Source organism: Rhodopseudomonas palustris (assembly GCF_003591005.1).
Taxonomy (GTDB): Bacteria; Pseudomonadota; Alphaproteobacteria; order Rhizobiales; family Xanthobacteraceae; genus Rhodopseudomonas; species Rhodopseudomonas palustris_K.
The window spans coordinates 1-87,056 of record NZ_QYYD01000023.1 but is presented as its reverse complement, the minus strand read 5'-3'; the positions used below and the strand labels follow the sequence as shown (position 1 = coordinate 87,056).

Below are 87,056 nucleotides of genomic sequence, written 5' to 3'. Positions count from 1 at the left end.
CCGCCCCCCCCCCCACAAAAAATACCCCGGGGGGGGGGGGGGCCCCCCCCGCGCCCCCCGGCGGGCCCCCTGGGGGGGCGGGTGTTCTTTTTTTCGGGGGGCCCCCCTGCTCCCCCCCCCGACCCGGAATGACGGGGTGAGGCTGTGCTCCGCGCAGAGCGGCGGGAGTGGTCGTTCCTCGCTGCCGTCAGCTGGCCGATGCCTTCGGCAGATCGGCATTGAGCAACCTAAACGTCAGCACCAGGATCTGCTGCAGCGTCTCGTCGATCGTGCGCCGGCCGTCGGGCTTGAACCAATAGGCGGCGCGGTCCCACTGGTTCATGATCGCCACGGTGACGAACATCGGATCGACCGGATCGTCCACCCCGACGAAATCGGTGACGAGATCGTGGATCCTGTAGCGATAGGCGTCGAGCCGGCGCCGGAAATGCTCGCGGTCGGTTTCGGCAAAGAACAGCTTGCCGAACTGCGGATCGATCAGCCGGTCGTTGGCGCGCGAGATGACCTGGTGACGCAGCTTGTAGCCGGCGTGGCGGCGGGCAATCTCGAGCAGGCGCTCGCTGCGGTCGGTCTGGTCGATGTCCTTCAGCACGTAGGAAAAGAAATTGTCCATGCCGAAATCGACTGCCGCGACCAGCAGCGCTTCCTTCGACGGGTAGTAGTTGTACAGCGTCGGCGCGCGCAGCCCGACGGCGCTGGCGATGGTGCGCATGCTGCAGGTCTCGTAGCCGCGTTCGGCGAACAGCGCGATCGCGGTCAGCAGGATCTTGATCCGCATCCGGCCGGCGGGCGAGTCCGGCTGGCCGATGATGGCGCTCTCGTCGACCAGATCGCCCTGATAGCTGAGAGCCGGACCGTCGGCCGGCACCCGTGCGCCCGTCCGCGTGCGCTTCATCTCGGTCGGACTCATTCCGGCATGCTCCAAAGGCCGCTGCGGCCTGGAGCCAGAGCTAACCGAGCCGCCGGGGGCTGGCAACCGCGCCGCTGCTGCGGCGCACGAGGGGACGGCGGCGCCCGGCGCGGCGCCTTAGCGTATCGCCGCCTCCGCGTCCTGCAGGGCGCGCCACATCACCTTGCCGGAGGCGCTCTTCGGCAGCGCCTCCTTGAACTCGACGATGCGCGGCACCTTGTAGGCGCTCACCTGGGTCCGGCACCAGGCGATGATGTCCTGCTCGGTCAGATCGGCATGCGACGGCCGGCGCACCACCACGGCCTTGACGGTCTCGCCCCGATAGGCGTCGGTCGAACTGATGATGCAGACCTCCTGAATGCCGGGATGCCGGAACATCAGCGCCTCCAGCTCGGCCGGCCACACCTTGTAGCCGGCGGCGTTGATCATGCGCTTGAGCCGATCGGTGATGAAGAAGTAACCGTCCGCATCGCGATAGCCGAGATCGCCGGTGCGCAGAAAGCGCTTGCCGTCGATCTCGATGAACGCCTGCTCGGTCGCGTCGGGGCGCTGCCAATAGCCCTGAAACACCTGCGGCCCATGCACGGCGATCTCGCCCTGCTCACCGTCGGCGATCTCCTGCCCGGTCTCGATGTCGATGATCCGCGCATCGACGCTGATGAACGGAATGCCGAGGCATTGCAGCTTGGGCGCGTCGCAGGGATTCATCAGCGTGACGGCGGAGGTCTCGGTGAGGCCGTAGCCTTCAACGAATTCGAGACCGAACCGCTCGCGCAGGCGCTCGGCGACGGCCTGCGGCATCGCCGCGCCGCCGCCGCCGATCTGCACCAGGCTCGACAGATCGTACTGATCGAGATTGGGGCTCGCGAGCAGATCGATGATCATGGTCGGGATCGACAGCCAATGGCTGACGCGGTGCTGCGAGATCAGCCGGCCGGCGACGTCGCGATCCCAGCGCGGCATGATGATGAGCGTCGCGCCGGCATAGATCGCGCCGTGCATCACGCACACGAGGCCAGTGATATGAAACATCGGCAGCACGCCGAGGCTGACGGTTTCGGGCGTGCCGTCGATCCAGAACATCGTGGTCATCGCATTGTGGGTGACGCTGCCGTGGGTCAGCATGCAGCCCTTCGGCAGCCCGGTGGTGCCGCTGGTGTAGGGCAGCAGCGCCAGATCATCGCGGCCGACCCGCAGTTCCGGCAGCGGATCGTCGGCCGCGACGGCGTCACGCCAGGCGTGCACGGCGGCGCCGCGGAGGTTCGGCAGAGCATGCTGCGTCGTCAGCCAGTCGCGCCATGGCGGCGGGATCGACGCATCGTCACCAAGGACATCGGTGAACTGGCTGACGATGAGATGCTGCAGCCGGTCGCCGCCATCGATGCCGTTGCTGGCGGCAGCCAGGCCTTCGGCGAGGTCGCCGGTGGTCAGCGCCACTTTGGCTTGCGCGTCGGTGATGTAGTGGCGCAGCTCTTCGGCGCGGTTCATCGGGTTGACCGGCACGGTCACCGCGTTGGCGCGCGCGATCGCTAGATGCGCGATCACCAGCTGCGGGCAGTTTTGCATCACCACCAGCACGCGGTCGCCGGCCCCGACGCCCAACGCGTTGAGACGCGCCGCCAACCGCTCGGCGCTGTGCTTGAGCTGCTGATAGGTCAGGCTGCTGCCGAGGAAGCCGAGCGCGGTCCGGTGCGGATAGCGCGCGGCGCTGACGGCGAGATTGTCCCACAGCGAGGTGGCCGGCGGCTCGACAGCCGTCGGCAGGCGAGGCGGCCAGGTTTTCAGCAGTCGCTTGTTGTGGGGCATCACTTCCGTCCCGTTTTTCTCGTGCCTCAGATCATCGGCCCGCGACTGGAGCCAGCCGCGGGCCGTGTGGTCCTGTTGTACATCAGCGCCCGATCGCGTGGATCACTTCACCAGCGGGCATTTCGACTCCGACAGCGGCGGATAGGCGCTGCTGCCCGGGATGGTTTCGCGGATGTCGACATAATCCCAGGCGATGCGAGAGTCAGCCGGCTTCTTCACCGCCAGCACATACATGTCGTGGATCATGCGGCCGTCCGCGCGGATCCGCCCGCCCTTGGCGAAGACGTCGTTGATCTCGGTGGTTTTGAGATGATCGAGCACGGTCTTCGGATCGTCGGTGCCGGTCTGCTTGACCGCCTTCAGATAGCTGGTGATCGCCGAATACAGGCCGGCCTGCAGCATGATCGGCATGCGGTTGCGCTGCTTGAAGAAGCGTTGGCTCCAGGCGCGCGATTCATCGTCGCGGTTCCAGTAGAAGCCCTCGACCAGGATCATGCCCTGCGCGGCGTCGAGGCCGATGGCGTGCACGTCGGTCAGCGACGCGGCGAGTGGCGCCAGCGTCTGGGTGATGCCGAAGTCGCGCGCCGCCTTGACCGAATTGATCAGATCGCCGCCGGCATTGGCGAGCCCGATCACGTCCGGCCCGGCGCTTTGCGCGCTGAGCACGAAGGACGAGAAGTCCGCCGTGCCGGTCGGATGCTTGCGCGATCCGATCACCTTGCCGCCTGCCGCGACGATCGCCTGGGTCGCGTCCTTCTCGATCGCCTGGCCGAGCGCGTAGTCCACCGTCAGGAAGTACCAGTTCTTCTTCCCCGACCGCGTGATCGACCCGGCGAGCGCGTTGGAAATGCCGTGCGTATCCCAGGCATACAGCACGGTGTTGGGCGAGCACTGCTCGTTGACCAGCGTGGTGGTGCCGGCACCGGTGACCATGAGCACGCGGTTCTTGTCACGCGTGACGCCCGACACCGCCAGCGCCACCGCCGAATTGATCGCGTCGGTGACCATGTCGACGCCGTCGACATCGTACCACTCACGCACCCGGCTGACCGCGATATCCGGCTTGTTCTGATGATCGGAGACGACCAGTTCGACCTTGAACGGCGGCTTCTCGTTGTTGACGAAATCCTCGATCGCCATGCGGGCGGCGGTTTCGGAATTCGCGCCGCTCAGATCCTGGAACACGCCGGACATGTCGGCGAGCACGCCGATCTTGACGACATTGTTGGAGATGCCCGGCGTTTGCGCGGCGACTTGTCCGGCCAGAACGCACGACAGCGCGCACGCGACCATAGACCCTGCGAAGGTTCTCATCGTTTCTCACCCTGTGTTTTGTTTCTAGTTGACGGCGGCGCTGCTGATCAGCGCCGTAATTGTTGCGCCCATGTCCCGATGTCCTGCATCGTCGCTTTGGTCTCGGGCAGGAACGGGAACAGCGTGTAGACGTGGACCGAGTCGTCCACGATCCGCGACGTCACATCGATGCCGGCCCGCTTGGCGCGCTCGATCAGCCGGGTGGTGTCGCTGAGCAGCACCTCGCCCTCGCTCGCCGTCAGATAGATCGGCGGCAGGCCGGAGAGATCGCCGTACAGTGGCGACACCAGCGGATCGGTCGGCTCGTGGCCCTGGAAGTAGGACGCGCCGAGATAGGTCAGCATGTCGCGATTGGCGGCGGGATCGTCGCCGTGGAATTTCGACACGCTGTCGCCGCGCAAGGTGAGATCGGCGAACGGACAGACGCCGATGATGCCTGCGGGCTGCGGATCGTCCGTGGTCTTGAGCGCGATCGCCAGCGCCAGCGCCAGGCCGCCGCCGGACGACTCGCCGCTCAGGATGATGGACGAGGCCGGAATGCCGTCGTCGAGCAGCGCCCGATAGGCGTCGAGCGCGTCGTCGATCGCGGCCGGGTAGGGATGATCCGGCGCCAGCCGATAGTCGACGGTGACGCAGCTGCCGCCCACCGTTTCGGCGAGCCGCTGCGCGTATTCCAGCGAGCCGCGCGCCGAGCCGAGCACATAGCCGCCGCCGTGGAAATGCAGCACGGTCGGCGCGCCGGCCGACTTGTTAGCGGCGTGCACCCGGAACGCCGGGACGCCGCGGAGTTCGAGCTGCTCGACCGCGACATCCTTGGGAAGCGGGAAGTTGGCGGCGAGAAACTCCTCGTAGCCTTCGCGCAGGCCGTCATGGCCGCGCGCGACCTGCTCGGGCGAGAACGCGTTCTTCCACAGCGCGAAGGCGCGCTGGCTCTCGGGCCGCTTCAGGGTCTTGCCCTCGCGCGTCGCCGACAGGCCGAGCACTTCGCCGGCCGGGCGCTTGACCGCCTCGACCACGTTGTAACCCCAGACGAAGCCCCAGGTCGTCTCGGTCATCGGATCGACGTGCTGGACGCCCTTCCAGCGGCCGTCGCGGGCGCGGATGCGCGCGGGATCGGATTCGTGGGTGAGCTTGACCATGGCGCGGGCGCCGGACTGCACGCGGGTGGTGCGCGGCCGGCGGCGTTGCTCATATTCCTGCAGCGCCTCGCCTGCGTCGCTGTGCGACGACAGCATGGTTGCCAGCGTCCAGGCATCCTCGATGCCCTGCGCGGCGCCTTGCGCCAGGAACGGCACCATCGGATGCGCGGCGTCGCCCATCAGGGTGACCCGGCCATAGGTCCAGCGGTCGATCGGATCGCGATAATACATGCCGGTGATGAAGCCGGTTTCGATCTGCTCCATCATCTTGCGCGCGCGCGGCTCGATGTCGGCGAACGAGCGATGCAGGTCGTCGATGTCGCCGCTCTCGGTCCAGGATTCGCGCTGCACTTCGGCGGCCGGCACGGACGCCAGGATGCTGTAGAGATTGTTCGGCCGCACCCAATAGGTGATCAGCGTGCGACCGGGGCCGAACCAGTAATTGCCCTTCTCCTCGAGATTGACGTGGCGCAGCTTGTCGGCCGGGATCAGCGCGCGCCACATCAGGATGTTGGAGAAATGCGTCGGCTCCTCGCCGCGCAGCTGCTTACGGATCACCGAGTGGATGCCGTCGGCGCCGATTAGCACGTCGCCACGGATCTGTTCGCCCGACGCTAGCCGCACGGTGACGCCGGCCGCGTCCTGATCGAACGAAGCGACCGGCGCACCGAGGCGCAGCGATTCGGCCGGCATCGCTCGCGCCAACAGATCGATCAGGTCGGCGCGGTGGATGTTGTAGAGCGGGGCGCCCCAGTGTTTGGCGCCGATATCGCCGAGCGGTGACAGGCTGAGCAGCTTGCCTTTGGCGATGTCGCGCAGCTCGTAGGACTGCGGAATGACGCCCGCGTCGGCGACGGCCTGTTCCAGTCCAAGCTCGCGCAACACCCAGACCCCATTGGCGGCCAGCTGAATGCCGGCCCCAATCTCTTTCAGCTCCGGCGCCTGCTCGAGCACGACGGCCTCGTGGCCCTTCTTGTGCAGGGCGATCGCAGCCGTCATGCCGGCGATTCCTGCCCCAACGATAATCACGCGCATTCCGCCGCTCTCCCCTATTGTGACCCATCTCTGTGGGTCTACGAACGAACGTTCGTACGTAGTCATATCCAACCGTGGGGAGGGGCGTCAAGCTTTTGGCAGAACGGGCTACCGCGAGCCGGGGCGGCCGCTGCTGCGACGCGTGCCGCACCACCCCAAGTGCCGCCCGACCCCGATTCGGAACCGATGTCGCCACCTTCCGTTATCGGCCCATCTGTCCGCCGCCCGCGGCGCATCGCCGTCGGCGGGTGCGGCGTGGCTCAACACGCCGAGCGAGGGGAATGGCTTATTCGACCAGCGCCGCAAGCACGAAGCCGCCCCATGCGCCGGCTGCGGATAGCCGTGTGGTCGAGACCGATATCCCGGCGCGGCTGGACGGACTGCTGTGGAGCCGGATCCATACCCGGGTGGTGCTGGCGCTCGGCGTCACATGGATATTGGATGGGCTCGAGGTTACGCTGGCGGGGTCGCTGGCAGGCGCCCTGAAGGCCAGTCCGCAGTTGCAATTCTCCAATCTCGACGTCGGGATCGCCAACAGCGCTTACCTCGCCGGCGCGGTGATCGGCGCTATCGGGTTCGGCTGGCTGACCGACCGGATCGGCCGCAAGAAGCTGTTCTTCATCACGCTGGCTCTGTATCTCGCGGCGACGGCGGCGACGGCGTTCTCCTGGAATCTGTGGAGCTACGCGCTGTTCCGCTTACTCACCGGCGCGGGCATCGGCGGCGAATACACGGCGATCAATTCGACCATCCAGGAGCTGATGCCGGCGCGCTATCGCGGCTGGACCGATCTCGTCATCAACGGCAGCTTCTGGCTCGGCGCGGCGCTCGGCGCCGTCGCCGCCATCGTGCTGCTCGATCCCGCGGTGATCGATCCCGAGCATGGCTGGCGGCTCGCTTACTTCACCGGCGCCGTGCTCGGCTTGGTGGTATTCGCGATGCGGTTCTGGATTCCGGAAAGTCCGCGCTGGCTGATGACGCATGGCCGTCCGGAGGAAGCCGAAGCGATCGTCACCGAGCTCGAACGCACCGCGCGGATCGATCCGCGCGCGCAGCGTCCGCATCCGAAGATCAGGTTGCGGATGCGCACTCATACGCCGCTGGGCGAGGTGGCGCGCACGCTGTTTCACACCTATCGGCAGCGCTCGCTGGTCGGGCTGACTCTGATGGCCGCGCAGGCGTTCTTCTTCAACGCCATCTTCTTCACCTACGCGCTGGTGCTGACCGATTTCTTCGACATTCCGTCCAGCCACGTCGGCTGGTACATCCTGCCGTTCGCGGCCGGCAATTTTCTCGGGCCGCTGCTGCTCGGGCGGCTGTTCGACACGCTCGGCCGCCGCACCATGATCGCATTCACCTATGGCGTGTCCGGTGTCCTGCTGGCGATCTCGGGCTATCTGTTCTCGATCGGCGCGCTCAGCGCGCAGAGCCAGACGATCGCCTGGATGATCATCTTCTTCTTCGCCTCGCCGGCGGCGAGCGCCGCCTATCTCACCGTGAGCGAGACCTTTCCGCTGGAGGTGCGGGCGCTGGCGATCGCGCTGTTCTATGCGTTCGGCACCGGCGTCGGCGGCGTCGCCGGGCCGGCGCTGTTCGGTGCGCTGATCGACACAGGATCGCGCGGCAGCCTGTTCGCCGGCTATCTGCTCGGCGCCGTGCTGATGGTGGTCGCCGCCTTCGTCGGGTGGCGCTATGGTATCGCGGCCGAACGTCGGTCGCTCGAACACGTCGCGCGGCCGCTGGCCGCCGTAGAGGAAGGCAAATGACTGCGAAACTCGCCGAAACGGCAACACGGTTGAATTCGAACTCGGTGCCTGCATCGGCCGTGGCGATGCCTGCTCTCGACCACTGCGCGCTGCTGCTCGACATCGACGGCACGTTGCTCGACTTCGCGCCGACGCCGCGCGAAGTCTGGGTGCCGCCGGAGCTGGAGCAGACGCTGCGGCAGTTGCACGAACGCACCTCGGGCGCGATGGCGCTGGTCAGCGGCCGCTCGATCAACGACATCGACCTGATCTTCGCGCCGATGAAGCTGCCCGCGGTCGGAGGGCACGGCGCCGAGATGCGGCTGTTGTCGGGCGGCGAAACCGCCGCCGTGCATGCGCCGCCGCTCGATCCGGAACTGAAGAGCCGGCTCGCCGCGATTGCGCGGATCAGTCCCGGCATTCTGCTCGAGGACAAGGGTTATTCGCTGGCGCTGCATTATCGCCTCGCGCCGCATACCGAGAAGGCGATCTACGAATCCGTCGCGGCGATCCGCGCCGAGAATCCGCACGCGCCGCTGGAAGTGCTGCCCGGCAAGTCGGTGTGCGAGATCAAGCATTCAGGTTTCACCAAGGCAACCGGCGTCATCGAATTGATGAAGCATCAGCCGTTCACCGGCCGGCGCCCGGTGTTCATCGGCGACGACGTCACCGACGAAACCGTGTTCGCCATCATGCCCGAACTACGCGGCCTCGCCTTTGCGGTCGGACGCCACAGCGACATCGTCAACGGCCATTTCGAAGAGCCGCGCGATGTCCGCGCCTGGCTGACACGCCTGCTTGATCCACCGGCGCCGTAGCTAACGGTACTCTGGCGACCTGCTGCACCACCCACCGCGGAAGTCTGTGCGGTGCATGACCATCGGACGGCCTTAAAGTTGTTCGAATTGCGTCATGGAACGAACTTGATGAACGGCTGTTAATTCGCCGAACATCAGTAGGGGCGCCGGAGGGACAAGTGAACCTAGTCGTCGTTTCCAACCGGGTGGCAAGAGCTTCGGCGAACGAGCCGATGACGGGTGGTCTGGCCGCCGCGCTGTTACCCGTTGTTGAAAAATCTGGCGCCATCTGGGTGGGCTCCAGTGGTCGCGTGCGCGATGGCGCACAGAGGGAACCCTTCGCCGAAATTGAAGAACTCGGCGCCGGTGCGTTGGCGATGCTGGATCTGCCGGCGGCGCATTACGGTGGCTACTACGAAGGATTCGCAAATTCGGCGCTGTGGCCGGCGCTGCACTCCCGTGCCGATCTGATCCGTGTGTCCCAGGACGACTACCATTCCTATCGCGAAGTGAATGGGTTCATGGCGCGGGCACTGATGCGGTTCCGCAAACCCGATACTGCCTTCTGGATTCAGGACTACCATTTCCTTGCGCTGGGGGCCGAGCTGCGCGACCTCGGCGTTACCCAGCCGATCGGCTTCTTCCTGCACACGCCCTGGGCCTCGCCCGCCACGATGGGCTGCGTGCCGCACAATCGCGAACTGATCGAGGCAATGCTGGCTTATGATCTGATCGGTTTTCAAACCGAGGAGGATCGCGACAACTTCCTGGCCTACGTCAAAGCCGAGCTCGGCCTGCCGATCACCGACGGTGTCGTGACCAGCTCGCGCGGCGCCTCGCGTTGTCAGGTGTTTCCGATCGGCATCGATGCTGATCTGTTCGCCCAGCAGGCGCAGAAGGCGGTGGCGCACCCCGACGTGTCGCGGCTGCGCAAGAGCCTGAACGGCGAGAAGCTGGTGATCGGTGTCGACCGGCTCGATTACTCGAAGGGTCTGATCAACCGCGTCAACGCGTTCGAGCGGATGCTGACGAGCCGGCCGTCGCTGCAGCGAACCGTGTCTCTGCTGCAGATCGCGACGCCGTCGCGCGGCACGATCGAAGCCTATGGCAATCTGCAGGGCGACCTCGCCCGGCTGGTCAGCGACGTCAACGGCCGGCTCGGCGAGGCCGACTGGACGCCGATCCGCTACCTCAACAAGGGCTTCCGCCAGGCCGTGCTGGCTGGGCTGTACCGCACCGCACAGGTCGGCCTGGTGACGCCGCTACAGGACGGCATGAACCTGGTGGCGAAGGAATATGTCGCCGCGCAGAACCCGATCGACCCCGGCGTGCTGGTGCTGTCGAAATTCGCCGGCGCCGCCAACGAGCTCGACACCGCGCTGTTGGTCAACCCGCACGACATCGAGAGCATGGCCCGCGCCATCGCCACCGCCCTTGCCATGCCCCTCACCGAGCGCCGTATGCGCTGGGAAGTCATGATGGGCAAGCTGCGTCGCGGCAGCGTGCAGTCCTGGTTCTCGGATTTCGTCGATGCCCTCGGCGCGGCCCATGCGGCTAAGGGCGAGGCCGGCAATGCCGCTGCGGCCGGAGAAGCCCCCGCCCTCAAGCTGGCCGGCGGCTGGTCGCGCCGCCCACCGATGGCCTATGGCGGAGCGATCTTGCAGTAGGAGCCTGCACGCCTGGGCGACTGGCGTAAACGCGTTGGATGCCTCGCGAATTTGCTCGCCATCTTGAACGGCTTGGCGTGCCCTCGCATTCCGTCATGGCCGGGCTTGTCCCGGCCATCCATGCCTTTGCGGCATTTCCACCAGTAATTCCCGAACGGCGAAGGCTAAGACCCAGCTCGGCCGCCCGACCGTCAGCGTCCCGTCGCGGGTGGCGGCCTTGCCGGTGACCAGAGCCTCGCCAAATCAATAATTTAGCTGGAAATCGCCCGCATCCCGCGCCGATCCCTTGCAAAATCCGCACGGCGCGGTCATGAGAGGGCGCCCGGAGAGATGGCCGAGTGGCTTAAGGCGCACGCTTGGAAAGCGTGTGTGCGGGAAACCGTACCGTGGGTTCGAATCCCACTCTCTCCGCCATCGGCGATCCGTCGACGCCTCCGTGCCGTCGCCCTGACGAGCAGGCCCCGGTGCCCTTCAAGATGATGGCACGATAGCTGCCCCGGCGGACAGGGCTTCGTCGGGGTGCCGCGAAGTAATAGCATGGTTGCCGCGAGGGCAGGCGATCAGCAGCATGCCGCTCCAACATCACCTTCCGGTCGCCGACCGATGATACTGCCCGCAGCCAACGGAGATCCGCCGGCTCGCTGACTCTGCAGCGATCGCTGCCCATCCAGGCGCTGGCAACTTGAAAGATGCTGGCCGTCGAGCAGCCGATGAAATTCGAGGACCACTCGCAGGGCCGCGCCTGCTATATCCGCACCGCGCGCTCCGTATTGCTGCCCGTTTCATTGCCCCGTCGGGCCGGCGGCGGACATCATGTCCGGCACAAGCGGGCCTTCGCAAATTTCAAATTCTCGTTTAAAAGGCCGGCGCCATGACGCCGAAGCGAACCATACGGGCACGGACGGCAAGTCCTCAGCGTGACCAGGAAATCAAGAGCCGGATCATTTCCGCGGCCGAGCACGTCTTTGCCGAAATGGGGGTGGAGAAGGCAACGTTGCGCGACATCACCCAGCGGGCAGAAGTCAATGTCGCGGCGGTGAGTTATTACTTCGGTTCGAAGTCGGATCTCGTCCACTCGGTGTTCGATCGCCTGTCGACGCGGTTGAACGAGCGACGAACGGACGAACTCGATCGATGCCTGGCCGAAGCGAAACGGGCGAAACGGCCGCCCGATCTTCGGGCGATTCTCGAGATTTTTATCCAGCCGTATCTCGACGGCAAGAGCGGCCGGCTGTTCGCACGCATGATCCTGCAACATCGTCTGGCTCCCTCGGAGGTTACCGCGGCGATCATCTCCGGCCATTTTGATCCGATGGCCAGGCGCTTCATCCAGGCGATCCACGATGCTTGTCCGGATGTGGATCCGGATGTCTTTTATTGGCGCTACGTGTTCATGATCGGTTCGGTCGTCTATTCCGTGGCCGATCATGGCGTGCTCGATCGCGCTGAACAACTATCCGGCGGCAGGGTCAAGGCGCGCGGATTGGCCGATGTTCACGAGGCGCTGCTCGATTTTCTGGTTGCAGGCGTTCGCCAGCCGTCCCCCCAAGCCCCACGCCGCAAGCGCTGAGTAGCGGGCCGCGGCGCGCGAAGCCGGACGCTTGACGAAATCTAAATTTATGTTTTAAATTCGTGTTTAACAATAACCGCCTCTCAGGGAAGGACGTCGGCGTGGTCGACCGCGCGAGTGCCGAATTCGTCGGCCAGCAATCTGCCGTCACGGCCGCATCGCCACCGCAGACGACCCGGTGGGTCGGGGCCAGTGTTCCGCGCAAACAGGCCGGCCGATTCGTCACCGGCGCCAGCGAATATGCGGCCGACCTGATACGGCCGGAGACGCTGCGCGTCGCACTGCTGCGCAGCCCTCATGCCCACGCCGCGATACGCAGCCTCGACGTCAGCGCGGCCCGGCGCGCTCCAGGTGTCGTTGCAGTCCTGACCGGCAATGACGTCACCGAGTTGTCGAAGCCGATGCCAACACGCGTGCCGCGGGAGCGCTTTCCGGGCCCGATCGATGTGTGGTGTCTCGCGGTGGATGAAGTGCTTTATGTCGGCCAGCCGGTCGCTGCGATCGTCGCGGAACGGCTGGCGGACGCCGAAGCCGCGGCGCGTCTGATCGAGGTCGACTACCAGCCGCTCGATGCCGTGCTCGATGCGGCGTCGGGCGCGGCGGCCTCCTCGCCGCCGGCCCGCCGGGCATGGGCGACCAATATCGTGTTCCGCGACAGCATCGAGCAGGGTGACGTGGCAGCCGCAGTGGCGGCGGCCGATCACGTGGTGCGCGGCACGATGAGCTTCGGCGCCGCGACGACCGCGCCGATCGAAACCCGATGCTACATCGCCGATTGGGACGCCAAAGCGGAGAAGCTGGCGTTTCACGGCACGGTGCAGCAGCCGCATCCGACGCGCTGGCTGCTGGCGCAGGCACTCGATCTGCCGGAAACCAGCATACGCGTCGTCGCGCCGCAGATGGGGGGTACCTTCGGCCTGAAGATGGTCGGGCATCCGGAGGAAGTCATCGTCGCGCTGCTCAGCCGCCGGCTGCAACGGCCGGTCGCCTTCGTCGAGAGCCGCGAAGAGTGCTTCCTCGCCAATGCGCGCGAGCAGACCCACGAGTTCGAGATCGCGGCGCGCGCCGACGGCACCATCACGGCTTTTCGCAATCTGGTGCGGGCAGATGTCGGTGCGATCGGCGCAGGCGGCGGCTGGCTGATGGCGTTCGTCACGCCGACCGTGTTTCCGACCGTCTATGCGATTGCGAACTGCGCGATCGACTCGGTGGTCGTCACCACCAACAAGCCGCCGTGGCAGGGCGTGCGCGGCTACGGCAAGGAGACCGCCAATGTGGTGATGGAGCGCGCCATCGAGCTGATCTCGGCCGAGCTCGGCCTCGATCCGGTCGAGGTGCGCCGGCGCAATCTGCTGAACAAGGACGGTTTCCCGCATCGTCTGCCGTCCGGCCTGATGCTCGACAGTGGCGACTATGAAGGCGCGCTCGATCAGCTCGGCGAATTGTTCGACCGGCCGCACTGGTCGGCCGCCAAGGCGGAGGCGCAAAACACCGGCCGCCATATCGGCATCGGCTTCGCATTCGAGCTCACGCCCGAAGGCGCTTCGTTTCCCGGTTCGATGCCGTCAGGCTTCGAGACTTCGATGGTCACTGTCGATCCGACCGGATCGATCCGCGTCGCCACCAGCGTGACCTCGCCCGGCAGTGGCAATGAGACCGGCATCGCTCAGCTCGTCGCCGACGTGTTCGGCGTTCATCCCGATCGCATCAGTGTCACCCAGGGCGACACCGACATCACGCCGTTCGGCGGCGGCAACACCAGCAGCCGAAGCCTGATGTTCGGCGGAGCGGCGGCCGTGCTGGCGGCGCGCGATCTGCGCGATCGTATTGCAACCTGCGCGGTGACCCTGCTGCAGGCACAGCGCGATGAACTCGACTTCGAGGGCGGTCAGATCGTCGTGCGTGGCCATGCCGATCGCGCGCTGCCGTTCGAGAAGGCGGTGTCGACCATCTACACCTTCGCTTATTCGACCGCGCTCGATGTCGAACTGCCGCTGCAGGTGACGCGGACCTACCGATCGGGCAACGTCCGCCACACGCCGGATGCCTGGGGCCGGATCAGCTCCTACCCGTCGTTCCCTTACGCGGTTCACGCCGCTGCCGTGGAGGTCGATGGCGCCACCGGCTGCGTCAGCGTGCTCGACTACGCGGCGATCCATGATTGCGGCGTCGTCGTCAATCCGCAGCTGGTGGAAGGACAGTTCCGCGGCGCTGTGGCGATGGGAATCGGCGCGGCGCTGTGGGAGGAACTGCTGCACGATGAGGGCGGCGCGACGACGACGCGGCGCTTCAAGTCCTACGTACTGCCGCGCGCGCCCGATCTTCCGAATGTCCGCATCGGGCATCGTTGCACACCGAGCCCGCTGCATCCGCTCGGGGTCAAGGGCGCCGGCGAATCCGGCTTTGGCGGCGCCATGGCGGTGATCGCCAATGCGGTCGCGGACGCGCTCGGCGAGACCGGCCGCAGGCTGTCGCGGCTGCCGTGCAAACCCGAGACGTTGTTGGACCTGCTGCCGGGGGATCGCACGTGATCCAGCAGCGTTTCGATTACCACGCGCCGCGCTCGATCGACGAGGCGCTCGGACTGCTCGCGGCGGCCGGCGAGGATTGCGCTGTGCTCGGCGGGGGCACCTGGCTGATCCCCAGCATGACCTATGCGATCACCCGGCCGACGCGGGTGCTGGATCCGCGGCATCTCAATCTCGAGACGATCGCGGAAGATGGCGACGCGCTGTGGCTCGGTGCGCGCGTCACCTACGCAGCCGCAATGGCAGCGCCAGTCGTCGCCACGCAAGCGCCATTGCTCGCCAGCATGGCCCGGCAGATCACCGGCGGCGTCTCGATCGTCGGGCAGGGCACGATCGGCGGCTCGGCCTGCTACGCCAATCCGTCCTCCGATGTGCCGGCCTGCCTGCTCGCCCTCGGCGCGCGCCTTCGATTGGCTTCGACGCGCGGCAGCCGGGACCTCGAGGCCGCGGAGTTTTTCCGCGGCGCCTTCACGACGGCGCGGCGGCCAGACGAAATGCTGCTCGGCATCGTCATTCCCAAAGCCTCGCCGACGCGACGGCACGGCTACGCGAAGCTGAAATTCAGCACCGGCTCGTGGCCGATCGTGACCGCGGCCGTGACGATCGATCGCGACGCCGACGGCGATCGGGTGCGTGCGGCGCTCGGCGCCGCGACCGGAGCGCCGCTGCTGTCCGAAGCGCTGCTGCCCGTTGGAGCCGGGCTCGACGTCATCGAGAACTTCGCTGCCGGCTTCGCTGCACGCGTGGCGGCCGACGAGTGGGCCGACGAACTGGCAGGGCCCGGTTATCGACGGCGTGTCGCGGCGTCGATCGTCCTGCGCGCCCTGCAGCAATGCGCGGAGACGGCATGACGACCTCACCGACGGAAGCGGTTCGCCTGCAGTTGAATGGACAGGTTGTCGAGGCCGCGATCGATCCACGAGCCCTGCTGATCGAAGTAATTCGAGATCTCGGCGCCACCGGCGCGCGCGCCGGCTGCCTCACCGGCGATTGCGGCGCTTGCAGCGTCGAGATCGACGGCCGGCTGGCGAAGTCCTGCCTGGTCCTGGCCGTGTCGGCCGGTGGCAGCGCCATCGTCACGATCGAAGGCCGCGACGATGCGATGGCGCGCGCCGTTCAGGATGCATTCGTCCGCTGCGGCGGCTTTCAGTGCGGCTTCTGCACCTCCGGCATGATCATGGTGGCGCTCGAACTGCTGGGTCGCAATCCCGATCCGACCGAAGCGCAAATTCGCGCCGCCATCAGCGGCAATCTCTGCCGCTGCACCGGCTACGAGGACATCGTCCGTTCGATCGCGTCGGCGGCCGAAGCGTATCGCGCCAACATCACCAATAACAAACAACGGGAGTAAACGAATGGAAACGGTCAAAGCCGAACGAACGCCGGTCACGGCGGCGTTCTCCAGCCTGCTGGGCAGCTGCATCGAGTGGTACGATTTCTACATCTACGGCACCGCCACGGCGTTGGTGTTCAACGCCATCTTCTTCCCGAGCTTCGATCCATTGGTCGGCACGCTGCTGGCGTTCGGCACCTTCAGCGCCGGCGCCGTCATGCGGCCGCTCGGCGGCATCATCTGCGGTCACTTCGGCGACAAGATTGGTCGTAAGTCGATGCTGATCTGGACGCTGATCCTGATGGGCGGCGCCACCGTGCTGATCGGCCTGGTCCCGAGCTACGCGCAGATCGGCATCGCGGCGCCGATCCTGCTGATCCTGCTGCGCTGCGTTCAGGGCATCGCGTTCGGCGGTGAGTGGGCCGGCGCTGCGCTGATCGCCGTCGAGCATGCCCCGGAGAAGCGACAGGGCTTCTTCGGCTGCTTCCCGCAGATGGGGTCGCCGATCGCGCTGTTTCTGTCGACCGGCACCTTCGCTCTGCTGGCGATGATGCCGAAAGACGATTTCATGTCGTGGGGCTGGCGGATTCCGTTCGTCGCCAGCGCGATCCTGATCGTCATCGGCCTGATGTTCCGCGTCAAGCTGCTGGAGAGCCCGGCCTTCGTCGAAGCGCAGGCGCGGGGCGAGACCGTGCAGGCGCCGATCAAGACGGTGCTGCAGACCAACCTGAAGAACGTGCTGATCGGCTTCGGCGTCGTGCTGTGCACCACGGTGGCGTTCTACGTCCAGGCGATCTTCGTGGTGTCCTACGCGACGCAAACCGTCGGGGCCGATCGCCAGACCGTGCTCAACGCGGTGCTGGTGGGATCGTTCTTCGAGCTGCTGATGATCCCGGCCTTCGCGCTGCTGGCGGACCGTGTCGGGCTCAAGCCCGTGGCGTTCTTCGGCGCGCTGTGGACGACCGCGTTCAGCTTCCCGTTCTTCAAGTTCATCGATGCCGGCACGCCGCTGTCGATCGGCCTCGGCATCACGCTGGCGATGGTCGGGATCAGTGCGCTGTTCGCCGTGCTGCCGGCCTATGTGTCGAAGCTGTTCGATACGCGGGTTCGCTTCACCGGCATCTCGCTGTCCTACGGCATCGCCGCCGGATTGATCGGTGGCCTGACTCCGCTGTTGTCGAGCAGCCTGTTCCTGTGGGCCAAGTCGGCGTGGCCGATCGCCTTGTACCTGGTGGGGATCGGCACGATCAGCATGATCGCCGTGCTCGCCAGCCCGTCGTTCGACCGGCAGCCGTCCCGCAAGACCGTGATGGGCGACGGTTTGCCGCGATCAGCGTCGTGACAGCGTGAGCCGAACGATGATCAACGAACTCGACTTCACGCACGACCCGGCTCGCAAGAGCTGGGTCGTCAGCGCCAACGAAGCAACGACGGATTTCCCGATCCAGAATTTGCCATTCTGCATGTTCAGCCGTGCCGGCGATGCGCCGCGTCCGGGAGTCGCAATCGGCGCCGAGATCCTGGATCTCGGCGCTGCCGCCAGGCTCGGCCTGTTCGACGCGGAGGCCGCCGCCGCGATCGATTGCTGCAACGAGGGCCTCAATCCGATCCTGGCGCTGGCGGGTCCGTCGGCGACTTCGCTGCGGCATCGCTTGTCGGAGCTACTTGGTGCGGATCGCGCCCCGGGCGGGACGGAACGGCTGCTCATCGCGCAGCACGACGTCCGCTTCCATCTGCCGGCGCAGATCGGCGGCTTCACCGATTTTTTCACCTCGCTGTATCACACCGAACGCGGCGGCCGGGTGACTCGGCCCGACAATCCGGTGCCGGCGAATTTCCGCAGCATGCCGATCGCCTATAACAGCCGCGCCAGCTCGGTCCGGATCAGCGGCGAGGACATCCGTCGCCCGCTCGGTCAGCGCCGCCGGCCCGATGGCGAGGTGCATTTCGGCCCGTGCGAAAGTCTCGATTTCGAACTCGAACTCGGGGCCCTGATCGGCAAGGGCAACGATCTCGGCGAGCCGGTGCGCATCGCTGAAGCCGGCGAGCGCCTGTTCGGCTATTGCCTGGTCAACGACTGGTCGGCGCGCGACATCCAGCGCTGGGAGAGCTTCCCGCTCGGTCCGTTTCTGGCGAAGACGCTGTCGACATCCGTGTCGCCGTTTGTGGTGACAGCCGATGCGCTGAAACCGTTCCGCGTCGCCGCCGCCGAGCGGCCTCCGGGCGATCCGAAGCTTCTGCCTTATCTGCATGACGAAGCGGATCAGCAGTCCGGCGGAATCAGCCTGATGATGGAGGCCTATCTGCTGACCGACAGCATGCGGGCGGATGGGGCGGCACCGTATCGCATCACGCGCGCAAACTTCCGGGATATGTATTGGACCTTCGCCCAGATGGTCGCGCATCACACCAGCAACGGCTGCAATCTGCGCGTCGGCGATCTCATTGGCAGCGGAACGGTCTCGGGTCCGACCGACGACAGCCGGGCGTGCCTCGCCGAGATCGTCGGCAGCGGTGACAGCATCTCGCTGCCCAATGGCGAGCGGAGAACCTGGCTCCAAGACGGCGACACGGTCGTATTTCGCGCCCGCGCCGAGCGCTACGGCTACGTGCCGATCGGCTTCGGCGAATGCAGCGGCCGGATCATTCCGGCGATATCTTACTAACCAAAGGCACCCTATGCCCCGCAAACTGATCGATATCTCCGTTCCGCTGCAAGCCGGCATCGCCAGCGATCCGCCGCGGGCTTTGCCGAAAATCACCTATATGGATCATCACGAGACCGCGCCCGGGATTGCCGAGTATTTCGGCATCAGCGTCGACGAACTGCCGGCCGGCGAATACGCCGCGGTCGAGCGTTGCGAGATCAGCACTCACAACGGCACGCATCTCGACGCGCCGTATCATTATTTCTCGTCGATGAACCACGCCCTCAAGGAAGGCGGCGAGCCCAGCATGCGGATCGACGAAGTGCCGCTGGAGTGGTGCTTCCAGCCAGCGGTGAAACTGGATTTCCGGCATTTCGACGACGGCTACATCGTGACGCCTGCGGACGTCGAGGCCGAGCTCAAGCGCATCGGCCATCGGCTGCGCCCGCTGGAGATCGTGGTGATCAACACGCGTGCCGGCACGCGCTATGGCGAAGACGACTATGTCGACGCCGGCTGCGGCATGGGCAAAGCCGCGACGCTGTGGCTGCTGCAGCAGGGCATCCGGCTGGTCGGGACCGATGGCTGGAGTTGGGACGCACCGTTCTCGCACACCAAGCGCAAACTCGACCAGGGCGGTCATCCGGACTTGATCTGGGAAGGACACCGCGCCGGGCGTGAGATCGGCTATTCTCATCTCGAGAAGCTGCACAATCTCGAAGGGCTGCCAGCAGACGGCTTTCAGATCGTCTGTTTCCCTGTCAAGGTGCATCGCGCGTCTGCGGGCTGGACCCGCGCGGTCGCTATCATCGACGAATAATCTGCGTCGACGCGTCGTTGAAGCGCGCTCGGCGAGCTGTCAGCCGGCCGCGCCGATCGTCGCCCGGGCGAGCTCGGGAAGATTGCGTGCGAAGCGGCCGGTGGGGCTGCGCTCGGCGAGTTCACGCGGACAGACCGCGCCCCGGCAGAGCCTCGAACAGCCGGCGCGAGTAAGCGTGCTGAGGATTGCGGAAGATCTCCAGCGCCGGGCCGATTTCGACGACCTGGCCCTGATGCATCACCGCGATCCGATCGCTGATCTGGACCGCAACCCGCAAATCGTGGGTGACGAAGATCATGCTGAGCTGCAGCTCCTTCTGCAGCGTGGCCAGCAGCTTCAGGATCTGCGCCTGCACCGAGACGTCGAGCGCCGACACGGCTTCGTCCGCGATCAGCAGCCGCGGCTCCATCGAGATCGCTCGGGCGATACACAGCCGCTGGCGCTGGCCGCCTGAGAACTCGTGCGGGTAGCGATCGACCGCCGCGGCTCCGAGGCCGACCTTCGCCATCAGTTCGCTCGCGCGATCCAGGGCTTGCTTGCGCGGCACACCGAGGTTGCGCAGGCCCTCGCTGAGCGACTTGCCGACGGTCCAGCGCGGATCGAGCGAGCGGTTCGGATCCTGAAACACGAACTGCAGCAGCCGCGCTCGCTCGCCCGCGCCGATCGCGTCGATCGGCCTGCCGTCGATCTCGATCGAGCCGGCGGTTGCCGGAATCAGCCCGCTGACACAGCGCGCCATGGTGGATTTGCCGGATCCCGACTCGCCGACCACCGCCAGCGTCTCGCCGCGCCGGACCACGAGGTTGACGTTGTCGAGCGCGCGGTGGGCGGTCTGGCGAAATGCGAACCCCGACGGCGGGTAGGTCTTGGACAATCCGTCAAGTTGCAGGATCACTGGCGCCTGCTCCGGCGCTGCGCGCTCGGTCCGATTGTGGACGCCGGGGATCGCGGCCATCAGCGACCTTGTGTAGTCGTGCGTCGGCGCCGTCAGCACGGCGGCGACGGGGCCCTGCTCGACGATGCGGCCCTTCTGCATCACCACGACGCGGTCGGCGATGTCGGCGACGACGCCGAAATCATGGGTGACGAACAGCACCGCAGTGTTGGTGCGTCGCTGGATCTGTTTGATCTCGGCGAGGATCTGGGCCTGCGTGGTGACGTCGAGCGCGGTGGTCGGCTCGTCGGCGATCAGCAGCGCCGGCTCCAGCGCCAGCGCCATCGCGATCATCACCCGCTGGCGTTGGCCGCCCGAGAGCTGGTGCGGATAGCGCCGAGCCAGTTTGTCCGGCTCGGGCAGATTGACCAGCCTGAGGAGTTCGCGCATCCGCGCGCGGCGTTGCGCGGCGGTCATACGCAGGTGAATCCGCAGCGGTTCCTCGATCTGGCGGCCGACCGTCATGGTCGGGCTGAGCGCCGTCTTCGGCTCCTGAAAGATCATCGACATCGCGAGGCCGCGTAGTGCGCGCAGCTCCTTATCCGGCAGCCGCAGCAGGTCGCGGTCTCCGAACCGGATCTCGCCATGGCTTGGCCGCAGCGCGGGGTCCAGCAGGCCCATGATGCTGAACGACGACACCGACTTGCCCGAGCCGGATTCGCCGACCACGCAGACGATCTCTCCCGGGAGGATCTCGAAGCTGACATCCTCGACGGCGAACGGCCGGTCCGCGCCCGGCGGCAGCGGCACGGTCAATCCTTTGACCGCAAGCACCGGGCGATGCGCAGGGGCGGATCCGCTCATCGCATCGCTCCATCCGTGGTCGGGTCGAAGGCATCGCGCAGCCCGTCTCCCAGCAGGTTGATCGCCAGCACGGCGATCGCCAGCACCACGCCGGGCCACAGGATGATCCACGGCGCGATGCGGAACAGGCTGCGGCCGTCGGCCATGATGTTGCCCCAGGTCGGCACGTCCGGCGGCAGGCCGCAGCCGAGGAAACTCAGCGTCGCTTCCAGCAGCATGGCGTTGGCGGCGATATAGGTGCCGACCACTGCCAGCGGCGCCAGGATGCCGGGCAGCATGTGGCGAAACACGATCGACCAGGGCGGCGAGCCGAGCAGCGCCGCGGCCTCGACATAGGCTTCCTCGCGCAGCGACAGCATCGCGCCGCGCACCAGCCGCACCACGCGCGGCACGTCGTGGATCGCGATCGCCAGCACCACCGTGGTGATGGATGCGCCGACCACCGAGATCATCGCGATCGCGATCATGATGCCGGGCACCGCCATGATGCCGTCCATCACCCGCATGATCAGGCCGTCGGTCCAGCGGAAGTAACCGGCGACGAGGCCGAGCAGCGTGCCGACGCTGCAGGCGAGCAGGGCGACGATGACGCCGACCGCGAGCGAGTCGGCCGTCGAAAACGCGACCCGGATCGCGACGTCGCGGCCGAGCCGGTCGGTGCCGAACCAGTGATCCCAGGACGGCGGCTTCAGCCGCTGGCTGGTCAGCATCGCCTGCGGGTCGGCGGAGCTCAGCAGCGGCATCGCGATCGCGATCAGCACGAAGCCGGCAAGCAGCCCGAGCCCCAGCATCAGGTTGGCATTGCGCTTGCCCCGGCGCTTTGGCGAGCCGGTCGGCACCGCGGTTGCGGTCTCCTGCTCAATCACGCTCAATAGCGGATCCTCGGGTCGAGCAGCGCGTACACGATGTCGACCATCAGATTGATGAACACGTAGGTGAAGGAGAACAGCACGATCACGCACTGGATCACCGGGAAGTCGCGGGCCAGCACCGCCTCGATGGTCAGCCGTCCGAGCCCGGGGAGGTTGAACACGGTCTCGGTGACCACGACGCCGGTCAGCACCACGCCGATGCCGACGCCGATGATGGTGACGATCGGCGTCGCGGCGTTGCGCAGCACGAACAGCGCGGAGACACGCAGTTCGCCGGCGCCGAGTGCGCGCGCGGTGCGGATGAAATCCTGCCGCAGCGTTTCGATGGCGCTGGCGCGCGTGATCCGCGCGATCAGCACGATGAACACGCTGCTCATCGCCACCGTCGGCCCGATCAGATGCAACAGCCAGCGGCCGATGCCGTCGCCGAGCCGCGCATAGCCCTGCGCCGGCAGCCAGCCCAGCTTCACCGAGAACAGCCACACGAACAGATAGCCGACCACGAAAGTCGGCACCGAAAAGCCGACGGTGCAGAGCAGAGTGATGCCGCGGTCGATCCACCCGCCGCGATAGCGTGCGGCCAGCAGCCCGAGCGGCACGGCGATCACCACCGAGGCGACGATCGTTGTCAGCGCCAGCGACAGCGTGGTCTCGAGCCTGTCGTGGACCATGGTCCACACCGACTCGCGCGTCACCAGCGACACGCCGAAGTCGCCGCGCAGCAGATGCCCGAGCCAGGCGACAAACTGGACCAGGATCGGCCGGTCCAGTCCCATCGCGTGCCGTATCTCCGCCACCTGCTCTGCCGTCGCGTTCTCTCCCAGCATGGCGGCGACCGGATCCCCGGACAGCCTGAGGAAGAGGAACACCGCAACCGACACCAGGGCGACGACCGGCACGGCTCCGAGCAGGCGATAGGCGATGAACTTCAGCATGGCGCCTTCGTGGCTAGTTCTTCGAGATACCCCACAGCATCAGCGCCGGCGCCGGCTCGATGCCTTTGACGTTGTCGGCGTAGGCCGCCAGCGCCTTGAAGGTGCCGGTGGGGATGTAGATCGCCTGCTCGTAGTTCAGCTTCTGGATCTCGGCGGCGATTGTCTTGCGCTCAGCCGGGTCCGCGGTCGAGGCGAAGCGGTCGCGCAGCGCGTCGATCTCCGGCAGGCTCGGCCAGCCCCATTGCGCCTTCAGACCGGCGCCGCCGAGCGAGACGTTGACGACCGGATCGACGACGTCCGGCCCGGTCCAGGTCGACAGCGCGATATTCCAGCCGCCGTCGGCCGGCGGCGATTGCGACAGCCGCTTGCGCGTGAAGGTCTGGAAGTCCATCGCCTCGACCTTGACGTTGAAGCCCACGTCTTTGAGCACGCGCGTCAGTACTTCGCTGAGCGGCCCGATGGTGGCGCTGTTGGTCGCGGCGAACTGCACGATCGGGGAGCCGTCATAGGACGACGCCTTCAGCGCCTGCTTGGCCTTGGCGAGGTCGACTGCCGGAACGCCGGCGTCGGTTTCGTAAGGCGAGCCGCAGGAATAGATCGAGCGACAGACGCTGTAATACTTCTCGTTACCGACCAGGCCCTGCAGGAAGTCCTTCTGGTTCACCGCCAGCAGCACCGCGCGGCGGGCGTTGACGTCGTTGAACGGCGGAAACAGGCTGTTGAAGCGGATGAAGCCGAGCTGGCCGAGCTCGTTGTAGACCATTACCTTGACCTTGCGGTCGCTCTCCAGCAGTGGCGCCAGATCGTGCGGCAGCTCGTGGATGAAGTCGATTTCGCGGTTGGTGAGGGCGTTGACGGCGGTCATCGGATCGCGGAATTCGATCCACTCGACCTTGTCGACCTTCGCCACTTTGCCGCCGGTCGCCCAATCGGCCGGCTCGCTGCGCGGCACGTATTTGTCGAAGCGCCTAAACACCAGCTTGACGCCGGAGGTGCCGGCGGACTGATCGAACACGAACGGGCCGGAGCCGGTGTAGTCCTTGATGGTTTCGGTGATCGGCGTCTTTGCCACGCTCTCCGGCATGATGAACGGCACCGATGCGCCGACCTTGCCGAGCGTCTCGAGCACAAACCCGTATGGCCGGCTCAGGGTGAGCTTGAAGGTGCGGTCGTCGACCGCGGTCCATTCCTTGGTGAGGCCGGCGAGCTTCTGCCCCATGCCATCGCGCTGTGCCCAGCGCTGGATCGAGGCGATACAATCGGCCGAGCGCACGGGCGCGCCGTTGTGAAACGTCAGGCCGTCGCGCAGCTTGAAGGTGTAGCTGAGGCGGTCGTCGCTGACGGTCCAGCTCTCGACCATCTGCGGCTTGACGGTGAAGGTGTGATCGACCGCGAACAGCGTGTCGTAAATCAGATAGCCGAAGTCACGCTCGGTGAAACTGGTGGTGAAATGCGGGTCGAGAATGCGCGGGATCGAGGTCTTGGCCATCCGCAGCACGGTCTCGGCCTGTGCCGCCGTCGAAGCGGCGCCGAACGCCGCCGTTGCTGCGACCGCCATGATTCCGGCGATCCGTCGCCAGTTCAGTGCCGATTGTCTGAAGTTCACGATAGACTCCCCCTGCTTGAAATGACGCCACGGCGGCGGCCGGCGATCGCGCGATGCGTTGATCACCAGCGCGGATATGAAGTCGGAAACACCTCGTCGATCGACTGGCCGGACCAGTGCCGCTGTGGGAATTGATCGACGACCTGCGCGAATGAGCGCTTGCCACCCGCGACGACGGCGCGTTCGTCGTAGTTGGTCAGAACGCCCTCCTGCATCAGCGTTCGCCCGTTGCAGATCACCGTTTCGATCAGGTCCGGCGAGGCGAGATGCACCAGGCTGCGGATCGGGTCGTAGACCGGGCCGATCTGCATGTTGTCGAAGTCGAGCACGACGATGTCGGCCTTGGCGCCGACCGCCAGCCGGCCGATGTCGTCACGACCGAACGCGGTGGCGCCGCCAAGCGTCGCTGCGTCGAAGAACGATGCGGCGGTGCCGACCTCGTGGTTCTTGCCGAACCACTTCGCGGCCAGCGCGCCGGCGCGCATTTCGCCCAGCATGTCGTGCGGCATCACATCGGTGCCCATCGACATCGTGACGCCGTGGGCGAGGTAGCGCTCGAAGCCTTCGAGATTGTAGCCGCGGCGCAGATAGGCGACCGGCGCATGCGAGACGACGGACTTGCTGCGGCCGAGCTTCTCGAGGTCGCTGCTGTATTCCCAGGTTGTCGATGAGTGTCCGGCGATGTACACGCAATGCGCCAGGATCACGTTGGGGCCGAGCAGCCCCTCGGCGTCCATCAGGTCGACCGGCGTGATCCCGTAATTGCGGACGGTCTCGTGGAATTCGAACAGCTGCTCGCAGAAATGCGTGGTGAACTGCACCCCGAGGTCGTCGGCGAGTTGTTTGGCCCGGCGCATCAGCGGCACCGTGGCCAGAACGTAGTTGCGGACGTTGATCAGGCCGCGCAGGCGGTCGTCGAACTTGCCGTGATGGTCCTGGACATAGCGCGCGGCGCGCTCGAGTTGCGCAAAGCCGGTGGCTTCATCCCAAGAGGGCCGCAGCCGGCCGTCGGCGTCGAAGAAATTCTCAGCAGCGGTGCATTGGGGTGCGTAGTACACGCGCAGGCCGCTTTCTTCAGCCAGATCGGTCATCAGTTTCGGATCGTCGCGGCTGCCGGCGCCGAACGACAGCACGGTGGTGACGCCGTTGCGGATCATCTGGGCGAAGCCGAACCGGATCGAATGCTCGGGAGAGGCTGCTGCCACGATCGGGCGGCCCTCGGGGCCGCCGTTCGGCGTGTAGTTGAGAAAGCCGGATCGCATCACGTCGCGGCGGCCGAGGTCGGTGATCAGCCGCGAGCCTTCGTGGGCGTTGACGTGGGCATGGGTCGAGACGAAGCCGGGGATCACCAGCTTGCCGGCAGCGTTGACGGTCTTGTCGGCAGGTCCGTCATAGCTGGGGCCGACGCTGACGATACGGTCATCGTCGAACACCACGACGCCCGGGTCGAGCACGCGGTGGCCGCCATCTTTGTGGGCGATCACCGTACCGCCCGAGATCTTCGTTCGCATGCTCAGCCTCCTGCCCTAGGTGGGTTGAGCAAGTCGCGTGCCGGTTTGTAGTCACTTGATATCATTGACGTTTCGGCCTCAGCTCGGCGGGGAGGGCTCGAAAATGCCCATTGTGTATGCAGAAATGCAAAATTTGCACTCAGAATTTTGACAGTGATTTTGGGTATTCGTTCTCAACCGAGCGCTTTGACCAGTGTCGCTGCGGAAATTCGTCGAGCACTCGCTGGAACGACCGCTTGCCGCCTGCGACGACCGCGGCTTCGTCGTAGCCTTGCAGGACCCGATCGCGCATCAGGAAACGTCCGTCACAGATCACATGGTCGATCAGATCCGGCGAGGCGAGATGCACCAGGCTGCGGATCGGGTCGTAGACCGGTCCGATCTGAAGATTGTCGAAGTCCATCACCACGATATCGGCTTTGGCGCCGACCGCGATCCGGCCAATGTCGTCGCGGCCGAACGCCTTGGCGCCGCCGAGCGTCGCGGCGTTGAAGAAATCGAGTGAGGTGCCAACCTCATGATTGCGGGCGATCAGCTTGCAGGCCAGCGCCCCGACCCGCATTTCGGAAATGATGTCGTGCGGCATGACGTCGGTGCCGATCGACATCGTGACGCCGTGCTGCAGATAGCGGTCGAAGCCTTCGAGCGCATGGCCTCGGCGCAGCATCACCAGCGGGGCGTGCGACACAGCGGTGCGGGTTCGACCGAGGATCTCGAGGTCGTTGGAATACTCCCAGGTCGTGTAGGAGTGGCCTGCCAGATAGATCGCATGAGCGAGGAGCACGTTCTCGCCGAGCAGGCCTTCGCGCTCCATCAGATCGACCGGGGTGATGCCGTAATCCCGAACGATGCGATGAAATTCGAACAGCTGTTCGCAAAAATGCGTTGTCATGCGCAGGTTTCTGCGATCGGCGATCTCCTTGCCGCGCTGCATCAACTCGATCGTCGCCAGGATGAAGTTGCGAATGACGACGATGCCCTTGAAGCGCCCGTCGAACGTATCGTGATGGGCGTCGATGAACGCTTCCTGGCGATCAAGCTCGGCATGACCGTTGGCCTCGTCCCACTTTTCAACCATGCGTCCTTCGTCGGTGAAATAGTTCACCGCCGAGCTGGCCTGCGGAGCGTAGTAAGTCCGGATGCCGCTTTCGCCGGCGAGAGCTGCGAAAGTGTCGGCAGCGGCAGGGGTGCCGCCGCCGAAGGCCATGGCCGTGGTGATGCCGTTGCGGATCAGCTGGGCGAAGCCGAATCGGATCGAATCCTCCGCGATCGCCGCCGCCACATAGGGGGGACCGTCGGGGCCGTTGTTCGGCGTGTAGTTGAGAAAGCCGGAGCGCATCACGTCGCGTCGGCCGACGTCGGTGATCAGCCTCGTGCCTTCGTGAACGTTGACGTGGGCGTGGGTCGAAACGAAACCCGGAAAGATCAGCTTCCCGGCGGCGTTGACCACCTGGTTGGCGGGGCCGTCATAGCTGGGACCGACGTGGACGATCGTGTCGCCCTCGAAAACCACGACGCCATCCTCGAGCAAGTGGTGTGCTCCGTCCCGGAAGGCGATGACCATCCCGCCGACGATCTTGGTGCGGCCGTGTGTGGTTTCCATAGCATCGTTGCTCCTTGCCCACGTCGCCACGAGAGTATGCAAGAATAGCCTTTTTGTATACTCGAATTATGCGCTCTTTCGCGTCATTTCCGGCGGCAAGGAGGCGATGAAGTCCGCGAGGTTATCTCCGAGGAGGTTGACGTGATCGCGCGCCGCCCGCTGGGCGGCCTCGCCGTCGGCGCTCATGATGGCGTCGAGGATGCGTTGGTGCTCGGTGATCGTGGCCGCCATCCGGCCCGGCTGGTAAGTCACGTAGCGGCGATAGGGAGCGACGCGGCGCCGCAGTGCGCGAGTCTGGTCGGCCAGGAATTCCGACTGCGAGGCCTCGTAAATGGCTTCGTGAAATTCGCGGTTGACGTCGTAGAACAGCTGCGGATCACCGCGTTCCAGCGTCTTCTTCAGCTGCTCATGCGCGGCGATCATGCGTTCTCGCTGCGGCAACGAGGCCCGTCGCGCCGCCAGCTTGGCGTGAAGCCCCTCGAGCTCGGCCATCAGCTGAAACATCTCCAGCAGCGTCCCGATCGAGATCGCCGCCACGGTCAATCCTTGCCGCCCCGACATCTCCACCAGCCCAGTCGCCAGAAGTGATTTCAGAGCCTCGCGGACAGGCGTGCGCGAGACTTCGAAGCGTGTCGCCAGCTCGGTTTCGTCCAATCGATCGCCCGGCTTGAGCGCGCCGCTCATGATCATTTCCTCGAGCGACCGGCGTAGGGTTTCGGCGCGCGTGGTGCTGCGGGCTGGCGCCGGCGTCTCCGGCTCGACTTTGGTCATCGTCAAAACTTCCGATTCAGGGGTAATTATACCTGCATACAAAATATCGTTGTCTGCATGCAGAAATCTTGTTATCGGCTAATTATTCGATCGGATCGGTCGATCCGCAAGCCCTAGAGACTGCCCAGGAGCACAAAATGCGTGCGTTCGAGATGCGAAATGCTCATTTCGACCGTCTGACCAACACCCGGGAATTGAAGTGGCTTGGGCAGAATACCAATCACGCGACCCCGCATCCTGCAGTGATCGAGGCGATGCAGCGCTGTATTCGTGACGAGGAGTTTCACGTCTACGCGCCGCCGGTCGGCTTTGAAGCGCTGCGTCACGGCATTGCGGCCGACCTCGATCTGCTGGACCAGGCGGTGCTGGTCAGCGACGGCGCCGTCGCCGGGCTGTCGCATGCCTGCAGAACCCTGCTCGGCCCCGGCGATGAGCTGATCACCACCGATCCGACCTGGAATTGGCCGATGGTGTTTGCCAGGTCGGTCGGTGCTGACGTCAAGCAGATCCCGATCTACGGCGAGGAGCACAATTATCGTCTCGCGCCGGAGCGGCTCGCGGCGGCGATCACGCCGCGCACCAAGGTCGTGTATCTGGTCGATCCGAACAATCCGCTCGGCACCGCCTGTACGCCGCAGGAGATCGAGGCGATCTGCGCGATCGTGCGGCAGAGCGGGGCGACGCTGATCCACGACTGCACCTATCGTGATTTCGCCTATTCGCACACGCTCGCCGCCAAGCTGATGCCTGATCGGACCATCACGATCTACAGCTGCTCGAAATGGCTCGGCATGGCCGGACTCCGCGTCGGCGCGTTGGTGACGTCGCCGGACATCGCCGAGCGGCTCGCCGCCGCGCCGTCGAACATTCTCGGCTCCAACGTGCTCGGCCAGCGCGCCGCGATCGCCGGCCTCGGCACCAAGGCCGAATGGTTTCCCGCCGTGCTGCAGAACCAGCGCGACAATCAGGCGCGTATCAAAAGGGCGGTCGACGGCCTGCCGGGCCTGCTCATGCCTGTGTTTCCTTCGAACGGCAATTTCATCGTGCTCGAGTGCGCCGGTGCCGGCGTGCGGCCCGAAGCGCTGGTCGCCTGCTATCAGGAGCGCGGCATCATGATCAGGCAGGGCTCGTATCACACTCCGAATTTCGGCGACCGCTTCGTCAAGGTCAGCACGACCGTGCCTGCAGAGTGGGTCGAGGAATTCGCCGCGACGCTTCCCGAGATGCTGGACCGTGCGCGCGGCATGAACGAGGCAGTCAAGCTGTTCTAAGCGGGCGCTCTGCCGTCCGGCCGGCAATGATCAACCCATGGAGACGTGAGAAATGGATCTCAACCTGAATGGAAAGAAGGTGCTCATCACCGGCGCTTCGCAGGGTATCGGCGAAGGGCTGGCGAAGGCCTTCGCGGAAGAAGGTTGCGATCTGCATCTGACCGCCCGCTCGGCCGACGTGCTCGAGCAATTGCGGTCGGAGTTGTCCGCCAAGCATCCCGTGCAGGTCACGGTGCAGCCGATCGACCTGACCGCGGACGGCGCGGCCGACGCGGTTGCCGACGCCGCCGGCGACGTCGATGTCCTGATCAACAACGCGGGCACCGTGCCGAGCGGCTATCTGTGGCAGGTCGACAGTGACGCCTGGAAGACGGGCTGGGCTCTCAAGGGCTTCGGCTACGTCGATCTCACCCGCGCGATCTATCCCAAGATGAAGGCGCGTGGCGGCGGCGTGATCCTCAACAATATCGGCAATGGCGGCGAAGTCTGCGATCCCGCCTACATCGCCGGCGCCACCGCCAACGCCAGTCTGATGGCCTTCACCCGCGCGCTCGGCGGTACCAGCCTCGACGACAACATCCGCGTGGTCGGCGTCAATCCGGGGCCGGTCGATACGTCGCGGATCTACAACATGCTGCGCAAGCGCGCGGCGTCGGACCTTGGCGATGCCGATCGCTATCAGGAACTGGTCGAGCGCTACCCGCTGAAGCGGGCGGCGTCGGTCCGCGAGATCACCGATCTGTTCCTGTTTCTCGCCTCCGAGCGTTCCGGCTACACGTCGGGCACGATCATCACGGTCGACGGCGGCATCGCCTCACGCCGCTCGATCGTCTGAGGTCCATCATGGCCTTCGCGACGACCGATGATGGAGTGAAGCTGTTCTACGAAACCGCGGGGACCGGCTCCGCTATCGTGTTTGTGCACGAGTTCGGCGGCAACCATTGGAGCTGGGAGCCGCAGATGAACTTCTTTGCGCGGCGGCATCGCTGCGTCACCTTCGCGGCGCGCGGCTTTCCGCCGTCGGATATCCCGGAGGACGACGCGGCGTATTCGCAGGCGCACGCCGCCGACGATGTCATTGCGGTGATGGACGCCGCCGGCATCGACAAGGCGCACGTGGTCGGGCTGTCGATGGGTGGCTTCGCGGCGCTTCACGTCGGTCTGCGTCACCCGGGCCGGGTGCTGTCGATCGTTGCGGCCGGTGCCGGATATGGCGCCGAGAAGGAGCACGAGGACTACTTCCGCGGCATCTCCGAGCAGGTCGCCAGGAACTTTCGCGAACTCGGCGCCAAGTCGTTCGCGCCGACCTATGCCGAGGGCGCCTCGCGCGTCCAGTTTCAGGCCAAAGATCCGCGCGGCTGGCAGCTGTTCGCCGATCGGCTCGCGCAGCATTCCTCGATCGGGGCGGCCAACACCATGATCGGCGTGCAGATGCGCCGGCCGTCGCTGTACGATCTTGCGGACGAGTTTCGGCGCATGCAATTGCCGGTGCTGGTGATGGTCGGCGATGAGGACGACCACTGCCTGCGCCCCGGCATGTTCCTGAAGCTGACGATCCCGCGCTGTGGCTTCGCGGTGTTTCCGAAATCCGGCCACACTCTCAATCTCGAAGAGCCGGAGCTGTTCAACCGTCTGCTCGCGGAGTTCGTCGCTCAGGTCGAGGCCGGGCAGTGGGGGCCGCGCGATCCACGCGCCAATCCTGCCCAGATCATGCGGACCGATTGATCCATATGCGGCAGCGCCTTTCGCATCACGTCAACGGACAGCGGCTGTGGGATCGCCTGATGCTGCTGGCGAACTATGGCGCGCGGGCGGATGGCGGCGTCGATCGCCCGGCATTGTCCGACGTGGAAGCCGAGGCGCGCGCGCAACTGATCGGCTGGGGACGTGAGCTTGGTCTGCAGCCGTTCACCGATCCGATCGCCAACCTGTTCCTGCGGCTGGAGGGCAGCCGCCCCGATCTGTCGCCGGTGCTGATCGGCTCGCATATCGACTCGCAGCCGACAGGCGGCAAGTTCGATGGCGCGTTCGGGGTGCTGGCCGCTCTCGAAGTGATCGAGGCGATCCGCGCCAGCGGCGAGCAGCCGTTGCGCTCGATCGAAGTGGTGGCGTGGACCAACGAAGAGGGCTCGCGCTTTGCGCCCGGCATGTCCGGCTCTGAAGCGTTCGCCGGCGTCAAGCCGCTGGAGACGCTGCTGGCCGTCACGGACGCAGCGGGATGCACCGTGCGCGAAGCGGCGGAACGTGTCCTGGCGCGCGATGTCGACGTGCCGCAGCGGCCGTTCGGCTGGCGGCCGGCGGCCTTCGTCGAGGCGCATATCGAGCAGGCGCCGCTGCTCGAGCGTGCCGGCGTTCCGATCGGTGTGGTCACCGGCATTCAGGGCACGCGCCGCTACCGGGTCCGCGTGCGCGGCGAGGCGGCGCATGCCGGCACGACGCTGCGGGCCGAGCGCAAGGATGCGCTGATGGCTGCGGTACGGATGATCCGCGCGATCGACGCCGTCGCGAGCGATCCGGCGGACGTGATGCTGACGGTCGGCATGATGCGGCTGACACCGAACGCGCCGTCGGTCGTGCCGGAGGAAGCGTATTTCTCGATCGATCTGCGTCACGTCGACGACGCCGTGGTGGATCGCATCGATGCCGAAATCCGCCGCATCGTCGCGGACGAGTGCGGTCCGTGCAGCGCCACGCTCGATCAGATCGCGCACGCGCCATCACTGGATTTTGCGCCACAGATCCGCGCCGCGATTACCACGGCCGCCGAGGCGGCCGAACTTCCGGCGATGCCGATCTACTCGGCGGCGGGGCACGATGCGCGGCAGCTGCACTACATCTGCCCGACCGGGATGATCTTCATCCCGTGCCGCGGCGGCATCAGTCATAACCCGGCGGAGTGGGCCGAGCCGGATCACGTCACGGCCGGCGCGCGCGTCCTCGCGGACGTCACCATGGCGCTCGCCAGCCAAGGCGACGAAGGCGCGGGCCGCGCATGAACCAGCCAAGAGGCGAGCAGGAGCAGGATCCTTCACGAACCACCGAGCTGATCGGACAAAGCGTTCGGCGCCTCGAGGACGACCGGTTTCTGCGCGGCCATGGCCGCTTTCTCGATGATCTCGATCTGCCAGACGTGCTGCATGGCGTCGTTTTGCGCTCGCCGCACGGCCACGCGCGGCTGACCGGCCTCGATCTCGAAGTTGTCCGGGCGATGCCGGGTGTCCGGCTCGTTCTGAGCTACTCGGATCTGCGGGAAGCCGGCCTGTCGAAGGTGCCGCTCGATATCCCGCCGCCGGGCGAGCCGGTGCCGCATGCACATTGCGCCGAGCAGCCGATCCTTGCTGACGGCTTCGTCCGTTTTGTCGGCGACACGGTCGCATTCGTGGTCGCAGAAACGCTGGTGCAGGCGCGCGATGCCGCGGAGGCGATCGTCGCCGATTACGACATCCTGCCGGCGATCGTCGATCCCACGGAGGCGCTGTCGGATCAGGTGCTGGCCTGGAGCGGCAGCGCCACGAACGTCGTGTTTGATCACCACGAGGGCGATGCCGACGCCGTCGATGCGGCGTTTGCGACCGCGGATCGGGTCATCGAGCTCGACGTCGTCTCCAACCGCATCGATGCTTTGCCATTGGAAACGCGTGCCTGTGTCGGCGCTTTCGCCGGCGGCGACTTTACGCTGTATGTCAGCACGCAGCGCGTTCACATCCTGCAGCGGGCGCTGGCCGATCGTGTCTTCAAGGTCGGCCGAGAGCGGATGCGCGTCGTTGCGCCCGACACCGGCGGCGGGTTCGGCCAGAAGAATGGTCTGTATCCCGAATACGTGCTGTGCCTGGAGGCGGCGCGCCGGCTCGGCCGTGCGGTGAAGTGGGTCGCCGAGCGCTCCGAGGCGTTGCAGAGCGACTGCCATGGCCGCGACAACGTCTTCACGATCGCGGCCGCCGTCGATGCCGGGGCGCGCATCCGCGCCATCCGCGCGACGCGGCTGATGAATATCGGCGCGTACACCGCGCCGCGCGCGATCGTGCCGGTGCTCAACGGTCTGACGCACCTCACGGGGGTGTACGCGATCCCGGCCGCGCATGCCCGGGTGCAGGGCGTACTGACCAACACCGCCTGCACCAGCCCGTTTCGCGGCGCCGGCCGGCCGGAAAACGTGCAGTGCTGCGAGCGCCTGATCGACGTGATCGCGCGCGACTACAATCTCGATCCGATCGACGTGCGCCGGCGCAACCTGATCGCGCTCGCCGCACAGCCTTGCGTCTCGCCGCTCGGGACGACGTTCGAGCGGGCCGACTTCGCCGCCAAGCTCGACGATGCGCTGGCGTGTATCGATCACGCCGGCTTCGCCGCTCGGCGCAAGCAGGCGCGCAAGCGTGGCCGTCTGCGCGGTCTCGGCGTCGCGCTCTATGCCGAAGATCTGCACGGCTCGCACGAGCCGATCCCGGTGCACCTGCGGCATCGCGGCGGCAAGCTCGCCGTGATGGTCGGGTCGGGCTCCGCCGGCCATGGCCATGAGACCAGCTTTCTGCAGATCGCGTCGCAATGCCTCGGGCTGCCGCTGGCACGGCTCGCTTTCGTTCAATCCGACACCGCGCAGATCCCCGACGGCGTCGGGACGGCAGCTTCGTGGTCCCTGACGCTGGGCGGCTCGTCGGTGCATGTGGCGTCAGCGCGAGCGGTCGAAGCTGCGAAGAGCATCGCGGCGCGGCTGCTGGATTGTGGTAGCAGCGACGTTGCATTTTCGGATGGCCTGTTCCGCGCCTCGGTGACAAACCGCGTCGTCGGGTGGAGCGAGATCTTCGAGGCCGAGCCGGAGTTCGCGGTGTCGGCGAGCTTCGACGGCAGCGGGCAGGGCCTGCCGATCGGCTGTCATGCTTGCGAGGTCGAAGTCGATCCGGATACGGGAGACGTCACGATCGTCGCCTTCGGCGTCGCGCAGGACGCCGGCCGCATCATCAACCCGATGCTGGTGACCGGACAGCTGCACGGCGGCGTGGCTCAAGGCATTGGGCAAGCGTGGAGCGAGCGCATTGCCTACGCATCCGACGGGCAGCTGATGAGCGGCAGCCTGATGGACTATGGCGTCGCCCGCGCAGCGGACCTGCCGACCATCGGCACCCGATTGTCGCAGCAATGGGACGATAGCAACCCGCTGGGGGTGAAGGGGATTGGCGAGTCGGCCGCAACCGGCAGCAGCCCGGCCTTCGTCAATGCGGCGCTGGACGCGCTTGCGCCCCTTGGTGTTCGCCATCTCGATATGCCGCTCACGCCGGAAAAAGTCTTCGCCGCCATCAGGACGGCAGAAATTTGTATGCAAAAATGATGAAATAGCATGCAGTTGCTGCCTGATCGATCGGGGCGCACTGGCGAGATTTCCGTGTCGATCAAAATTAAGCAGCAATTTCAATGATTAAGCTGGTGGTACGGTTGTTGCTACGATCCGAGCGATGATCTGGTGACTGACAGGAGTCCAAACGAATGCTTCGCTTGAAACGCTCTCTCCCGCTGATCGCAGCTGCGTTGGCGTTACTTCCCCTGCCGGCGGCCGCGCAGTCGCCGGGCGTGACGGCGACCGAGGTGACGGTCGGCGCGGTGGGGCCGCTGACGGGCGCTACGTCGTTCATGGGCGTGCCCGGCCGTGATGGCATGCAACTCGCCATCGAACAGATCAATCAGGCCGGCGGCATCAATGGGCGCAAGCTGAAGCTGAATTTCGAGCACGCCTTCACGCCGGCCGAGAGCGTCGCGGCGGCCAAGAAGCTGGTCGAAAGCGACGGTGTGTTCCTGCTGGTTCTGGCGTCCGGCAGCACCGGCGCCGCCGCGGCGGCCGACTACGTCCGCGAGAAGGGGATTCCGACCTACAATCTGTTCGGCGCGACCCCGATCATCCGGACGCCATTCGCCGCCAATGTGTTCCACAGCGCGATGCCGTCCTCGGCGGATTCCGCTCAGGCGCTGGTCGATCGCGTATTCCAGGCCAATCCGAAAGCCAAGAAGATCGGCCTGCTGATCGGCACCTACGCGTTTCCGCAGGCCAACAAGGCGGCGGTGATGCCGATCCTGGGCAAGCTGCCGGTGGAGACGGTGGTCGAGGAATTCGACCAGGGCGCGCGCGACTTCACCTCGCAGCTGATCAAGTTCGCCCGCGACCGGGTCGATGCGGTGATCGTGCTCGGCAGCTTCGCCGAAGCCGGCTTCGCGATGAAGCAGGCGCCCGAGAAGGGGCTGTCGGACGTCGTCTGGGTGCTCGACGGCTCTGCCGTCAACGACGCCATCGTGCCGATTCTCGGCGAGAAGAACCCGCCCAACGTCTGGGGCTATTCGAACACGCCGTTCTTCCCCGCGCAGGCGGTGCCGGCGATGAAGCAATTTCGCGACGCCTGGATTCAGCGCTTCGGCCAGCCGCCGCAGGGCCGCCCGAACATCTACGACCTCGTCGCCTATGGCGGCACCTACGTGCTGGCCCAGGCGATCAAGAATGCCGGCCAGGACCTGACCTGGAAGAGCCTGATCGCCTCGTGGAGCAATCTCAAGGATGCCAAGCCGTCCAAGCTCGGCGGCGCCGACGTCATCTATCCGGAGTCGTTCTCCGAGACCGATCATCAGGGCAACCGGGTGATGGGCCGGGCCAAGATCAAGGACGGCATCTGGCAGGTCGTCGACTGACCGGCGCGCAGCTCGAGGAACGCTCATGGCCGAACTGCTGATGACACTGCTGGGCGGCGCCAAGATCGGCGCCGTCTATGCACTCGCAGCGATCGGACTGGTGGTCATTCACAAGGCCACCAGAACGGTCAACTTCGCGCATGGCGGCCTGGTCATGCTCGGCGCGTTTGCCACTTACCAGATCGTCGTCGTCTATGAATGGCCGTACTGGACCGCCTATGTGCTGGTGCCGATCCTCATCGGCGCGCTCGGTGCGTTCCTCGAGATCTCGGTGCTCCGGCCGCTGCGCAAGGCCGATTTATTCATCGTCATCGTCGGCACGATCTTCCTCGGCACGCTGCTGTCCGAGGCGTTTCGGCTTGCCGAGAATTCCGAACTGCTCGCCGTGCCCGCGGTGTTCAAGGGCCGCCCGTTCCTGATCGAGTTCGGCGGCTCGGTGGTGATCGTCACACGCGAGCAGCTCTGGGTCACGCTCGGCGCGCTCGCGACCGGCCTCGCCGCGCTGGTGACGTTCCGCTACCTGCCGCTCGGCCGCAGCATGCGGGCGATGGCGTCGAACAGCCGCGGTGCGCAGCTGTGCGGCTACTCGGTCGAAGGAGTCTACGTCACCACCTGGTTTCTCGGCTCGGCGCTCGCCGGGCTCGCCGGCGCGTTTGCGGCCCCGAGCAAGGGCGTCTCGCCGGATCTTGCGGTGTTCATCATCTCGTCGGCCTTCATCGCCGCGGTGATCGGCGGCTTCGATTCGCTCGGCGGTGCGCTGATCGGCGGCATCCTGCTCGGAATCATCGAGACGCTGGCGGCGGCCTATGTCTCCAGCACGTTGGGTACGGCGATCAGCTTCTTCATTCTGTTCTGCGTCCTGCTGGTGCGACCGGAGGGACTATTCCCGGAAGCGAAACGACGACATGTCTGACCGCCGTCTGATCAACATCTTCGTCGTTCCGGCGGCAGTGCTCGCGGCGTTCCTGGTCGTCGGCGCGCTGGCCAATGACTATTGGCGCTACGTGCTGTCGCTCGCGGCCACCGCGATCATCATCGGCATGGGGCTGACGGTGCTGATCAGCTTCGCGCGCTGCATTTCGCTGGCGACCGGTGCGTTTCAGGCGCTGGGGGCCTACACCGCAGCGCTGCTGATGATCCATCTGGTCTGCCCTTTTCCGATCGCGGTGCTGGTTGCCGGCATCGTCGGCGCAGTTGCGGGAATTGTGCTTGCGGTGCCGGCGGTGCGGTTTCGCGGCCACAATCTCGCGCTGGTGACACTGGTTTTTCAGTCGATCGTCATCATCGCGATCCGCGAGAGCAAGGGGCTGAGCGGCGGCGCCGAAGGCCTCAACGTGCCGGTACCGACGATCTTCGGCCATGCCATCACGTCCGACATGGCCAACCTCGTCGTCGCCGCGGTGTTCTGCGCGCTGGCGATGATGCCGCTGCTGATCCTGCTTTATGGCCCGTTCGGCAAGAACCTGCGCGCGCTGGCGATCAACGAGGTCGGCGCCCGCGCGTTCGGAATCCGGCCCGAGCACTATCTGATCGCCGCCTTTGCAGTGAGTTCGGCCGCCGTGGCGATGGCGGCTGCGGTGAGCGCGCCGCGGTTTCGCATCATCGATCCGGAAAGCTTCGGCCTGCACACGTCGATCCTCAACCTGGCCTATCCGATCGTCGGCGGCCTCGGATCGGTGTGGGGTGGGGCGCTCGGCGGCAGCCTGCTGCGGATTTTGCCGGAAGTGCTGCGACCGATCGCCGGCTTTATCGAGCTGATCCTGTCGGCAATCGTGCTGGTGATCATCGTGTACTTTCGCGGCGGCCTGACCGATCTGTTCGCGCGGTTCAGCCGGCGGCAGGCAAGCGGTGTGCGGGTCATTGGCCCGGAGCCCGCCGTGGGTAGGGCGGCAACGATTGCTGCGCCGGCCCGAACTTCGTCGTGGACAGCGACCACCGACCGCGCGCTGATCACCACCGGCGTGGTCAAGCGCTATGACGCGCTGACGGCGGTCGATCATGTCGACCTCGATGTCGCCGTCGGCAGCCTGCACGGCGTGATGGGGCCGAATGGCGCAGGCAAGACCACGCTATTCAACATGGTCTCCGGTTTCGTTCGTCCCGACGAAGGCGCGGTGCATCTGTTCGGCGAGGACGTCACCCGCGGACGCGTCGAGGACCGCGCCAGCCTCGGCGTGACGCGGACGTTCCAAAACGTCGCGATCTTCCCGACGCTGACCTGCCGCGAGAACGTCATCGTCGGCCTCGGGCGCAATCAGGTCGGGGCTTCGCTGCGCCGCAGCTTCGACTGGGCGCTGGCCGGCGCCGCCAGCCGCCGCGAAGACGAGCAGGCGAGGTGGGCACTGGGCGCCGTCGGGCTTGGCGGACTGATCGACGCGCCAGCCGGCAAGCTGTCGCTCGGCGATCAGCGCCGGCTCGAGATCGCCCGCGCGATCGTGTCGCGACCGCGGCTGATCCTGCTCGACGAACCGGTGTCCGGCGTTAGCCATCACGAGGTCGAGCAGATCGTGCAGTTACTTAAGTCGCTGAACGCCGAGCTCGGCGCCACCATGCTGGTGGTCGAGCACAACATCGGCTTTCTTGCGTCGCTGTGCGACCGCCTGTCGGTGATGGCCAACGGCCGATTGATCGCGGAAGGCGATCCCGCGGACGTGATCGCCCGCAAGGATGTCCGCCGGATCTATTTCGGCGAAGTCGAAGAGGCCGCGTGATGCTGCGCGTCGAAAATTTGAAGGTCGCGTACGGCTCGGTCGAAGTGGTGCACGCGCTCGATCTGGAGATCGAGAGCGGCCGATGCCTGGCGCTGCTCGGAGCTAACGGTGCAGGCAAGACCTCGAGCGTCGAAGCGATCGCCGGGCTGCTGCCGGCGTCGGGTGGCCGCGTGACCTTCGATGGCCGCGACATCACCCGCAAGCCCGCGAGTACCATCGTGCGCGGCGGACTCGCGCTGGTGCCGCAATGGCGCGAGCTGTTCCCGAACTTCAGCGTCGACGAAACTCTGCGCGCCGGGATGTCGGCGCCGCGCGGCCGGCCGCCGCTGCCGCTCGACACCATTTACGAAATGTTTCCGGCGCTGGCATCGCGCAAGTCGCAGCTCGCCGGCTCGTTGTCCGGCGGTGAGCAACAGATGCTGGCGATCGGCCGCGCGCTGATCACCAATCCGAAAGTGATGCTGCTGGACGAGCCGTCTGCCGGCCTCGCGGTCGGCATCACACGGTCGATGATCGGCATCGTGCAGCAGATTCGCGAGCGCGGCATCGGCATTCTGCTGGTCGAGCAGAATCTCGAGATCGCCCGCGCGCTCGCCGACGACTGCATCGTGCTGGCGACCGGCCGCGTCGCCTGGCGCGGCGCGATGAGCGATGCGCTGGCGAGCGACGCGATCGCCGACGCGTATTTCTCTTAACAGCCTGACCGAAAATGTGCCCTCTGAAATCAGGACATCCCTCTCCGCGCGTCATGCCCGTCCTTGTACCGGGCCTCCACGCCTTGCTGAGGGCAATGCAGACAAGGTGTGGATGGCCGGGACAAGCCCGACCCTGACGGAATTTTTGAGCAAACTAACGACTGCAAGAGGCGGCCGAGTGTTCGGCCTTAGTTTTGAGTCAGGCTCTAAGCCCAAGGAGTGATGATGAACGCTGCAGCCGGATTGAACGTCGAGTATCTGGCCATGGCTCCCGGCCGAGGCGAGATGCGCCGCGACGCATCCGTCACATTCGCGGACGATCGGATCGGATCGGTCGGCGCCGCGGAGGGGCAGGGCAAGGGGCTGCTGGCGATGCCGGCGTTGGTCGATGCGCACGACCACGTCCGCGGCCTGCATCACATCGCGTTCGGCGCCCGCGACCAGACCTTCGAGATCTGGCGCGCCGCGCTGTACGCGCAGCCGCCGATTGACCTCTACCTCAATTCGGCGCTGGCGTTCGGGCGGCTGGCACGGGCCGGCGTCGGTTCGGTGATGCACGTCTATTCGTCGATCAAGGTCGACCGGCTCGCCGAGGATGCCGAGATCATCGCGCGCGCGGCGCGGGACGTGGGCGTCCGGCTGGCGCTGGTGGTGCCGCTGCGCGACCAGCAGACGCTAGGCTACGGCAACGATGCCGAACTGCTGCGGCTGCATCCGGCGCAGGACCGCGACTTCATCGAGAAGACCTGGCTGTATCCGTTCCCGAGCCCGGCGACCTACATGGACCTCGTCGCCGACATCGGCCGGCGCATCGACGGGCCGACGGTGTCGGTGCAGTACGGTCCGAACAGTCCGCAGGCGTGCTCGGATGCGTTGCTGGCGGCGGTGGCGGAGGCGTCGGCTCGCGACGGGCGGCGCGTCACGACGCATCTGCTCGAAACCTCGATTCAGCGCCGCTGGGCCGACGAGACCTATCCGGACGGCTTCATCCCGCATCTGGCGAATCTCGGCGTCATCAGCCCACGCTTCACCGGAGCACATGGCGTCTGGCTGCGGCCCGACGACATCCGCATCATGGCGGAGCAGGACGCGCAGATCGCCATCAACATGAGCTCGAACCTGCGGCTGCGCTCGGGCATCGCGCCCGTCGGCGACTACATCAAGGCCGGGATGAAGTTCTCGTTCGGCATCGACTCGTTCTCGATCGACGATGACGAGGACGCATTTCGCGAGCTACGCGTCGGCCACTGGCTGTTCTCGCTCGATGCCAGCCCGGCGCCGCTGACGCAGCAGCTGCTGTTCGACGGCTGGCACCGCAACGGCTTCAAGGCGGTCAACAATCGGGACGGTTATGGGGAAGTCACCGCCGGTGCGCCGGGCGATCTCGTCGTGCTCGACTACGACGCGCTCGCCTACGATTTGATCGACGGCATGATCGATCCGATGGAGGTGGCGCTGACCCGCGCCACCACCGCGCACGTCAAGGACGTCTATGTCGCCGGCCGCCGCATCGTCGGCGACGGCCGCGTGCTCGGCGTCGACCTCGACGCGATCGAACGCGAAGTCGCCAAAGCAGCCCGCGCCCAGGGCGAGCGGATGCGTGCTCTCAAGCCGATGCTGGAACGCTCGCAGCACACGCTGGGCGATTTTCACGCGCGGTGGCGAGGACGTTAATCGAGAGCGCGTGACGCAGGGGTGGCCCTGTCAGCCGGACCTGTCTTCCAGGAACCAAGCGCGGTGTCAGCGGCTTATCGCGGGCAATGGAAGGACCCGTGATGGCCGCGCCACTCAAGCCCGAAGCTCACCGCAACGATACGCCGGCGATCACCGGCAATGGTCACATGGGCTTGCCGGATATACCGACGATCATTGAGCCGCGGTTGCGCTGAGTTGGCCGATATGCGCCAACCGGACGGCGACGCGACGGCCCCGCCATCCGAACGTCCGACGCGGAGCATTGCCAAAGCGCCGGCGAAGACGCGGAGCCGGGCGAAGGCTGGATCAGCTTCCAAACAAGCGAAGCAGCAGATCTCCTCGGCCGCTCCGCTAGGTCTGTTGGCCATCGGCCTGTTGCAGCGGCGGCGCAAATCCGGATCCAAAGGTCTCGTCTTCATCGCGCGCGACGAGGCCCGCGCCGAGCGGCTCGGAGCTATTCTCCACGCGTTCGACCCGCAGTGCGGCGTGGTGGTGCTGCCGCGGTTCGACACTCTGCCGTTCGAACAGCTCGAACCATCGCGCGAGATCGCGGGCCGGCGCAGTCACGTGCTCCGGCGTCTGGCCGAAAGCGCAGATCCTCCGCTGCTGATCACGACTGTCGAGGCGATGCTGCCGTATGTGCCGCCGCCGACGGAGTGGGGCGGTGCAAGTCTCCGGTTGGAAGTCGGCCAACCGTTCGAGATCGATGCGCTGGCCGAACGTCTGCAAAGCTGTGGCTACGATCTCGACGAGCCGGCCGACTACCCGGGCGGCGCGCTGGTGCACGGCCAGTCGATCGAGGCCTATCCGGCGGGCGCGCTGTCGCCGCTGCGGATCGAACTTGGTGACGGCGTCATCAGCGGCATTCGCAGCTTCACGCCCGGCGTCTCGACCGGCGGCGAGGCGCTGGATGCGGTGGTGATCGATCCGATGTCGGAGCGGGAGGTGAGCGCGGCAGCGACGGGCGCGGCCAAAGCGGTCGGCATCTTTACTTACTTGCGCGAGGCCAGTCTGATCGCCGATGCCGACGTGCCCGGCCGTGTCGACGCGCGGCTGAGCGCGATCGAGCGCAGCGATGCCGATGCGGACAGCAAGGCGAGTTTCACCGGCCGCCGCGAATGGCAGGCGGCTCGCGCCGCGATGACAGTGCTGCCCGCGACGGCGGCGCGCGAGCCGGTGCCGGAATTCTCCCAGGCGCGGGCGCCCCGAGCGGCGCTGCGCCGCTTCATCGCGGACAGCCGCGAGCAGGGCGCGCGCATCATCTTCACGGCGGCGACGCCGCAGGATCTGGCGCGCATGCAGCGGCTCGCCGGCGAGAACGCACCGCGGCTCGCCTGGCAGAAGGCGCTGCGCGCGCCGGACGGCGGCATCGCCTCCGTGCTGGTCGATCTCGAAGCCGGCTTTCGGATGACGACCAAGCCGCCGCGCATCGTGATCAGCGCCGCCGAGGTGCTGGGCAGCCGCGCCCATCACCTGCAGCCGATGGCGCGGCGCGCGGAGCCGGCGGACCTCACCGCTCGTCCGGTGTTGGGCGGGGCGGTGGTGCATCTGCAGCGCGGCCTCGCGGTGCTCGAAGGCTTGGAGCAGGTGGCGTCGCCCGGCCTGCCGACCGCCGAGATGATCCGGCTGCGTTTCGCCGGCGACGAGACGGCGCTGTGTCCGGTCAGCGATCTCGCTCTGGTCTGGCCGTATTCGAGCGATCCCGGCGGGCTCAAGCTCGACGACGCCGACGGCTCGACCTGGCAGGCGCGCAAAAGTGAGGTCGAGCGCGAGCTCGGGCAGGTCGCGCGGACGATGGCGGAGGCGGTCGCGACGCGGCGCGCCACGCCCGCTGCGAAGATCAGCCCGCCGGGTGCGGAGTACGAACGCTTCGTCGCGCAGTTTCCTTACTTTCCGACGCCCGATCAGATCAGCGCGGTCGAGGACGTGCTGCGCGATCTCGCATCCGGCCATCCGATGGACCGCATCGTCTGCGGTGATGTCGGCTTCGGCAAGACCGAGGTGGCGCTGCGCGCCGCGGCTGCGACGGTGCTATCCGGCAAGCAGGTCGCGCTCGTGGTGCCGACGACGGTGCTGGCCCGGCAGCATGCGGCGAATTTCGCAAAGCGTTTCGCCGCACTCGGCGTCGAAGTCGGGCATCTGTCGCGGATGACATCGGCCGCGGAAGCGCGGCGGATCAAGCAGCGCCTCGGCGACGGCTCGCTCGCGGTCGTGGTCGGCACCCAGGCGCTGACCGCGAAGGATGTCGGCTTCGCCGATCTCGGGTTGGTGATCATCGACGAGGAGCAGCATTTCGGCGCCGCCGAGAAGGCCAAGCTCGCGGCGCTGCGCTGCGGCGTACATACGCTGACGATGAGCGCGACGCCGATCCCGCGCACGCTGGCGGGTGCGCTGTCCGGGCTGCGCGACATCAGCGTGATCGCGACGCCGCCGGTGCAGCGTGTGCCGGTGGTGACGACCACCGGGCCGCTGGCCGATTCATCGCTGGCGATCGCGCTGCGGCGCGAGCATCGCCGGCGCGGCCAGAGCTTCGTCATCTGCCCACGGATCAAGGATCTGGCGCCGATGGCGGAGCGGCTGCAACAGCATGTGCCGGAGCTCCGCGTGCTGACGCTGCATGGGCGGATGCCGGTCGCCGAGATCGAAGACTGCATGATGCAGTTCGTGGCTGGGCGGGCCGATATCCTGCTCGCCACCAATATCATCGAGAACGGTCTCGACATTCCGCGCGCCAACACCATCGTGATCTGCGAGCCGGAGCGGTTCGGGCTGGCGCAGTTGCATCAGCTGCGCGGCCGGGTCGGGCGCGGCGGCATCCGCGCGTATGCGTACTTGCTGAGCGACGACCCCGGCGCTGCCGCACAAACGCGGATCGATGCGCTCGAGGAGCTGAGCAGGCCGGGCGCCGGATTTGCGATCAGCGCCCGCGATCTCGATCTGCGCGGCGCCGGCGATCTGCTGTCGGAACAACAGGCCGGCCACGTCCAGATGTTCGGCGCAGCGCTCACTCATCATCTGCTGGCGCAGGCGACCGGGGGAAAGCCGCGGCGTCTCGATGATTTCTGGACGCCGGACCTGCATCTCGACGTCGAATCGCTGCTGCCGTCCAGCTACGTGCCCGACGAGGCGACCCGGCTCGATCTGTACGTGCGGCTCGCCCGCGCCGGAACCGAAACGGAGATCGAAGAACTCGGCGACGAGATCGCCGTGCGGTTTGGCGCGGCGCCGCAGGAGGTCGATCATCTGTTGGCGCTGGCGACGCTGAGCTTGCAATGCCGCGAACTCGGCATCGCGCGGATCGATGCCGGCCCGAACGGGATTGCGCTGACGTTGCGCGATCAGCCCGGGCCGGCCGAGCTTCCGCAGGGCGTGGTGCGGCACGACGGGCGATTGCTGCTGAAGCGGAGCATCGACCCCGCGGACAGGCTGGAGGCGGTCGGCCAACTCATCGACGCGCTGAAAGCCGGCGCCGATTGAGCGCAGAAGTCGGTCGGTCCGCCGAGCGTCGTCCGATGGCCTGCATGCAAGCGTCCAATCGGCCGCACAAGGCTGCAATCCGGCGCAGCCCGGCCTGACTATCCTCAGCCTAGGACGCGACGCTCCACAGCGCTCGCTGCTGTCGAGCCCGATGCCTGAGGAGCCTGCCGATGTCCGAACCGCGCCACGCCACGATCCGCGCCAATGGCATCCGGCAGTTTTATCGCGAGGCCGGGTCTGGGCCGCCGGTGGTCCTGCTGCACGGCTTTCCGGAGACGAGCTATGCGTGGCGGTTTCAGCTTCCCGTGCTGGCGAAGCAGTATCGGGTGATCGCGCCGGATCTGCGCGGCTATGGCGACACCGACAAGCCGACCGGCGGCTACGACAAGCGCACCATGGCGAGCGACATCGTGGCGCTGGCGCAGGCGCTCGGCATCGGCAAGTTCGCGCTGATCGGCCACGATCGCGGCGCGCGGGTGGCGACGCGGCTGACCAAGGATCATCCCGATCTGGTCGATCGGCTGGTGGTGATGGACAACGTGCCGACCCGCATCGTGGCGCGCGACATGAACGCCAGGATCGCCCGGCAATATTGGTTCTTCCTGTTTCACCAGGTCGCCGACCTGCCGGAGGCGCTGATCGCCGGCCGCGAAGAAATCTGGCTGCGCCATTTCTTCACCGACTGGTGCCATGACCCCAAGAGTATCACCGAGGATGCGATCGCCGCTTACGTGAAGGCGTTCGCGGCCGAGGGCGGCGTGCGTGGCGCGCTGTCGGACTATGGCGCCGGCGCCGACGATATCGCCCAGGACCTCGCCGACGCCGGCATCAAGATCGCCTGCCCGACGCTGTCGCTGTGGGGCGCGGATTTCGGGGCGGTCGGCAAGCTGTTCGATATGGAGGCGGTGTGGCGCGAGATGGCGAGTGACCTGCGCGCCGCCGCGATCCCGCAATGCGGACACCTGCCGCACGAGGAACAGCCCGAGATCGTTACCAATCTGCTGATCGAGTTCCTGCAGGGCTGGAAGGGATGATGCGTATCCGGTGATCGACTCGTCCAACCCGCGACGCAAATCGACAAGAGGCCGCCGCGGCACCGGCTGATACTCACGCTGTGAGCTGGACGGGAACACGATGCTGGCACTCAAAGTCAACGGCCGCGACTATGCGGTGGATGCGCCGGACGACATGCCGCTATTGTGGGTGCTGCGCGATCGGATCAAGCTGCGCGGCACCAAGTTCGGCTGCGGCATCGCGCAATGCGGCGCCTGCACGGTGCATCTCGATCAGCAGCCGGTGCGGTCCTGCGTACTGCCGGTCGGCAGCGTCGGCGGCCGCGCCATCACCACGATCGAAGGCGTCGGCGACACCGAGGCCGGCCGCAAGGTGCGGCAGGCCTGGCTCGATCTCGAAGTCGTGCAATGCGGCTACTGCCAATCCGGCCAGATCATGAGCGCGGTGGCGCTGCTCGGCCGTGAAGCCAAACCGGACGACGCCACGATCGATGCGGCGATGGCCGGTAACATCTGCCGCTGCGCCACCTATGTGCGGATCCGCGCCGCCATCAAGGCGGCGGCGACATGAACGCGTCTCAGAACAATCCCCGTGGGCCGTCGCGCCGCGCGTTTCTCGCCGGCGCGCTGGTGATTGCCTTCGTGCGGCCCGACAAGGCGCACGCCGTGCCGCTCGAGCCGGCCGCTGTGCCATCGCCGGCGCAGCTCGGCGGCTTCGTCCGCATCGCGCCGGGCGGCGAGATCTCGCTGGTGATGCCGAGCGTCGAGATGGGGCAGGGCATCTACACCGCCGAGGCGGCGCTGCTCGCCGAAGAGCTCGACGTCCGGCTCGACCAGATCACCGCGGTGGCGGCGCCGCCGGATGTCGCGCTGTACGCGCAGCCGCTGTTCAAGGCGCAGCTCACCGGCGGCTCGACCTCAATCCGCGGCTTCTGGGCGCCGCTGCGCGAGGCTGGCGCTGCGGCGCGCCAGATGCTGGTCACCGCGGCCGCGCAGCGCTGGCGGGTCGATGCGACTGATTGCGTCACCCGCGACGGCACCATCACGCACACGCCGAGTGGCCGGTCGCTGCCCTATGCGGAGGTCGCGGCGGAAGCCGCGGCACTGCCGATCCCGACGCAGCCGCGGCTGAAAGCGCCGGCCGACTACAAACTGATCGGCAAGAGCCTGAAGCGGATCGATACGCCCAGCAAGGTCGACGGCAGCGCGGTCTACGGCATCGACATCGACGTGCCCGGCATGAAGACGGCGGTGCTGGCGATCTGCCCGGTCGCCGGCGGCACGCTGCGCGCAGTGGACGATACCAAGGCGCGGCAATTGCCGGGTGTGATCGAGGTGCTACGCGTCGACGACGCAGTCGCGGTGGTCGGCGAGCATTACTGGGCCGCCAAGACTGGCTGCGATGCGCTGGATCTCGATTGGGACTTTGGCGCCAATGCCAGCCTGTCGTCGGACAGCATGCGGCAGGACGCCAAGGCGGCGTCAGCGAGCGTCGCGCCGATCGAGGCGCTGAAGCATGGCGATGTCGATGCGGCGTTCGCGCGAGCCAGGCGCCGCGTCGATGCCGACTACGAGATGCCGTTTCTCGCCCATGCTACGATGGAGCCGATCAACACCACGGTGCATGTGCGGCCGGACGGTTGCGACATCTGGGTCGGCACGCAGACACCGGCGGTGGCGCAGCGCCATGCGGCGCAGATCACCGGCCTGCCGGTCGAGAAGGTCGCGGTCCACAATCAGCTGATCGGCGGCGGCTTCGGACGACGGCTGCAGGCCGACACCATTGAGCAGGCAGTACGCTTCGCCAAGCAGGTACCCTATCCGCTCAAAGTGATCTGGACGCGCGAGCAGGACATCCAGCACGACCGCTTCCGGCCGTCTTACTACGACCGCTTCAGCGCCGGTCTCGATGAGAACGGCCTGCCGATCGCCTGGACGCATCGGACCACCTCCGGCACCGTGCGCAAGGATTTCGACGACAACGGCTGGCCGCAGGGCAAGCTCGACAAGGACGCCGTCGACGGCTCCTGGGACAGCCCCTACGCGTTCCCGAACATACGGGTCGACTGGGTCCGGCACGATCCGCCGATCCGGCTGAACTGGTGGCGCGGCGTCGGGCCGACCCACAATGTGTTCGTGCTCGAGAGTTTCGTCGATGAGCTGGCGCATAGCGCCGGCCGCGATCCGGTCGATTATCGCCGCGCGCTGCTGCCGGCCGACAACGTTCGCGCCCGGCATGTGCTCGATGTCGCAATCGAGAAAGCGAAGTGGGGCGCGCCGCTGGGCGGCCGGATCGGCCGCGGCGTGTCGCTGCATCAGAACTTCGGGAGCTTCGCAGCGCTGGTGATCGAAGTCGCGGTGGCGGCCTCGGGCGAAGTAACGCTGCGCAAGGCCGTCGCTGCGGTCGATTGCGGCGTCCTGATCAATCCGGACATCGTCCGCGCCCAGATCGAGGGCGGCGTGTTGTTCGGGCTGTCGGCGGCGCTGTTCAACGGCATCACCTTCGCCAACGGCCGCGTGCAGGAGAGCAATTTCAACGACTATCGTCAGCTCCGCATCAACGAGACGCCCTCGGTCGAAGTGCATCTGGTTGATAGCCGCGAGCCGCCCGGCGGGCTTGGCGAGGTCGGCACCGTGTCAGCCGCGCCGGCGCTCGCCAACGCGATTTTCGCCGCCACCGGCGTGCGGCTGCGGCGGCTGCCGATCGACACGACGGCGCTTATGGCCCGGAACGCATCGTGACGCGCATCCTCACCATCACTACTGGTCTCATCGTTGTGGCGGCCGTGCTGGCTGGCTGGTTCTTCTTCTGGCCGGCGAAGCTGACGCAGGTTCAAGCCTCGCCCAATCAGCCCGCCGGTGCGGCGCTGATTGCGCGCGGCGCGTATCTCACGACGGCGGCAGATTGTGAAAGCTGCCACACCGCGCCCGGCGGCAAGCCGTTCGCCGGCGGCCGTGCCTTCAAGCTGCCGTTCGGCACGATCTACTCGACCAACATCACGCCCGACGCCACCACCGGCATCGGCCAATGGTCAGACGCCGAATTCGTCCGCGCGCTGCATCAGGGCATCGGCCGCGGAGGCGAGGATCTGTATCCGGCGCTGCCCTATACGTCCTACGCGCTGCTTTCCACCGACGACGTGTTGGCGATCCGCGCTCACCTCGCGACGCTGCGGCCGGTCGCGACGCAGCAGCCGGTCAACACGCTGAGCTTCCCGTTCAATCAGCGCTTCGTGCTGCGCGCCTGGAAGCTGCTGTTCATGCCGGCGCAGCCGTGGCGGCCGTCACCGCAGCGCGATGCGCAATGGAACAAGGGCGCTTACCTCGTCGAAGCGCTGGCGCATTGCGGCGAGTGCCATACGCCGCGCAACGTCATGTTCGCGATGAAGCGCAGCGAGAAGTTCGCCGGCGCGGTGGTCGACGGCTACAAGGCCTACAACATCACGCCCGACCCCGAGACCGGGATCGGCCGCTGGTCCGACGCCGAGATCAGCGCGTATCTCGCGACCGGCCACGCACCGGGCCATGGCGGCGCTTCCGGCGGCATGGCGGAGGCGATCAAGTTCAGCCTCGGCCGGCTGCCGCGCGACGACATCGCGGCGATCACCGCGTATCTGAAGACCGTGCCGCCACAGCGCTCGGCACTGTCGCCGCCGATCAATCCCAACCCGACGACGCTGGCGAGCGCGGCGCCGTGGCTGCCCGCTGCTGAGAGCGGCGCCAATCCGACCGGCCGGCGCATCTTTGCCTCGGCCTGCGCCAGCTGTCACGGCTGGGACGGCTCGGGCCGCCAGACCGGCAACGCCTCGCTGCGCGGCGCTCGCAGCGTCAACGACGTCGAGGGCGCCAACGTCATCCGCACGGTGCTGCAAGGCGTCGCCGTCAGCTCGCCGACCGGCGCGATGCCGGCCTTCGCGGCGGCTTACTCCGACGACGAGATCGCCGCGGTCGCCAACTACGTGATCGGCCATTTCGGCGGAAAACCGGGCCGCGTGAAGCCGCAGGATGTCAAGGCGGCGCGAAACTAACTGCGTGGCGCAGGGAGATACTCGATGAAAGCGATCAGAACGATCTTGGTGGCGCTGTTATTGTCGATACTTGGCGTCGGCATAGCCGCGGCCGCCGCGCCGCAGGTCCGCACCCAGGCGCCCGGTTACTATCGGATGATGCTCGGGCAGTTCGAGATCACCGCGCTGCTCGACGGCACCCACACGTTTCCGGTCGGCAAGGTGATGCTGCGCAACGAAACGGAGGCCGACGGCAAGCGGCGCGCGGTGCAACTGTCCGAGGCGCATCCCGGCGAGGCCGAGGCGCTGCTCGCCGCCGAACGGCTGTCGATCCCGCTCGAAGGCGCCATCAACGCGTTTCTAATCAACACCGGCGACAGGCTGGTGCTGATCGACAGTGGCGCCGGCAGTCTCTACGGCGATTGCTGCGGCCATCTGATCGCCAATCTGCGCGCGGCCGGCTATCAGCCCGAGCAGGTCGACGAGATCTATCTGACGCATCTGCATGCCGACCACGTCGGCGGCATCGCGCCGAACGGCAAGGCGGCGTTCGCCAACGCAATCGTCCGTGTCAATCAGAAGGACGTCGATTACTGGCTCGATCCGGCCAGCGAAGGCAAGGCGCCGGCATTCCTGAAATCGATGTTCGAAGGCGACCGCGCCTCGCTGAAGCCGTATCAGGAGTCGGGGCGGCTGAAGCCGTTCAAGGACGGCGAGCAACTCTCGCCGGGCATCCGCGCGATCCCGACGAGCGGTCACACGCCGGGCCACACCTCTTACGAAGTCAGCAGCAACGGCCAACGCCTGTTGGTATGGGGCGATCTCGTTCACGTCGCGCCGATCCAGTTTCGCAATCCGGCGATCACGCTGACTTACGACAGCGACCCGTTCGCCGCCGAAGCCCAGCGCACCGCGATGTTCGCCGATGCCGCCACCAGCGGCACGTGGATTGCCGCGGCCCACATCGCGTTCCCCGGCATCGGCCACATCGTGCCCTCCGGCGAGCGCTTTGCCTGGATCCCGGCGAGCTACACGACGCTGTTGGGAACGAAGTAGTAAGGCGCCGTTCAGTGGTCTCGTCATTGCGAGGAGCGCAGCGACGAGGCAATCCAGCCCAGTGCACGGGGGTGCTGGATTGCTTCGCTGCGCTCGCAATGACGGGGAGAGGTCTTGCTTTGAGGCCTGCGGCTTTCGCGACGGCTTGATCACCTTACGGAACTGCGGTCGGTGTCGTCGAGGGGCGGGCCGTCTTCAAGCGCGGCTGGATGTGGTGGCCGTCCTGCTTGCGTTGGATTAGCTCGCGTTTCGCGCGATGTCGGTATTATTCTGCTTAGTTTCAATCGTCGTCGGCGGCGCGCCAGCGCGGCAGCACTTTGTAATCGACATGATTTTCGAGTCGCAGCGTCTGAAGATTCGTCGAGCTTCGTCACGAGTGCCGTCGCAGCGCAGATAATCCATGCGCAATTGACCGTGCTCGTGCAGCATTCATTCTCGGCAGATGGCTATCTCCCGATTCGGAATTCTTATTTCCTCTAGCCGGATAGACTCATCGCAGGACGCCTGTCATCAATCTGTCATAAATCAATTTGGGCGCTGTTATGAGTGCAATCGGTATTATCGCTACTATCGGGCCGGTTTCGGCTCAGGCTGGAATTCTTGTCGCTTTGCGTGCAGCGGGCATGACCGTCGCGCGGCTCAACGGCTCGCATAACAATATGGAGTGGCACCGACAGACGATCGAGCTTCTTCGAACGGCTGTCCCCGACGTGCCGATCCTGCTGGACATTCCAGGGCGCAAGATCCGAACTATTCAGCTCGCCCACGAGCCGAATTTCAAGGCGGGCGAAACCATCATCTTGACGACCGACACGAGCCATGACGGCTCGCTGAAAGTGCCGGTGAATTTCGATGGTCTGCACGAACAGCTTCGATCGGGCGTCAGACTCTATGCGGATGACGGCACGCTGTCGTTTATTGTGACTCACATCGAAGGGCGCGACATCCATGTGCGTGCGACGGGCGACGGAACGCTGCGAAGCCGGAAAGGCATCAATGTTCCGGAGGTCGTGTTGGGCCGCGAACTGGTAACAGACCATGATCGCAACATGGTTCGGTTTGCGAAGGATAACGGCGTCGACTATGTCGGCATCAGCTTCGTTGAGAGCGCCTTGCACGTCGAGGCGATCCGCGACCTGATCGGTGGCATCACGCCTCGAATTGTCGCGAAGGTCGAGAACCAGGGCGGGCTGGATCACTTGGACGATGTTATCGGCGCAGCCGATGTGATCATGATCGATAGGGGCGATCTTTCGGTGGAAACCGATGTCGATCAGGTCTCTCTACTTCAGAAGCTGATCATCGGCGTGGGCAGGACGTACGGCAAGCCGGTCATCGTCGCCACCGAGCTTCTGCATACCATGATCGACAATCCCTATCCAACCAAGGCAGAAATCGGCGACATCACCAATGCAGTGATCGATGGTGCCAGCCTGCTGATGCTGTCTGGAGAAACCGCGATCGGTCGTTATCCGATCGAGGCCGTGGCGCGGCTGAAAAGTATCTCGCTTGTCGCTCAAGGGCATATCACCGGCAACGGCCTCAAAGACCAACCTTCGAACGAGATTGCGCGTGCGATCCGTTCTCTCGCGACGACGCTCCCTGTCAACAAGATCGTTGTGCTGTCCCGTAGCGGTTATGCAGCCGGCCTCGTCGCTGCGGCGCTTGTGGAACAGCCGATCATCGCGGCACATTCCGATCAACTCGTTGCCCGCAGCCTGAATTTGGTGCCGGGCGTTCAGGGTGTCCACGTCCCTCGGCTCGGTTGGCAAGATAGTTCATCCATCGAGACGCTGAATGAGTTGCGGCAACGCGCAATCCTTGCCGACGATGACGTGGTGTTGGTCGTTAGCGCCAACCTTGGTGATGATCGACAATATCTAAACAGCTTTCAGACGTTTCGGGTCGGCACGATCGGGCATGACGTCGAAAATGGTGAACGCTGGCTGGCAACGGCTTAGCCCTTCGGACAGCTATTGATCTCGGAGGTAAGATTAGATGGACCAGACTGTTGCCATTATCGGCGTTATCTTCGCGTTCTCTGTCATTCAGTCCGTGTTCGGAATGGGCCTTCTGGTCTTCGGGACACCGACGCTTCTTCTCTTGGGGCTGCCTTTCCCGATTGCTCTTGGCTGGCTTCTGCCGGCCTCGCTGGCGATCTCGACGATTCAGGTCGTCGGGAGTTTCGATCAGGCGCGCGCGTCTTTGGCGCAGGGGCGCCTTCTTGTCTGCCTGGTGCCGTTAGTGGCCGGGCTGGCAGTCGTGCTCGTCTTCGACCTGCATGCCAAGATCGACCTCGTCATCGGCGCAACGATGCTTCTGGTTTCGGCCATTCGCGTCAACGCGGCCCTGCAAAAGCGTCTGGCGCGGCTTATCGTATATGCGGAGAAGCCATACCTTGTAGCAATGGGCGTTCTCCACGGGTTCACGAACATGGGGGGTGCGCTGCTATCTGTTTATGCGGCAGCCGTGCATAGGGAGAAGCCGGAAATCAGGGGCACGATCGCTACCTATTATTTGGCGTTCGGTGTCGTGCAGATCGCGACGATCGCACTCCTTAAACCCGACGCCCTCGGGGCGCATGGCTCAATGTCTGCGGTCATTGCCACCATCGCGTATTGCCTCGTTGGGCGGATCATTTTCCCGCGTGCTTCCGGGAAGGCTTACGACAAGGCGATCACCGGGTTCATCGCGATTTATGGCGTCGCCGTGCTCGTCAAAGCCAGCCTTTAACGAGAGAGTCATGATCGAAATAACCGTCGCACTCGCGCCGATCTTCGCCATCATCGTGCTGGGCTTTGTGTTACGACATCGACGCATGATTGCCGAAGAATTTTGGCTGCCTTGCGAGAGGCTCAATTACTTCTACCTGTTTCCGGCGCTGATGTTCAGGCAGATAGCGACGGCAAATTTCTCAAGCCTTTCACTGCAGGCCGTCGCCGTCACGCTGTTGGGCGCCGTGGCGATAGGCGGCGCATTGCTCTACGGATGGCGCTTGTTCCGGCCGCAGTCAGGGCCGATCTTCTCGTCTGTTCTACAAGGCGCTCTTCGTCCGAATACTTACGTCGGTCTCGCAGCGGCGACGGCGCTTTACGGCGACGATGGAATGATGGTGACGGCGGTTGCAATCGCAATCATGATTCCCGTCCTCAATGTCGGCTCGATCGTGGTGTTGGCGCTATATGGAAACGAAGGCCCGATCGATCCACGCAAGCTGCTCAAAACGATCGTCACCAATCCTGTCATCGTGTCGGTCCTGGCAGGTGCCGCGACACAGCTTCTCGGGCTCAAGCTTCCTCAAGCGCTGGCGTCGACTCTCACGATTCTGGGCACCGCCTCACTGCCCCTTGGCCTGCTCGCGGTCGGTGCAGGGCTTGATATGGCGGCCCCTCGTCTCTCTCACGGGGCGGTCCTTCAATCGACGATTGTCAAACTAGGATTAGTCCCGTTTGCCACCTATATCATCGGCGTTGCACTCGGGCTTAGGGGTGTTTCTCTGAATGCGATCGTTCTTTTCAACGCCTTGCCGTGCACGCCATCGGCCTACATCATGGCGAGGCTGCTCGGAGGCGATCATCGTATTGCTGCAGGCATCATCAGTGTGCAGACAGCGCTCGCAGCGGTGACAATGCCCGCCGTTCTGGTCGCCTTGAGTTGGCAGTAAGCTCTCGATGCGGATCGCCGTGTTGTCGGACATCCACGGCAATCTCCCCGCTCTGGAAGCCGTGATCAAGGACATCGCGGCGGCCCGTGTCGATCAGATCTACAATCTGGACGATTGCCTTTCGGGACCGCTTTGGCCTTCGGAGACCGCCGATCTATTGCTCGCGTTGGGCTGGCCGACCTTGGCGGGAAATCACGAACGGCAAATGCTGTCGGTCGGCGCGGCCGACGTCGATTCGTCCGATGGCTTCGCTGCTGCTCGGATCGAGGGCCGCCATCGCAATTGGCTAGCCGGCCTACCGGCCCGGATGGAGCCGATTCCCAGTGTGCTTTTCTGCCATGGCGCCCCGACTAGCGATGCTGACTATTGGCTGCATACCGGGCGGCCGGGCGCGATGCTGAAGGCCAGCGAGACCGACATCAGCCGTCATGCGACCCATCACCGCCTGGCATTTTGCGGCCATAGCCACGCTGCGCGATGCGTGGAGTTACCCGATGGCCGGATCATCGCCAATCCTGGCAGCGTTGGCCTCCCCGCCTACGATGACGATCCGATTGTTCCCGATCTCCCAGATCCGCAGGGGCCGCGTTCACGCTACCTCATCGCGGCGTTGGGCGAGGGCGGTTTCTGGCGGGTCGATTTGCGGGCAGTCGCCTATGATTTCGAAACAGCCGCTCGGCGTGCCGAACAGCTCGGTCGGTTAGGATGGGCCCGCACCTTGAGGACGGGGAGAAGATTTCGATGAGGTCGTTGCGCATCGCCCGAGCGAGATCGCGCGACACAAGCGGCGCGCCAGCAGCCGTGCAGGCTCGCGCCGGCGCGGCGAGGCCCGCTCAGGTCGCCGCGTCGATCAGGCTTTCGAGCAGGCGCTTCAGCTCCGCCGTGGCCTTGTCGCCGTAGCTTTCGGCGATGTGGGCTTCCTGGCTCAGCGCCAGCGCGTTGAGCCTCTGGGTCAGCGCCTTGCCGCGTTCGGAGCTGTACATCAGGACCTTGCGGCGATCGTCCGGATCCTGCGCGCGATACACCAGCGCGTCGGACACCATGCGGTCGATCATCTTGGTCAGGGTCGGGTGAGCGAGCAGCACCGCGTCGGCGAGTTCGCCCATCGAGTGGCCCTTGCCGTCGGACAGCACCTTGAGGATGCGCCACTGTTCCACCGGCACGCCCTCGTCGCGCAGCCGTGCCTCGAGCTGCCGGTTGATCTCCCGGTTGGCCTGCGCGAGCAGATAAGCGAGGTGTTCGGTGATCGGCGGGTTGCGGCTGGGCGATCTGGCCACGGCTGGGACTTTATCGTTCGGATTGAATGAATCACGTGCTGCACTTGCTGCATCTATATGCACATCTATTCTTGAAAGTTCAATATTTTCGAATAGCATCACTAGGCGTGCGGGCCGCGCTGTCGCTGCAGGTCGGCGCCAATAGTTCAGGAGAGGGTGTGCTCTCGATCGGGGATCTCGGCAACGGTGCCGCCGCCGTTGCGCCACTCGGCTTGCTTGATCGAGTGTCGTCGCTGGCTGATGCGGCATGGATGGACGGCCCCGGCGACGGCATGGGCGCGGCGGCACGGCGCGCGCGCAACAAACTGCGGATCGGCAATTTCGTCACCTTTCAGGGCGCGCCGGGGCTATGGGGCCCCGCCTGCTGCAATGCCTCGCTGCTGGCCGCTGCCGAGATCAACAAGCGCGGCGGCATTCTCGGCCGCGAGATCGAACTGGTGATGTACGACGCCGGCGGTCCGATCGAGGAGGTCACCGAGCGTGTCGCCCGCGCTGTCGCGGACGAAGACATCGACATCGTGATGGGCTCGCATATCAGCGCGGTCCGCGTCGCGCTGCGCAACGCCATCCGCAGCCGCGTGCCCTACGTCTACACGCCGGTCTATGAAGGCGGCGAACGCTCGCCGGGCGTGATGACGATCGGCGAGACGCCGCGCTGGACCAGCCGTCCGGCGATCGACTGGCTGGCGCAGGTCAAGAAGGCGCAGCGCTGGTATCTGATCGGCAGCGACTACGTCTGGCCGTGGCTGTCGCACCGCGCCGTCAAGGGCTACATCAACGATGCCGGCGGCCAGGTCGTGGGCGAGGAGTTCGTGCCGCTCGGCGAGGACAACCACGAGCGTCACCTCGAACGGATCCGCGCCGCGCGGCCGGATGTGGTGCTGATCTCGCTGATCGGCACCGACAGCGTCACCTTCAATCGAGCCTTCGCCGAATGCGGCCTGGCCGGCCACGTGCTGCGGCTCGCCGGCGCGATGGACGAGACGGTGCTGCTCGGCATCGGCGCCGACGCCACCGAGAATCTGTTCTGCGCGTCGGGCTATTTCAGCGGCGAGGACACGCTGGAGAACGACGAATTCCGCGCCTCTTACGCCCGCGCGTTCGGCCCGACGGCGCCGCCGGTCGGGTCGGTCGGCGAGTCCAACTACGAAGGCCTGCGCTTTCTCGAAGCCGCCGCGCACAAGGCACAGACGCTGGCGCGCGGGCCGCTGCTGTCCGCCGCCAAGAACATCGTCTATCGCGGTGCCCGTGGCCCGGTGACGCTGCGCGACGGCCGCGCGCGGATGAACATCCATCTGGCGCAGGCCGATGGGCTCGACTTCCGGCTGCTGCGCAGCCTGTGATCAGCGGCGACGAATGCGCGATTGCAAGATTATACTTGAAATCGAAAATATTTCCGTATGTAGTAATTGCATGACGCAGCGGCGACCATGCCGCGGCCGGTCCTCCCCGGGCCGGCGTCGTCGACCGGTCCATGCTCAGGAGATCACGTCGTGGCAGTCTCGCTTCCTACCCCCATGCAGCTTCTCGATGTCGCCGAACAATGCGGCCTGGCTCTCACCGATGAGGATGTCGCCTCGTTCCGCGCGTTGATGCAGCCGTCGGTCGACGCCTACAACGTCGTGGCGATGCTTCCCGACGAGGTGCCGCTGGTGAAGTACCCGCGCACGCCGGGCTATCAGCCGGGCGCCGAGGAGAACCCGCGCAACGCCTGGTATCGCAAGTCGAGCGTCAAGGGCGCGGCCTCCGGCAAACTCAAGGGCAAGACCGTCGCGCTGAAAGACAACATCATGCTGGCCGGCGTGCCGATGATGAACGGGTCGTCGACGCTGGAAGGCTTCGTGCCGGATTTCGACGCCACCATCGTCACCCGCATCCTCGATGCCGGCGGCGAGATCCTCGGCAAGACGCATTGCGAACACTTCTGTATCTCGGGCGGCAGCCACACCGGCTCCAACGGCCCGGTGCACAATCCGCACAAGATGGGCTATTCGGCCGGCGGCTCGTCGTCGGGCAGCGCCGTGGTGGTTGCGCTCGGCGAAGCCGACATGGCAATCGGCGGCGACCAGGGCGGATCGATCCGCATGCCGTCGTCGTTCAGCGGCACCTACGGCATGAAGCCGACCTGGGGCCTGGTGCCTTACACCGGCATCATGCCGATCGAAGTGTTTGTCGATCACACCGGTCCAATGACCGCGTCGGTCGAGGACAACGCCTTGCTGCTCGAAGTCCTGGCCGGCGACGACGGCTATGATCCGCGGATCCGCGCGCCGATCGTCCACGACTACACCAAGGCGCTCGGCGGCGGCGTCAAGGGCATGAAGATCGGCATCGTCAAGGAAGGCTTCGAGCAGGCCGGCGCCGAGACCGCGGTCAATGAAAGCGTTCGCGAGGCCGCCAAGCGGCTCGCCAGCCTGGGTGCGACAGTCGAGGAAATTTCGATCCCGGCGCATCTCCTTGCGGGCGCGATATGGACGCCGATTGGCGCTGAGGGCATCGCCCAGACCATGATGTTCGGGGACGGCTATGGTCTCAGCCGCGCGGATCTGTATTCGACGGCGCTGATGAAGGCGCATCGCGGCTGGCGAGAGCAGGCGGATTCGCTGTCCGAGACCACCAAGCTGTTCCTGATGCTCGGGACCTATATCAACAACACATTCGGACCGCGCTACTACGGCAAGGCTGTCAACATCTCCCGCCGCATCACCGCGGCCTACGATGCGGCGCTGGCGAAATGCGATCTGCTGCTGATGCCGACAACGCCGATGAAGGCGACGCCGCTGCCTGCTCCGGGCGCCAGCCGCGAGGAAGTCGTCGGCCGCGCCTTCGAAATGATCAGCAACACCGCGCCGTTCGACATCACCCATCACCCGGCGATGTCGATCCCCTGCGGCATGGTCGACGGCCTGCCGGTCGGGCTGATGCTTGTCGGCAAGCATTTCGACGAACCGACGATCTACCGCGCGGCGCATGCTTTCGAGCAGTCGGGCGATTGGAAGAAGATGTGACGGCGATGGTCCGGACCCTTCAGTTGCGGGTGTCCGGACCGTCTCGCCAAGGACTTGCTGCTCCATCCGGTAAGGTCGAATGGAAAATCTGATCGTTGCCCTGTTCGAAATTCTGAGCTTCGGCGCCATCGTGGTGCTGGTGGTGCTGGGGCTCGGAATCATCGCCAGCATGATGGGGATCTTCAACTTCGCGCAGGGCGAGTTCGTGCTGCTCGGCGCCTACGTTACCTATCTGGCCTACACCGCCGGCCTGCCGGTCTGGACCGGCATGGTGGCGGCGCCGTTCGTGGTCGGTGCGCTTGGCTTCGTGCTCGAACGATTGGTGGTGCGGCGGTTCTACGCCGCGCCGATCGTCGCCATGCTCGGCACCTACGCGCTCGGCCTGATCATCCGCGAGATCGTCCGCGGCCTGATCGGAGGCCTTTATATTTCGGTACCCGAGCCGATCGGCGGCTCGATCGCGTTCGGCTCGATGCATTTCTCAACCTGGCGACTGGTGATCATCGTGGTCACCGCGCTGGTGATGGTCGGCAGCTATCTGCTGCTGTCGCGCACCTCGTTCGGCCTGCGCGTGCGCGCCTCGCTGGAGAACCCGGCGCTGGCGCGCGCCTCGGGCATCTCCACCAACGCCATCTACGGCGCCACCTTCGCGTTCGGTGCGGCGCTCGCCGGCCTCGCCGGGGCGCTGATCGTGCCGGTGTTCTCGCTGTTCGCCGATCTCGGCCTGCGCTTCCTGATCCAGGGCTTCGTCGCCGTGATGGTCGGCGGCATCGGCTCGTTCGCCGGCCCGGTCGCCGGCGCCGGCGTCATCGGCACGCTGTCGGCGGCGCTGCCCTGGGTGATTCAGCCGGTGGTCGCCGACGTGCTCGTCTTCGTGCTCGCCATCGTCTTCATCAAGTTCCGGCCGCAGGGCCTCGTTTCGGGAAAAGGGATCTAGCCTGATGTCCAGCGACTCCGACTTCCAGCTCAACCGCCGCCGCTTCCTCTCCAACTTCGCCTTCGCCGGCACCGCGATCGCCACCGGCGTCGGCAGCTGGGTGGTGCCGGCCGGCTGGGCGAACGCCGCAGCCGGTCCGATCAAGGTCGGCGTCGGCACCGACCTGACCGGTCCAATGGGCTACGCCGGCAACGCCGACGCCAACGTCGCCAAGATGGTCATCAAGCAGATCAACGATGCCGGCGGCCTGCTCGGCCGGCCGATCGAGCTGTTCATCGAGGACACCGCATCGAACGAGGCGGTAGCGGTCGGCAACGTCCGCAAGCTGATCCAGCGCGACAAGGTCGATCTGGTGATCGGCGGCATCACCTCGTCGATGCGCAACGCCATCAAGGACGTCATCGTGTCGCGCGGCAAGACGCTGTACATCTATCCGCAGCTCTACGAAGGCAAGGAATGCACCCCCAACCTGTTTTGCACCGGCCCGACCCCGGCGCAGCAGTGCGACGAGTTCATTCCGTGGCTGATCAAGAATGGCGGCAAGAAGTTCGCGCTGCCGAGCGCCAACTACGTCTGGCCGCACACGCTCAACGCCTATGCCCGCAAGGTGATCGAGGCCAATGGCGGCGAGGTGGTGTTCGAAGAATACTATCCGCTCGACCAGGTCGACTTCTCGTCGACCGTCAACCGCATCATCTCCAACAAGGTCGACGTGGTGTTCAACACCGTGATCCCGCCGGGCGTCGGTCCGTTCTTCAAGCAGCTCTATGAAGCGGGCTTCCTCAAGAACGGCGGCCGGCTCGCCTGCGTGTATTACGACGAGAACACGCTGGCCATCAACCAGCCGGCCGAAATCGAAGGGCTGGCGAGCTGCCTCGATTACTTCAAGGCGCTCACCAAGGACGATCCGTTCAGCGCCAAGCTGCAGGGCGAGTATGAAAAGGCGTTCCCGGGCAACTTCCTGTTCGCCGCCGGCAGCGCCGCCACCGGCACGTATCGGGCGCTGAAGCTGTGGGAGGCCGCCGTCAAGGAGGCCGGCAAGGTCGATCGCGACGGCGTCGCCGCAGCGCTCGATCACGCCAAGATCGCCGAAGGGCCCGGCGGCCCCGCCGAAATGGTCCCCGGCAAGCGCCACTGCAAGATGAACATGTACACGGCGGTCGCCAAGAACGGCAGCTACGAGATCGTCGAGCGCAGCAAGGGTCTGGTCGACCCGAAGGAATGCTGATGCACTGCGTTTACGACGAGTCGTCCCCGCCTTCGCGGGGACGACGTGACGAGAGGCGGTGCCCTGATCAATTCGCGGCACCTTCTGCACCTTCATTCGGTCGCGCAATCTCGCGCGCTGTTCCCCCATCCGAGAATCGGCGGATCGATGACTGAAACTTCATCGACACTCGACACCATCGCCACGACCCGTGCCAAGCGTCGTTGGGCCGTGCTGCCGATCATCGAGCTGACGCTGCTGGTGATCGGGCTGCTGCTGCCGCTGGTGTTGCAGGATTATCTCACGGTGTTCGGCACGCGGGTGCTGATCCTGTGCCTGTTCGCGCTGTCGTTCGATCTGGTGTGGGGCTATTCCGGCATCATGAGCTTCGGCCAGGCGGTGTTCTTCGGCTCGGCCGGCTACGGCGTGGCGCTGCTGGCGCGCGATCTCGACGTCTCGTCGATGCTGCTGGTGATTCCGGCCGGCGTGCTGATCGGCTTCGCGATCGCGCTCTTGATCGGCGGCTTCCTGCTGCTCGGCCGTAATCCATCGAGCGTCATCTTCGTCTCGCTCGGCACGCTGACCGGCTCCTATGCGTTCGACCGGCTGGCGCGCGGCTGGTATTATCTCGGCGGCCAAAACGGCATTCCGTCGATCCCGCCGATGCAGATCGCCGGCTATGATCTCACCGAGGGGCCGGTCTTCTATTACTTCGTGCTGGCGATCCTGCTGCTGGTCTATCTCGGTTGCCGCTTCCTGGTGCGCTCGCAATTCGGCCTGGCGCTGGCGGGCCTGCGCGAGAACGAGCAGCGCATCGCGTTCTTCGGCTACAAGGTTCAGCACATCAAGGCGATCATCTTCTCGCTCGGCGGCGCCATCGCCGGCCTCGCCGGCAGTCTCTACGCATTCCACGAAGGTTTCGTCTGGCCCAACATGCTGGGCGTGGTGATGTCCACCCAGGTCGTGCTGTACGTGTTGTTCGGCGGCTCCGGCACGCTGATCGGGGCAGTCATCGGCACCGTGGTGATCGAGCTGGTGTCATTCTGGCTGTCCAACTCGTATCAGGACATCTGGCCGATCATCCTCGGCTGTCTGATGCTGGCGGTGATCCTGTTTCGGCCGGCCGGGCTGATCAGCCTGATCCTCACCGAGCGCGAGCGCATCGGCAGCTTCGGCCGCCCGCCGACCAACAAGGAGCGCGGCCATGGCCCTGCTTGAGGCGCGCGGCCTGAAGAAGATCTTCGGCAAGCTCACCGCGCTGAACGGCGCCGAGCTGGTCGTGCAACCGAACGAGTTTCACGGGCTGATCGGCCCGAACGGCTCCGGCAAGAGCACGATGATGAAGTGCATCGCCGGCGCCGAGGTGCCGACCGAGGGCCGCGTCAGCTTCGACGGCACCGACATCACCGCGGCGTCGCCGGCCGAGCGCGCCCGCGCCGGCATGAGCCTGAAATTCCAGATCACCAGCGTGCTGCCGGCGCTGACGCTGTACGACAACGTGCTGCTGGCGCTGCAGGGCCAGACCGCGCTGTCCAAGCTGATGTTCTCGCGCACCCGCGGCCTGCTGCACGACAAGGTCATGGCGATGCTGGAGCAGTTCCGGCTGGTCGACCGCGCCGGCGAGCCGGCCGCGGCGCTGTCGCACGGCCAGCAGCAATGGCTGGAGATCGCGATGGCTCTGGCGCCCGAGCCGAAGCTGCTGCTGCTCGACGAGCCGACCGGCGGCATGAGCCTCGAGGAACGCCGCGTTACCGGCGAATTGCTGCAGCCGATCAAGGCGCGCTGCTCGCTGGTCATCGTCGAGCACGATCTCGATTTCATCCGCGACATCTGCGATCGCCTCACCGTGCTGGATCAAGGGGCGGTGCTCGACACCGGCTCTATCGAGCAGATCCAGGCGAGCCCCAAGGTTCAAGAGGTTTATCTGCGCCGTGCCTGAGGATGCATATCTCAATGTGAGCGATCTCGATGCCGGCTACGGCCGCAGTCAGGTGCTGTTCGGCGTGTCGATGTCGGCGCCTTGGCGCGGCGGCGTCGCCATTCTGGGCCGCAACGGCGCCGGCAAGACGACGCTGATGAAGGCGATCATGGGCGAGCTGCCGGTCAAGCGTGGCCAGGTCACGCTCGATGCGCGCGACGTCACCAAGCTGCCGACCGAGCAGCGCATCCGCGCCGGATTCGGTTATGTGCCGCAGGACCATCCGGTGTTCGCGCGGCTGTCGATCCGCGACAACCTGGCAGTCGGCGCGCTGACGAATAAAGACAGCGGCGCTGTCGACCGCGTACTTGAGATGTTTCCCAAGCTCGGCCAGCGGCTCGATCAGGCCGCCGGCACGCTGTCGGGCGGCGAGCGCAAGATGCTGGCGATCGGCCGCGCATTGCTGTCCGAGCCGAGCGTGCTGCTGCTCGACGAGCCGACCGAGGGGGTGTGGATCGGCGTGATCGAGGAGATCACCGACCGGCTGGTGGCGCTCGCCAAGGACATCGCTGTCATCATCGTCGAACAGCATCTCGATCTGGCGCTGCGCGTCGCCGACCGCGCTTATGTGCTCGACCGCGGCCGCGTCGCGCTCACCGGCACCGCCGAGGAAGTCCGCAACGATCCGCGGCTGCTGCAATTCCTCGCGCCGTAGCGCCCGGACCGCCGAACCTGCTAGCGTCGCGTCGGTTTGAACGCCGCGCGGTTGACGCGCGGACCTAATCCGAGCGCCTGATGATCTCTCCGTTTTCGATCGCCCGCCTGCCGCGCATCCAGTTCGGCGCCGGCGCGATCGCCAAGCTGCCCGACCTCGCCGCGCGGTATGGCCACCGCGTGCTGCTGGTCACCGGCGCGCAGTCGTTCGACGCTGCGCCTTATGCCGCGCCGCTGCTGGCCAAGCTGGCCGAGCGCGGGCTGAGCTGCGAGCGGGTCATGGTGCGCGGCGAGCCGTCGCCGGAGCTGGTCGATGCCGCAGTGCGCGACGGGCGCGATGCCGAGATCGACGTGGTCATCGGCCTCGGCGGCGGCAGCGCGCTTGACGCCGCCAAGGCGATCGCCGGGCTGCTACGGCCCGGCAATTCGGTGATGGACCATCTCGAAGGCGTCGGGCCGGAGCTGCCGTATCGCGGCCCGCCGACGCCCTTCATCGCCGTGCCGACCACGGCCGGCACCGGCTCCGAAGCGACCAAAAACGCAGTGCTGTCGCGCCACGGGCCGGACGGCTTCAAGAAGTCGTTCCGCGACGAGGCGCTGGTCGCCGAGATCGCGCTGGTCGATCCGGAGCTACTGGCCGGCTGTCGGCCGGTGCTGATCGCCGCCAACGGCATGGACGCGCTGACGCAGCTGATCGAATCCTACGTCTCCACCGGCGCCAACGCCTTCACCGACGCGCTGGCGCTGTCCGGCCTGCGTGCCGCGCGCGATGGCTTGCTCGCCTGGTACGACGGCGGCGCTGCTGCGAAGGAGGCGATGACGCAGATGGCTTACGCCTCGCTGCAATCCGGCATCTGCCTGGCGCAGACGGGCTTAGGCGCGGTGCACGGGTTGGCCTCGCCACTCGGCGCGTACTTCCCGATCGGCCACGGCGTGGTGTGCGGCACGCTGCTGGCGGCGGCGACGCGGATCAATCTCGAAGCGCTCCGCACGCGGGCGCCCCAAGCACACGCGCTGGCTAAATACGCCGAGATCGGCCGGCTGTTATCTGGTTGCGAGGGTGCCAATGCCGACGAGGATTGCGACAATCTTGTCGCGACGCTGGAGGATTGGACTCAGCGTCTCGCGCTGCCGTCGCTGACATCGCTCGGCGTGAACGCGAGCGACGTCGACCGCATCGTCGGCGCAAGCCGCGGCTCCAGCATGAAGACCAATCCGATCGTACTGAGCGACGATGAGATTAGGCAGGTGCTGGAAGCGCGGCTCTGAGCGCGTCAGAGATTGCGCTGCACGAAGCTGTGGAGTTCGCTGGCGATCAGGTCCTTGTCGGTGTCGATGGTGGCGACGTGATACGAGTTGTTGAGCCACAGCAGCTCGACGCGATCGGAGCCGACGTGGCTCGCGATGATCGTGGCGTTGTGCGGCTTCAGCACGTGGTCGATCCGTGAGTTGATCACGAAAGTCGGGGAGGTGATCTTCGGCAGCAAGGCGCGCGCGGCGGCGGCGAGGCCGATCACCTGCTTGAAGCAGGTCACCGGCACCTGGTCGTAGGCGAGCTCCTTCACTGATTTATCCATCATGTCGGAGCCGATGCCGGGCACGAACTCCGGCACGTTGCGGGCGAACGCGATGCCGGCCATGTCAGGTGAATCGACCTGCACCGCGGCGTTGATCGGGATCACGCCGGCGACCTTGTCGGGATGCAGCGCGGCCAGGTAAAGCGACAGCGTGCCGCCCATCGACAGGCCGGTGACGAACACCTTGTCGCATTTGCCGGACAGCTCGAGCAGCGCGTCTTCGGCGCAGGCGACCCAGTCGTTTGCCGTGGTCTTGGCCATCGCGGCCGGCGAGACGCCGTGGCCGGGCAGCCGCGGTCCGAGGATTGAATAGCCGCGTTCGCCAAGACGCTCGCCGAGATAGCGCATGCTTTGAGGGCTGCCGGTAAATCCGTGCAGCACCAGTACGCCGGTTCTGCCGCCATCAAATGCGAACGGCTCCGCGCCCGCCATCACCGCCTCAGTCATGTCGTCCCCCTTGCTCCGCAAGGCGGCATTCGCCTCTCGACCCCCGCGGCTGTTGTTTCATTTCCACGTTCGTATCTCTCAGACAAGCCGCGGAAGCGTCAAGTCGCACCCCAAGAGGTCCGCAAGCACCATCAACAGGCGCTCTGCGGCGAAAGTCTAATGCGCAGCTGTGGTGCTGACTTTCTTCCCTTCCGCCGCGATTTCCTGGCCCTAACACTGATCTAAATCACGGTTGCGTTCGACTAACTGTGCAGGATGCAGCGCGCTTGACCGTGTGAGCGGTAGCAGCGTGTGGGGTTGGTGCTCGGGGATATAAGAATTCCTGAGATGGTACCAAGGAAAAACAAGCTTCTCTTATGGGGTCCATCGGCTCACAAGCTCCCGGCACCGGGCCCGAGGGATGGCGGAAGCTGGGCTTTGGAATGGGGGATCGAGCATGGATCAGGGTCAGACGCTGTCACGTCTCTTGGAGTGTTGCGGCACTGATACGCGGACGCGCGCGGTCGCGGCCGCGGTCGGCGCCATCGCCGGGGCTTCGGTTACGATCTCCGAACTGATCGGGCAGGGCGCACTGGCCGGCATCACCGGCGCGGCGCATGGCGGCGCCAATGCCGATGGCGACGTGCAGAAGGATCTCGACGTCAAGGCGGACGAGGCCATCCTGGCCGCGCTGAAAGACGTGCCCTATGCGGCACTCGCCTCGGAGGAATCCGACACGCTGGTGATGGGCGACCCGCTGGCGCCGATCTCGATCGCCTACGATCCGCTCGACGGCTCGTCGAACATCGACACCAACATGACGGTCGGCACCATCTTCTCGATCATCCCGAACGAGGCCGGCGTGGCGCCGTTCAGCGCGCCGGGCAGCTGTCAGCTCGCCGCCGGCTTCGTGGTGTACGGCCCGCAGACCTCGCTGGTGCTGACGCTCGGCGACGGCGTCGACATCTTCACGCTCGACCGCAAGGCGAAACACTATCGGCTGATCCGCGAGAAAGTGACGGTGCCCGCCGACACCGCCGAATACGCCATCAACGCCTCGAACCATCGCCACTGGGAACAGCCGGTGCGCGACTTCGTCGACGAGTGCATCGCCGGCGCTGACGGCCCGCGCGCCAAGGACTTCAACATGCGCTGGATCGGCTCGCTGGTGGCCGAGGCGTATCGCATCCTGACCCGCGGCGGCGTGTTTCTGTATCCGGCCGATCAGCGCCCCGGCTATGGCGATGGCCGGCTGCGGCTGTTGTACGAGACTCACCCGATGGCCTTCGTGATGGAGCAGGCCGGCGGCGCGGCATCGACTGGGCGCGAGCGCGTGCTCGATCTTGTCGCCCGCGCGATCCATCAGCGCTCGCCGCTGATCATGGGCTCGCTCGAAAAGGTCAACCGCATCGAGCAGCTGCACACCGATCCGAGCGCCGCCGCGCGCACCGCGCCGCTGTTCGGCCGCCGCGGCCTGTTCCGCGTCTGATTTCGCAGTCCCTCTGGAAGTACACTCCATGTCCCGCAAGCACCCGATCATCTCCATCACCGGCTCGTCCGGCGCCGGCACCACGTCGGTGAAGAAAACGTTCGAGCAGATCTTTCGCCGCGAGAACGTCAATGCCGCCTTCATCGAGGGCGACGCGTTCCATCGCTACAACCGCATCGACATGCGCAACAGGATGGCCGAGGAGGCCGAGCGCGGCAATCGCCACTTCAGTCATTTCAGCCCCGAGACTAATTTGTTCGAGGAGCTGGAGCAGACCTTCCGCGACTACGCCGAAAAGGGCACCGGCCGCACCCGGCACTATGTCCACGACGACGAAGAAGCGGCGCTGCACGGCGTGCCGCCCGGCAACTTCACCGGCTGGCGCGATCTCGATCCGCAGTCCGACCTGTTGTTCTACGAAGGCCTGCACGGCGCGGTGATCACCGACAAGGTCAACGTCGCGCAGCATGCCGACCTCAAGATCGGCGTGGTGCCGGTGATCAACCTCGAATGGATCCAGAAGCTGCACCGCGACCGCGCAGCGCGCGGTTACTCCACCGAGGCGGTGACCGACACCATCCTGCGCCGCATGCCGGACTACGTGCACTACATCGTGCCGCAATTCGCCGAGACCGACATCAACTTTCAGCGCGTGCCGACGGTCGACACCTCGAACCCGTTCATCGCCCGCTGGATCCCGACCGCCGACGAATCGATGGTGGTGATCCGCTTCAAGAACCCGCGCGGCATCGACTTCGCCTATCTGCTGTCGATGATCCAGGGCAGCTTCATGTCGCGCGCCAATTCGATCGTGATCCACGGCGCCAAGCTCGATCTGGCGATGCAGCTGATCCTCACCCCGCTGATCATGCAGCTGATCGACCGCAAGCGCGGCGTGAAATAACCGATGCGTACTCACTTCATTTCCGGGAGGCCGGCTTGAATATCTCCGCACGCGAACTCCACGATCAGGTCAGCCATCGCGACATGGCGAACGCGATCCGCTTCCTCGCCATCGACGCGGTGGAGAAGGCGAAATCCGGTCACCCCGGCATGCCGATGGGCATGGCCGACGTTGCCACGGTGCTGTTCACCCGCTTCCTGAAGTTCGATCCGACCGATCCGGCCTGGCCGGACCGCGACCGCTTCGTGCTGTCGGCCGGCCATGGCTCGATGCTGCTGTATGCGCTGCTGCATCTCACCGGCTATCCGGAAATGACGATCGACGAGATCAAGGCATTCCGGCAATGGGGATCGAAGACCGCCGGCCATCCGGAATACGGCCATACGCAAGGCGTCGAGACCACCACCGGCCCGCTCGGCCAGGGACTCGCCACCTCGGTCGGCATGGCGCTCGCCGAACGCATGATGAACGCCCGCTACGGCGACGCTCTGGTCGATCACACGACCTATGTGATCGCCGGCGACGGCTGCCTGATGGAAGGCGTCAGCCACGAGGCGATCTCGCTGGCCGGCCATCTCAAGCTGAACAAGCTGATCGTGCTGTGGGACGACAACCACATCTCGATCGACGGCAACACCTCGCTGTCCTGTTCGGACGATCAGCTGGCGCGCTTCGCCGCGTCGGGCTGGGCCACCACGCGCGTCGATGGCCATGATCCGGACGCGGTGGCGGCGGCGATCGAGGCCGCCAAGGCGAGCGACCGTCCGTCGCTGATCGCCTGCCGCACCAAGATCGGCTTTGGTTCGCCGAAGGTGGAGGGCACCGAGAAGGCGCACGGCGCGCCGCTCGGCGCCGAGGAAATCGAGAAGACCCGCGCGGCGCTCGGCTGGCCCTATCCGGCGTTCGAAGTGCCGGACGCGATTCTGGCGCGCTGGCGCGAAGCCGGTAGCCGCGGCAAGGCGGTGCATCAGGCCTGGACGCAGCGTCTCGGCGATCTCGATGCCGCGACCCGCGCCGGCTTCGAGAACAACCTTGCCGGCAAGCTGTCGGCCGACTACGAGCCGGCGCTGAAGGCGCTGATCGCCGGCTTCGCGGCGGAGAAGCCGTCGATCGCCACTCGTCAGGCGTCGCAGCTCACCATCAACGCGCTGGTGCCGGCATCGCCGAACCTGCTCGGCGGCTCGGCCGACCTAACGCATTCCAACCTCACGCAGGCCAAGGGCTCTGCTTCGGTGAAGCCGGGCGCGTTCGGCGGCAACTATCTGCACTACGGCATCCGCGAATTCGGCATGGCGGCGGCGATGAACGGCATCGCTCTGCATGGCGGCTTCATCCCGTTCGGCGGCACTTTCCTGGTGTTCGCCGACTACAGCCGGCCGGCGATCCGCCTCGCGGCGCTGATGGGGGTGCGCGTCATCCATGTGCTGACCCACGACTCGATCGGCCTTGGCGAGGACGGCCCGACGCATCAGCCGGTCGAGCACGTCGCCTCGCTGCGTGCGATCCCCAACGTGCTGGTGTTCCGCCCGGCCGATGCGATCGAGACCGCGCAGGCCTGGGACGTTGCGTTGAAGCAGGCGCACCGGCCCTCGGTTCTGGCGCTGTCGCGCCAGGCGCTGCCGATGCTGCCGCGCCCAAACGGCGTCACCGACAATCCGGTGGCGCGTGGCGCTTATTTGGTCATCGATCCGGGCGCCCGCGATGTCACACTGATCGCCACCGGCTCGGAAGTCTCACTCGCGCTGGAAGCGGCCTGCAAGCTCGAGGCCGATGGTATCAAGGCCGCGGTGGTGTCGGCGCCGTGCTTCGAACTGTTCGCCGAACAGGACGACGCGTATCGGGCCAGCGTGCTCGGTAGCGCGCCGCGGGTCGGCATCGAGGCCGCGCGCGACACCGATTGGCGGCGCTGGATCGGCGATGGCGGCGCTTTCGTCGGCATGACCGGCTTCGGTGCCTCGGCGCCCGCGCCGGTGCTGTACCAAAAGTTCGGCATCACCACCGACGCGGTGGTGGACGCCGCCAAGGCCGCGATCGCCCGCGGCAAGCATTGAGCCAAGTTCGAATCATCACGACCCCGGGTCGTAAAACGGTTAGTCAGTAGGAGACATCATGGCGCGTATCACCCTGAGGCAATTGCTGGATCACGCCGCCGAGCACGGCTACGGCGTGCCCGCCTTCAACATCAACAACATGGAGCAGGGCCTGGCGATCATGGAGGCGGCGGCTGCGGTCGACGCGCCGGTGATCATCCAGGCGTCGCGCGGCGCGCGCTCCTACGCCAACGACATCATGCTGGCCAAGATGATCGATGCGCTGGCCGAGATGTATCCGGACATCCCGCTGTGCATGCATCAGGACCACGGCAACGACGAGGCCACCTGCGCCACCGCGATCCGCTACGGCTTCACCTCGGTGATGATGGACGGCTCGCTCAAGGCGGACGCCAAGACGGCAGCGGACTATCAGTACAATGTCGACATCACCCGCCGCGTCACCGACATGGCGCACTGGGTCGGCGCCTCGGTGGAAGGTGAGCTCGGCGTGCTAGGCTCGCTCGAACACGGCGGCGGCGAGCAGGAAGACGGCCACGGCGTCGAGGGCAAGGTCAGCCGCGAACAGCTGCTGACCGACCCGGACCAGGCGGTCGACTTCGTGCGCGCCACCAAGGTCGACGCGCTGGCGATCGCGATGGGCACCTCGCACGGCGCCTACAAGTTCTCGCGCAAGCCGGACGGCGACGTGCTGGCCATGAAGGTGGTCGAAGAGATCCATCGCCGCCTGCCGAACACGCACCTCGTCATGCACGGCTCGTCGTCGGTGCCGCAGGACCTGCAGGACATCTTCAACGAGTTCGGCGGCGCGATGCCGCAGACGTTTGGTGTGCCGGTCGAGGAGATCGTGCGCGGCATCAAGCACGGCGTCCGCAAGGTCAACATCGACACCGATTGCCGTTTGGCGATGACCGGCGTGTTCCGGAAAGTGGCGACCCAGAACAAGGCTGAGTTCGATCCGCGCAAGTTCTTGAAGCCGGCGATGGATGCGATGCGCGACGTCTGCCGGCTCCGCTTCGAGCAGTTCGGCACCGCCGGCCATGCCAGCAAGATCAAGGTCGTGCCGATGGCCGAAATGGCCAAGCGCTACAAGGCCGGTGCGCTCGATCCGCAGATCGGCCAGGTCGCCCACGCCGCCGAATAGCGCGGCGCGATCAGGACCCGCGGACTAACCGCGGGCTCAAGAAATCACGGGGAGTGTTGACGCGCGGGGAGCAGGGTCTCCGCGCGGCCGCGCGTCTGCGCGGCGAATTTTCGGGATGCATCACGCCGGCAATGGCCGGTACTCAGGAGTTCGACATGGACCAGTCCAATCGCTACGCCAATCTCAACCTCAAAGAGAGCGATCTGATCGCGGGCGGACGCCACGTGCTGTGCGCCTACATCATCAAGCCGAAGGACGGCTTCGGCAATTTCCTGCAAACCGCCGCGCACTTCGCGGCTGAATCGTCGACCGGTACAAATGTCGAAGTCTCGACGACCGACGACTTCACCCGCGGCGTCGACGCGCTGGTGTACGAGATCGACGAAGCCAAGCAGCTGATGAAGATCGCCTATCCGATCGAGCTGTTCGATCGCAACGTGATCGACGGCCGCGCCATGATCGCCTCGTTCCTGACGCTGACGATCGGCAACAATCAGGGCATGGGCGACGTCGAATACGCCAAGATGTACGACTTCTATGTGCCGCCGGCTTACTTGAAGCTGTTCGACGGACCGTCGACCACGATCAAGGATCTTTGGCGCGTGCTCGGCCGACCGGTGGTCGACGGCGGCTTCATCGTCGGCACCATCATCAAGCCGAAGCTCGGCCTGCGGCCGCAGCCCTTCGCTAACGCCTGCTACGATTTCTGGCTCGGCGGCGACTTTATCAAGAACGACGAGCCGCAGGGCAACCAGGTGTTCGCGCCGTTCAAGGACACGGTGCGCGCCGTCGCGGACGCGATGCGCCGGGCGCAGGATAAGACCGGCGAGGCCAAGCTGTTCTCGTTCAACATCACCGCCGACGATCACTACGAGATGGTGGCGCGCGGCGAATACATCCTCGAAACGTTCGCCGACAACGCCGATCACGTCGCCTTCCTGGTCGACGGCTACGTTGCCGGTCCGGCCGCGGTGACCACCGCTCGCCGCCGTTTCCCGAAGCAGTATCTGCACTATCACCGCGCCGGTCACGGCGCCGTGACGTCGCCGCAGAGCAAGCGCGGCTACACCGCCTTCGTGCTGTCGAAGATGGCCCGGCTGCAGGGCGCCTCGGGCATCCATGTCGGCACGATGGGCTTCGGCAAGATGGAGGGCGAAGCCTCCGACCGCGCGTCGGCCTTCATGATCACGCAGGACTCGGCTGATGGTCCGCATTTCCATCAGGAATGGCTTGGCCTCAATCCGACCACACCGATCATCTCGGGCGGCATGAATGCGCTGCGGATGCCGGGCTTCTTCGACAACCTCGGCCACTCCAACCTGATTATGACAGCAGGCGGCGGCGCGTTCGGCCATCTCGACGGCGGCGCGGCCGGCGCGAAGTCGCTACGCCAGGCCGAGCAGTGCTGGAAGCTTGGGGCCGACCCGGTCGAGTTCGCCAAGGATCACCGCGAATTAGCCCGCGCTTTCGAGAGCTTCCCGCAGGACGCCGACAAGCTGTATCCGAACTGGCGCAATCAGCTCAAGCTCGCGGCGGCGTAGATCAGCGAGTCCATCTCGTTCCGTCCGATAGCCGGGACAAGCCTGGCTATCGGACAGGTCCGCACCGACTCCTCATCCTGAGAGCCTGAGCGGAAACGCGCCCGTCCGATTTCGGCACCTTCGTTTCCCCGCGTCATGCCCGGCCTTTGTGCCGGGCATCCACGCCTTGCTGCTGATGATGCTGGAAACGCGGGCATGGCCGCGACAAGCTCGGCACGACCGAGTTCGCGGGCAAACTAAGCTTTCAGAAAAGGCTGAAAAGTCGGCTCAGCTTTGCGCCAGGCTCTAAGGAAGGAGCCCGGCGAATCCGGGCGTCTCGAATGGAGGACAACGCATCGCCTGCAGCCATGATACAAGACTGCGCTACGCGCCACCTCACCACGAGGTCGTGCGCGTGACGGACAGCATCAGAACCGCTTGACGATCAGCAAGCACAGCAAAACCGTTCCGGATGATGCCATCACGGCGGCCATGTTGGTGAGGTTCAGTGCGATGACACCGGCGAGTCCTGCCGTGGTCGGCGCCGCAGCGGCCTGTTGGCGGTGTTTGGTCTTGGTCGTGCGTGCGGCCATGGTCGTCCCCTGTTTCGGACCACTCGCGCGGAACTTGCTTCCTGCCGAGGTGTCCTGATCCCCGGTGCCACCCTCTCAGCCTGCGCTGATCGAAGGCTTAACGGCCGCGACTCGACGGCTGCGATCAAGACCCATGGTTTATGAATTTGGGCGGCTGGGGTGCCGCCTTTGACGCATGGGCCGCGGGCTCATCACATCTGCCAAGCTGCGAAACGTGCAAAGTCGCGGCCAAATTGTGCCAGATCAAACCGTTTTGTAGTGGAGTCGGCATAGATGCGAATTGATAGCGCCTGTTACAATCGTTCTAAACTCCGAGCGGCGCAGGGCTGAATCTCTTGACCTCCGCGGCCACGATTGGAAGAACGGGCGATGACCTCAAACCTGCATCACGACGGCCACAAGCCCATCCTGCTTGGCAATGCGCGGCGCGGCTATCGCGGCGTGGTGCAAGCGATCGACTCGCAGCGGGTTGCATCGGCGCTGCAGCCGGTCGAGCTGGAAAGCCGACTGATCGAGCTCGGTTTCGTCGAGGGCGCTAAGGTCGAAGTGCTGCACGAAGGTATCATCGGACGTGACCCGATCGCGGTTCGGGTCGACAACGTCACGATCGCCGTCCGCCGCCGCGAAGCGATGGCCGTCGTATTGATGTGACGATTGCGCGATGAGCACGATCGAAACGCAGTCCATCAATCTTGCGCTGGTGGGAACGCCGAACAGCGGCAAGACCTCGCTGTTCAACGCGCTGACCGGCAGCCGCCAGAAGGTGGCGAACTATCCGGGCGTGACGGTCGAACGCAAGGCCGGGGTGTTCACCACGCCGGCCGGCCGCAGCGTCAGCCTGCTCGACCTGCCCGGCACCTATTCGCTGCGCGGCCGCAGTCCGGATGAAGAGATCACTCGTGACGTCGTGCTCGGCCGCCGGGCCGGCGAGCAGGTTCCGGATCTGGTGCTGTGCGTCGCCGACTCCACCAACCTGCGCCTGACCTTCCGGCTGATGCTCGAGCTCAAGGCCACCGGCCGGCCGCTGATGCTCGTGCTCAACATGTACGACATCGCCATGCGCCGCGGCGTCACCGTCGATGTCGAGAAGCTGACCGAGATGCTCGGCATCCCGGTCGTGACGTCGATCGCCGTGCGCAAGGGCGGCACTGCCGAGCTGCTGAAGCGCACCGACGAGATGGCGGCGCACATGCCGGCTGTGCAGTCGTCGGACAATTGGCATCCGCTGTCCACGGCCGAACTGCGCGCCCTGCAGCGCGAGGCCGATCGCATCATCGCCGAATGCGTCAGCCTGCCGGCTCGGCCGCACACCGTGACCGCCAAGGTCGACTCGGTGGTGCTGCATCCGGTCGCCGGGCTGGTGCTGCTGCTGGTGATCCTGTTCGTGATGTTCCAGGCGGTGTTCATCTGGGCGCAGCCGCTGATGGATCTGATCTCCGGCGGCTTCGAGGCGCTCGGTCAGGTGGTGCACGACACGCTGCCGGACGGGTTGCTGCAGAGCTTCCTGCAGAACGGCGTGATCTCCGGCGTCGGCAGCGTGCTGGTATTCCTGCCGCAGATCATCATCATCTTCCTGTTCATCCTGCTGCTGGAAGATTTCGGCTACATGGCGCGCGCGGCGTTCCTGATGGACCGCATCATGGGCGGCGCCGGGCTGCATGGCCGCGCCTTCATCCCGCTGCTGTCGAGCTTTGCCTGCGCCATTCCCGGCATCATGGCGACGCGGGTGATCGACAATAAGCGCGACCGGTTGACCACCATCCTGATCGCGCCGCTGATGACCTGCTCGGCGCGCATCCCGGTTTACACGCTGATCATCTCGGCGTTCATTCCGTCCAAACAGGTGTTCGGCTGGATCAATCTGCAGGGTCTGGTGATGTTCGGGCTGTACGCGGCCGGCATCGCCAGCGCGCTGGCGGTTTCGGCGCTGATCAAGTTCTTCATGTGGCGCGACTACGAGCCCGCGCCGTTCATGCTGGAGCTGCCGGACTACAAGATGCCGCGGCTGAAGAGCGTCGCGATCGGCATCTATATCCGCGCCAAGATGTTCCTGCAGCGCGCCGGCACCACGATCTTTTCGATGATGGTGCTGATCTGGTTCCTGGCTTCGTTTCCGCGGCCGCCGGCCGGCGCCACCGAGCCGGCGATCGACTACAGCCTCGCCTCGATCATCGGCCACGCCATCGAGCCGGTGTTGGCACCGCTCGGCTTCAACTGGCAGATCGCGGTCGCGCTGATCCCCGGCATGGCGGCGCGCGAAGTCGCGGTCGCCGGCCTCGGCACCGTCTATGCGATCGAGGGCGGCAAGGAAGCGGCCGAGCAGATCGGCCAGGTGCTGGCAACCAAGTGGAGCCTCGCCACCGCGCTGTCGCTGCTGGCGTGGTTCATCTTCGCCCCGCAATGCGCCTCGACCCTGGCGGTGATCAAGCGCGAAACCGGCAGCTGGCGCTGGATGGGCGTCACCTTCATCTACATGTTCGCGCTGGCTTACATCGCCAGCCTGATCACCTACAACGCCGCCGTCGCGCTGGGCGCGGGGTGAGCTGATTTCGTCAGAGGTGTTCGCAAGCCTCACCCCGGGTCATTGCGAGCGAAGCGAAGCAATCCAGAAGCGCCGAGCAGCGCGCTGGATTGCTTCGCTTCGCTCGCAATGACGGAGTCGAGACCCCAGCGCGCGAACGTGATTCAGACTCTCACGTAAGTCCGCGCCGCCGTCATCTCGTCGAGCTTGCCCGCCGCCCGGCACACCGCTTCGGCAATCGTTCGGCCGCGGCTATCGATGCCGGTCCATTGAGCGTGGCGGCCGCGGGGGTCGATCTCCAGCAGTTTGACCCGGGCCGGAACGTCGCTGCCGTCGCGCACGACGCCGCGGACGATGCCATCGCACGGCGCGCGCACCGGCTCGCCGCCGAGATGGCCGAGCACGAAGCCCTTGAACACACGGCTGCCGATCTCGACCGGCGTATGCCAGCGTCCGGTAGCCTGCGAGTATTGGAAGCGCTCGGCGCCGGCGCTGCCGAGCGGGCTGGCGACGCCATCGGCCGCATCGGTCCAGCCCTGTGCGACGATCATCCCGCTGCGGCCCGGCCGGGTCTCGATGGCGACGTCGCAATTCACGTCCGTGGAGAAGCCGGGCCCGAGGCCGATGCTGAGGCGCGCCAGCCGGCGCAGATCGGGCGTGACGCGATGCTTCTGCATCCGCGCGTCAACCAGCAGATCAATCGATCGCACCGGCAGCAGGTCGGTCAGCGGCAGCCACGTCACCTGGATCTCCGGCGCGTGCCGCAGCGCGTGATAGATCTGCATGCCGCCGTCGGCTCGCACGCCGGCCACGCCGTCGACCGACACCGGATCGCCATACAAAGCGTCGTGAAAAGCCATCCGTCGCCGGATCACCGGCGGGAAAGGATCGTGCGACATCACCACGGCGAAGCCCGCGCGATGTAGACGCACCGCCGCGGCGGATGCGATCTCGTTAGTCCCGAGCATCACCGCGAAGCGGCGTCGGCTGGCATGGATCGGCTGGTGCATCCGGATCTCGACTGTCGCAAGGTGACGGTGACGGCTGATAAGCAAGCGCCGGACCACGGCCGAACAGTGCCGCAAATGCTGCGAACTGCGTCTTTGGTCGAACAAAGCTGTCAGGAACACCACGATTTGTCGGACCGACGCGGCCTCGCCTTGTCGGGCACATGACATTCGCTGGCAGCTAGGCACCGTTTCTCACAGCAAATCCGCAAGCGGGCTTCTGGCCCGCTTCATGCAAAGTCTCGCGTAGCAAACAATGGAGGTCGTCCTTGCACAGCGAGCCAGCGCACGCCGAGCGGCCCGGGCACCCGGGCGGACCCGGGACGGGCCAGCCGGATCCGGGAGCGCACGAGCCTGCTGGGCATCCGGCTGGCGTGCCGACGTCCGGCGCCTGTCCGTTTCACAACGATCAGCGCGAGTCGCGTTCGGGCAAGCAGAAGACGCTGGTGCTGACCGGCGCCTCGCGCGGCATCGGCCATGCCACAGGAAAGCTGTTCTCCGACGCCGGCTGGCGGATCATCACCTGCTCGCGGCAGCCATTTGCCGACGATCGCTGCCCCTGGGCGACAGGGCTCGAGAACCACGTTGCGGTCGAACTTGCCGATCACCGTGCCGTGCCGCGGGCGATCGACGAGCTGAAGGAGAAGCTCGGCGGCGGGCCGCTGCACGCGCTGATCAACAACGCGGCGATCTCGCCGAAGAGCGATGCGGGCGAACGTCTGACGTCGCTGAACACGCCGGTCGGGACCTGGATGAGCGTGTTTCACGTCAATTTGCTGGCTCCGGTGATGTTAGCGCAGGGCCTGTTCGACGAACTACGCGCCGGCCAGGGCTCGATCGTCAACGTCACCTCGATCGTCGGCTCGCGCGTGCACCCGTTCGCCGGCAGCGCCTATGCGACCTCCAAGGCGGCGCTGACTTGCCTCACCCGCGAGATGGCGCACGACTACGCACCCTACGGAATTCGCGTCAATGCGATCGCGCCGGGCGAGATCAAGACCGACATCCTGTCGCCGGAAACGGAGGCGATGCTGGCCCCGACGATCCCGATGCGCCGTATCGGAACACCGGAGGAAGTCGCCAAGGTGATGTTCTTCCTCTGCTCCGACGCGGCCAGCTACGTCACCGGCGAGGAGATCCACATCAACGGCGGGCAACGCGTGTAGTCGAGGCGGTGCCGAACCCGTGATGGCCTGAGAGCCTGGCCGGAGGTGCGCCCTTCAGGTTCGGGCACTTCCGTCTCCACGCGTCATGCCCGGCCTTGTGCCGGGCATCCACGCCTTGCGGCTGAAAATGCAGAAAAGGCGTGGATGGCCGGGACAAGCCCGGCCATGACGGAGCTTGTTAGCACACCAGACCACCGAAGAATGGGGCCGAGAATTCGGCCTGAGTCTTGAGTCAGGCTCTGAGGCAGATCCCGCGCACAGGGTCATCCTCGCGAAGGCGGGGATCCAGTATTCTGGTGTGCTGATTGCTGATCACTGAAGCTCTGCGATACTGGTACCCGCCTTCGCGGGCGATGACGGGAGAGGGTGGGGTGGCGCAGTGCATCATGCGTGGGCTCTAGTCAGATGGCCAATGATCGTGGATGCACAAGCGAATAGTTCGCAATTACTTCGTTGATCACCGATCGCGCAAGGTTAGCCTGCCTGTCATTTAATACGTTCGTTTTGCGTTGCATCAATGCAGGCTCGCACCATTTCCGCTGGTAACTAAGTAATCATAACAGTTTCAGACATTTCCGCTCTGACGACGAACTGTGCAGTGACCGCTATCAGTTTCCTCAGCGATGCAGCCAAGTTGGGCACGACATCGGAATGAGGATCAGACACAATCCCGCAACGCTCCAGAACTAAAGGGGGAAAAGCTCAGGAGCGATGGAGATGGATATGGCTCAGCGCGAAGTACGTCTTGTCGAGAGCGAGCAATCGCGGAAGCCGATGGACCAGAACCCTATACCGCTGAGTGAGATTGCGCTCACCGGCATCTTCGAAATTTCCAAAATCCTGACGGCGCCGGCGCGCCTCGAAGTCACGCTGGCTAACGTGGTCAACCTGCTGCAGTCGTTCCTGCAGATGCGAAACGGCGTGGTGTCGTTGCTGGCCGATGACGGCGTCCCTGATATTACGGTCGGCGTCGGCTGGAACGAAGGCAGCGACAATCGCTACCGTGCGCGCCTGCCGCAGAAGGCGATCGACCAGATCGTCGCGACCGCGGTGCCGCTGGTCGCCGACAATGTCTCGGCGCATCCGATGTTCTCCGCGGCAGACGCCCTGGCGCTCGGCGCCACCGAGGAGACGCGCGTGTCGTTCATCGGCGTGCCGATCCGGATCGATTCGCGCGTGGTCGGCACGCTGACGATCGACCGGGTGCGCGACGGCCGCGCCAATTTCCGGATGGACGCCGACGTCCGCTTCCTCACCATGGTGGCCAACCTGATCGGTCAGACCGTGAAGCTGCACCGTGTCGTCGCGCGCGACCGCGAGCGGCTGATGGCGGAGAGCCATCGGCTGCAGAAGGAATTGCTGGAGCTGAAGCCGCAGCGCGACAAGAAGCGCGTTCGCGTCGACGGCATCGTCGGCGAAAGCGCGGCGATCCGCACGCTGCTTGCGAAGGTCAGCATCATCGCCAAATCGCAGTCTCCGGTGCTGCTGCGTGGCGAGTCGGGCACCGGCAAGGAGCTGATCGCCAAGGCGATTCACGAACTGTCGGCGCGCGCCAACGGGCCTTTCATCAAGATCAATTGCGCGGCGCTGCCGGAGTCCGTGCTCGAATCCGAATTGTTCGGTCACGAGAAGGGCGCGTTCACGGGCGCGATCCAATCCCGCAAGGGCCGGTTCGAACTCGCCGACAAGGGCACGCTGTTTCTCGACGAGATCGGCGAGATCTCGGCGTCGTTCCAGGCCAAGCTGCTTCGCGTGTTGCAGGAGCAGGAGTTCGAGCGGGTCGGCGGCAACCAGACCATCAAGGTCAATGTCCGCATCGTCGCGGCGACCAATCGCAATCTGGAAGAGGCGGTGGCCCGCAAGGAGTTTCGCGCGGATCTGTATTACCGCATCAACGTGGTGCCGATGATCCTGCCGCCGCTGCGCGACCGGCCGACCGACATCCCGTTGCTGGCGACCGAGTTCCTGAAGAACTTCAACAAGGAGAATGATCGCGAGCTGGCGTTCGAGCCGCACGCGCTGGAGCTGCTGAAGGCCTGCTCGTTCCCCGGCAATGTCCGCGAGCTCGAGAACTGCGTCCGCCGCACCGCGACGCTGGCGATGGGGCCGCAGATCCTCGACAGCGATTTCGCCTGCCACCAGGACGAATGCCTGTCGGCGATCCTGTGGAAGGGCCATGCCGAGCCCGCACCCGAACGGCCGCGGCCGCAGATCCCGCTGCAGGTGTTGCCGCGCAAGGCACCGCTCGAAGTGGTGCCGCGCGAAACGCCGCCGCTCGACGCCGCCGGTGGCGTGACGCCATCCTCTGAAGCAGGCAATGGCGCCCCGATGTCCGAACGCGATCGCCTGGTCAGCGCGATGGAACGCTCCGGCTGGGTCCAGGCCAAGGCCGCGCGCCTGCTCGGCCTCACCCCGCGCCAGATCGGCTACGCGCTGAAGAAGTACGACATCGAGCTGAAGCATTTTTGAGAGTTGTCGCCATTCTCTCCGTCAAGGCCGGGCATGTCCCGGCCTTCAATGCTTTTGCGGCAGTATCGGTAGGATGGGTTGAACGGAGCGAACCCCATCAGAGCCGTACTCAGACCGATGGGATCGCTTCGCTCACCACATCCTACCGACTGGATCACCCGTCTTCACGCAGCGCCCCATCATCTGTCAGACTTGCGACAAGTGTCGGGGCCCCGACACCGTCGCGCGATCGCGTCATCCGTATAATCCTTCTAAGAATCAACGAAGTAGCAGTCTGGCACGAGGCTTGAAAGACGATGCGTAACGCAATGTCTCTCAACCGAGGAGCCTTCTATGGCCTACAAGATCGTGACGTCCCAATGCACCGTCTGCGGTGCCTGTGAATTCGAATGCCCCAATGCTGCGATCAGCATGAAGCGCGGCACCTATGTGATCGACGCCGCCAAGTGCACCGAATGCGAAGGCCAGTTCGACAAGCCGCAATGCGTCTCGGTCTGCCCAGTCGACAACACCTGCGTGCCGGCCTGACGCCTGTTTGACCGAACGACGCGCCGGCGCCTTGACCGTCGGCTGTCGTCCTCTCCATCGCCGATCGAAAGAGGCCCGGACATGACCAAGCTGCTGCAACTGCACGATTTCGGCGCGCCCGGTGCGACCTCCTTCGACGAACTGCGCAAGTCCGCCGCGTCCGGCTGCAGCAGCACCGGCGGCGCCGGCAAGAGCAGCTGCGGCTCAGCCGCCGGGCCAAGTGATCTGCCGCCGGAGGTTTGGGAGAAGGTGAAGAACCATCCCTGCTACTCCGAGCAGGCACATCATCACTTCGCCCGCATGCACGTCGCGGTCGCCCCCGCGTGCAACATCCAGTGCAATTACTGCAATCGCAAATACGATTGCGCCAACGAATCCCGTCCCGGCGTGGTCAGCGAGAAGCTGACCCCGGAGCAGGCCGCGCGCAAAGTCGTGGCGGTGGCCTCGACCATTCCGCAGATGACGGTGCTCGGCATCGCCGGCCCCGGCGACGCGCTCGCCAATCCGGCCAAGACCTTCAAGACCTTCGAGATGGTCACCGAGACCGCGCCCGACATCAAGCTGTGCCTGTCGACCAACGGCCTGATGCTGCCCGACTACGTCGAGCAGATCGCCGCCATGAATGTCGATCACGTCACCATCACCATCAACATGGTCGACCCGGAGGTCGGCGCGAAGATCTATCCGTGGATCTTCTATAACCATCGACGATACACCGGCGTCGAAGCCTCGACGATTCTCAGCGAGCGGCAATTGCTCGGCCTAGAGATGCTGGTGGCGCGCGGCATCCTGGTGAAGGTCAACTCGGTGATGATCCCGGGGATCAATGATCAGCACCTGATCGAGGTCAACAAGGCGGTGAAGTCGCGCGGCGCCTTCCTGCACAACATCATGCCGCTGATTTCCGAAGCCGAGCACGGCACGGCGTTCGGCCTGTCCGGTCAGCGCGGCCCGACCGCGCAGGAGCTCAAGGCGCTGCAGGACGCCTGCGAAGGCGAGATGAACATGATGCGCCACTGCCGGCAGTGCCGTGCCGACGCCGTCGGCCTGCTCGGCGAAGACCGCAGCGCCGAGTTCACCACCGAGAAGGTGATGGCGATGGACGTCACCTACGACCTCGCAGGCCGGCAGGCCTATCAGGCCAAGGTCGAAGCCGAGCGCGACGCCATCGCAGCCGCCAAGCAGCGCGAACTCGCGACGCTGGCGGACGAGACCGCGACGATCAAGATCCAGGTCGCGATCGCCACCAAGGGCGGCGGTGTCATCAACGAGCACTTCGGCCACGCCCACGAATTCCAGATCTACGAGGTGTCGACCGCGGGCGCCAAGTTCGTCGGCCACCGCCGCGTCGATCTGTATTGCGAGGGCGGCTATGCCAGCGACGCCGGCATCGAGCCGATCCTGAAGGCGCTGAACGACTGCACCGCGGTGCTGGTCGCCAAGATCGGGATGTGTCCGAAGGACTCGCTGGCCGGCGCCGGCATCGAGGCGGTCGAGAGCTACGCGTTCGAATATATCGAGCAGTCGGTGATCGCCTACTTCAAGGACTATCTCGAACGCGTCGGCAAATCCGAGATCCGCCACGTCGCCCGCGGCGACGCGACGATCCGGCAGGGCGCCTTCACCGAAGCGTAGGCGAACAGCAAACGGGGCGCGGGCATGGCTTACAGGATCGTCGGTTCACAGTGCACCTCCTGCTCGGCCTGTGAGCCGCAGTGCCCCAACGTCGCGATCTTCGAGAAGGGCGGCGTATTTGCGATCGACCCGGCCAAATGCACCGAATGCATCGGCCATTTCGATCAGCCGCAATGCGTCGCCGTGTGCCCGGTCGACGGCACCTGCGTGATCGACAATTCCGTCCCGCGCGCTCGCGCTGCATGAGGTGAGAGATGAACCTGATCATGACGCCCTCCGCCGAGAAATTCATCCGCCGTATGATCCGGTTCAGCGGCGGGGCCGGCGGCTTTCATCTCACGGTGACGTCCGGCGGCTGCTCGGGCTTCACCGCTGCGTTCGACGTCGAGGCGGCGCCGCGCGCGGGTGATCAGGTTATCGACCACGGCGATGTGCGGCTGTTCATGCCCGACGCGACCTGCAAGCTGCTCGACGGCGTCACCGTCGACTATATGGAGACGCCGACGTCGAGTGGCTTCGTGTTCCACGATCCAAAACCCTCCGCCTGCCAATGCTCCGGTGACGACGCCAAGCCGAAGGCCGGCCTGCATCAATTGCAGGAGCTGTGAGATGTCGCATGTCCTGCACGGCGAGCTGACGATGTCCGGTCCCGAGCAGGCGCTGCTCGCTGGCGCGTTGCTCGGTGCGGGGCTGCCGACCGACGCGCAGCGCCACCTCGAATTGGCCGGCGAAGACTTTCAGAGCGACGCAGAGGCCGAGCAGCATCTGCGCGACGCCCAGGCACTGGCCCCCGATCATGCCGCGGTGCTGATCGGGCTGTATCGCTTTTATTTCTACAAAGGCCGGCTACAGGAAGCCCTGCGCGTCGCCGAAACCTGCCTGGCGAAAGCGGCCCGCGACAACGGTCTCGACGCCGACTGGCGCGAGGTTCGGCGCAGCGACGCGGAGTTCTCCAGCTTCGCCGCGATCCTGCCGCGGTTCTATCTGTTCGCCCTGAAGGCCTATGCATATTTGCGGATGCGCCTCGGTGATCTCGACCAAGGCCATGCGGCGATCGAAAAGCTGCTCGAGCTCGATCCGTCCGACAAGGTCAATGCCGGCGTGCTCAATGACGTCTGGAAGCGGATTGGGCACGACGATGACGACTGACATCGACGAGGCCCGCGACTGGCAGGGCAACGACATCGATTGCGCGTCGTGTCCGCATCGCGAGTTACTGTCCGCCGGGCTGTGCGAATTGAAGAAGGCCTGCGCCCAGGACCGCTACGCGCGACGGCTGGAGCGGTTTTTCCAGCAGAATCGCGCCCTGGCCGACGCTTATCTCGATCATCCCTATTTCGAAACGCGCGCGGTCGCGGCCGGTTACGCCACCGTGTTCCTGCTGCCGAAGCTGCTCCAGGACCCTGACGAGACCGTGCGCTGGAGCGCGGCGCGCCGGCTGCCGAAGCGCTATCTGCTGCCGCTGCGGAGCGATCCGCATCGCGAGGTGCGGATCCGCGTCGCCTCGGTGCTCAGCGACGACGATCTGCGCCCGATGGCGGGCGATGAGGACTACTATGTCCGCCAGGTCGTGGCGAAGCGTGCATCGCCCGCGCTGTTGCCGCTGCTGGTGCTCGATCCGGATGCCGGCGTGCGCCGCGAGGTGGCGCGCCGGATCGGCCCGGAGTGGGTGGCCCAGATCGCGATGGACAAGGACGGCGAGGTGCGGCTCGAGGCCGCGAAGCGGATGTCGCCGGGACGGCTGCTGGCGATGATCGGCGATACGGATTGGCGCGTCCGCTACGAAGTCGCCACCCGGGCCGATACTTACGAACTGAGCCGGCTGCTGGATGATCCGGACCCGCTGGTCCGCGAACTGGTGCACAGCCGCACCGGCTTCACCGGCGCGCCGCGCTCCGGTCCCGCCTCGCCCAATGCCAAGCCCGCCACGGAGCCCTCATCATGAACATCGCCCGCGACAGCGACATCGTCGAACTCGACGGCCCGCCGGACTTCGACTACGGCCAGAAGGTGCGGGCCAAGATCAACATCCGCAACGACGGCACCTTTCCCGGCAAGGAGATCGGCGAGGTGCTGGTGAAGAAGGGCGACGAGGGCTACGTGGTCTCGATCGGCACCTTCCTTCAGCAGTTCTACATCTACGGCGTGGACTTCGTCGCGCAGGGGCGCATCGTCGGCATGAAGCGCAAAGAGCTGATCGCCGTCGAGCCGGCGCAGCAGGAGGTGGCGTGATGGGTCCGGAGCCGAAGTATCAATGGGGGCAGCGCGTCAGCGCCCAGATCGACCTGTTCAACGACGGCAGCTTCCCGGATCAGCCGGACGAAGCGCTGCTGGTGAAGAGCGGCGATGCCGGCGAGATCGTGCGGATCGGACTGCACGAAGAAAGCAACCAGCCCGTCTACCTGGTCGAGTTCGCCGAACAACGTGTCATCGGCTGCCTCGAACATGAGATCGCGCCTGTTTAGTTCAAAGACGTCGCTGCGGCGGCCCAACCCAAGGACCGAAATCGATGAAAGTGATGATCCGCAGGACCGAGAAGGGGCTGTCGGCTTATGTGGCCAAGAAGGATCTCGAAGAGCCGATCGTCGAGATCGAGAACGAGGCATTGTGGGGCGGCAAGGTGACGCTCGCCAATGGCTGGCAGCTCGAACTGCCGGCGATGGCGGCCGATACGCCGCTGCCGATCACCGTCGAAGCCCGCAAGCTATGACGATCAGCAGCGACGATGTCGCCAGGCTCGACGCGCTGCTTGGCGGCGCTGACGCGGAGCGAAGCGCGGTGATGGCGCTGCGCCAGCAGTTGCCGCATCTGTCGCTGACGTCCTGCGATCCCTCCGACATCGACGCGGAAGCGCCGTTCCGCGACTACCCGCGGTTCAGCGTCTACCTGGTCGACGGCAGCCAGCATTGCTGGACCCTCACGGCCGATACGGCGAAGGCGACAGGGCTGGTGGTGGTGCAGCACAAGGCGGCGCGGGGGTGAATTTTTGATTCGTCATTGCGAGCGAAGCGAAGCAATCCAGCGCAGTGCACGGAGCTGGATTGCTTCGTCGCGGAGCCTGTACTCGGACGGCGCGAAGCGACGATCCGTGTGCTTCTCGCAATGACGGGGAAAGTCAGAGGAGAACGGCATGACCGTCGAGGCGCTGAGTGACATCGCGGCTAGCTTCGCGGAGGGGCGGGTGATTCCGTATCTCGGCTCGGGCGTCCTGACGCTCGGCGACACCGGCGTCCCGACATCGCCGCTCGAACTCGTCGCCAAGCTGACCGCCAGGACCACGGTGCCGCACAAGGTCCGCAGCAATCTCACCGGCGCGGCGCAGTACATCGAGAATTTCAAGCATCGCAAGACGCTGACCGCGATGATGACCGAGGCCTTTCGCGCCTCGGCCAGGCCCAACGAACTGCATCGGATGCTCGCGGCCCTGCCGTCGCTGCCGCTGCTGGTGCATGCCTGGTACGACGACCTGCCGCAGAAAGCGCTGGCCGGGCGCGCCAACTGGGGCATGGTCCAGGGCCTGAGCCAGGCCGAGCATCACGGCCGCTGGGTCGGCTGCTATCGCCCGGACGGCAGCGAGGTCGCCGACGCCGAGCCGAGCATCGTCGCCGACGAGCTCGTGCCGCAGGACATGCCACTCTACTCTCCGGTGCCGAATGAAGCCGCGGCGTGGTCGACGCTGCTGTATCAGCCGCTCGGCTCGGTGGCGCCGGCTGCGAATTTCATCGTGTCGGACAGCGATTTTGTCGAAGTCCTGACCGAGATCGACATCCAGACCCCGATCCCGCAGCCCGTGCAGGCGATTCGGCGCGACAAACATTTCCTGTTTGTCGGCTGCCGTTTCGACAGCCAGCTCGATCGCGCCTTCGCCCGCCAGATCATGAAGCGCTCCTCGGATCGCCATTGGGCCGTGCTGCCCGACACCCCGACCCGCAATGAACAACGCTTCCTCGACGAACAGAACATCACACGGCTGGAGCTGCCATTGCCGAAATTCGTCGCCGGACTGGCGGATGCGCTCCAGGGCCAGACGCTGACCGCGTGACCTTGTAGCCTCGATGAAGCGAAGCGCAATCGAGGGCGGCAGCTCGCCACGGCGGACGTTTTGCGGGAGATTGGCGCTGTCCTGGATTTCGCTTCGCTGCATCCAGGCTACGGGCCACGCATGGGGCAGTCGACCTTGTAGCCTCGATGAAGCGAAGCGCAATCGAGGGCGGCAGTTCGCCACGGCGGACGTTTTGCGGGAGATTGGTGCTGTCCTGGATTTCGCTTCGCTGCATCCAGGCTAGGGCCACGCATGGGGCAGTCGACCTTGTAGCCTCGATGAAGCGAAGCGCAATCGAGGGCGGCAGCTCGCCACGGCGG

73 protein-coding genes and 1 tRNA gene are annotated in these 87,056 nt (G+C 65.7%); 59 read left to right on the top strand and 15 right to left on the bottom strand.

Going from position 1 to position 87,056, the window contains the following annotated elements; all coding sequences use genetic code 11:
- Positions 1-187: 187 nt before the first annotated feature.
- The 4 genes from D4Q52_RS20435 to D4Q52_RS20420 all read right to left on the bottom strand — a co-directional run bounded on the left by D4Q52_RS20435 (position 188) and on the right by D4Q52_RS20420 (position 6,204).
- Complete coding sequence (locus tag D4Q52_RS20435) at positions 188-910, bottom strand: TetR/AcrR family transcriptional regulator (protein ID WP_119858412.1); 723 nt, start codon at positions 908-910, stop codon at positions 188-190.
- Between the two features lie 117 nt (positions 911-1,027).
- Complete coding sequence (locus D4Q52_RS20430) at positions 1,028-2,716, bottom strand: long-chain fatty acid--CoA ligase (protein WP_119858411.1); 1,689 nt, start codon at positions 2,714-2,716, stop codon at positions 1,028-1,030.
- Positions 2,717-2,818: 102 nt separating this feature from the next.
- Positions 2,819-4,030 (bottom strand): ABC transporter substrate-binding protein, encoded by a 1,212-nt coding sequence (locus tag D4Q52_RS20425; protein WP_119858410.1) that lies wholly within the window; start codon positions 4,028-4,030, stop codon positions 2,819-2,821.
- A gap of 47 nt (positions 4,031-4,077) precedes the next feature.
- On the bottom strand, positions 4,078-6,204 hold the full coding sequence (locus D4Q52_RS20420) for an alpha/beta hydrolase fold domain-containing protein (protein WP_119858409.1): 2,127 nt from the start codon (positions 6,202-6,204) through the stop codon (positions 4,078-4,080).
- A 281-nt stretch (positions 6,205-6,485) separates the two neighbouring features.
- On the opposite strand from D4Q52_RS20420, the gene D4Q52_RS20415 reads away from it, so the two are divergent.
- From D4Q52_RS20415 to D4Q52_RS20360, 11 genes are all read left to right on the top strand, one after another.
- Positions 6,486-7,970: an MFS transporter gene (locus D4Q52_RS20415; protein WP_119858408.1), complete on the top strand. Its 1,485-nt coding sequence runs from the start codon at positions 6,486-6,488 to the stop codon at positions 7,968-7,970.
- Entirely contained in the window at positions 7,967-8,767 is an 801-nt protein-coding gene (gene otsB, locus D4Q52_RS20410; RefSeq protein WP_119858407.1) for a trehalose-phosphatase, read from the top strand. Before D4Q52_RS20415 ends, otsB begins: the two co-directional genes overlap by 4 nt.
- A gap of 158 nt (positions 8,768-8,925) precedes the next feature.
- Entirely contained in the window at positions 8,926-10,413 is a 1,488-nt protein-coding gene (gene otsA, locus D4Q52_RS20405) for an alpha,alpha-trehalose-phosphate synthase (UDP-forming) (protein ID WP_119858406.1), read from the top strand.
- 324 nt (positions 10,414-10,737) lie between these two features.
- Positions 10,738-10,827 (top strand) — tRNA-Ser (locus D4Q52_RS20400).
- 457 nt (positions 10,828-11,284) lie between these two features.
- Positions 11,285-11,983, top strand: coding sequence for a TetR/AcrR family transcriptional regulator (locus D4Q52_RS20390; protein WP_119858404.1), 699 nt, complete (start codon positions 11,285-11,287; stop codon positions 11,981-11,983).
- 101 nt (positions 11,984-12,084) lie between these two features.
- Entirely contained in the window at positions 12,085-14,514 is a 2,430-nt protein-coding gene (locus D4Q52_RS20385) for a xanthine dehydrogenase family protein molybdopterin-binding subunit (protein ID WP_119858403.1), read from the top strand.
- Positions 14,511-15,362, top strand: a complete 852-nt coding sequence (locus D4Q52_RS20380) for an FAD binding domain-containing protein (RefSeq protein ID WP_182915383.1) — start codon at positions 14,511-14,513, stop codon at positions 15,360-15,362. The genes D4Q52_RS20385 and D4Q52_RS20380 overlap by 4 nt, the downstream gene beginning before the upstream one ends.
- Positions 15,359-15,862 (top strand): (2Fe-2S)-binding protein, encoded by a 504-nt coding sequence (locus D4Q52_RS20375; RefSeq protein WP_119858420.1) that lies wholly within the window; start codon positions 15,359-15,361, stop codon positions 15,860-15,862. The genes D4Q52_RS20380 and D4Q52_RS20375 overlap by 4 nt, the downstream gene beginning before the upstream one ends.
- Before the next feature lie 4 nt (positions 15,863-15,866).
- Positions 15,867-17,186: an MFS transporter gene (locus D4Q52_RS20370; protein ID WP_119858401.1), complete on the top strand. Its 1,320-nt coding sequence runs from the start codon at positions 15,867-15,869 to the stop codon at positions 17,184-17,186.
- A gap of 16 nt (positions 17,187-17,202) precedes the next feature.
- On the top strand, positions 17,203-18,510 hold the full coding sequence (gene fahA / locus D4Q52_RS20365) for a fumarylacetoacetase (RefSeq protein WP_119858400.1): 1,308 nt from the start codon (positions 17,203-17,205) through the stop codon (positions 18,508-18,510).
- A gap of 13 nt (positions 18,511-18,523) precedes the next feature.
- Positions 18,524-19,312, top strand: coding sequence for a cyclase family protein (locus D4Q52_RS20360; RefSeq protein ID WP_119858399.1), 789 nt, complete (start codon positions 18,524-18,526; stop codon positions 19,310-19,312).
- A gap of 121 nt (positions 19,313-19,433) precedes the next feature.
- Here D4Q52_RS20360 and D4Q52_RS20355 read toward each other — a convergent pair whose 3' ends face one another.
- The 7 genes from D4Q52_RS20355 to D4Q52_RS20325 all read right to left on the bottom strand — a co-directional run bounded on the left by D4Q52_RS20355 (position 19,434) and on the right by D4Q52_RS20325 (position 28,348).
- On the bottom strand, positions 19,434-21,050 hold the full coding sequence (locus tag D4Q52_RS20355) for an ABC transporter ATP-binding protein (protein WP_119858398.1): 1,617 nt from the start codon (positions 21,048-21,050) through the stop codon (positions 19,434-19,436).
- Entirely contained in the window at positions 21,047-21,916 is an 870-nt protein-coding gene (locus tag D4Q52_RS20350; protein ID WP_234831270.1) for an ABC transporter permease, read from the bottom strand. Before D4Q52_RS20350 ends, D4Q52_RS20355 begins: the two co-directional genes overlap by 4 nt.
- A gap of 2 nt (positions 21,917-21,918) precedes the next feature.
- Positions 21,919-22,857, bottom strand: coding sequence for an ABC transporter permease (locus D4Q52_RS20345; RefSeq protein WP_119858397.1), 939 nt, complete (start codon positions 22,855-22,857; stop codon positions 21,919-21,921).
- A 13-nt stretch (positions 22,858-22,870) separates the two neighbouring features.
- On the bottom strand, positions 22,871-24,463 hold the full coding sequence (locus D4Q52_RS20340) for an ABC transporter substrate-binding protein (RefSeq protein ID WP_147407834.1): 1,593 nt from the start codon (positions 24,461-24,463) through the stop codon (positions 22,871-22,873).
- Between the two features lie 62 nt (positions 24,464-24,525).
- Positions 24,526-25,974 carry an amidohydrolase family protein gene (locus D4Q52_RS20335; RefSeq protein ID WP_119858395.1) on the bottom strand — a complete coding sequence of 483 codons (1,449 nt, stop codon included), beginning with the start codon at positions 25,972-25,974 and terminating at the stop codon, positions 24,526-24,528.
- Between the two features lie 139 nt (positions 25,975-26,113).
- Entirely contained in the window at positions 26,114-27,577 is a 1,464-nt protein-coding gene (locus D4Q52_RS20330) for an amidohydrolase family protein (protein WP_119858394.1), read from the bottom strand.
- A 66-nt stretch (positions 27,578-27,643) separates the two neighbouring features.
- Entirely contained in the window at positions 27,644-28,348 is a 705-nt protein-coding gene (locus D4Q52_RS20325; protein WP_119858393.1) for a GntR family transcriptional regulator, read from the bottom strand.
- A 68-nt stretch (positions 28,349-28,416) separates the two neighbouring features.
- Here D4Q52_RS20325 and D4Q52_RS20320 point away from each other — a divergent pair, with 68 nt between their 5' ends.
- The 20 genes from D4Q52_RS20320 to D4Q52_RS20225 all read left to right on the top strand — a co-directional run bounded on the left by D4Q52_RS20320 (position 28,417) and on the right by D4Q52_RS20225 (position 55,348).
- A complete protein-coding gene (locus D4Q52_RS20320; RefSeq protein ID WP_283805674.1) occupies positions 28,417-29,619 on the top strand; it encodes a pyridoxal phosphate-dependent aminotransferase in 1,203 nt (400 codons plus the stop codon).
- Positions 29,620-29,671: 52 nt separating this feature from the next.
- Positions 29,672-30,454, top strand: a complete 783-nt coding sequence (locus D4Q52_RS20315; RefSeq protein WP_119858391.1) for an SDR family oxidoreductase — start codon at positions 29,672-29,674, stop codon at positions 30,452-30,454.
- 8 nt (positions 30,455-30,462) lie between these two features.
- Positions 30,463-31,344 (top strand): alpha/beta fold hydrolase, encoded by an 882-nt coding sequence (locus D4Q52_RS20310; protein ID WP_119858390.1) that lies wholly within the window; start codon positions 30,463-30,465, stop codon positions 31,342-31,344.
- 5 nt (positions 31,345-31,349) lie between these two features.
- The gene (locus tag D4Q52_RS20305; RefSeq protein WP_119858389.1) at positions 31,350-32,615 is read left to right on the top strand and encodes a M20 family metallo-hydrolase; all 1,266 of its coding nucleotides are present in this window, start codon (positions 31,350-31,352) and stop codon (positions 32,613-32,615) included.
- Positions 32,612-34,942, top strand: a complete 2,331-nt coding sequence (locus D4Q52_RS20300) for a xanthine dehydrogenase family protein molybdopterin-binding subunit (RefSeq protein ID WP_119858388.1) — start codon at positions 32,612-32,614, stop codon at positions 34,940-34,942. Before D4Q52_RS20305 ends, D4Q52_RS20300 begins: the two co-directional genes overlap by 4 nt.
- Before the next feature lie 164 nt (positions 34,943-35,106).
- Positions 35,107-36,285: an ABC transporter substrate-binding protein gene (locus D4Q52_RS20295; RefSeq protein WP_182915382.1), complete on the top strand. Its 1,179-nt coding sequence runs from the start codon at positions 35,107-35,109 to the stop codon at positions 36,283-36,285.
- 25 nt (positions 36,286-36,310) lie between these two features.
- Positions 36,311-37,198, top strand: a complete 888-nt coding sequence (locus tag D4Q52_RS20290; RefSeq protein ID WP_119858386.1) for a branched-chain amino acid ABC transporter permease — start codon at positions 36,311-36,313, stop codon at positions 37,196-37,198.
- Complete coding sequence (locus tag D4Q52_RS20285) at positions 37,191-38,996, top strand: ABC transporter permease subunit (protein WP_182915381.1); 1,806 nt, start codon at positions 37,191-37,193, stop codon at positions 38,994-38,996. The genes D4Q52_RS20290 and D4Q52_RS20285 overlap by 8 nt, the downstream gene beginning before the upstream one ends.
- Entirely contained in the window at positions 38,996-39,691 is a 696-nt protein-coding gene (locus D4Q52_RS20280) for an ABC transporter ATP-binding protein (protein ID WP_119858384.1), read from the top strand. The genes D4Q52_RS20285 and D4Q52_RS20280 overlap by 1 nt, the downstream gene beginning before the upstream one ends.
- A 225-nt stretch (positions 39,692-39,916) precedes the next feature.
- The gene (locus D4Q52_RS20275; RefSeq protein ID WP_182915380.1) at positions 39,917-41,365 is read left to right on the top strand and encodes an amidohydrolase family protein; all 1,449 of its coding nucleotides are present in this window, start codon (positions 39,917-39,919) and stop codon (positions 41,363-41,365) included.
- A 381-nt stretch (positions 41,366-41,746) separates the two neighbouring features.
- A complete protein-coding gene (locus D4Q52_RS20270) occupies positions 41,747-44,863 on the top strand; it encodes a helicase-related protein (RefSeq protein ID WP_234831268.1) in 3,117 nt (1,038 codons plus the stop codon).
- A gap of 170 nt (positions 44,864-45,033) precedes the next feature.
- Positions 45,034-45,897: an alpha/beta fold hydrolase gene (locus tag D4Q52_RS20265; protein WP_119858382.1), complete on the top strand. Its 864-nt coding sequence runs from the start codon at positions 45,034-45,036 to the stop codon at positions 45,895-45,897.
- Positions 45,898-45,997: 100 nt separating this feature from the next.
- The gene (locus D4Q52_RS20260; protein WP_119858381.1) at positions 45,998-46,447 is read left to right on the top strand and encodes a (2Fe-2S)-binding protein; all 450 of its coding nucleotides are present in this window, start codon (positions 45,998-46,000) and stop codon (positions 46,445-46,447) included.
- Positions 46,444-48,618 carry a xanthine dehydrogenase family protein molybdopterin-binding subunit gene (locus D4Q52_RS20255; RefSeq protein ID WP_119858380.1) on the top strand — a complete coding sequence of 725 codons (2,175 nt, stop codon included), beginning with the start codon at positions 46,444-46,446 and terminating at the stop codon, positions 48,616-48,618. Before D4Q52_RS20260 ends, D4Q52_RS20255 begins: the two co-directional genes overlap by 4 nt.
- Complete coding sequence (locus D4Q52_RS20250; protein WP_119858379.1) at positions 48,615-49,904, top strand: c-type cytochrome; 1,290 nt, start codon at positions 48,615-48,617, stop codon at positions 49,902-49,904. Before D4Q52_RS20255 ends, D4Q52_RS20250 begins: the two co-directional genes overlap by 4 nt.
- Before the next feature lie 24 nt (positions 49,905-49,928).
- The gene (locus tag D4Q52_RS20245; RefSeq protein WP_119858378.1) at positions 49,929-50,939 is read left to right on the top strand and encodes an MBL fold metallo-hydrolase; all 1,011 of its coding nucleotides are present in this window, start codon (positions 49,929-49,931) and stop codon (positions 50,937-50,939) included.
- A gap of 542 nt (positions 50,940-51,481) precedes the next feature.
- Positions 51,482-52,900: a pyruvate kinase gene (gene pyk, locus D4Q52_RS20240; protein ID WP_119858377.1), complete on the top strand. Its 1,419-nt coding sequence runs from the start codon at positions 51,482-51,484 to the stop codon at positions 52,898-52,900.
- Between the two features lie 37 nt (positions 52,901-52,937).
- Positions 52,938-53,672 carry a TSUP family transporter gene (locus tag D4Q52_RS20235; RefSeq protein ID WP_119858376.1) on the top strand — a complete coding sequence of 245 codons (735 nt, stop codon included), beginning with the start codon at positions 52,938-52,940 and terminating at the stop codon, positions 53,670-53,672.
- Between the two features lie 10 nt (positions 53,673-53,682).
- Entirely contained in the window at positions 53,683-54,603 is a 921-nt protein-coding gene (locus D4Q52_RS20230) for an AEC family transporter (RefSeq protein WP_119858375.1), read from the top strand.
- A gap of 7 nt (positions 54,604-54,610) precedes the next feature.
- The gene (locus tag D4Q52_RS20225; protein WP_119858374.1) at positions 54,611-55,348 is read left to right on the top strand and encodes a metallophosphoesterase family protein; all 738 of its coding nucleotides are present in this window, start codon (positions 54,611-54,613) and stop codon (positions 55,346-55,348) included.
- An 88-nt stretch (positions 55,349-55,436) separates the two neighbouring features.
- On the opposite strand, the gene D4Q52_RS20220 is transcribed toward D4Q52_RS20225, so the two are convergent.
- Entirely contained in the window at positions 55,437-55,880 is a 444-nt protein-coding gene (locus tag D4Q52_RS20220) for a MarR family winged helix-turn-helix transcriptional regulator (protein ID WP_182915379.1), read from the bottom strand.
- A gap of 158 nt (positions 55,881-56,038) precedes the next feature.
- Between D4Q52_RS20220 and D4Q52_RS20215 the strand changes: the two genes are divergently transcribed.
- The 8 genes from D4Q52_RS20215 to D4Q52_RS20180 all read left to right on the top strand — a co-directional run bounded on the left by D4Q52_RS20215 (position 56,039) and on the right by D4Q52_RS20180 (position 64,933).
- The gene (locus D4Q52_RS20215) at positions 56,039-57,223 is read left to right on the top strand and encodes a substrate-binding domain-containing protein (RefSeq protein ID WP_119858417.1); all 1,185 of its coding nucleotides are present in this window, start codon (positions 56,039-56,041) and stop codon (positions 57,221-57,223) included.
- Positions 57,224-57,373: 150 nt separating this feature from the next.
- Complete coding sequence (locus tag D4Q52_RS20210) at positions 57,374-58,888, top strand: amidase (RefSeq protein ID WP_119858372.1); 1,515 nt, start codon at positions 57,374-57,376, stop codon at positions 58,886-58,888.
- Between the two features lie 79 nt (positions 58,889-58,967).
- Positions 58,968-59,825: a branched-chain amino acid ABC transporter permease gene (locus D4Q52_RS20205; RefSeq protein ID WP_119858371.1), complete on the top strand. Its 858-nt coding sequence runs from the start codon at positions 58,968-58,970 to the stop codon at positions 59,823-59,825.
- Positions 59,826-59,829: 4 nt separating this feature from the next.
- Complete coding sequence (locus D4Q52_RS20200) at positions 59,830-61,053, top strand: substrate-binding protein (protein WP_119858370.1); 1,224 nt, start codon at positions 59,830-59,832, stop codon at positions 61,051-61,053.
- 147 nt (positions 61,054-61,200) lie between these two features.
- A complete protein-coding gene (locus tag D4Q52_RS20195) occupies positions 61,201-62,250 on the top strand; it encodes a branched-chain amino acid ABC transporter permease (protein ID WP_234831267.1) in 1,050 nt (349 codons plus the stop codon).
- Complete coding sequence (locus D4Q52_RS20190; RefSeq protein ID WP_119858369.1) at positions 62,237-62,971, top strand: ABC transporter ATP-binding protein; 735 nt, start codon at positions 62,237-62,239, stop codon at positions 62,969-62,971. The genes D4Q52_RS20195 and D4Q52_RS20190 overlap by 14 nt, the downstream gene beginning before the upstream one ends.
- Positions 62,964-63,665 (top strand): ABC transporter ATP-binding protein, encoded by a 702-nt coding sequence (locus D4Q52_RS20185; protein WP_119858368.1) that lies wholly within the window; start codon positions 62,964-62,966, stop codon positions 63,663-63,665. Before D4Q52_RS20190 ends, D4Q52_RS20185 begins: the two co-directional genes overlap by 8 nt.
- 80 nt (positions 63,666-63,745) lie before the next feature.
- Complete coding sequence (locus D4Q52_RS20180; RefSeq protein ID WP_119858367.1) at positions 63,746-64,933, top strand: iron-containing alcohol dehydrogenase; 1,188 nt, start codon at positions 63,746-63,748, stop codon at positions 64,931-64,933.
- A gap of 5 nt (positions 64,934-64,938) precedes the next feature.
- Here the strand turns inward: D4Q52_RS20180 and D4Q52_RS20175 are convergent, their stop codons facing one another.
- A complete protein-coding gene (locus tag D4Q52_RS20175) occupies positions 64,939-65,688 on the bottom strand; it encodes an alpha/beta hydrolase (protein ID WP_119858366.1) in 750 nt (249 codons plus the stop codon).
- Between the two features lie 436 nt (positions 65,689-66,124).
- On the opposite strand from D4Q52_RS20175, the gene D4Q52_RS20170 reads away from it, so the two are divergent.
- The 5 genes from D4Q52_RS20170 to D4Q52_RS20150 all read left to right on the top strand — a co-directional run bounded on the left by D4Q52_RS20170 (position 66,125) and on the right by D4Q52_RS20150 (position 72,796).
- The gene (locus D4Q52_RS20170) at positions 66,125-67,156 is read left to right on the top strand and encodes a class 1 fructose-bisphosphatase (protein WP_119858365.1); all 1,032 of its coding nucleotides are present in this window, start codon (positions 66,125-66,127) and stop codon (positions 67,154-67,156) included.
- Between the two features lie 28 nt (positions 67,157-67,184).
- Entirely contained in the window at positions 67,185-68,060 is an 876-nt protein-coding gene (locus D4Q52_RS20165) for a phosphoribulokinase (RefSeq protein WP_054161766.1), read from the top strand.
- A gap of 35 nt (positions 68,061-68,095) precedes the next feature.
- On the top strand, positions 68,096-70,111 hold the full coding sequence (tkt, locus tag D4Q52_RS20160; RefSeq protein WP_119858364.1) for a transketolase: 2,016 nt from the start codon (positions 68,096-68,098) through the stop codon (positions 70,109-70,111).
- Positions 70,112-70,169: 58 nt separating this feature from the next.
- Entirely contained in the window at positions 70,170-71,255 is a 1,086-nt protein-coding gene (fba, locus tag D4Q52_RS20155) for a class II fructose-bisphosphate aldolase (protein WP_119858363.1), read from the top strand.
- A gap of 155 nt (positions 71,256-71,410) precedes the next feature.
- Complete coding sequence (locus D4Q52_RS20150) at positions 71,411-72,796, top strand: ribulose-bisphosphate carboxylase (protein WP_119858415.1); 1,386 nt, start codon at positions 71,411-71,413, stop codon at positions 72,794-72,796.
- A gap of 407 nt (positions 72,797-73,203) precedes the next feature.
- Here D4Q52_RS20150 and D4Q52_RS26560 read toward each other — a convergent pair whose 3' ends face one another.
- Positions 73,204-73,368: a hypothetical protein gene (locus tag D4Q52_RS26560; protein WP_182915378.1), complete on the bottom strand. Its 165-nt coding sequence runs from the start codon at positions 73,366-73,368 to the stop codon at positions 73,204-73,206.
- Between the two features lie 369 nt (positions 73,369-73,737).
- On the opposite strand from D4Q52_RS26560, the gene D4Q52_RS20145 reads away from it, so the two are divergent.
- Both D4Q52_RS20145 and feoB read left to right on the top strand, forming a co-directional pair.
- Complete coding sequence (locus D4Q52_RS20145; RefSeq protein WP_119858362.1) at positions 73,738-74,019, top strand: FeoA family protein; 282 nt, start codon at positions 73,738-73,740, stop codon at positions 74,017-74,019.
- A gap of 10 nt (positions 74,020-74,029) precedes the next feature.
- Positions 74,030-75,910, top strand: coding sequence for a ferrous iron transporter B (gene feoB, locus D4Q52_RS20140; RefSeq protein WP_182915377.1), 1,881 nt, complete (start codon positions 74,030-74,032; stop codon positions 75,908-75,910).
- Between the two features lie 143 nt (positions 75,911-76,053).
- On the opposite strand, the gene D4Q52_RS20135 is transcribed toward feoB, so the two are convergent.
- A complete protein-coding gene (locus D4Q52_RS20135; protein WP_119858361.1) occupies positions 76,054-76,899 on the bottom strand; it encodes a xanthine dehydrogenase in 846 nt (281 codons plus the stop codon).
- 371 nt (positions 76,900-77,270) lie between these two features.
- Between D4Q52_RS20135 and D4Q52_RS20130 the strand changes: the two genes are divergently transcribed.
- The 13 genes from D4Q52_RS20130 to D4Q52_RS20070 all read left to right on the top strand — a co-directional run bounded on the left by D4Q52_RS20130 (position 77,271) and on the right by D4Q52_RS20070 (position 86,736).
- Complete coding sequence (locus tag D4Q52_RS20130) at positions 77,271-78,062, top strand: SDR family NAD(P)-dependent oxidoreductase (protein ID WP_234831266.1); 792 nt, start codon at positions 77,271-77,273, stop codon at positions 78,060-78,062.
- 723 nt (positions 78,063-78,785) lie between these two features.
- Positions 78,786-80,531 carry a nif-specific transcriptional activator NifA gene (nifA, locus tag D4Q52_RS20125; RefSeq protein WP_119858413.1) on the top strand — a complete coding sequence of 582 codons (1,746 nt, stop codon included), beginning with the start codon at positions 78,786-78,788 and terminating at the stop codon, positions 80,529-80,531.
- 333 nt (positions 80,532-80,864) lie between these two features.
- Positions 80,865-81,059, top strand: coding sequence for a 4Fe-4S binding protein (locus D4Q52_RS20120; RefSeq protein ID WP_054161698.1), 195 nt, complete (start codon positions 80,865-80,867; stop codon positions 81,057-81,059).
- 81 nt (positions 81,060-81,140) lie between these two features.
- Complete coding sequence (gene nifB / locus D4Q52_RS20115; protein ID WP_119858359.1) at positions 81,141-82,694, top strand: nitrogenase cofactor biosynthesis protein NifB; 1,554 nt, start codon at positions 81,141-81,143, stop codon at positions 82,692-82,694.
- Between the two features lie 24 nt (positions 82,695-82,718).
- Complete coding sequence (locus D4Q52_RS20110; RefSeq protein WP_119858358.1) at positions 82,719-82,940, top strand: ferredoxin; 222 nt, start codon at positions 82,719-82,721, stop codon at positions 82,938-82,940.
- Between the two features lie 8 nt (positions 82,941-82,948).
- On the top strand, positions 82,949-83,302 hold the full coding sequence (locus tag D4Q52_RS20105; RefSeq protein ID WP_119858357.1) for a HesB/IscA family protein: 354 nt from the start codon (positions 82,949-82,951) through the stop codon (positions 83,300-83,302).
- Between the two features lies 1 nt (position 83,303).
- Entirely contained in the window at positions 83,304-83,843 is a 540-nt protein-coding gene (locus D4Q52_RS20100; RefSeq protein ID WP_119858356.1) for a tetratricopeptide repeat protein, read from the top strand.
- The gene (locus tag D4Q52_RS20095) at positions 83,833-84,639 is read left to right on the top strand and encodes a 4Fe4S-binding leucine-rich repeat protein (protein WP_119858355.1); all 807 of its coding nucleotides are present in this window, start codon (positions 83,833-83,835) and stop codon (positions 84,637-84,639) included. Before D4Q52_RS20100 ends, D4Q52_RS20095 begins: the two co-directional genes overlap by 11 nt.
- Complete coding sequence (locus tag D4Q52_RS20090) at positions 84,636-84,926, top strand: nitrogen fixation protein NifZ (RefSeq protein WP_119858354.1); 291 nt, start codon at positions 84,636-84,638, stop codon at positions 84,924-84,926. The genes D4Q52_RS20095 and D4Q52_RS20090 overlap by 4 nt, the downstream gene beginning before the upstream one ends.
- On the top strand, positions 84,926-85,159 hold the full coding sequence (locus D4Q52_RS20085) for a nitrogen fixation protein NifZ (RefSeq protein WP_119858353.1): 234 nt from the start codon (positions 84,926-84,928) through the stop codon (positions 85,157-85,159). The genes D4Q52_RS20090 and D4Q52_RS20085 overlap by 1 nt, the downstream gene beginning before the upstream one ends.
- Before the next feature lie 44 nt (positions 85,160-85,203).
- Positions 85,204-85,404 carry a putative nitrogen fixation protein NifT gene (gene nifT / locus D4Q52_RS20080; protein ID WP_022721823.1) on the top strand — a complete coding sequence of 67 codons (201 nt, stop codon included), beginning with the start codon at positions 85,204-85,206 and terminating at the stop codon, positions 85,402-85,404.
- Positions 85,401-85,676, top strand: coding sequence for a hypothetical protein (locus D4Q52_RS20075; protein WP_119858352.1), 276 nt, complete (start codon positions 85,401-85,403; stop codon positions 85,674-85,676). The genes nifT and D4Q52_RS20075 overlap by 4 nt, the downstream gene beginning before the upstream one ends.
- A gap of 148 nt (positions 85,677-85,824) precedes the next feature.
- Positions 85,825-86,736: an SIR2 family protein gene (locus D4Q52_RS20070; protein ID WP_119858351.1), complete on the top strand. Its 912-nt coding sequence runs from the start codon at positions 85,825-85,827 to the stop codon at positions 86,734-86,736.
- Positions 86,737-87,056 lie beyond the last annotated feature (320 nt).

Bases quoted from the DNA above. Each gene is read 5' to 3' on its own strand.
- D4Q52_RS20435 (WP_119858412.1), bottom strand. From the start codon at position 910: ATGAGTCCGACCGAGATGAAGCGCACGCGGACGGGCGCACGGGTGCCG.
- D4Q52_RS20430 (WP_119858411.1), bottom strand. From the start codon at position 2,716: ATGCCCCACAACAAGCGACTGCTGAAAACCTGGCCGCCTCGCCTGCCG.
- D4Q52_RS20425 (WP_119858410.1), bottom strand. From the start codon at position 4,030: ATGAGAACCTTCGCAGGGTCTATGGTCGCGTGCGCGCTGTCGTGCGTT.
- D4Q52_RS20420 (WP_119858409.1), bottom strand. From the start codon at position 6,204: ATGCGCGTGATTATCGTTGGGGCAGGAATCGCCGGCATGACGGCTGCG.
- D4Q52_RS20415 (WP_119858408.1), top strand. From the start codon at position 6,486: ATGGCTTATTCGACCAGCGCCGCAAGCACGAAGCCGCCCCATGCGCCG.
- otsB (WP_119858407.1), top strand. From the start codon at position 7,967: ATGACTGCGAAACTCGCCGAAACGGCAACACGGTTGAATTCGAACTCG.
- D4Q52_RS20390 (WP_119858404.1), top strand. From the start codon at position 11,285: ATGACGCCGAAGCGAACCATACGGGCACGGACGGCAAGTCCTCAGCGT.
- D4Q52_RS20375 (WP_119858420.1), top strand. From the start codon at position 15,359: ATGACGACCTCACCGACGGAAGCGGTTCGCCTGCAGTTGAATGGACAG.
- D4Q52_RS20370 (WP_119858401.1), top strand. From the start codon at position 15,867: ATGGAAACGGTCAAAGCCGAACGAACGCCGGTCACGGCGGCGTTCTCC.
- fahA (WP_119858400.1), top strand. From the start codon at position 17,203: ATGATCAACGAACTCGACTTCACGCACGACCCGGCTCGCAAGAGCTGG.
- D4Q52_RS20360 (WP_119858399.1), top strand. From the start codon at position 18,524: ATGCCCCGCAAACTGATCGATATCTCCGTTCCGCTGCAAGCCGGCATC.
- D4Q52_RS20355 (WP_119858398.1), bottom strand. From the start codon at position 21,050: ATGAGCGGATCCGCCCCTGCGCATCGCCCGGTGCTTGCGGTCAAAGGA.
- D4Q52_RS20345 (WP_119858397.1), bottom strand. From the start codon at position 22,857: ATGCTGAAGTTCATCGCCTATCGCCTGCTCGGAGCCGTGCCGGTCGTC.
- D4Q52_RS20335 (WP_119858395.1), bottom strand. From the start codon at position 25,974: ATGCGAACGAAGATCTCGGGCGGTACGGTGATCGCCCACAAAGATGGC.
- D4Q52_RS20330 (WP_119858394.1), bottom strand. From the start codon at position 27,577: ATGGAAACCACACACGGCCGCACCAAGATCGTCGGCGGGATGGTCATC.
- D4Q52_RS20325 (WP_119858393.1), bottom strand. From the start codon at position 28,348: ATGACCAAAGTCGAGCCGGAGACGCCGGCGCCAGCCCGCAGCACCACG.
- D4Q52_RS20315 (WP_119858391.1), top strand. From the start codon at position 29,672: ATGGATCTCAACCTGAATGGAAAGAAGGTGCTCATCACCGGCGCTTCG.
- D4Q52_RS20310 (WP_119858390.1), top strand. From the start codon at position 30,463: ATGGCCTTCGCGACGACCGATGATGGAGTGAAGCTGTTCTACGAAACC.
- D4Q52_RS20305 (WP_119858389.1), top strand. From the start codon at position 31,350: ATGCGGCAGCGCCTTTCGCATCACGTCAACGGACAGCGGCTGTGGGAT.
- D4Q52_RS20300 (WP_119858388.1), top strand. From the start codon at position 32,612: ATGAACCAGCCAAGAGGCGAGCAGGAGCAGGATCCTTCACGAACCACC.
- D4Q52_RS20290 (WP_119858386.1), top strand. From the start codon at position 36,311: ATGGCCGAACTGCTGATGACACTGCTGGGCGGCGCCAAGATCGGCGCC.
- D4Q52_RS20285 (WP_182915381.1), top strand. From the start codon at position 37,191: ATGTCTGACCGCCGTCTGATCAACATCTTCGTCGTTCCGGCGGCAGTG.
- D4Q52_RS20280 (WP_119858384.1), top strand. From the start codon at position 38,996: ATGCTGCGCGTCGAAAATTTGAAGGTCGCGTACGGCTCGGTCGAAGTG.
- D4Q52_RS20275 (WP_182915380.1), top strand. From the start codon at position 39,917: ATGAACGCTGCAGCCGGATTGAACGTCGAGTATCTGGCCATGGCTCCC.
- D4Q52_RS20265 (WP_119858382.1), top strand. From the start codon at position 45,034: ATGTCCGAACCGCGCCACGCCACGATCCGCGCCAATGGCATCCGGCAG.
- D4Q52_RS20260 (WP_119858381.1), top strand. From the start codon at position 45,998: ATGCTGGCACTCAAAGTCAACGGCCGCGACTATGCGGTGGATGCGCCG.
- D4Q52_RS20255 (WP_119858380.1), top strand. From the start codon at position 46,444: ATGAACGCGTCTCAGAACAATCCCCGTGGGCCGTCGCGCCGCGCGTTT.
- D4Q52_RS20245 (WP_119858378.1), top strand. From the start codon at position 49,929: ATGAAAGCGATCAGAACGATCTTGGTGGCGCTGTTATTGTCGATACTT.
- pyk (WP_119858377.1), top strand. From the start codon at position 51,482: ATGAGTGCAATCGGTATTATCGCTACTATCGGGCCGGTTTCGGCTCAG.
- D4Q52_RS20235 (WP_119858376.1), top strand. From the start codon at position 52,938: ATGGACCAGACTGTTGCCATTATCGGCGTTATCTTCGCGTTCTCTGTC.
- D4Q52_RS20230 (WP_119858375.1), top strand. From the start codon at position 53,683: ATGATCGAAATAACCGTCGCACTCGCGCCGATCTTCGCCATCATCGTG.
- D4Q52_RS20225 (WP_119858374.1), top strand. From the start codon at position 54,611: ATGCGGATCGCCGTGTTGTCGGACATCCACGGCAATCTCCCCGCTCTG.
- D4Q52_RS20205 (WP_119858371.1), top strand. From the start codon at position 58,968: ATGGAAAATCTGATCGTTGCCCTGTTCGAAATTCTGAGCTTCGGCGCC.
- D4Q52_RS20200 (WP_119858370.1), top strand. From the start codon at position 59,830: ATGTCCAGCGACTCCGACTTCCAGCTCAACCGCCGCCGCTTCCTCTCC.
- D4Q52_RS20195 (WP_234831267.1), top strand. From the start codon at position 61,201: ATGACTGAAACTTCATCGACACTCGACACCATCGCCACGACCCGTGCC.
- D4Q52_RS20190 (WP_119858369.1), top strand. From the start codon at position 62,237: ATGGCCCTGCTTGAGGCGCGCGGCCTGAAGAAGATCTTCGGCAAGCTC.
- D4Q52_RS20180 (WP_119858367.1), top strand. From the start codon at position 63,746: ATGATCTCTCCGTTTTCGATCGCCCGCCTGCCGCGCATCCAGTTCGGC.
- D4Q52_RS20175 (WP_119858366.1), bottom strand. From the start codon at position 65,688: ATGACTGAGGCGGTGATGGCGGGCGCGGAGCCGTTCGCATTTGATGGC.
- D4Q52_RS20170 (WP_119858365.1), top strand. From the start codon at position 66,125: ATGGATCAGGGTCAGACGCTGTCACGTCTCTTGGAGTGTTGCGGCACT.
- D4Q52_RS20165 (WP_054161766.1), top strand. From the start codon at position 67,185: ATGTCCCGCAAGCACCCGATCATCTCCATCACCGGCTCGTCCGGCGCC.
- fba (WP_119858363.1), top strand. From the start codon at position 70,170: ATGGCGCGTATCACCCTGAGGCAATTGCTGGATCACGCCGCCGAGCAC.
- D4Q52_RS20150 (WP_119858415.1), top strand. From the start codon at position 71,411: ATGGACCAGTCCAATCGCTACGCCAATCTCAACCTCAAAGAGAGCGAT.
- D4Q52_RS26560 (WP_182915378.1), bottom strand. From the start codon at position 73,368: ATGGCCGCACGCACGACCAAGACCAAACACCGCCAACAGGCCGCTGCG.
- D4Q52_RS20145 (WP_119858362.1), top strand. From the start codon at position 73,738: ATGACCTCAAACCTGCATCACGACGGCCACAAGCCCATCCTGCTTGGC.
- feoB (WP_182915377.1), top strand. From the start codon at position 74,030: ATGAGCACGATCGAAACGCAGTCCATCAATCTTGCGCTGGTGGGAACG.
- D4Q52_RS20135 (WP_119858361.1), bottom strand. From the start codon at position 76,899: ATGCACCAGCCGATCCATGCCAGCCGACGCCGCTTCGCGGTGATGCTC.
- nifA (WP_119858413.1), top strand. From the start codon at position 78,786: ATGGCTCAGCGCGAAGTACGTCTTGTCGAGAGCGAGCAATCGCGGAAG.
- D4Q52_RS20120 (WP_054161698.1), top strand. From the start codon at position 80,865: ATGGCCTACAAGATCGTGACGTCCCAATGCACCGTCTGCGGTGCCTGT.
- nifB (WP_119858359.1), top strand. From the start codon at position 81,141: ATGACCAAGCTGCTGCAACTGCACGATTTCGGCGCGCCCGGTGCGACC.
- D4Q52_RS20110 (WP_119858358.1), top strand. From the start codon at position 82,719: ATGGCTTACAGGATCGTCGGTTCACAGTGCACCTCCTGCTCGGCCTGT.
- D4Q52_RS20105 (WP_119858357.1), top strand. From the start codon at position 82,949: ATGAACCTGATCATGACGCCCTCCGCCGAGAAATTCATCCGCCGTATG.
- D4Q52_RS20100 (WP_119858356.1), top strand. From the start codon at position 83,304: ATGTCGCATGTCCTGCACGGCGAGCTGACGATGTCCGGTCCCGAGCAG.
- D4Q52_RS20095 (WP_119858355.1), top strand. From the start codon at position 83,833: ATGACGACTGACATCGACGAGGCCCGCGACTGGCAGGGCAACGACATC.
- D4Q52_RS20090 (WP_119858354.1), top strand. From the start codon at position 84,636: ATGAACATCGCCCGCGACAGCGACATCGTCGAACTCGACGGCCCGCCG.
- D4Q52_RS20085 (WP_119858353.1), top strand. From the start codon at position 84,926: ATGGGTCCGGAGCCGAAGTATCAATGGGGGCAGCGCGTCAGCGCCCAG.
- nifT (WP_022721823.1), top strand. From the start codon at position 85,204: ATGAAAGTGATGATCCGCAGGACCGAGAAGGGGCTGTCGGCTTATGTG.
- D4Q52_RS20075 (WP_119858352.1), top strand. From the start codon at position 85,401: ATGACGATCAGCAGCGACGATGTCGCCAGGCTCGACGCGCTGCTTGGC.
- D4Q52_RS20070 (WP_119858351.1), top strand. From the start codon at position 85,825: ATGACCGTCGAGGCGCTGAGTGACATCGCGGCTAGCTTCGCGGAGGGG.